General features: G+C 56.3%; 94 protein-coding genes and 3 pseudogenes. 65 read left to right on the top strand and 32 right to left on the bottom strand.

Features of this window, described 5'->3' with window-relative positions:
- The first annotated feature begins 173 nt into the window (after positions 1–173).
- Positions 174–1,412: a tyrosine-type recombinase/integrase gene (locus tag NO889_RS14060; RefSeq protein ID WP_256412855.1), complete on the top strand. Its 1,239-nt coding sequence runs from the start codon at positions 174–176 to the stop codon at positions 1,410–1,412.
- Positions 1,413–1,455: 43 nt separating this feature from the next.
- On the opposite strand, the gene NO889_RS14055 is transcribed toward NO889_RS14060, so the two are convergent.
- Entirely contained in the window at positions 1,456–2,799 is a 1,344-nt protein-coding gene (locus NO889_RS14055) for a competence protein CoiA (RefSeq protein ID WP_256412854.1), read from the bottom strand.
- A gap of 32 nt (positions 2,800–2,831) precedes the next feature.
- Here NO889_RS14055 and NO889_RS14050 point away from each other — a divergent pair, with 32 nt between their 5' ends.
- The 20 genes from NO889_RS14050 to NO889_RS13955 all read left to right on the top strand — a co-directional run bounded on the left by NO889_RS14050 (position 2,832) and on the right by NO889_RS13955 (position 26,147).
- Positions 2,832–2,999: a DNA-binding protein gene (locus NO889_RS14050; protein ID WP_004048632.1), complete on the top strand. Its 168-nt coding sequence runs from the start codon at positions 2,832–2,834 to the stop codon at positions 2,997–2,999.
- A 75-nt stretch (positions 3,000–3,074) separates the two neighbouring features.
- Positions 3,075–4,127 (top strand): exodeoxyribonuclease VII large subunit, encoded by a 1,053-nt coding sequence (gene xseA / locus NO889_RS14045; protein ID WP_256412853.1) that lies wholly within the window; start codon positions 3,075–3,077, stop codon positions 4,125–4,127.
- A 2-nt stretch (positions 4,128–4,129) separates the two neighbouring features.
- Positions 4,130–4,312, top strand: a complete 183-nt coding sequence (gene xseB / locus NO889_RS14040) for an exodeoxyribonuclease VII small subunit (RefSeq protein ID WP_135822919.1) — start codon at positions 4,130–4,132, stop codon at positions 4,310–4,312.
- Positions 4,313–4,521: 209 nt separating this feature from the next.
- Complete coding sequence (locus NO889_RS14035) at positions 4,522–4,800, top strand: hypothetical protein (RefSeq protein WP_008364407.1); 279 nt, start codon at positions 4,522–4,524, stop codon at positions 4,798–4,800.
- Between the two features lie 6 nt (positions 4,801–4,806).
- Entirely contained in the window at positions 4,807–5,226 is a 420-nt protein-coding gene (locus tag NO889_RS14030; RefSeq protein WP_008364408.1) for a DUF7985 family protein, read from the top strand.
- A gap of 28 nt (positions 5,227–5,254) precedes the next feature.
- On the top strand, positions 5,255–6,988 hold the full coding sequence (locus NO889_RS14025) for a DUF8186 domain-containing protein (RefSeq protein ID WP_256412852.1): 1,734 nt from the start codon (positions 5,255–5,257) through the stop codon (positions 6,986–6,988).
- A complete protein-coding gene (locus NO889_RS14020) occupies positions 6,985–7,842 on the top strand; it encodes a hypothetical protein (RefSeq protein WP_379787781.1) in 858 nt (285 codons plus the stop codon). The genes NO889_RS14025 and NO889_RS14020 overlap by 4 nt, the downstream gene beginning before the upstream one ends.
- 2 nt (positions 7,843–7,844) lie before the next feature.
- The gene (locus NO889_RS14015; protein WP_159670498.1) at positions 7,845–8,906 is read left to right on the top strand and encodes a TrbL/VirB6 family protein; all 1,062 of its coding nucleotides are present in this window, start codon (positions 7,845–7,847) and stop codon (positions 8,904–8,906) included.
- A gap of 6 nt (positions 8,907–8,912) precedes the next feature.
- On the top strand, positions 8,913–10,034 hold the full coding sequence (locus NO889_RS14010; RefSeq protein WP_256412850.1) for a TraC-like domain-containing protein: 1,122 nt from the start codon (positions 8,913–8,915) through the stop codon (positions 10,032–10,034).
- Positions 10,018–12,252: a VirB4 family type IV secretion system protein gene (locus NO889_RS14005; protein WP_256412849.1), complete on the top strand. Its 2,235-nt coding sequence runs from the start codon at positions 10,018–10,020 to the stop codon at positions 12,250–12,252. The genes NO889_RS14010 and NO889_RS14005 overlap by 17 nt, the downstream gene beginning before the upstream one ends.
- Positions 12,245–16,069 (top strand): ATP-binding protein, encoded by a 3,825-nt coding sequence (locus tag NO889_RS14000; RefSeq protein ID WP_256412848.1) that lies wholly within the window; start codon positions 12,245–12,247, stop codon positions 16,067–16,069. Before NO889_RS14005 ends, NO889_RS14000 begins: the two co-directional genes overlap by 8 nt.
- Positions 16,066–16,950, top strand: a complete 885-nt coding sequence (locus NO889_RS13995) for a bifunctional DNA primase/polymerase (protein ID WP_256412847.1) — start codon at positions 16,066–16,068, stop codon at positions 16,948–16,950. Before NO889_RS14000 ends, NO889_RS13995 begins: the two co-directional genes overlap by 4 nt.
- Positions 16,947–18,470: a primase-associated protein gene (locus tag NO889_RS13990; RefSeq protein WP_256412846.1), complete on the top strand. Its 1,524-nt coding sequence runs from the start codon at positions 16,947–16,949 to the stop codon at positions 18,468–18,470. Before NO889_RS13995 ends, NO889_RS13990 begins: the two co-directional genes overlap by 4 nt.
- Positions 18,471–18,720: 250 nt before the next feature.
- A complete protein-coding gene (locus NO889_RS13985) occupies positions 18,721–22,431 on the top strand; it encodes an NACHT domain-containing protein (RefSeq protein ID WP_256412845.1) in 3,711 nt (1,236 codons plus the stop codon).
- A 697-nt stretch (positions 22,432–23,128) separates the two neighbouring features.
- A complete protein-coding gene (locus NO889_RS13980) occupies positions 23,129–23,569 on the top strand; it encodes a DUF8030 family protein (protein ID WP_256412844.1) in 441 nt (146 codons plus the stop codon).
- A 181-nt stretch (positions 23,570–23,750) separates the two neighbouring features.
- Positions 23,751–24,296, top strand: coding sequence for a hypothetical protein (locus tag NO889_RS13975; RefSeq protein ID WP_256412843.1), 546 nt, complete (start codon positions 23,751–23,753; stop codon positions 24,294–24,296).
- 73 nt (positions 24,297–24,369) lie between these two features.
- Positions 24,370–24,660 carry a DUF8069 family protein gene (locus NO889_RS13970; protein WP_256412842.1) on the top strand — a complete coding sequence of 97 codons (291 nt, stop codon included), beginning with the start codon at positions 24,370–24,372 and terminating at the stop codon, positions 24,658–24,660.
- Complete coding sequence (locus tag NO889_RS13965) at positions 24,660–24,995, top strand: DUF7558 family protein (RefSeq protein ID WP_256412841.1); 336 nt, start codon at positions 24,660–24,662, stop codon at positions 24,993–24,995. The genes NO889_RS13970 and NO889_RS13965 overlap by 1 nt, the downstream gene beginning before the upstream one ends.
- A gap of 49 nt (positions 24,996–25,044) precedes the next feature.
- Positions 25,045–25,641, top strand: coding sequence for a DUF7437 domain-containing protein (locus tag NO889_RS13960; RefSeq protein ID WP_256412840.1), 597 nt, complete (start codon positions 25,045–25,047; stop codon positions 25,639–25,641).
- Positions 25,638–26,147, top strand: a complete 510-nt coding sequence (locus tag NO889_RS13955; RefSeq protein WP_256412839.1) for a PIN domain-containing protein — start codon at positions 25,638–25,640, stop codon at positions 26,145–26,147. The genes NO889_RS13960 and NO889_RS13955 overlap by 4 nt, the downstream gene beginning before the upstream one ends.
- 2 nt (positions 26,148–26,149) lie before the next feature.
- Here NO889_RS13955 and NO889_RS13950 read toward each other — a convergent pair whose 3' ends face one another.
- Positions 26,150–26,410, bottom strand: coding sequence for a MarR family transcriptional regulator (locus tag NO889_RS13950; protein ID WP_379787757.1), 261 nt, complete (start codon positions 26,408–26,410; stop codon positions 26,150–26,152).
- Positions 26,411–26,531: 121 nt separating this feature from the next.
- Between NO889_RS13950 and NO889_RS13945 the strand changes: the two genes are divergently transcribed.
- From NO889_RS13945 to NO889_RS13920, 7 genes are all read left to right on the top strand, one after another.
- Positions 26,532–26,792, top strand: coding sequence for a HalOD1 output domain-containing protein (locus NO889_RS13945; RefSeq protein WP_204749961.1), 261 nt, complete (start codon positions 26,532–26,534; stop codon positions 26,790–26,792).
- Positions 26,793–27,083: 291 nt separating this feature from the next.
- Positions 27,084–28,130 carry a PAS domain-containing sensor histidine kinase gene (locus NO889_RS13940; protein WP_256412837.1) on the top strand — a complete coding sequence of 349 codons (1,047 nt, stop codon included), beginning with the start codon at positions 27,084–27,086 and terminating at the stop codon, positions 28,128–28,130.
- Between the two features lie 256 nt (positions 28,131–28,386).
- Complete coding sequence (locus NO889_RS16595; protein ID WP_484496869.1) at positions 28,387–28,578, top strand: DUF7987 family protein; 192 nt, start codon at positions 28,387–28,389, stop codon at positions 28,576–28,578.
- A complete protein-coding gene (locus tag NO889_RS13935; protein ID WP_256412836.1) occupies positions 28,541–28,987 on the top strand; it encodes a hypothetical protein in 447 nt (148 codons plus the stop codon). Before NO889_RS16595 ends, NO889_RS13935 begins: the two co-directional genes overlap by 38 nt.
- Before the next feature lie 7 nt (positions 28,988–28,994).
- Positions 28,995–29,243, top strand: coding sequence for a helix-turn-helix transcriptional regulator (locus NO889_RS13930; protein ID WP_256412835.1), 249 nt, complete (start codon positions 28,995–28,997; stop codon positions 29,241–29,243).
- Between the two features lie 159 nt (positions 29,244–29,402).
- Positions 29,403–29,579, top strand: coding sequence for a hypothetical protein (locus NO889_RS13925; RefSeq protein ID WP_256412834.1), 177 nt, complete (start codon positions 29,403–29,405; stop codon positions 29,577–29,579).
- Positions 29,576–30,817, top strand: coding sequence for an RNA-guided endonuclease InsQ/TnpB family protein (locus NO889_RS13920; RefSeq protein ID WP_256412833.1), 1,242 nt, complete (start codon positions 29,576–29,578; stop codon positions 30,815–30,817). Before NO889_RS13925 ends, NO889_RS13920 begins: the two co-directional genes overlap by 4 nt.
- Positions 30,818–30,998: 181 nt before the next feature.
- On the opposite strand, the gene NO889_RS13915 is transcribed toward NO889_RS13920, so the two are convergent.
- Entirely contained in the window at positions 30,999–32,879 is a 1,881-nt protein-coding gene (locus NO889_RS13915; RefSeq protein ID WP_256412832.1) for a hypothetical protein, read from the bottom strand.
- Positions 32,880–33,411: 532 nt separating this feature from the next.
- Between NO889_RS13915 and NO889_RS13910 the strand changes: the two genes are divergently transcribed.
- Both NO889_RS13910 and NO889_RS13905 read left to right on the top strand, forming a co-directional pair.
- On the top strand, positions 33,412–34,278 hold the full coding sequence (locus NO889_RS13910) for a DNA-binding protein (protein ID WP_256412831.1): 867 nt from the start codon (positions 33,412–33,414) through the stop codon (positions 34,276–34,278).
- A 214-nt stretch (positions 34,279–34,492) separates the two neighbouring features.
- Entirely contained in the window at positions 34,493–35,626 is a 1,134-nt protein-coding gene (locus tag NO889_RS13905) for a homing endonuclease associated repeat-containing protein (RefSeq protein ID WP_256412830.1), read from the top strand.
- A 349-nt stretch (positions 35,627–35,975) separates the two neighbouring features.
- On the opposite strand, the gene NO889_RS13900 is transcribed toward NO889_RS13905, so the two are convergent.
- Positions 35,976–36,827 (bottom strand): hypothetical protein, encoded by an 852-nt coding sequence (locus NO889_RS13900; RefSeq protein ID WP_256412829.1) that lies wholly within the window; start codon positions 36,825–36,827, stop codon positions 35,976–35,978.
- Between the two features lie 261 nt (positions 36,828–37,088).
- On the opposite strand from NO889_RS13900, the gene NO889_RS13895 reads away from it, so the two are divergent.
- Complete coding sequence (locus tag NO889_RS13895; protein WP_256412828.1) at positions 37,089–39,326, top strand: DUF2254 domain-containing protein; 2,238 nt, start codon at positions 37,089–37,091, stop codon at positions 39,324–39,326.
- Between the two features lie 38 nt (positions 39,327–39,364).
- Here NO889_RS13895 and NO889_RS13890 read toward each other — a convergent pair whose 3' ends face one another.
- Entirely contained in the window at positions 39,365–40,324 is a 960-nt protein-coding gene (locus tag NO889_RS13890; protein WP_256412827.1) for a hypothetical protein, read from the bottom strand.
- A gap of 54 nt (positions 40,325–40,378) precedes the next feature.
- Here NO889_RS13890 and NO889_RS13885 point away from each other — a divergent pair, with 54 nt between their 5' ends.
- On the top strand, positions 40,379–41,305 hold the full coding sequence (locus NO889_RS13885) for a hypothetical protein (RefSeq protein ID WP_256412826.1): 927 nt from the start codon (positions 40,379–40,381) through the stop codon (positions 41,303–41,305).
- Positions 41,306–41,336: 31 nt separating this feature from the next.
- On the opposite strand, the gene NO889_RS13880 is transcribed toward NO889_RS13885, so the two are convergent.
- Positions 41,337–43,454: an AAA family ATPase gene (locus NO889_RS13880; protein ID WP_256412825.1), complete on the bottom strand. Its 2,118-nt coding sequence runs from the start codon at positions 43,452–43,454 to the stop codon at positions 41,337–41,339.
- A 108-nt stretch (positions 43,455–43,562) separates the two neighbouring features.
- Between NO889_RS13880 and NO889_RS13875 the strand changes: the two genes are divergently transcribed.
- The 5 genes from NO889_RS13875 to NO889_RS13855 all read left to right on the top strand — a co-directional run bounded on the left by NO889_RS13875 (position 43,563) and on the right by NO889_RS13855 (position 46,030).
- Positions 43,563–43,949: a hypothetical protein gene (locus NO889_RS13875; RefSeq protein WP_256412824.1), complete on the top strand. Its 387-nt coding sequence runs from the start codon at positions 43,563–43,565 to the stop codon at positions 43,947–43,949.
- A 166-nt stretch (positions 43,950–44,115) separates the two neighbouring features.
- Positions 44,116–44,241 carry a hypothetical protein gene (locus NO889_RS13870; protein WP_256412823.1) on the top strand — a complete coding sequence of 42 codons (126 nt, stop codon included), beginning with the start codon at positions 44,116–44,118 and terminating at the stop codon, positions 44,239–44,241.
- Complete coding sequence (locus NO889_RS13865; protein WP_256412822.1) at positions 44,228–44,950, top strand: DUF429 domain-containing protein; 723 nt, start codon at positions 44,228–44,230, stop codon at positions 44,948–44,950. Before NO889_RS13870 ends, NO889_RS13865 begins: the two co-directional genes overlap by 14 nt.
- Complete coding sequence (locus NO889_RS13860) at positions 44,947–45,633, top strand: hypothetical protein (protein ID WP_256412821.1); 687 nt, start codon at positions 44,947–44,949, stop codon at positions 45,631–45,633. The genes NO889_RS13865 and NO889_RS13860 overlap by 4 nt, the downstream gene beginning before the upstream one ends.
- Before the next feature lie 139 nt (positions 45,634–45,772).
- Positions 45,773–46,030: a hypothetical protein gene (locus NO889_RS13855; RefSeq protein WP_225307786.1), complete on the top strand. Its 258-nt coding sequence runs from the start codon at positions 45,773–45,775 to the stop codon at positions 46,028–46,030.
- 2 nt (positions 46,031–46,032) lie between these two features.
- Here the strand turns inward: NO889_RS13855 and NO889_RS13850 are convergent, their stop codons facing one another.
- Positions 46,033–48,564, bottom strand: coding sequence for an HsdM family class I SAM-dependent methyltransferase (locus NO889_RS13850; protein ID WP_256412820.1), 2,532 nt, complete (start codon positions 48,562–48,564; stop codon positions 46,033–46,035).
- Between the two features lie 119 nt (positions 48,565–48,683).
- Between NO889_RS13850 and NO889_RS13845 the strand changes: the two are divergent.
- Positions 48,684–48,953, top strand: a pseudogene (locus tag NO889_RS13845) (transcription initiation factor IIB family protein); the annotation flags it as partial.
- 109 nt (positions 48,954–49,062) lie between these two features.
- Here NO889_RS13845 and NO889_RS13840 read toward each other — a convergent pair.
- Together NO889_RS13840 and NO889_RS13835 are read right to left on the bottom strand one after the other, a co-directional pair.
- Entirely contained in the window at positions 49,063–50,340 is a 1,278-nt protein-coding gene (locus NO889_RS13840) for an RNA-guided endonuclease InsQ/TnpB family protein (RefSeq protein ID WP_256412819.1), read from the bottom strand.
- The gene (locus tag NO889_RS13835) at positions 50,337–50,474 is read right to left on the bottom strand and encodes a ribbon-helix-helix protein, CopG family (RefSeq protein ID WP_211087907.1); all 138 of its coding nucleotides are present in this window, start codon (positions 50,472–50,474) and stop codon (positions 50,337–50,339) included. Before NO889_RS13835 ends, NO889_RS13840 begins: the two co-directional genes overlap by 4 nt.
- 130 nt (positions 50,475–50,604) lie before the next feature.
- On the opposite strand from NO889_RS13835, the gene NO889_RS13830 reads away from it, so the two are divergent.
- From NO889_RS13830 to NO889_RS13815, 4 genes are all read left to right on the top strand, one after another.
- On the top strand, positions 50,605–51,486 hold the full coding sequence (locus tag NO889_RS13830) for a biosurfactant protein 1 (protein ID WP_256412859.1): 882 nt from the start codon (positions 50,605–50,607) through the stop codon (positions 51,484–51,486).
- 138 nt (positions 51,487–51,624) lie between these two features.
- On the top strand, positions 51,625–51,813 hold the full coding sequence (locus tag NO889_RS13825) for a DUF8012 family protein (RefSeq protein WP_256412818.1): 189 nt from the start codon (positions 51,625–51,627) through the stop codon (positions 51,811–51,813).
- 91 nt (positions 51,814–51,904) lie between these two features.
- Entirely contained in the window at positions 51,905–52,285 is a 381-nt protein-coding gene (locus tag NO889_RS13820; protein ID WP_256412817.1) for a hypothetical protein, read from the top strand.
- A gap of 67 nt (positions 52,286–52,352) precedes the next feature.
- Positions 52,353–53,015 carry a DUF6735 family protein gene (locus tag NO889_RS13815; RefSeq protein WP_256412816.1) on the top strand — a complete coding sequence of 221 codons (663 nt, stop codon included), beginning with the start codon at positions 52,353–52,355 and terminating at the stop codon, positions 53,013–53,015.
- 145 nt (positions 53,016–53,160) lie between these two features.
- Here NO889_RS13815 and NO889_RS13810 read toward each other — a convergent pair whose 3' ends face one another.
- Entirely contained in the window at positions 53,161–58,065 is a 4,905-nt protein-coding gene (locus NO889_RS13810) for a sacsin N-terminal ATP-binding-like domain-containing protein (RefSeq protein WP_256412815.1), read from the bottom strand.
- 167 nt (positions 58,066–58,232) lie between these two features.
- Between NO889_RS13810 and NO889_RS13805 the strand changes: the two genes are divergently transcribed.
- Both NO889_RS13805 and NO889_RS13800 read left to right on the top strand, forming a co-directional pair.
- Entirely contained in the window at positions 58,233–58,649 is a 417-nt protein-coding gene (locus NO889_RS13805; protein WP_256412814.1) for a DUF8025 family protein, read from the top strand.
- Between the two features lie 73 nt (positions 58,650–58,722).
- Positions 58,723–59,295, top strand: a complete 573-nt coding sequence (locus NO889_RS13800; protein WP_256412813.1) for a hypothetical protein — start codon at positions 58,723–58,725, stop codon at positions 59,293–59,295.
- A 13-nt stretch (positions 59,296–59,308) separates the two neighbouring features.
- Here NO889_RS13800 and NO889_RS13795 read toward each other — a convergent pair.
- Positions 59,309–60,673: pseudogene (locus tag NO889_RS13795) on the bottom strand (restriction endonuclease).
- A gap of 135 nt (positions 60,674–60,808) precedes the next feature.
- On the opposite strand from NO889_RS13795, the gene NO889_RS13790 reads away from it, so the two are divergent.
- The 7 genes from NO889_RS13790 (at position 60,809) to NO889_RS13760 (ending at position 66,646) form a co-directional block, all read left to right on the top strand.
- Positions 60,809–61,477, top strand: a complete 669-nt coding sequence (locus NO889_RS13790; protein WP_379787764.1) for a DUF6166 domain-containing protein — start codon at positions 60,809–60,811, stop codon at positions 61,475–61,477.
- Between the two features lie 459 nt (positions 61,478–61,936).
- Positions 61,937–62,770, top strand: a complete 834-nt coding sequence (locus NO889_RS13785; protein WP_256412811.1) for a homing endonuclease associated repeat-containing protein — start codon at positions 61,937–61,939, stop codon at positions 62,768–62,770.
- A gap of 310 nt (positions 62,771–63,080) precedes the next feature.
- Positions 63,081–63,296, top strand: a complete 216-nt coding sequence (locus tag NO889_RS13780; protein ID WP_192812422.1) for a DUF7987 family protein — start codon at positions 63,081–63,083, stop codon at positions 63,294–63,296.
- A gap of 346 nt (positions 63,297–63,642) precedes the next feature.
- Positions 63,643–64,800, top strand: coding sequence for a hypothetical protein (locus NO889_RS13775; protein ID WP_303653156.1), 1,158 nt, complete (start codon positions 63,643–63,645; stop codon positions 64,798–64,800).
- Between the two features lie 66 nt (positions 64,801–64,866).
- Positions 64,867–65,088, top strand: coding sequence for a DUF8129 domain-containing protein (locus NO889_RS13770; RefSeq protein WP_123115183.1), 222 nt, complete (start codon positions 64,867–64,869; stop codon positions 65,086–65,088).
- 122 nt (positions 65,089–65,210) lie between these two features.
- A complete protein-coding gene (locus tag NO889_RS13765) occupies positions 65,211–66,212 on the top strand; it encodes a DUF6610 family protein (protein ID WP_256412810.1) in 1,002 nt (333 codons plus the stop codon).
- A gap of 71 nt (positions 66,213–66,283) precedes the next feature.
- The gene (locus NO889_RS13760) at positions 66,284–66,646 is read left to right on the top strand and encodes a DUF8013 domain-containing protein (RefSeq protein ID WP_256412809.1); all 363 of its coding nucleotides are present in this window, start codon (positions 66,284–66,286) and stop codon (positions 66,644–66,646) included.
- Here the strand turns inward: NO889_RS13760 and NO889_RS13755 are convergent.
- Complete coding sequence (locus NO889_RS13755) at positions 66,643–66,942, bottom strand: DUF3892 domain-containing protein (RefSeq protein ID WP_256412808.1); 300 nt, start codon at positions 66,940–66,942, stop codon at positions 66,643–66,645. The two genes, NO889_RS13760 and NO889_RS13755, sit on opposite strands and share 4 nt — an antisense overlap.
- 168 nt (positions 66,943–67,110) lie before the next feature.
- Between NO889_RS13755 and NO889_RS13750 the strand changes: the two genes are divergently transcribed.
- The 6 genes from NO889_RS13750 (at position 67,111) to NO889_RS13725 (ending at position 71,719) form a co-directional block, all read left to right on the top strand.
- Positions 67,111–68,043 carry an ImmA/IrrE family metallo-endopeptidase gene (locus NO889_RS13750; protein WP_256412807.1) on the top strand — a complete coding sequence of 311 codons (933 nt, stop codon included), beginning with the start codon at positions 67,111–67,113 and terminating at the stop codon, positions 68,041–68,043.
- 123 nt (positions 68,044–68,166) lie between these two features.
- The gene (locus tag NO889_RS13745; RefSeq protein WP_256412806.1) at positions 68,167–68,997 is read left to right on the top strand and encodes a type IV toxin-antitoxin system AbiEi family antitoxin domain-containing protein; all 831 of its coding nucleotides are present in this window, start codon (positions 68,167–68,169) and stop codon (positions 68,995–68,997) included.
- A 5-nt stretch (positions 68,998–69,002) separates the two neighbouring features.
- The gene (locus tag NO889_RS13740; RefSeq protein ID WP_256412805.1) at positions 69,003–69,806 is read left to right on the top strand and encodes a nucleotidyl transferase AbiEii/AbiGii toxin family protein; all 804 of its coding nucleotides are present in this window, start codon (positions 69,003–69,005) and stop codon (positions 69,804–69,806) included.
- A 148-nt stretch (positions 69,807–69,954) separates the two neighbouring features.
- The gene (locus NO889_RS13735; protein ID WP_256412804.1) at positions 69,955–70,773 is read left to right on the top strand and encodes a hypothetical protein; all 819 of its coding nucleotides are present in this window, start codon (positions 69,955–69,957) and stop codon (positions 70,771–70,773) included.
- Positions 70,774–70,858: 85 nt separating this feature from the next.
- Positions 70,859–71,272 (top strand): helix-turn-helix domain-containing protein, encoded by a 414-nt coding sequence (locus NO889_RS13730; RefSeq protein WP_256412803.1) that lies wholly within the window; start codon positions 70,859–70,861, stop codon positions 71,270–71,272.
- 123 nt (positions 71,273–71,395) lie between these two features.
- Positions 71,396–71,719: a DUF6788 family protein gene (locus NO889_RS13725; protein WP_008846864.1), complete on the top strand. Its 324-nt coding sequence runs from the start codon at positions 71,396–71,398 to the stop codon at positions 71,717–71,719.
- Between the two features lie 363 nt (positions 71,720–72,082).
- Here NO889_RS13725 and NO889_RS13720 read toward each other — a convergent pair whose 3' ends face one another.
- The 5 genes from NO889_RS13720 to NO889_RS13700 form a co-directional block, all read right to left on the bottom strand.
- Positions 72,083–73,360 (bottom strand): Cdc6/Cdc18 family protein, encoded by a 1,278-nt coding sequence (locus NO889_RS13720; protein ID WP_121571058.1) that lies wholly within the window; start codon positions 73,358–73,360, stop codon positions 72,083–72,085.
- Positions 73,361–74,545: 1,185 nt separating this feature from the next.
- On the bottom strand, positions 74,546–76,711 hold the full coding sequence (locus NO889_RS13715) for a type B DNA-directed DNA polymerase (protein ID WP_256412802.1): 2,166 nt from the start codon (positions 76,709–76,711) through the stop codon (positions 74,546–74,548).
- A 2-nt stretch (positions 76,712–76,713) separates the two neighbouring features.
- On the bottom strand, positions 76,714–77,019 hold the full coding sequence (locus NO889_RS13710) for a DUF8156 family protein (protein WP_256412801.1): 306 nt from the start codon (positions 77,017–77,019) through the stop codon (positions 76,714–76,716).
- A 2-nt stretch (positions 77,020–77,021) separates the two neighbouring features.
- Positions 77,022–77,861 carry a hypothetical protein gene (locus NO889_RS13705; RefSeq protein WP_256412800.1) on the bottom strand — a complete coding sequence of 280 codons (840 nt, stop codon included), beginning with the start codon at positions 77,859–77,861 and terminating at the stop codon, positions 77,022–77,024.
- Between the two features lie 1,181 nt (positions 77,862–79,042).
- A complete protein-coding gene (locus NO889_RS13700) occupies positions 79,043–80,353 on the bottom strand; it encodes a hypothetical protein (RefSeq protein ID WP_256412799.1) in 1,311 nt (436 codons plus the stop codon).
- Between the two features lie 210 nt (positions 80,354–80,563).
- Here NO889_RS13700 and NO889_RS13695 point away from each other — a divergent pair, with 210 nt between their 5' ends.
- Entirely contained in the window at positions 80,564–81,250 is a 687-nt protein-coding gene (locus NO889_RS13695) for an SOS response-associated peptidase (protein ID WP_256412857.1), read from the top strand.
- An 18-nt stretch (positions 81,251–81,268) separates the two neighbouring features.
- Here the strand turns inward: NO889_RS13695 and NO889_RS13690 are convergent, their stop codons facing one another.
- The 13 genes from NO889_RS13690 to NO889_RS13630 form a co-directional block, all read right to left on the bottom strand.
- Positions 81,269–82,297: a Cdc6/Cdc18 family protein gene (locus NO889_RS13690; RefSeq protein WP_256412798.1), complete on the bottom strand. Its 1,029-nt coding sequence runs from the start codon at positions 82,295–82,297 to the stop codon at positions 81,269–81,271.
- Between the two features lie 312 nt (positions 82,298–82,609).
- On the bottom strand, positions 82,610–83,845 hold the full coding sequence (locus NO889_RS13685) for a DUF5797 family protein (protein ID WP_256412797.1): 1,236 nt from the start codon (positions 83,843–83,845) through the stop codon (positions 82,610–82,612).
- Positions 83,846–83,917: 72 nt separating this feature from the next.
- The gene (locus NO889_RS13680) at positions 83,918–87,085 is read right to left on the bottom strand and encodes a PD-(D/E)XK nuclease family protein (protein ID WP_256412796.1); all 3,168 of its coding nucleotides are present in this window, start codon (positions 87,083–87,085) and stop codon (positions 83,918–83,920) included.
- A gap of 2 nt (positions 87,086–87,087) precedes the next feature.
- Positions 87,088–89,220: a hypothetical protein gene (locus tag NO889_RS13675; protein WP_256412795.1), complete on the bottom strand. Its 2,133-nt coding sequence runs from the start codon at positions 89,218–89,220 to the stop codon at positions 87,088–87,090.
- Entirely contained in the window at positions 89,217–92,006 is a 2,790-nt protein-coding gene (locus NO889_RS13670; protein WP_256412794.1) for a DEAD/DEAH box helicase, read from the bottom strand. Before NO889_RS13670 ends, NO889_RS13675 begins: the two co-directional genes overlap by 4 nt.
- Positions 91,999–95,391 (bottom strand): coiled-coil domain-containing protein, encoded by a 3,393-nt coding sequence (locus tag NO889_RS13665; RefSeq protein WP_256412793.1) that lies wholly within the window; start codon positions 95,389–95,391, stop codon positions 91,999–92,001. Before NO889_RS13665 ends, NO889_RS13670 begins: the two co-directional genes overlap by 8 nt.
- Complete coding sequence (locus NO889_RS13660) at positions 95,384–96,151, bottom strand: hypothetical protein (RefSeq protein ID WP_256412792.1); 768 nt, start codon at positions 96,149–96,151, stop codon at positions 95,384–95,386. The genes NO889_RS13665 and NO889_RS13660 overlap by 8 nt, the downstream gene beginning before the upstream one ends.
- A gap of 51 nt (positions 96,152–96,202) precedes the next feature.
- Entirely contained in the window at positions 96,203–97,357 is a 1,155-nt protein-coding gene (locus NO889_RS13655) for a hypothetical protein (protein WP_256412791.1), read from the bottom strand.
- Between the two features lie 42 nt (positions 97,358–97,399).
- Entirely contained in the window at positions 97,400–97,675 is a 276-nt protein-coding gene (locus NO889_RS13650) for a hypothetical protein (RefSeq protein WP_137685209.1), read from the bottom strand.
- 316 nt (positions 97,676–97,991) lie between these two features.
- On the bottom strand, positions 97,992–98,687 hold the full coding sequence (queC, locus tag NO889_RS13645; protein ID WP_137685210.1) for a 7-cyano-7-deazaguanine synthase QueC: 696 nt from the start codon (positions 98,685–98,687) through the stop codon (positions 97,992–97,994).
- The gene (gene folE / locus NO889_RS13640) at positions 98,684–99,292 is read right to left on the bottom strand and encodes a GTP cyclohydrolase I (protein ID WP_256412790.1); all 609 of its coding nucleotides are present in this window, start codon (positions 99,290–99,292) and stop codon (positions 98,684–98,686) included. Before folE ends, queC begins: the two co-directional genes overlap by 4 nt.
- 1 nt (position 99,293) lies before the next feature.
- Positions 99,294–100,067 carry a 7-carboxy-7-deazaguanine synthase QueE gene (locus NO889_RS13635; RefSeq protein WP_058365348.1) on the bottom strand — a complete coding sequence of 258 codons (774 nt, stop codon included), beginning with the start codon at positions 100,065–100,067 and terminating at the stop codon, positions 99,294–99,296.
- The gene (locus tag NO889_RS13630) at positions 100,067–100,522 is read right to left on the bottom strand and encodes a 6-pyruvoyl trahydropterin synthase family protein (protein ID WP_256412789.1); all 456 of its coding nucleotides are present in this window, start codon (positions 100,520–100,522) and stop codon (positions 100,067–100,069) included. Before NO889_RS13630 ends, NO889_RS13635 begins: the two co-directional genes overlap by 1 nt.
- An 860-nt stretch (positions 100,523–101,382) precedes the next feature.
- Here NO889_RS13630 and NO889_RS13625 point away from each other — a divergent pair.
- The 4 genes from NO889_RS13625 to NO889_RS13610 all read left to right on the top strand — a co-directional run bounded on the left by NO889_RS13625 (position 101,383) and on the right by NO889_RS13610 (position 107,510).
- The gene (locus tag NO889_RS13625) at positions 101,383–104,286 is read left to right on the top strand and encodes a DUF6884 domain-containing protein (RefSeq protein ID WP_256412788.1); all 2,904 of its coding nucleotides are present in this window, start codon (positions 101,383–101,385) and stop codon (positions 104,284–104,286) included.
- Between the two features lie 139 nt (positions 104,287–104,425).
- Positions 104,426–105,460, top strand: coding sequence for a tRNA-guanine transglycosylase (locus tag NO889_RS13620; RefSeq protein WP_176696622.1), 1,035 nt, complete (start codon positions 104,426–104,428; stop codon positions 105,458–105,460).
- Positions 105,457–106,353 carry a hypothetical protein gene (locus NO889_RS13615; protein WP_058365351.1) on the top strand — a complete coding sequence of 299 codons (897 nt, stop codon included), beginning with the start codon at positions 105,457–105,459 and terminating at the stop codon, positions 106,351–106,353. Before NO889_RS13620 ends, NO889_RS13615 begins: the two co-directional genes overlap by 4 nt.
- Positions 106,353–107,510 carry a BREX system ATP-binding domain-containing protein gene (locus tag NO889_RS13610; RefSeq protein ID WP_004514821.1) on the top strand — a complete coding sequence of 386 codons (1,158 nt, stop codon included), beginning with the start codon at positions 106,353–106,355 and terminating at the stop codon, positions 107,508–107,510. Before NO889_RS13615 ends, NO889_RS13610 begins: the two co-directional genes overlap by 1 nt.
- 11 nt (positions 107,511–107,521) lie before the next feature.
- On the opposite strand, the gene NO889_RS13605 is transcribed toward NO889_RS13610, so the two are convergent.
- Positions 107,522–107,764, bottom strand: a complete 243-nt coding sequence (locus NO889_RS13605; RefSeq protein ID WP_004514820.1) for a helix-turn-helix domain-containing protein — start codon at positions 107,762–107,764, stop codon at positions 107,522–107,524.
- Between the two features lie 257 nt (positions 107,765–108,021).
- Between NO889_RS13605 and NO889_RS16560 the strand changes: the two genes are divergently transcribed.
- Positions 108,022–108,369, top strand: a complete 348-nt coding sequence (locus NO889_RS16560) for a DUF7344 domain-containing protein (protein ID WP_379787777.1) — start codon at positions 108,022–108,024, stop codon at positions 108,367–108,369.
- Between the two features lie 367 nt (positions 108,370–108,736).
- On the opposite strand, the pseudogene NO889_RS13600 reads toward NO889_RS16560, so the two are convergent.
- Positions 108,737–109,370: pseudogene (locus NO889_RS13600) on the bottom strand (helix-turn-helix domain-containing protein).
- A gap of 361 nt (positions 109,371–109,731) precedes the next feature.
- Between NO889_RS13600 and NO889_RS13595 the strand changes: the two are divergent.
- Together NO889_RS13595 and NO889_RS13590 are read left to right on the top strand one after the other, a co-directional pair.
- A complete protein-coding gene (locus NO889_RS13595; RefSeq protein ID WP_080508313.1) occupies positions 109,732–110,670 on the top strand; it encodes a ParA family protein in 939 nt (312 codons plus the stop codon).
- A complete protein-coding gene (locus NO889_RS13590) occupies positions 110,663–111,064 on the top strand; it encodes a DUF7970 domain-containing protein (protein ID WP_256412787.1) in 402 nt (133 codons plus the stop codon). The genes NO889_RS13595 and NO889_RS13590 overlap by 8 nt, the downstream gene beginning before the upstream one ends.
- Positions 111,065–111,362: the final 298 nt, after the last annotated feature.

The raw sequence follows: 111,362 nt of genomic DNA, 5'->3' as shown, positions 1-111,362 counted from the left end.
TCCGGAACTTTAGGCAAATAGACGTCTGGTCGTGATTACGCCGGTAATCACGACCACTTTGAAGTACCCCGACGCCGTCGGTGAAGCACGAATGCTGCAACCGCCTCACGACGGCGCTTCCCCCAGGGTAGAGGCACCGAGACCGGGCCTGCAGGACGGTGGAGGGCCGGTGGATGCCTGATCGAGCGCTTTCGACGTCGCTCGACGACAGCTTTGAGCGCTACCTCCAGGACAAGGGGAAAGGCCGCGGCGGCGACGGTGGGAACTATCGACGCAACGCAGCCCGCGAGCTCGAGCGGTTCGCCGAGTGGGCCGCCGGGGACCGCGGCGCCGACGACTGGACCGGGATCGTCCCCGACGACGTCGACCGCGAGCCGACCTTCGACGATCTCGACGAACGCGTCTTCCGGGAGTACGCCCGACATCTCGGTGGAGATCGGGGACTCAAGCAGAACACAGTACAAACCTATTACCGCTATATCTCAGCGTGGTGTGGCTGGTGTGTCAACGAGGGATATCTCGAGGCGCATTACGCGCAGCGGGCCAGTGCGATGGCGCCGTTACCGGAGGACGACGGCCGCAAGCCCGGAGACCAACAGGCCTGGACGTCCGAACAACGCCACGCCCTCACCCGCCACGTCGACAAACGGGCTCGCGACGCCGTCGAGGCGTACACGACACTCCCAGAGGATACTGACCCCATCGACAAGCAGCGAGCGCGCTACGCGGCGCTGAAGGCGGCTCGTGACCGGGCGCTGGTGTTCGTCCTCGCGTACACAGCTGTCCGGGTCGGGGAACTCCTCCGGGACCCGAATGACCCACGCCGGCGCGGCGTTCGCTGGGAGGACCTTTCCCTCGACGACGGGAGTATGGACGTCTACCGGAAGAAACAGCAGTGGGACGCCGCGAGTCTTCCCGATCCGGTGATTTCTCCGTTGCAGAGCTACCGTCAGCTGGTGGACCCGCCGACGGACCGCTGGCCGGTGTTTCCGACGTTCGACCAACGGACGCTCGCAGAACTCGTCCGGGAAGAGCTAGCCGAACGAGGGGAACGCCCAGAAGTAATCGACGAGCGACGTGAGGCATGCGCCCGGGACCTCTTGCTGGCGCTCGATGAGAATATTCGGCCGCCGTCGATCACGACGGACGGCGCACGGTCGATTCTTAAACGGCTCTCGGAGGCCGCAGGGATCGACATCGACCATCCGAAACACGATTATCTTGCTCCGCACGGCGGTCGCCGAGGGATGGGTGAAGTCCTCGTCCGTGCATTTGGGTATACAGTTGCGGCTCGATATCTTGATAATTCCGAAGAGATGGTTCGAGAGCGGTACTCTCACATCGAGGCCGGCGAACTCGGTGATGTGGCGACGGAAGCACTCAACGAAGTCGATTCTCTGAACCGTTCGTGAACGAGGAGACGAGACGAACTTGGATGAGTGACTGACTTCCCGTTTATGGAGGAATCCAACTTGTGTGGTCGTGGAGAGTAGTCTCGGGAGTCTCCATCGTCGCCCCGCACTTGGGGCAGTAATCTTCGATCGCGTCCTCGTCGTAGAGATAGTGATCACACTCGGGAGGGCTGGCTTGGAAATACACGTCATCCCAGTCGAGATCAGGCTCTCGACCGTAGAGACAGAATGTACTGTGTCCTGACCGCCCTCGGTGGTTCGTCACTAACCGTACGGGGCAGTACATACACTCGCGGAGTTCGATTAACGGCTGGTCAGAATGGTTCGTCCAGAGCGTTTCTCGCCGCCCCCATTCGTGAAACCCCTTCGGCCCACGGCAGCGCTCTATCTCAGGTCGTCTCGCAAGCAGCTTCTCCACCTGTGCGGAGTGGTACTGGCTTCCTGCCCACTTCCAGAACGGATCTCGGTCGTACTCCCGGACAATCGCGTTCTTAAGCGCTTTCAGAGGAAAGTCAGGGCCGTGCTCGTCGCTCGCGATGTAGGTGAAACTGCCGTCGGACTCGTGAAGCCGGCGTAGCTCGCAACCCTGGGCAGTACAGATATCGTACGTAATCAGGTCAACCTGTCCGCGAGGATGAGCATAGGGCGGCACACGCTCCCACGCGTGTTCGCCGTTGTAGAGGAGCGCTTGGCAGTTCGTAAATCGGCTCGCTTTGCTCGTTCGTTGGGCGTACCCAGAACCGTCGTCTTGCTCAAATTCGGCACCGATCGTATCGTAGTTGAACGTATCCAGAAGGACTGTTGCTGCGCGTATCCAGACGACCGAGTACCCAGCGGCCAAGTAGTCATGCGTCACCTGATGGACGTCTTTGTCCTCGTGGCTGTGCTGTACCTCAACGGCGAGCCCTTCCCCGAAATAAGGGTTCCAATCGTCAAAGGTCGCGAGTGCGTCGGCCCGGCGTTCGGTCACAGGTGTCGGCACATCGGCCACGTCGATGTCTACCTCCGTCTCGATGCGGGCGTTTTCTCCGAATTGCTGGTGCAGAGCGACCTCGACACGGGCGACTGCGCGTTCGTGGGTCTCCGACTCGCCACCATTCGAGCAGCGCTGGCTGGCGTCATCTGATACGTGGTAGAAGTGTCGAGACTTGCTCGGCGCCGATCGTGGGTACATCGTCCCGCCGCATACCGGACAGGTGACGGCTTCCCCATCGTCGATAATGGCGGGGACGACAGGCTGACCATCAAGACGACCCCGGAAGGGCATATCTCTACAGTACACTTCATTAATCAAGTAATCTCCCTTCAGGGATCTGGACCGAGAAAGCGAAACGACGCCATTGAGCTGTGAGGACCACTCAGATGACCACTTGAGAACTTTGAACATTTATATAGAGGACGGGAGAAGTCCGCGATGGAATGTCTGACCTCATCGTCAAAGCAGCCGTGAAGGACGCACTTTCGGACCACAACGTCTCGGCAGATTTCTACGACGCCCTCAACGAAGAGGTCGCCGAACTGCTCGACGACGCCGCAGAGCGTGCTGAGGCCAACGACCGGAAGACGGTCCAGCCCCGCGACCTGTAGGCCTGCGTAACGCAGCCAACCCCGCCACTCGAACGTAGCTTTTTGAGGTTCCTGTTCAGAAGTTAGGAAACGGAGATGGCGGACGCACCGGATACCGAACGGCAGGCGGTCGAACCCGATGCGAGAGAGGTCCTTAGCGTGTCCCAGCTGAACGACCGGATCGCGTCGGTCGTCCAGGACACGCCTGCCCTCAACGGCGTCCGCTGTCTCGGAGAGGTCACTGACCTCCACAAGAACAGTACGGCACTCTACTTCACGCTCAGCGACGGCGAGGCCGAGCTCCCCTGTATGATCTGGGCGAACCGTTACCGGGAGATGGACGCCGACCTCGAGGACGGGACTGAAGTCATCCTCGAGGGCGATATCGACTACTGGGTCGAAGGTGGGAAGATCGACCTCAAACCGTGGGAGGTGATCGTCGTCGGCGACGGCGACCAGGCGGCTGCAGTCGAGCGACTGCGAAGCGAACTCGAAGAGCGTGGCTGGTTCGACGACGAGCAGAAACAGCGCCCGCCGGCGTTCCCGGAGCGGGTCGGCGTCGTCACGTCCCTTCGAGGAGACGCCCGGTACGACATCCAGAACGCGATTCACGGACAGGACCCCACCGTCGACATCCTGGTGAAGGACGCAACCGTCCAGGGGTCGAACGCGCCGACGTCCATCGCGAACGGCATTCATCATCTCGACCGCTCGGAGGACGTCGACGCCATCATCGTCGGTCGGGGCGGTGGGAGCGATTCGAACCTCCAGGCCTTCAACACCGACCGGGTTGCGGAGGCGATCTTCACCGCGAATACCCCGGTGGTCACCGCGATTGGACACACTGATGACCGACTCATCGCGGATCAGGTGGCGGACGTCGCGACGATCACGCCGACCGCTGCCGGCGAGTATATCGTGAACTCCCGCCAAGAGTTCCTCGCGAGTGAGATCGAGCCGCTGGAGCAACGGCTCGACGCCGCGTACGAGACCTTCCAGCAGGACCACGAACACGAACAGGAGCTCGCCGAAGCAGTCGATGAAGCGACCGCACCCGAGGGCCTCCCACCGATTTACTACAAGGTCGCCATCGTAGTGCTGCTGTTGCTGTTGTTGGTCATCACCGGACTTTGGCTGGGGGTGATCTAACCGTGGCAAACGACTCCGAAATCCACGATCGACTGAGTCGCGTCGAGGAGATCATTGAACAGCTCGATGCGGACGAGTGCGACCTTGATGAAGGTACTGCACTCCACGAGGAAGGTGAGGAACTCTTGGCCGAAGTGCGAGAGATCCTCGACGAGGGGAGCGGAGAAGTTGTGGAGCTCGAATAAGCGATCTGATTCTCAGCTTTAACCAACAGACCCCCCACCGTACTCGGCAGGTGTTGGTTAAGTCTTTTTCTACGAGGGCAACAAGTAATTTGGTTATAATTTACTCAACAAATTTGCAGTTATTACTGGCCAGAAAGCATTTAGGCATCATCCAGCTACCGCGCCAATATGTACCGGGACTCAGCCGGTGCATACCCATACCCGCATGTATGATTACGAGGTCAGTCACCATCGAGGACATCGATGACCTGTACCTGATGTGGAACGACCACATCAACGCCTCCGCCCTCTATCGCCGCGCCCTCCGCGAGGAAATGGAAGTCCGCGGTGTTGACCCCGATGAACTCCGCGACCTCCTCGAACGGGCCCGCGAGCAGGGCTACACGCTCGAAGAGATCGCAGAAGACACCAACCGATTCGACGACCTCCAGTCGCTCGTCGAAGAGCAGCAGAACCAGCCAACGGCTGGAGACGCCACTGACGATTAACCCGCTATGTCACAGGATCAGACTCCCTCCGACCCTGAGCGTAGCGTCGAAAACCAGTCACCGCTGACCGGGAAGATCCCTCGACAGGCAGCGCTCACCGTCGTCCTCCTGAGCCTGTTCGCTGTCCAGCCGGTCGCCGCCCAGAGTAACGCGGTCTGTAGCGCAGACAACCTCCCGAGTATGATTGAGGGGTTCTTCCAGCTGACCACCGCGCTGGGGATCGTCGGCCTCGCCATCGTCTGGCAGGCTGACTCCCTCATCGAGATGTTCACCCTCAATCCCGAGCAGAAGAAGGGCCTCAAGCGCCACAAGCGCTCGGCGATGAAGTCCGCGGTCGTCCTCGTCGTGCTCGGCCCGCTCTATACGGTTGCCGGGTCGATGATGGGCCTCCCGCTGGCGCAGTGCGTCGACCTCGTCCCCTGGTAACCACCCCACAGTCCCCGTTGCGAGCCCTATGAACCATCGAGAGCTCTCCGTGCTCATGGCCGGCTTGCTCGCGACGAGCCTAGTCACGGGTATCGTCGCCGCTGACCCGCCGCGACCGGGTACGGAGGGGAACGGGCTCACGGAAAACGAGTCGGCGACACTGTGGTCACGTGATGCGGACAACTACATCACGCAAGAGGAGTACCGCCAGCGGTACGGCGAGGACCGCTCCGCCGTCCATCAGGTCGCCAACGGGACGGACATTACGTTCAAACGACCGCCGGCGACTGCGGCGACGTGGACGCGGAACGACTTCGAGGACCTCGACGCCGGCGGCCCAGATACGTCCGTACATCCACCGCACGCGGACCTCGAGGACGGCGTCTTCATCGAGGATGCCCACACGACGATCTTCGCGGTCCAGCCCTCTACTCGTGGCCACCTCGAGTCCGGTGAAACCCCACTGTACATCGCACCGAATGGGACGATGCGCGGGTTCGTTGATTACCGCGTTCGCGTCCCCAACGGGAGTTCCTCCGGCAACACGACGATCTCGTGGTCGCTCACGGAGCACGAGATCGAAGAAGTACGGTTGAAGAAGGACGGCGAGACCATCGCCGAGCGTGCCGGGGCCCATACGCCTGCCCTCGACTACCAGATCGAGGACGACTGGAGTGCGAATCTCACGCTGGAAGCGGAGATAAGCGTCCGGCTGAAGAAAACCGTCAGGACCGACCTGGGTGACCGGACGGACGTCGACGTCACCTACCGGACGGAAACACGGAACGTCTCCGATTCGATCGCCGTCGAGATCTACGATCTCTCGGCGTACCCCTACTACGCCGAGTATCCGAACGGCGACGCCGGTGTGGCCATCTTCCAGTCGCGGCCGTGGCAGGGGTACACGCTCACGGAGGACGGTGAGGCACGGGTCCGTGGCATCTGGCGGTTCTACACCGCTCGGAACACCAACTGGGACACGCTCGTCCGGTCGAATCGCACGGATAGCGCCACTGTCGAGTCAGACGCGATTCCGGTGTACGTCCATGCCTATCCCTCGCGGATCGGGCCGCGTGCCGAGCCGGTCCGAGACGGACCGGAACTCATCGAGACCTGGGGGACTGACCGCCCGTCACCGGTCGGGACCATTGGTGAGAACATCAATATCGACATCGTCAACCAGTCGTACACGACGACGTACGGCGTCGCCGTTCGAGCTGAGAACGTCGATCGAGAGGCGCTGCACGTTGCGGGCATCGTCCGGGGCGTGAATGCGTCAATCGTCGAGCCGGATGCCGGCTCCGAGCGGCAGCTCCGCCGCAGCAATCTCACTGTCGAGGTCATCCAGCAGAATCAGTCCCAAGCGACGCTCAGGGTCGAACTGCGGGACAATCAAACTGGTGCGCCGATTGCGCTAGACGATAGCCGTCAGTATCCAATCGGCGGCACCACCCGGAACGGGTACATCACGGTCGCGGATCAGCGCGTCGAGACCAACGCCTCGGGGGTGGCGATCGTGACCATCGACGAACCGGGCATCTACACGGCTCGGTACCATCCGGGCTCGTGGCTCGGTCACGACCCGGCGTACGTGAGTGATACCGCGACGGCCCGGTGGCACCCACTCGGGACGATAGACGGCTGGTTTGCGCTAGTGTTCGAGGTTGGCTGGCAGCTCCTGCCGTTCTTCGTGATGTTCTACGCTGGCAAGCGCCTCCTGCGGATGCTCGGCCCAGAAGACATCTTCGGACAAAACCCATGACTCAGGACAATCCCCACCTCAGTAGACGGACCGCCCTCCGAACAGTCGCCGGCGCCGCTCTTGCGAGCGTGGCCGGTTGTATGGATGGCAACGGAAGCACCGGTCCTAACGGTAGTTCAAGTCCAGGAGGCGGATCTGGTGTGTTCCGGCAGGTGACTGTCGAAGGAACAGAACTCATAGTCCAGTTCGATTCGGACTCGGAGTTCGACCAGATCAACCTCATTCAACCGGACGGCGAACTGTTCGGACAGCGGGAGGTTGCTGCAGGTTCCCAACAAGTCTCATTTGATCTCGGCACAACGTACACTCCTGGCGAGTACGAAATAGTAGCCCTCAGTGGTGAGGAAACAGTTGGTGAAAGCTCGCTTTCAGTCCAGCCAAACCTCGGGATCGTCGAGATGGGCATCGGTAGAAACCAGCCTGAAGAGATGTGGGATGGACCAGAAAGCGAAATCGAAGAAGAGGCTTTCGTCACCCTCGAAAACCAGGGGACTGGACCCGATGCAGTTACAAAATTGCTCTTCATCGGTGATGTCCCCTATCCGTCCGACCAAGAGGGGACGAACTATGTCGATGATGAAGACGTAAGCGGGATTTACGACCCGGAATCCGACTCCGAGGTTGAACAGGTCATTATCGGTCCGGGGGAGCAAATTACGCTCTATAGTTCACGCTCGCCGTTCGCTTTCGTTCCTGGAGCAGGCACGTCCTGTTCGGAGGAGTCGAAAACCGGTGAGTTTGAACTAATACTCGAGACGCGAGTTGGTGGGGACCGAGTCACCAAAACGTACAGTATCCAGTATTCAGGCTCCCAAGAAACCGATAACTGCGAAATTTCCATCAGTGAGGCTTGACCATGGTTGATCTAATCGACGTCGTCCTTGAGGGATTCAAAGAGGTCGTCGATTGGATTGTCGGCCTCTTCATGGACGGCCTGCGTTCCGGCTATGAGACCCTCACCGAGGAGATGTTCGGGACACCAACGCCGGAGACGGATGGTGCATTCGTCTTCGGAGAGCCCAGTAATGCTCCTTGGCCGTCAATTCAGGACGCGCTTGTAGGTGGAGAGATCATGTTGATCTCGCTGCTGCTCCTCGTGATGTGCGTTCAGGGGCGTCACACGATCCGTATATTCAATATTGGGAGCGCATACGAGGCTAGGCGCACCAAGAAAACAGCTTGGGTCGGCGCGTTTCTGATTATCAGCTGGTACTGGGTCAGTATTCTTGGACTCTATATCGTGGACGGGTTCACTATCGCCCTGATGCCGAGTCTGGGTTCTCTGGGCGATGCGATGCTCAACTTGCTCGAAGTCTCAATCACAAACCCTGGACTGTCACTCGTATTCGCACTGATTGGAGGACTCTCAATGTGGGCGTTGGAGGCACTCTACTACATTCGCGAAGTCTTGCTCTACGTCTACGTATATGGAATGCCGATTGCGTTCGCGCTGGCCTACGGAAACATTCCCGTGCTCTCGGATATCGCGATGGGGTTCAGTAAGAAATTCGTCCCGTTAGCGGTCCTGCCTCTGCCTGCAGCGGTGGTGTTCAAAGGATACGACTTGCTGTACTCTCAGAACGCCATTGCTCCGAGTAGTCCGTTTTTGCGGTATCTAGTCGCGGCTTCGCTTCCGCTGATTGCACTCTACCTAACCTGGAAGACGTTCAAGTACGCGACCCCGCTGACGGCGAAGGTTCTCGGTGGTGCGACGAAGGGAGCGGCCCTCATCGGCGGTGTCGCCGCTGGGGCCTACATCGGCGGCGCCGGCGTCGCGACGACCGCGGCCCGATGGGGACCGAAGGCCGCTGCCGGACACGCTGTGGCGCAGAAAGCGGCAGCCCGGGGCGCGAATAGCGACGAAGACAGCGGGACGCCGTCCTACCGGCGGACCGAGAACGATCCTGGAAGCTACTAACAATCCATGTCCATCGACCAAGACGCAGCCGCACGGCGCATCATGGACCAGTTCGGTGAGGAGAGCCGCATCCCCTACCTCAACATCGAGGAAGGCGACGTCGGCGTCCTGATCGCCTTCCCAATCGTCGGCCTGTTCATCGCCGGCCTCACCGGCATCGAATCACTCGCCCTGCCGTTCGTCGCAGGTGGTTTCGGGTTCGGCGTCGCGATCGTCTACGTCTCGCCCGACCACCTGAACGCATGGACGTGGACGAAAGATGTCTATCGCTACATCAAGCGCCCCCAGATCACGTTCAGCGCCCCGGAGGAAGCCGACAGTAGCACCAACGAAACAGAGCGCAACGAGGGCGGGCTCGCGAACTACACACCGTTCAAGCCCGACGAGCGGACGCAGGACCTCACGAACATCGAACGGGCGTGGCCGGGGGCAGGCGCGATCCAGCGCGCGGACGGCACGATGGAGGCGTTCATCGAGATCGACCCCGGCAACATGGACTTCGCGATGTCCGACGACTGGGCGCAGCTACAAGACGCCGGCGAGGAGTTCGCCAACAAGGAACTGGACTCGAAGCTCAAACTCCACGCGACGACCCGCTCGTTCCCGGTCGAACAGATCACGGAGAACATCGAAGACCGCCTGAACGACGAAGATGTCAAAGAAAACCCGATCTTCCGGGAACTCCTCGAAGAGTATCGAGAGACGCGGCCGAAAGAAATGCGCGACCGTGGAATCCAGCAGATGCGGTACTACATCGGCGTCCAAGTCACCCCGCTGGAAGTCTATGACCGCTTCCGAGACGAGGGGACACCGGCCGAGAAGCTGACGCAGTTCCCCGTCGTCGGGTTCCTGTTCAACCCGTTCGTAACCCGCCGCGAGGACCTCACCGACGTCGAGCGCCGCGCACAGATGTTCGAGAAGCTCGACAGCCGAGTCAACGACGTGCGGTCGGAGTTCATCCAGCAGGCCTCAGGGTGGTCCGCTCGGCGGCTCAGCACGGTCGAACTCTTCGTGTTGAATATGGACTTCTGGAACGGCCGCGAACACAACTACGACGAAGCCGAGCGCGTCGTTCGCGAACAACCCATCATTGGCCACTCGCGCCGGGAGGATGACTACGATGCGTAACCTCGTCCTCCAGACGGGCAGCGGAGCCGTCGGCCAGCTCACAGAGTGGCTCACGAATCCGACCTCAGCTGAAGGGGCGGCCCTCTACATCCTGCTCACGGTACTGGTCGGTATCGGCGGGAAACTCCTCTGGGACTGGTACACCGAAGACGACGAGGAAGAGGTCGAGTTCTCGGATCTGCTCGACGAGGAGACCATCGAACAGGGCGCGGCCGAACGCCAACTTCTCGACGACATCGCCGAGTCACACAAAACGGTGACCGCGCCGGCGGCGATTGAGTGGGAGACGCGCGCGGCATGGGTCGGCGAGCAGTGGACGACGACGCTGTACATCGCTGACTACCCGGACTACCCCAACGACGGCTACCTCTCCGAGCTCTTCGAGATGACGGACGTGCAGTTCGATTTGACGGCCCACATCACGCCGAAGAACCAGGAGCGGGCGCGGAACGAACTGCAGGATATCGCTGACGACCTTCAGGTGGACGCTGACCTTGAACAGAGCGTGCGGAGTGCCTACCTACAGGAACGCGCCAACGAGGCCGCAGCGACGTACAAGGCCGTCGAGAACGGCGCGAATGTCTTCGACCAGGGGATGTTCATCACGGTCCGGGCCGACGAGAAGGAGGACCTCCGCGACGCCGTCCAGAAGGTCAAGAGCGCGCTCCGCGACGACCCGGCGAACCTCACGCCGAAGACGGCGATCTGCCGGCAGGATCTCGCCCTTCAGTCCGCCGCACCCATCGGTGACAACGAGTTCGGGCGGACGTCGATTGCGCTCGGCGGCGCCGTCGGCGCGCTGCTGTCCTCGCCGCACAACGCGACGATCCTCGAGGAGGGCGGCGTCGAGTTCGGGATTCACAAAGACAACCAGAGCCCGGTCGTCATCGACCCGTTCGCGCGGGACAACGGGTACGCGATGTTCACCGTCGGCGACACCGGCTCCGGGAAGTCGTTCAGTTCGAAACAGAACTTCATCCGGTCGATCGAGCAGAGCAAGGACCGTATCGGCATCATCCTCGAGCCGTTGAACAACTGGGCGGGGGTCGCCGAAGCGCTCGATGCCAAACGCATCACGGTCGGCGGGACGCTCGGCCTGAACCCCTTGGAGATTCGGGAGACGCCCGAGCACGTCCAGCGGGCGATGGGCGAGGACGCGAGCCCGTTCAACGAGAAGCTCGACGACGCGATGAGCTTCCTCACCAACTTCTTCGCGCTGCGGGGCATCTCGCTGGGTGACCGCCGGACGACGCTCGAACTCGGGCTCAAGCGAGCGTACAAGCGCAACGGCATCACCGACGACATCTCGACGCACGACAACCCGAGTCCGACGGTTCAGGATATGATGGACGTCTTCGAGGACATGGTTGACGACCCTGAGGAGTTCGTCGTCCGGTCCGACGAGGAGGCGGGGAAGATCAAGGAGGACGCGACGTGGCTCCTCGATCAGCTTCGCCCCTTCGAGGACGACGGTCGGCACGGCAACCTCGGCCAGGAGTCCGACTTCGATATCCGCGACGAGAAGGTCATCTACCTCGACCTCGCCCAGCAGGAGGGCAGCGTCGACAGCAGCACGGCGCTGACGATGCAGCTCCTGATCTCGCTGGTGTACGAGCGGGCGAAAGTCTCGGAGAAGGAGGTCGTGTTCTACATCGACGAGGCACGCTACATTATGCAGGACGCCGCGAGCCTGGCGTTCCTTGAGACGGTGTTCCGCCACCACCGGCACCACGACCTCTCGATCCGGCTGGTCACGCAGACCGTCGACGAGTTCTTCGAGCACGCCGAGAGCGAGGCCATTCTGGACCAGTGTGCGGTCAAGCAGTTCCACCGCCTCGACGGGATGGACGAGGAGTGGGCCGACGAGTTCGGGTTGAACTACGCGCAGATGCGGTTCGTCCAGGACGCCGTGCCGGGCAACGAGGATGCCGGCTTCTCCGAGGCGTTGGTAGGCGTCGACGGCGAGTGGCGCGGCATTCAGGTCAAAGCGATGCCCAAGGAGAAGCAGGTCATCGACTTCGATCCGACTTCCCAAGTTCGGTCCTCGCTGCCCGGCGCCGGCGACGACGCCGTCGATACCGAGATGGAGGAGTTCCAGGAAGAGCTCGAGCATCGAGCAACGAACGGAACGAACGAAACGAGCGAACTGAACGAGGAATCAGACGCCGTCGAGGCTGAGCCAGACGGCGGGTCAACGGAGGGGACCAACGATGGCTGAGTACCTGCGCGTCACGCCGACATCAGAGCGACTTGACCCGGAGAGTATCCCCCGAGTCCTCGACAGCCTCCACAAGCTGACCACGCCTGGCTCGTCGGGCCTCGGGGCGAAGCTGAACCCACTCCACAGTGAGACACCACCCCGGTTCGAGTTCCTCGCGATCAGTGATGGCCCGGACGACCCGGTGGAGTTCTTCTACGGGGCCGATGCCCATCTCGATACGCTTGAGAAGCGCCTCCGCTCCATCTATCCGGCCACGTTCGACATCGAGCGCGTCGACGTCGACGTCGCCGCTCGGCTCATTCAGCCAGTCGAGTTCACACCGCAGGAGTTCGTCGACCACTACGAGGCCGGGCGGCTGCAGTACGAGTTTGACCCGGCAGAACAGTACGACATCGTCGACGAGGAATCAGGGGACTCCGAGGCAGCCGAAGCCGACCCCGTTGTCGACGGCGGTACAGCAGCCACGAGCGTCCCCGATCATCACGTTACTGTCGGGGACTCAGCACTCGAACTAGCGCCGCCCGATGCGCTTCCAGACGACGGGGAAGAGCGACGGGCCATCGAGAAGCCGACGATGACACCGGCGGGAACGATTCTGGCGCGCCCGGCCCAAGACGCCGTCTCGCCGCTCGGGGTCCGGTGGTGTGGCGCCGCGTCGCGGAAGCAGGACTGGATGACCTCACTGACGCCGTTCACGGCAGAGGAAACGAACGGCGGCCTCTCGTCCGTCGACGAACCGGGCGCGGCGCTGGCGTCGCTGATCGACCACCTGATGGAGGCGACAGCGCCGACCGCGTTCCAGGTGGTCTTTCAACGGCGTGCCAGCTGGCAGTCCGACGCGGAGGTGCGGAAAGAGGATCTCGTCGACGGCCGGGATACGTTCTTCCAGGAGGTCGTCGGGTCGTTGCTCGAGGTCGAGGACCAGCGGAGCGATCAGGACGACCGGCAGCTCAGCGAGGCCGTCGAGAAGCGAATCGAGTACATCGACGCGAAGAACGCCAAACGGTCGTTCACGGTCAACATCCGGGCCGTCGGCGTCCCCACCAACGACACCCGCGACGGACTCGATGCCCGGATGGACTCGCTCCTCCCCGTGTTCGACCCGCTTGATGGACCGTTCTACGAGGTCGAGGGGCAACGCCTTCGGGACAGCGGCTTTCGTGAGAAAACGAAGGAGAAGAAGGCACGGGCCGCTCTCCAGCGCCTCCTCAATCGCGAGTTGACGACGGGACGGGGGAAGACCCGCCCAGAGCTGGTTCTCTGTGGGACGGAGCTCGCGAACTTCGTCCTCGTCCCCTCCTCCGAACAGTTGACCGTCGAGGGGACGCGGGGAACCAGAGCCGAACAGCAGAGTCGGAATCCGCTCCCGTGGCCCAATCCGGACCTGATCCAGCAGTTCCAGGACGGGATGGCCATCGGCTACGCGCTCGACGAGAACGGTGAGCCACGGCCGGACCCCATCCGGATTCCGCCGGACCTGTTGCCGACGCATTACGGCCGGTTCGCGTCGACGGGCGGCGGGAAGTCGAAGGCCATCATCAACGACGCCCTTTCGCTTCGCGAGTCGACGGGTGGCCCCGTCGTCCTCGTCGACCCGAAGGGAGACGGGATGTGTGAGAACTACCTGCGCTGTCACTACGAACGATTTGGGGGCCTCGACGACGTCTACCACTTCCGCGTCCCGGAGACCATCCCCGCGTTCTCCTTCTTCGACATCCGGCCCGCGCTCGAGGCCGGTCGCAACCGGGAGGACGCGATTCAGGACAAGGTCGACCACTTCCACGACATCCTCCGGATGATTATGGGTCGCGAGCAGTACGGGCAGGCGTTCGTCGCGAACGAGATTCTGAGCTATCTGATCAAGGCGCTGTTCGACGAGGAGTACGGGAGCGACGTGTTCGGCTTGGACGACCTCTTCGCCGCCGCGCTCCGGATGCAGCGCGACCAGACGATTCCCCCGGTCTCAGCGGACAACCAGAACATCGAGGAATCGCTGACGCGCCACTTCGCGAAGGACAACCACCAGTTCCAGGTGTCGATGGACGCCGTCGGGAACCGCCTCGACAAGCTCAAAGAGGACGCGCATCTCCGGCGGATCTTCAGCCACGTCCCCGAGCAGAACGACGCCGGCGAGTACGTCGACAACCGCTTCGACTTCCGCGAGTTCCTCGACGAAGACGCTACCATCATCTTCGACCTCGGCGACCTCCGGCCGGAGGCACAGCGCGCAATCACACTCCTGCTGTTGAGCAACCTCTGGGACGCCGTGCAGGTGCGCCGTCGCGATGGCCAGACCGACTACGAGAACCTCACGAACCTCATCATCGAGGAGGCGGCGCCGGTCGCGTCGACGAAACTAGTCTCCGAGCAGCTACTGCCGCAGGGCCGGTCGTTCGGGCTGAGTATGGGGCTCGTGATGCAGTTCCCTGAACAGGTGCGGAACCGGAACGAGCGGGCCTACGACGAGGTGCTGAACAACATCAAGACGAAGCTCATCGGCAACATCTCGATCGAGCGCGACCTCGCAGAGTCGCTTGCCCACGAGGACCTCTCTCCGACCGAACTCCGCAACCGGATCAACACGCTCCCAAGTGGTGAGTGGATTGCGCAACTCCCGAGTCCGTCGTTCGGCGAGACTGGGCCGCCACCGTTTTCGCTGAAGCCGCTCCCGATTGCGCCGGGCCATCCAGAAAGCGACCAGCCGCTCACAGAGCCCCAGGAAGACCATTTTGAGTCCGTGTCCCGGCCACGAATGGTCGAGCGGACACAGGCCCAGTACGGGCTGACAGAGCCGACTGAGTCGACCACTTCCCCAGAGGAGACTGGCTGGGGGAGTTCGGGGGGTGAAACGACGGGCTCGGCTGCCGACGGCGATGCAGCGACCGACCCGACGCAATCCGCGTTCATCAGCGAATCGACGACCGAAGACGCATCAACGTCGACCACGCAGCCCGAGGCGGACAGCGACCCAGATGGAGACGAGGCAGCGATGAGCCCCCTGTTCGGGCAGACCACCGAGGCGGACGAGGACCCAGCTGGTGACCAAGCAACGCAGCCGGAGAACGGGGCAACGCCCGTTCAGGAAAGCAGCGTGCCCGTCCCCGATGACGAACTCCAACAACGCGGGCTCAGCCGTGATGACGTCCGGTTCCTGAATCGGGTCCTCGACGTGATGAACCGAGAGGACGACGAGTACACGCTACTGGACAGGATGAGCCAGCTCCGGGACGAATACGACGACCTCCATGTGGAGCGGCTAACCGAGCAGGACCTCCTGGACGCGGACTCCGCGGCGGGGCGCAAGTACTACACCGTCCTCCCGGACGGTCGAGACCTCCTCGGGAGAGAATTGAAGGCGGGGCCAGGAGCGGGCGATCTCGGCGAGAAAACGCCACACAAGGTTGGCGTCCGGCTCCTCGAGCTCTGGCTCCAGCAGCGGGACGACGTCGTTCGCGTGGAACCGTACTACGAAACTGACGACGGCACCGTACTGGACGTGGCCGGCATCGACGAGGACGGCGATCTCGTCTGGGGCGGCGAAGCAGAGCTCGCGAGTAACAACCGGCACGCCCCGGTCGAGGATTACGACAAACTCAGCGCGGTGGACACCGACGCGATCTGGGCCTTCAACAATCGCGAGACGGCACTCGACGTCCTGGAGAGCCTTGCCGACGCGGATCGGATCGACGAGCGGGTCAGCGGGCGGGCGGCACGGTCGTTCGCGACCATCAGAGACGCCGTCGACGACCTCGATGCTGCGGGCCTGACCACCGTTCGGGGCTTCAAAAATCTCGATCAAGAACTCAACCAATGACCTGGCGACAGGCGACCCGCGAGGAGATCTACGCCTACTACGCCGAGGAGTTCCCAGGCTATCTGGATGACCTGCCGGAATTCATCACGGCGACCGGCCCGAAACAGTACGCCATCGCCTTCCGTGAGTCCCACCCGGTTCGCAAAGACGAGGTGCCGGACAAGGACTTCATCCGGCGGGATACGTGGCAAACAGATGCGTCGGGCGACCGAACGACGCCCGAATTCGACGACTTCGAGGACATTGTCGAGTTTATTCGGCATCCAGCCCGCAACGACCCGCTGGGGCGGAACGAGTTCGCACTCGCTGATCCGGAAGTACTGGAGCAACCGGACCCACAGCCCGACGCCGTCTACTACGCACTGGATCACTGGGAACGACCCTGGGTCCTCCTCGTCGATATCGACGCGAAAGAGATCGCCCGAGACAGAGCGGAGGAGCTGGCGTCGGCGGATGTCGAGGATCAGGACGACGATGCGCTTCTCGATGCTGCGGGTATCCTCGACGCCGCTCCCGAGGGGTATCCGTACGCCTTCGAAGACATCGACCGCGCCATCGAGTACGGGTTCGAGTTGCGCGACATCTTCGAGGACGATCTCGACGCCGAGGAGACGATGGTCGTCTACAGCGGGCAGGGAGTCCACGTCTACCTGCTGGATACCGACCCGGCGCACCGATACGACGAGCAGAGTCGCGAGGTGTTGAACGACCTCCTCCTCGAGACGTACGACATCCCCATCGACCCCGTCGTGACGGCCGACCGCCGGCGGGTCGCCCGCCTGCCCTACTCACTCCACGCCGACGTCTGCAGCATCGTCCAACCCATCGAGAGCCCGGCGTTCGACGTTCGGTCGGCGACACCCGAGGTGATCGACGAATGAGTCCGAGTACGCCCACCGACGACGAGGACATGACGTATCGGGTTGCGGCACTACCGCTGGAGTACGGTGAAACCCGTATCAACCAGCTGTTTACGCGTGGCTACAACCGATACGTCGTCGACGGCGAGGACCAACCCGAGGACCTCGTGAACGACGTCGAGCGGTTCGGGACGGCAGCGTTCAAAGAACAGGTTCGTGCCGACGCCGCCGAGGAGCCGTTCGTCGACGAGCCGGGGACGCTCGCCGTGCTCGCGACGTTGAGTGCGATCTGTGTGAAAGAACACCCGAAGTTCGAGCACGCGTCACCCCGGAACATCCAGGTGCTCTACGATATCCGGGAGCTGTACGTCAACAATCTCGCCTCCCTCATTCGCGCCCGCGGCGATGGGTTGCTCCAACAGGACATCGCCGACGTGCTGTACAGCAAGGAGCCCGGTGAAGATGGCCCGCACCCGGGCCGGGTCTGTACGGGCATCACGGAGATGCCGGAGTTCGGGGATGGCCTCTACCTCGAAATCCCGATGGCGGCGGCGTCACGCAAATGCCTTGTTCAGGAGGACGAGCCGGCGACGGGAGCTGGCGAGGGCGGGGAGATACTGACGCGAGTGAAAGACAACAAGCTGTACGTCCCAGTCGGTGATTTCGACAGTAAGTATCGGAACTACGCTGAGCGAGCGTTCAAGAAGCTCCTGCGGGTGCAAGAAGACGGCCTCTCCGACGACCAGCTGACGTGGTTGACCACGAACGAGTCGGCGATCACGGAGCGGATCGACCGCTTCCTCGAGACCGGCCATCACGAGCGTATCTGGCGGAACTGGGACCGTGGGGAACGGACGATCCGCGTCCTCCGACGGGCCCTGAGTGACGCACCCGACGACGTGGCGCAAACGGGTGAGTTCCACACGGCGAAAGAGCTCTATCGAGCGGTTACGGCGTACGACGCCGAGGACGAGTGGGAATCCTCTGTAACGGACTGGATATCGAGTCCGAGCAGTCTCGCGAAGACGCTGGCTGACCACGAGTCCCACTCCGCCGTCACCATCGACCGCGACGGGCGCGTTAATACGTACCGAATCGGACGAGCCGGAACCGGCGCCGAACAAATCGAGGTGCGAGAGATCGAGGACCTCTTCGAACTCCCCTGTATGGCAAATATGGAGGAGCGGCTGCACGAGAAGAAGCCCGTCCGGAAGGATCTCTACAACTTCGCACGGATGGTGATGTGGCTGCCGCAGTACCAAGACAGCAGCCTCGACGAAATCGTCGCGGATCTCAAGGACGTCTTCTCCAGGTGGCCGTGGTACGACGAGCAGGAAACTGAGTACCAAGTCCGCTACGAGTTCTCGAACACCATCGACGGCGACACGCCGTTGCCGATGAACTGCGATAACGACGATCTGCAGCGCTACTGTATCGGCCAGGACCAGTGTCCCTACTCGATCTGGGGCAGCCTCCCGTTCCCGGATGAGATGTACGAGCAGGTAGAGGCGGAATCAGCTGGTTCTGTTGAGCAATTCTGAACCACAGACTACCCGAATCTGTGGAACCCTTATATTGTGATAGGACTGGCGACTTTGTGGAATAGAGACAGCAGCTCGACCATCGCGTTGAATCGCAAAGTGGAGAGAATAAAATCAGCGGCGGAGTTGAGATGACCGACAGCAAAGGGATACTCCTCATCGCAATCGTAAGAGAAACCTTCAAACAAGCGTCAGAAGAGTGTTCACCTTAAAAAAAGACTATTAAATCAGAGTGAGTCAGGTAGACCAAATGGAGCACTCCGATCTCAATGAAGTCAATAAGCAACAGATCAATCACGCCGGCGCTCGATATACTCCTCAGATTGATCCTGAAGCTCCAAACATACAAGTCTCAGAAGTGCTACAGCCATTCGATGCGTTAGCTTATTCTAATAGGCTGGAAGAGCGGCTAGCCGGTTTAGCTGAAGAATTGGAGGAAGACTGGAATAAAGCACCAGAGGAAGCAAGAGACGCGTTCAGGCGTCGGAAACAGTCACCAGATCGGGTGGTTGAACTTCTGAGGTCGATATCAAACAGATCACCCAGTGATGACAAGACTGAACTCCGTCAGCTTACGCGTGCCACAAGGTTTGCTAAGGACAAGACCAGTAAAGTCAGCCAGAAGCTGCGATCTCGGCATCGGGAGGGAGGTGAGGGGAATCAGCGAGACATAAACAATAAAATATCGCTTAATCAGAACCTGGCCCAATCTTTGGAGAGTGTATCTACCTTTGTCGAGGGGCCGGGACCACCTCTACTACGGGACAAGGCCCTGTTCCTCAAGGGGGAATGGGGAACTGGTAAAACTCACTTTTTGTGTGACCTTGCTGAAATAAGGATGGATTCGGAGCTTCCAACCCTTCTTGTTTTAGCAGAAACCCTTCCAGATGATGATTCTCCGCTTGAAGGTATCTGCCAGTTAATTGACTCAGTGTCAAGTCCAGAGCAGCTGCTTTCCGAACTACAATCACTTGGCGAAGACGTTGGGGAAAGAGCACTTTTGCTGATTGACGGAATAAACGAAGCTGATCGGGAACTGTGGAGAAATGAGTTAGCCTCCGTCGCTGAGCAGGTTAAAAACTACTCTCATGTCGGTTTGGCCCTCAGTTGTCGTACTCCGTTCGACGAGCAGATTTTAACGAGCAAGGCCGAAAACCATCTTGTTCAGGTTGAACACCGTGGGTTCGAGGAGAATGAGTTCGATGCACAGATTGAGTTCTTTGATTACTATGATGTTCCAGCACCCCACGTACCACTACTGACACCAGAATTCTCGCGTCCCCTCTTTCTAAAGATCCTTTGTGAGGCGATAACTCGAAGAGATCAATCTGATCAGCAGGGCTACCTTAGGAGTGTTGCCTCCGGCCAGCGAAGTATGACGGATATTTTGGAACACTTCGCTCGCGAAATAGGAGAAGATATCGAGGCTGACTACGGGCTTAGCCGAAAGGCCTGTTGGAGAATATTGAAGGGGACTTCTACAGGTCCTACCCATCGGTCAGGGATTGCTGGTATCATGGCTGATGAGATGGAGGAGTTCGTTACGAAAGAAGATGCTGTTGATGCAATCAAAAACGAAACTTCTCTCCCAGAGCCAAAAGCGTGGGACTTACTTGACCGAATGATTTCCGATGGTTTACTGGCTGAAACACTCCACCGCAATCAAGGGACGACGGAGGTTGTTCGGTTTCCGTATCAACGATTTGGAGACCACATTATTGCACGCCACCTATTAGCAGAGCATCTCAATACCGACTCGGAAACTGCTGTGCGGCGAAGCTTCTACGTGAATAGGCCATTAGGACAATTATTCGATCTAGAGGGTGATAACCGCCGCTTTGCCGAACCGGGCCTAGCGGAGGCGATTATGGTTGAGTTCCCTCAACGAGTAAAGAGGGTCAATGATATTCCGGACAATGAGCGGGAACTCGCTTTCTACATTCCAAAGAAGCGGAGATATGGCGCACCGCTCAAAGATATATTCTTAGATGGGTTGTATTGGCGGAGCTCGGACTCATTCACCGAACAGACTGACGATCTGGTGAGTTTCTACTTGGAAGAGTTAGACGAAAGGGTTCAGAGAGAAACGTTTGATGTTTTGGTTGGTCTTGCATCTCGTCCCGGTCACCCGTATGATGCGGATCGGCTGTATGGATACTTGGATGATATGGAGATGGCTGAACGCGATGGACAGTGGTCAGAATATCTGCGGCGAACAACCGATTACTCAACTGTCCACAGAATTCTAAAATGGGTGGAAACAGCTCCGGTTGACGAGTTCTCCGAAAACACAGCGCAGAATGCGATTACCCTACTGTCTGTCCTCCTTACAACTACAGATAGATATCTTCGGGATCGGGTTACGCATAAACTGTACTTAGTGGGACTGGCCCATCCTGGACTCCTCTTTGAAGAGACCCTTCGGACCTTCTCTTTTAATGACCCTTATGTCCGAGAACGGATGCTAGCAAGTTGCTATGGAATTGCAATGTCGCTCTGGGCAGACCCGGATGGAGATACTCTAAGGAATGAAATTCCCGGATTTGCAGGAGAACTGGTTGACAGGATGTTTCAGGAGGACTCGGATGACGGCACCAAACATATCCTGTCACGGCAGTACGCTGGAGGGGTCATTGAGCTTGCTAGGAAAGTAGACGCGGGTTGTGTCTCACAGGATGAGGCCAAGCTGACCGACCCTCCGTTAGATCAAATTGAATCGCCGTTCCAAGACCCTGATTCGATTGATGAGGATGACCTCGAAGATGTTGAACCGGCGTTCCATATGGACTTCAGTAACTATACTGTCGGCAGATTAGTGCCAGACAGGGGGAACTATATCGATGATCATCCCGAGTATCAAGCTGTTTTCAAACAGATTAAAAAACGGGTTCGGGATCTTGGATATTCGTATGATGACTTTGAGTCAGTTGATGATGAAATTGATCGGCGAAATAACCGGGGAAGAGATGAGACGAAAGTAGATCGTTACGGGAAGAAGTACTCTTGGATTGCTTACTTTGAGATGTATGGAAAACGTGTGGATGAGGGTATTTTGCCAACTTATGAAGACGAGATACGTCCGCCGGACTGCGATATCGATCCGAGCTTTCCGAATAAAACGAAAGAGTGGAGGCCTGAGTTACCTGAGCTATTTGAAACGGAGTATTCGGAGTATTGTGAGTGGATTTCGGGTGGCCCTAACCCGAGTTATGAAGAGTTGTTTGTGAAAGATACGGTCGATGGTGTGGATGGGCCTTGGGTATTGCTTGATGGGACGATTCGACAAGCTTCCTCGGATGCACTTAGGATATTTACCTTCTTGAGAGGGGTTCTAATCTCTGAGGAAGATGTTTCTGGGTTGAAACAGCAACTGCGAGAAACTGAGTACCCAGGAAATAGAAACATTCCAGATACGCCAGAAGATTACTACACATACGCCGGTGAAATCCCATGGTCTGATCGGTACGGCCCCTATTTCCGTGAAGACGATGGTTCAGCAAAAAGAAACGTAGAGCAAGCTTTTGGCTCTCACAGAGGTAGTAGCAACGGCGTGGAGGTAGAGGTCCCAGTACACGTCTTTGCCTGGGAGTCCCATCACAGCCAGTTAAATCAAGTAAGTGGGATGAGGTTCCCTGCACCTGCGCTGTGTGAACATCTAGATTTGGTTAATCATAATGATACATTCGACTTATTTGATTTAAATGGAAACAGGGCTACGATCTATAGAGAATTCCAATGCGATAACGCACGGTACGATTCTTGGCTACTGTATCTTCGTAAGGACTTGCTAGAAAAGTATCTTGAGGAGACCGAGCAGACAATTGCTCTGCTTCCTTGGGGTGAACGCACTTTGGATCATCAAAAACTTCAGGCGAGATCTGATGAATTATCTGAGCTACATAACAACTATGAGCACATCAATAAGGAGGTTTTCTCATATCACGAAATCATCGGTAATTAGTGAGCAGTAATGAGCAGAAACCCGGCTACCCACCTGCTGACTGTGTACATCTAATTTACCGCCGATTCTCAACCAGAGGTGCGAACAAACATCGGCAGCTTCTGCACCTATCCCCTATATTCAGCAAGCCGGTTGTGAAAGTTCGGTAGATTTCAGCAGACACACTCCTCTCAGTATGTCGAAAATTATACTGCGGACTAGAATCAAGTCCTTCTGAACTCCCGTCGAGCAATTTTCGGCGGCTAACACGGCCGGAATCGAGGGAATAGAGGGTATTTCACGATTCGAGGTGCCGAGCCGAAGAGCCTCGAGAGATATACAACAGGGGAAGCAGCGGTTCCCGGGTATCCAGATACGTCCGAAATTACCTTCGTTATCCCGTCGTCGAGCAATTTTTGAGGTTAAAGTATCATCCCGGAACTCGTCGAGGTACTTTTTACAGCCTCAAATCGGCCCGACGGGGTTCTTCTGCATTTTGAGCGCGTTATTTCGCCTTGCATATCGCGGTTTTTGTCCAAAGAAAGAGGCGATATGCAGTGTGCGAAGGCCGCCGGCTCTCTCAGGCCGAGGGGCCGTCACAGGGAAAGTGGATTCACGAACGTATCAGAATTAGCGCATAGGTTGACAGGGTGCGTTCCGGTGGTGTCTGTTGCCCCGCGAGGGGGTGGCGGGGCGCATCACGCGCCCCCGATAGACGATGGCTTCGGAACAACGCAGCAGGGAACGAGCAGCGGATCACGCAGGAACTACCACCGACGATGAGGCGCCGTGGGCGAATCTCGAGATGACGGTTCCGACCGACCGGGATCACGCGTCGGTCGTCGCCCTCGTGGAGTGTACTCTCGTCGAGCTCACGCACGAGGCCGTGAGCGCGGTCTTCGTCTCACGGCAGGTCGGGCGGTCGACGCGGACGCAGTACGTCGCAGCCGACGACGTCGGCGAGCAGTTCCAGAAGCGGCACTTCTCCGACCGGCTGGGCTGGCACGAGACCACCGTCCCTCGACGAACCGTTCGCGACGAACTCATCACTCAGCTCACACGGTCGCCCTCGACGCCGGCGGAGCGGTCAGGTGAGAGAGCAGCCAGCGAGCCAGACACTTTCGTCGTGAAGCCAGTTCGAGAGCTCCAGACACCGTAGCGGCTAGACTTAACCAACATCTCCGGCCGATACCGACACAGTGTTGGTTAACGCTGGGGCTGGATCCACTCCCTCGCCCCACCCACCGCCCTGTCCCTCGAGTGAGTGTATCCTGGCGGCCGGCCCGCACGAACGGCCGTCGCGACGGGTTTTATCGGCGCACTGTTCGTCGAGAGTGATTATGGTCGTCGTCGAGGAGGTCACCAAACTGAGCGAGCGCCGTACCCAAACCTCGTCCGAGGTGTTTCCGGACGATGCGCTGGCGTCGATTCGGGAAGCCGTCGAGGCCGTCCCAGCAAGCGTCTTCGGCGGGTCGACGAAACACACGGAGGTCGGCGGCTTCGATGCCGCGATCGCCGACAAGCTCTCGCAGTACGAGTACGAAGGGGACGCCGCCGGCGGCTACAACCCGAACTGTAAGCTCTGGTCGCATCAGGGGTTTAACTACAGCGTCGACCTCTACGACGCCGACGCCCGCATCGCAATCGAGGTCGAGAAGAGCGAGCGGAAGAACGTCAGCGATGACCTCCTCAAGTTCCAGAAGGGGTACCGCACCCAGAAGGACGGCCGGCCGAAGATCGAGTTCGGCTGTCTGGTGGTGCCGGTGAACTACCTTGGTCGGCATAACCTCTACCAGCACAGCCTGACCAAGCTCGACTTCATGAAGGGCGTCCTGTTCATCGACGACGTCGCCGTCATCGGCTATCGAGACCCGCGACCGGACTGATACTGTCGGCCCTGACTGTTTATCTGCGCCAGGAGGCGTGCAGCGCGCAACAGCGGGCGCTGCCTGACCCATTATGCCTGGTCCCGATCCGCACGACGACACGAGTCGCGACTACGAACGGTTCGAGAAAGAACAGCTCGCCCAGGACCGCGACGCCACCAGCGTCGACACAGCGGACATCGACGACACGACGGCCCAGAACCTGGTCAAGGACCTCATCGACACGGACGTCGTCACTCCGGTTCCTGAAGACCAAGTTCTGGTTCACGAGCCGAGCGGCACCGCGTTCGACTCGACAACGCAGTTGGCCGTCTTCCATCGTGGTTGGATGGCCGGCCGCGACGCCGACGCGGAGGCCGAGTGATGCAGCAGACGCTCACTGGCTGCGCGTTCTGCGACGCCCCGCCCGGCACCGAGACTGGCGAGGCCCACACCTGGGAGGAGGACGAACGGGTCACCCACCCAATCTGCGTCGACTGCGCGATTCAGACGGAACCGGATCCCGACGTTCGCGGTCACGTCGCCTGTGACGGCTGTGGGCTGGTCGTCGACACGCTCGCGGCACTCACCCGGTTCCGGGTCGAACTCGGGCATCTGGAAGGCCCGTTGCAGCTCTGCGCCCGCTGTAGTCCGGGCGGACTCGCGACGTACTGGACGCGCGACCTCGAAGAGCATCTCGTCGCGACGCCGGCAGAGTGACCCAAACACTCATTACTGGTTCGCTGTAAACTGTAATCAAGACCGAATCGTGTCACGCACCTCAAACCGCGCCGACGGCGACATCGTCCAGGACTTCCTCTCGGTCGCGGACCTCCTCGAGGAGCCACAGCTCGCCCAGCTGTACGCGTACCTCGCCCGGGAGGGGGAGGCGACCGTTCAGAACGTGATGGACGACCTCGAACTCGCCCAGGGAACGGCTTACAGCTACGTCAACCGGCTCGTCGACGCCGGCGTCGTCGACGTCACCGACGACGAACAGCCACGCCGGTACGCCGCCCGGGAGATCGACCTGACTGTGACGACGGCCGCAGGCGACCGCGAGTACACGATCACGCCGGCGCTCATCGACGCCGTCGGCCGCCGCGAGACGGACGCCGACATCGACACCTACATCGACCGCCACGGCGTCGCCGGCCTCGCGACCGCGCTCACCTACGCCGTCGCCCGCGAACGCGGCGAGGTGACCCACCGGCTGATGGCGGAGGACCTGGACATCTCCCCGCTGGCTGCGGAGATGATCCTCCAGGCGCTGCGACCCGTCGTCCACGAACATTACGAGATCGAGGAGGCCGGGGCAGGGCTCGAGGAGTTGGACATTGACGCCGACGGCGCTGACGACGCGTGAGCCGGCTCCACATCGCCGACACCGGCCTGTTCGTCGCGATGGGACAGCCCTCGAACAGCCGCTACCAGGCCGTTCGGCGGTTCGCTCGCCGAAACGACGTCACCTTCGTCCTCCCCGAACGGGTGTACGAGGAGCTGACCGTCGACGAACCCGACGTCGAGGCACCACCTATCGACGCTGCGATCGACGAGGGCTGGGCGACGATTGCGGCGCCACTGGAGTTCTCTGAGCCGGTCGTCTCGCGGGTGATGGACGGCGTCCAGCGGTACATCGCGAACGCCGACGACCGCCCCGCCGACGAGGTCGAGCGTGCGGACGCCGCCCTCGCCGCCCTCGCTGCCCAGCATCTCAGCGCGGGGACGGCGACTGAGGTGTACATCTACACGACCGATATCGCGGCCGGCGAGGGGGCCGAAACCGTACTCGCGAGTGAAGGGTACGGTGACTCGGTGACGTTCGTGAATGGTTTCCGGTTTATCGAAAATCTTCGCTCTGACGACAGCTGACGTTACTTCGCCTCAAGGTTTCGCGCGTCGAGCTCACCGGCGAGATACTGTTCTCCCTCTCGTGTGATGTCGTAGACACCGTTGCCGAGGTGGACGAGGAGTCCATATTCGACGAGTGTCTTGCAGCGGGCGTTGATGTGTTGCCGGGAGAACCGGACGCGGTCGCTATCAGCCATTTCCTTGGGGGTATCAGGGCTATCGTCAGAGAGATGCTCCAGAATGCGGTCATCAGCGCGAGACATCCAGTCGGCGTCAAAGCGCATAATCGCTTCTGGTTGCGCCGACGCTATCCCGAACGCGCTAAGTCAAGTGGCGAAGCGTAGCGCTTCTACAGTTGACTCCTTACGTTTTAAACGCCTGCCACCCTAACCCCCGAGCGTTCAGATGCATTCCCCTCCATCGGACAGTTCGGGCGGATCGAATGACCTTCTCGTCGAGATAATTGAGACGCTGGAGACGTGTGGACTCGAGGACGATTCCTACCAGCTCCACGATTACGTCGACCCCGATGCGCTCGAACAGGTGATCGCCTCCGCCGATGAGAACATCACCGTTCAGTTCACTGTCGAGGGGATCCCACTCGATGTATCACCGGACGGTGTGGACGTCATCGTCGAGGACGAATCGCAGTCCGTCGGCGAATAACGACGTGCGGGTCCGAGATAGGGATCGTTCCTGAAAGCCCTCGGCCGCTCGACGTCCCGCGACCACCGCTGCGCGCCTCGTCCCTGCGGTGCTTGCGGGGTCGGGGGACGGCCGAGGCGGCCTCGCCCTTTCTGAGTCCGCCAGGACAGTGGATGGCCCACCGAGCGGCGTGGCCGGCTGGACAGGTGTGTACGTCACGGTCCGCCCCGTTCGCCACGACTAGATGACGAGAACTCGAGGAGTCGAGGGTTACGAACCAGAATTTATACGATTTGGTCTTCAGGAAGCCGTATGAGCAACGGATCGCTGGGGAAGCGTCGTGATTTTCGGTCGCTATTTGATGAACTGGACGGCGTCGCTCTCTGGACAGCGTCCGAACCGGAAGAATTCGAGTACATCAGTGCTGGCTTCGAAGATATCTGGGGTATTCCACCCGACGAAATCAAAGACGACATCGGGAAACTGATTGAGTCGATTCATCCCGATGACCGAGATCGCGTTCGCGCAAACATCGAGGAATCAACCCGCGAACTCCGTGATACGGAGTATGAGGGGCGCGTTGTTCGCCCGGATGGTTCGGTCCGGTGGACGCTCAATCGGCAAGTTATACTACAGGATGAGGCGGGAAATGTCTCGGAGATCATCGGCATTTCCACCGACATCACCGATCAAAAACGACGCGAGCAAGAGCTGGAACTATTGAATCGGATTGTTCGGCACGATATCCGGAACGATATGGCGGTCGTGCTGGGCTGGGCAGAAATGCTCGACGACCACGTCGACGACGAGGGGCGCGAATATCTGCAGAAGATCCTTGCCAGCGGTGAGCACGTCGTTGAACTGACCGAGGTCGCGCGTGAGTACGTGGAAACGGTCGTCTCGGATGAAGCGGTCGCCGTGGAACCCGTGCCACTGCGTTCGGTCCTGGAAACCGAACTGTCGCTTCGCGAGGAGTCCTTCCCGGAGGCAGAGTTCAGCCTGGAAAATTCGCCGCCCGACGTAGAGGTCGCTGCCAACAGTATGCTCAGTTCGGTCTTCAGGAACCTCCTCAACAACGCTGTCCAACACAACGACGCGGATACCCCTCATATCGAGGTTTCGTTTGAGGTACGAGACGACGAGGTTGAAGTTCGAATCGCCGACAACGGGCCCGGAATCCCCGACGACCACAAAGACACCGTATTTGGCAAAGGAGAACGGGGGCTCGGAAGTCCCGGTACGGGAATCGGTCTCTATCTTGTTGACACGCTTGTCACCGAATACGGTGGCGAGATCTGGGTGGAGGATAATGAGCCGTCAGGCGCTGTCTTCGTTGTCCAACTCCCACTCGCAGAGTAAATACATCTACTCGGCAAATTGGTACGATGGATTGTTCTTGGGGACAACTGAGTAAGTAGAGCGACACCTCGTGTCAGTGCCGGCGTCGACGCGGGGACCGGGATTTGATGCGAATACCCATTGTATCGTCTGTAACTGCTAAGAACACAGTATAGCCTCACCGGCTCGCACCGCTCGCCGCGTTCCGCCCTCCACGTCGCTCGCAACTACATATCTGTGGTGGACTTAAGAAAGATTGATAAGGTTACTTGTCTTTATGGAAAGTATGGTTTCCACTAGTACCAAAATCACCGCCCTATTCATTGGTCTCGCGGTTGTCCTCTGGCTCGGAACTATCCAGGTCACCGACGATACAATCTTCCAAGGGATCGTTCTGCTAGGTGTCGGGATTATTCTCCCCACCGCGATTAATGAGTATCGTCGACAGAACGCAGGCAACACGGAATAAAACACCTGAATACATCGAGATGAAACTGTTACCTCTCAAATACAACGCCTTACTTTTCGGAGTGACTGCTGTTATTACAGCGGGTTTGTATACACTGCTTGGCGAATTGAATCCGGTGATGATTTGGGGAACTCCCATCGGGGCTGTCATCGGGATTAATATCGGATATACAACCCAGTATCGACGAGGGTCTGCAAATCTATTCGATGAACGAGACTACGAGATTCTGGATACAGCAATGGCGTGGGGCTTCGTGATCGTCTTACTCGGCATTCCCGCAGTCTTAACGTATCGAAGCATTCAGCCGCCATCAAGTGTAACTGATTTCATCTGGATCAGCCTGCTTGGGATTATCGTTACCGGCTCGGTCGCAGGAGTATTAGAACTACAGCATCGGAATCTGGCGTGAGGGTTGTATGAATAACCAACTCAAAGTGTACCGGGCAAAACATGATCTAACTCAAGCGGATCTCGCACAGGCTGTTGGAGTGAGTCGGCAAACGATTAATTCAATTGAGAATGGTCGATATGACCCCTCGCTTGAACTTGCATTCAAGCTCGCGGACTGTTTTGATTGCCATGTCGAAGAACTCTTTCAGCCTGATAGCGCAACATCGACAGCAAACCCGACCACTGCTCTCGACAGTGACGTTGAACCGAGTTGAATGTCTGACTGACCGGAGATACTAACGACATTAAGCGTAGTTTGTGAGCGCCTGCAAAGGGTGCAGGCGCGTTCGGTCGTGCCTGTACAACACAGGTGATTCGAGATGCGACACCACCAGCAGCGACAGGTGTATCGTCAGACGGAGGCTCAATGACCGATGTCGGTCGAACTGGACGAAATCGAGGAGGCCGAAGTCGAACTGGAAGAGTGGCTAGTCGAACAGGCCGAGAACGGCGTCCCGGAAATCGTCCTAATCGGACTTCTTCGGGCCTACGCGGACGACATCGAACATCTCGGCTACGTGCCGCGAATGTGGGGTGGGTCAGAGCGATGAGACGGACCAATACCTTCGAGGTCGTCCCACAGTCGGAACAAGACGAGGCCGTCCTTCGACGCCTCCTCGATGCATCAGCGAGCCTCTGGAACCAGTTGACGTATGCGCGCCGGCAGCAGTTCTTCGCCGGCGGGAGCATCTGGGAGTGTGAGAACTACTACGACGAGTACGTCGATGTGTTGGGGTCGGCGACGACCCAGCAGGTTACCCGCGTCAACGACGCCGCTTGGCGGTCGTTCTTCGAAATGGTTGAGGAGGCCGACCAGGAGGTCAGCCCACCGGGCTACTGGGGGAACCAAGCCGACGGACGCGACCTGCGGACCTACATTCGCAACGACGCCTACACGATCAGCTGGGGCGAGCGCTCCAGGCTCGAAGTGCCCATCGGCAGCCAGCTCAAAGACGAGTACGGCTTCGGTCAGTTCGAACGGCTCCGGGTTGCCGTCCACGGTGAACCGCACTGGCAGGGCGAGCAGGGCCGCCTCCACCTCACCTACGACGACGTCGACGAGACTTATCGCGCCCACCAGCCGGTGACCGTCTCCGAGGCGGAACAGGCGACGCCGACGGGGACGGACGTCGCCGCGCTCGATATCGGCGCGAACGTCCTCGTGGCGTGTACGACGACGAGTGGCGACCAGTACTGGTACAGTGGTCAGGAGCCGTTCCGGCAGTTCCGTGAGACGACCGAGCGCATCGCCGACGCCAAAGCGAAGCTGCCGGCGGGCCAGCAGACCAGCAACCGAATCCAGCGGCTCTATCGGAAGCGGTCCCGTCGGCGCGACCACGCCGTGAACGCGCTCCTTCGTGATCTGGTCGAGCGACTCCACGACGACGGTGTCGAAACCATCTACCACGGCGACCTCACCGGTGTCCTCGGCGAGTACTGGTCGGTCGAGGCGAACCTCAAAGCGCGTACCTTCTGGGCGCATCGACGATGTCTCGACCAGCTCGCGAACGTCTGCGAGGAGTACAGCATCGAAGTAGCGTCGGTCTCCGAGGCGTGGACCTCCCAGACGTGTCCGGAGTGCGGCGAACGCGAGCAGACCCGCCGGCATCGCGAGACGCTGACCTGTCCGTGTGGCTTCGAGGGCCACGCCGACCTCGTCGCGTCGCGGACGCTACTCGAACAAGCGACGAACACCGAGGTCAGGCCGACGGCACGGCCCGTGCGGTTCCAGTGGGACGACCACCAGTGGTTCCCTGTCGAGGAAGCCACGGTGGCTCCCAACGAATAGCGCACAGACCCGCAAGGTGCCGCCGTGGTGTCGCCGTGACACCAGCGAGCGGACGCTCTGGTTTTCCAGAGTGGATGTCGATCCGCTGGTCGCTCGCTTTTCGACTTGACTGTATCCCGTATTCGGTACGATATTTTAGGACCACTTCACCATCGGATATCGGGGCGAGCAATAATACCCTCTACTGTCTATTCTCAGTCAAGGTTAGATACCAGAACAAGTCCTCTCGAATTCCTGAGAATCTTCTAACGGGTCCCATTGGATCATCAAACCGTACATCAGGAATGGATTGTGCAAAAGCATCTTGTATCCGATCCAGGCTCAGATTGTCAAATGACGAATGGTTTGGAAGAACGGTATATTCAATGCCAGCTGAGCGAAGTGAATTCGCAGTTTCCTCGGTCGGAGACTCCCAAAACATAAATTCGAGAGCGGTTGTTCCATCGTCTTGTAGTGGTCGCGCTTTGGAACGGAGTTTTGGAATTTCATCACTGAATCGTACCGCACCGGGATCTGCCTTACATTCGATTACACGATATTGGTCCTGTTCTATGACCAGAAGATCAACTTCTCCAGCACCAAGATCTTCAGACCAAAATACTGGCAGATCGCCCTCCTGAGCAGTTAGAGCGAAGTACCCCAGTAATTCTAAAAGAACTCCTCGAGCCGAATTGAGTTTCATAGACGCGTCTTGTGCCTCAAGCTCATTTTGAAGATAATCATCTGCAAGCCGAGTTGCCATCAGTCGGCGAAATTCCTCAATCCCAATTGTTAGTTCACGGACCTCGATTGGCCAGAAATCTTGAACTTCAGCAATACATTTTTCAATATATTTAACAGCAGCTTCTGACCCCGAAAAGTCGGTGCCCACCTCGTAGAAAATAAGCCATCCTGAAGGATCGCCAATGCCACGGTGTCCCAGTCGTTGAAGGAGGGTATACGAATATCGGTTCCCCTCACCACTCTTTACAGGATGTTTGAAACGAGCAACGTGAATCGGGAAGTCAGCATCTTCCCGAAGGAATGTAATTGCAAGTCCCCAGAGAGTCGTCTCAAACGTTGCATCCTTGCTGAAAGTGGTTGACCCCAGCCATTCGGCATTATTCCAGAATAGCACATAATCAAGCTCCTCCTCGAGTGTAAGTTCTGATCGACTGGGTGGTTCTACACTCGTTAAAAACGGGGAGAGTACATCCTCTGGGATTTCTGAACGAGCTTCGAGTATGTCATCGGGTTCAACCAATCGTCCCCCGGTTAGTGATTCTAATTGCTTATCAATTGGCGTGAGAAATTGTCCCCGGATATCACCGTAAAAGGTCTGTAACGAGAGCTCAGAACTATCTCCTCTATGGTCGGATGACCACATAGTTACTTTGTTCAAATCAGGAAGAACTGAATCCTGATACGTATTTTCGTCCTGAAGGAGTTCTCTCCATACAAATTGAACCGTTCTTACATAACCACTGATAGCGTTCTCTCTTGGACCGCTCAATAACCAGCGATCCAAATTTGTTGGTCCATATCCACGAGGACCATATTGGCGAGTGTTAGTATATCGATCCACCAATTGAATACGTGTAGCGTACTCAATAGCGGTATCTTTTGAGAGATTAGCCTCAGGAACAGGTTCGGCGATTTCTATTAATTTCGCTGAGAGATCAAGAAGGGGTGCTACTGCGTCCTGTACTGTAGATATGTTCTCCCAGTCCGTTACTGGTCTAATCTGTTGTTGAATCTGTTTTAGATTCCTAAAAAAGTCTAATCGTTCATTTGATTCGGGGATTTTGTCAGGGTCGATCATCTCTCCTTCTGCTCGCTGAAGGACATACGGATAATCCAGATCAAAAACTGGGCTGATACTACCACCAACCGCAAGTGCACGGATACCTGTCTCGAAGAAGAACACATACCCAGGAACCAGGTCATCCAAGTCATCCTCTTTGTTTTCGCAAATCCATTCCTCGAAGTGTTCAGTTGAGCTCGCAATCTTGAGGGGGTGAAGAAGACTTGCGATATAACCCACATCCGGCGAAAGAGCCGGGATCTCTTCTTCCGATTCCATTCTGGATACACAAATACCGTGGTGAGATAAGTCTCTTATCCACCATTTCAAGTTCGTACTAATGGCCCGGATTCGTATTTGACAGATTCAATGGCGGCAATTTCAGAGGAAAGAATGCTCCCGCGCGGCCCGCACCGCTCGCCGCATTCCGCCCTCCGCGTCGCTCGCGACCGACCATTCCGGGCTGCCTGCCTGCAGTAGCGGGCGGGCTGCCGGGCTAAAGTGCATGTGCCCTCGACGCCAGCGCTTCACCCGTTCGGGTCCTGCGGACCTCGGCAGAGCCGACCGCGACGGACGTGGTTGCGTCGCGGCGAACGGGGAATGCGCTGGCCGCTCGCTCCGGGCGGGTCGGCGCGCGGTGCTGGTAGGAGCCACCTCATGCAGGCGCGCTCTCGCTCGCGCCCGGTAGGGCGCTCGCGAAGGCGCGAGCGAGAGCGCGCAGATGATTCTGTCGGTCGTTGTCGTCGGAAAACCGCGATGTTGGAGCATCGCGGAGTCGGCGCGTGAGCGCCTTCGGTCTTTGGTGAGACCAATGTCAAGTAACAGCTCTAGTAGCAAGGTCGTTACGGTGGATGAACAGGCATTCGAGAAAGCGGGCGGTCAGGCGGTCGATGAAGACGGCTTCCCGGTCGTCGACGAGACGCCGGAGTTCGAGGCCGCGGTCGAGCAGGAGACGCAAGCGAAGGTGGATGCGAACCACCCGGACGGGATCGCGGACACGAGCACCGAGCGGATTCACGGTGTCACCCTCGAACAGGAGGAGCGCATTCGGGCGCGGGAAGCCGAACTGGAGCGCATCAGTGCCCAGGCCGAGCTGGGCACGCAGGACGGTCGCGAGCAGCGCACGCGGGAGGTCGTCAGCGAGCAGTGTGGTCGTGACGAGCCGGCGCCGGCGGAGCGCACGGATCCCCGAGAGAAGCTGACGCAAGAGGAACTCGCGGAGGTCAACGAGCAGGCGATGCGGATCAGCGACGAAGTGCAGGGCGGCTGGTCGAGGGCGGTCGTCGCGAAGCAGCTGGCCGAGAAGGTGCAGCGCGGGCGGGACGTCACGAAGGCAGTGCTGGAGACCCTTGAGGAACTGAAGGCGGCCCCGGGGGCAATCGTGCCCATCACGGACGTGCCGGACGTCCCGGTCGGTGAGGTGACGGTCGAAGGCACAGTGAGCGAACTCTGGGATCCCAGTTCCCCAGCCATCGCCCAAGTCGGACTCATCGAAGACGAAAGCGGGCGTACGAAATTCACGATCTGGGAGAAGAGCAAGAAGACGGTAGTTAGAGAAGGGCAGACAGTCCGGTTCAGAGCGGTCAAGAAAAACTGGTACCAGGGACGGTGCAGTCTCGCCATCATAGGCTGGAGCAGGATCGAGTTCCCAGAGCGCGGCCGGTGGTGGGAAGAGTAGCCAGTTGAGGCAACCTTCTTTTTTGCTGTGTGCCGGACCGACCCAGACCCCGCCGCCCCACCCTCCGCTCCGTGCTCGCTTCGCTGCGCGCGCAGCCACAACCTCGGGTGTCAGTCTGAGATTTATCCCTGAAACTGGGGGAAACGGTGCGCGACCGGGCGTGTTTGTCCCACCCCACGAGGGGTGCGGGCGTGCCCAACGCTCGGAGCTACGTATGAAAGTCGAAGGAGACTACACGTGCGACATCTGCGGCGAGTCGTTCGAAACGAACGTCGAGATTGCCGGCCATATGCGTTCCCATCAGGTATCGATACCTGCTGAAACGATCATCGACGAACTGCAGCGACTAGCCGAAGAGAAGGGGCGAGTTCCAAAACAATCGGAGATCGAAGAAGAGACTGAATTCACAAAAGGCGCCGTGCGCTCAACGTTTGGGAGCTGGGAGGAGGGATTGGAAGCTGCCGGACTTGACCCTCGAACAAACGGATATAGCGACGCAGAAATCATCGAGGAGCTACAACGAGTCGCCAGCCAGATCGGCCATTCGCCCTCACGAAACGAGTGGCGAGAATTGGGGCGTATCTCAGCTAACGCAGTCCAGACTCATTTCGGGTCGTGGAACGAGGGCCTCAGCGCAGCCAACTTGGAGACGACCACACAGCAGACCGCCACAAAGGAGGATGTCATCGAGGCGGTTCAGAACCTCGCCGCAGACCTCGGACGACCACCGAAGGCCCAAGAGATGGAACAGCACGGAGCGTGGTCGGTGAAAGTCGCCCAGCGATGCTTCGGCCGCTGGAATCGTGCGTTGCGCCGTGCAGGGTTCGAACCCCACAAACAATGGAGTGTCAGTGAAGAACAGCTCCATCGGGAGATCGAGCGCTTAGTCGATGAGCTAGGCCACGTCCCATCAACTATCGAGATGCGTGACTCTGGTCGCTACTCAGTTGGATCCTATGCCCGCCGGTATGGGACCTGGCAAGACGCCATCGAAGCGGCCGGGTTCGAGTATCCCGGCCGGCCAAGCGGCCCAGAGCATCCACTCTGGAAGGGCGGCTACGGAGACATTTCGTACGGACCGAACTGGTACAGACAGCGCAAGCGTGCGCTGGAACGGGACGGCTTCGAGTGCCAGATGCCGGGCTGTCCGATTGACCGTGAGACCCACCGGGAACGCTGGGACCGTGACCTGAACGTCCACCACATTACGCCGCTTGGCGTATTCATCGATGCCGACGGCGTCCTCGACTACGAACGGGCGAATCGGCTTGAGAACCTGATTACTCTGTGTCAGCGCCACCATACGATGTGGGAGGAGTTCGCCCCGCTCCAGCCCGATATTCGTTAACCGCTTCCGGTGGTGTCTATCTGCTCCCGGCAATGGGTGGCGGGGGCACCACCTTCCCGTCCTACTATGACCGATGACACGACACTCACGGCCCGTGAACGTCTTCGCATTCACCTCCGGGAAGCCCGCCGCACGACCGACTCACCAATCGTCGAAGTACAGTTAGAGGGCGCGCTGGACGCCTGGAATGACCTGCCGCCGACACCCCTGCGGGAGTGTCCCGTCTGTGGGAAGGTCGGCCTTCCAGAGCGGATTCGCAATCACGAGTGTACGCAGTCGCTGCGGCAGGAACACCGCTAACCGAGCAGGGTGCCTGGTGAAAGTTGATTCTTCAATTGGCGAAACACAGTTAGAAACCACTCTGGAAGCCCGCGATGATCTGCCTCCGATGTCTTCGATAGAACAAGTAAATAGTGGGCCCGAAAAATCCCAAGAGAAGCCCCAGATAGTGGGATAGAATGTTCACAGCTCCGTCGCCTTGAGTGATATCTTGAGGAAAGAGCAGTACAGGAGACACCAAGAATAGGAGGCCCGCGATCATTACCAGTTCAAAATAGCCTTCCATCGAAGTTAGTCCGGCAGCGGCTTCCTTTACCTCGTCAAGGCCCACCTGGTAGGTGTCGTAGATGGTAATCAATACAGCGAACAGCAGAATGCCAGCTGCTGCAGTAACGCCGGAGTAGGTTCCTGCGATGATCGCGGCGGCTATGAGGAACAGTACGACCCCGTGAGCGGGTTCTATCTCCTCTGAGACCTTGTTGTGGATGAATAGAAATAGCGAGACGGGGAGGAGCCCGAAGAATGCGGAGCCGATTCCAGAGAAGCCTGCTCCGGTTCCAGAGCCAAGAGCGGCTATGTTGCTCAGAGCTATGACGAACGGGAGGATGAAGAGGAATGACAAGAACGTGTATCGAAACAGCTTCCGTTCATCAGCCAGCACCAAAAGCAGGTATATTGGACCGATCAGGACGCAGTAAGCCGCCAAGTTATTGCTGAAGTGGTTGAATCCTCGATGCACATAGGCCGAGCTCCAGAGATTGACGATAGAGTAATTACCGTAGTCCAGGATCAAAGAGTTCTGAATTGACTCAGGAAGCAGAAAGATCAACGAAAGAAAGATCGGCACCGAGAGAATCAAAACCAAATCCGATACCCGCGCATTCTCTCTTACTTCGCTTCGGAAATCACCAAGCCACGCCATAGAACGAAAAACCCCTTCAGGACCTAAATAATCACACTTTAGGTGGGTATTCGAAGCCTGATGATACTGTTCTGGGTTCGAAAGCCTGAGAAGCACTTCGATGGAGGAGACTAAGAAAAGCTCGGGCAAGTTCTGGAAAACGTCGAGCAGACCGTACCGGACAGTGAGTTAGCAGGCCGGTAGATGATAGACTCATCCGTCTAAGAGGGTAACAAAGATAACAGTTGATACACCATTGCTCGACAGAAAGTTGATTTTGGTATGAGGGTTCGTTACTGGATTAGATATCTGCTTTACATAGCATGGAGGCGCATAAAAGCGATTTTCAGCGTCTCTCTTTATAGGTACGGAGAGCTTCTGTGCCTAGCTTCCGCTTTGACCCTCGTTCTCCTGACAATAACGGTTGTCTGGAGACCTTTCGGAATAGGCTCGATTATTCAAGAGGTTTCTAATCCGGCTATCTTCGATCAGTCGCTCAGCTTGATTCTAAATTTTATGAGCGTGATATTTCTCTTAGTGATATTCTTAATTCAGAATGCGAATCAAGAGTACTCGCCGCGCCTTTCGATGCTCATTTTCAAAGACAAGTACCTCATAGGGATCCTTGTCTTTATCCTCGGATTCTCAGCCTTCAACTTGACAGGCCTGTATCTGGATTGGGCGTCGCCGTATGATTTGATTAGCTACGTTCTGTCAATTATTGCAGTTCTCTTGATTGGTGCTATTATCCTCTTCACGGGCTACTTCCTGAATATCTCGAATATTGTGGACTACGTCACGGATCGGATGCTGCGAAAGATTGAGCCGCGTAATATCTATTCGACTTGGAGGCCTCTTGTCCCGGAGCATGACGAGGAGTTTACTGAGGATTTGGTCAAGGATGTTCATCTCTTGTTTTCGACAGGGAGCAGGGCTATTGAGAAAGACCAGAGAGAGGTGTTTGAATCGACTCTGAATTCGATCTCTGAGGTCTCAGATCAGTATTTGGAGCAGACTAGCGGTGAGATTACGAATGACGACTTCATTAATGAAATCGCAAACTACTTCGAGTTCTTGATTAGAACGGCACTGGAAGAGGATTCACGGCAGAAATATCTGGATGATATCGCGGAGGCGATGGGTGATATAGCTCTCTCGATTGTCGAGCATCGGGACATGGGCGGTCAGAGCCAGATGGCGGGTCGCCTTTTGAAGTCGATGAAGGACCTGTTTTTCAAGTCATATGGTCTAGATCTGACCTCAGTCGGGCACGTCTGCATCGACAAGATCGACGAAGTATCCGTCGCAGCCTTGGAAGATGGAGATTACAGCTCTTACAACTATTACAACAGTCACTTAGACGACATCGCAGATATTTGTGCGGAAGCTAAGCAGTACTATTCGGCACTGCTTCTCCAGAGAGCATTGAATAAGTACCAGTGGCAGTACGTGAAGCTGGTACAGCTTCTACTCGATGAGAAGCTTGCAGTCGAGGAATGGCAGATCCGAGACTTCTTCGACGACCTGGCCAGCAGATTCAACGAAGCAACCAGTGAGACCTCACTTAGCCAAGAACAGCTTCTCTATGCGGCCCTGTACGGAGCGAATTCGTTCAACTGGAAGCTCAAGAGAGCAGATATCCAAGGGATTGAGAATCCACGTATTGAACGGATCACGAAGGATTATCTCGAAGAGTACATCGACTTCCACCATCGGATTCTTACGACCGATATCGGTAACAAACACTCCTCTTCTTACAGTGTGTTTCCGGAGATGCTCTACCTTGTTTGCTACAAAATCGAACTCAGCGACGAGTTCGAGTCAGAACTGTTGAAGCAGATCAACGATAACTGGCTTGACTACATCGAGCAGTACTATCAACACTGTATCGAGGAAGACGAAGGAGTCTACTCAAAGGTAGAGGAGAGCATGATGGACTACTACGCTCTCCAGATCATCTTCCACCGAGAAGACAAAGAATCACTCCAAGAGTTCACTGGAGACTTTGTGAATCTCTATAGTAACTTGCCGAAGAACCAGGATGGAAGATGGGGAGACGCCGTGAATCGGTCTCTCTACAAGCATTTGAAGCTGTATGGCTGCTGGCTGAGCCTGTCGTTCGATGTTCAAAAGGACTTCCCCAAATTGTTCGATGTATTGGTGTCTGATTTCCAAGACGTGGTACAGAGAGGAAAGGCCCTCCCGGCATCCCCTACACAGAAGTTTGGTTATGCATCGAAGCACGGTGGTGATTGGGTTAGACCTTGGACAATGTCTGGATCCCAGGTTTGGGGAAGCAAGGTTCAGTATGCTATCTCAGCCGAAATGAATCAGAACTTTGGGCAAGACAATCAGCTACACCATGAATTAGCGGAAGGAATAGAAGGGGCAGATAAGCCAAGAGAAAGGCAGTATCGATGGTTCCACTTCGAATTGAAAACCCGTCATGATATCCGATCAGCAGTAGCTCAGGGTGCAGCTCTAAGGGAGTACCTGAGTCACAGCGAAAATACTCGGTGACTAGTCGAAGAACGATGGCACGGGATCACCAGGAACTTTCAATTAGTTACGGTCTGTCGTGCCTCGAAAAAGTGATTTAGAGCTGTATTGGCCACTGTGCGCCGCTCTTTCTCAGGGATGGACTCATCACAGACGCTGAGCAGTTTGGATACTCCCTCACGTCGCAGGCCCAACAGTGTCGCGTATTGTTCAAGCGAAAGACCGGCATTAGACAAGCGGTAGGAGAGTTCAGTTCGTGGAATTCCTGAAGAGAGCGTCTCACGAGCTTGACTCAGTTTGGACCGAGCCGTATCGTATTGTGACTGTTCGTGAGCTCGGATACCTGACTCGATCGTCATTGCTGTATCAAGATAGGTTTGCTGCGCAGTAAGGTGTCGGTCGAACACATCGCGCTGAACGCGAAGGGAATTAATGACTTGGCTCTGATTTGGAACAAGCTTGCGACCGTTTGAGGTGACCGTCTCAGGATCCTTTTTTGACTGGCTAAGTCGCGTGATAGACTCCCCGAATGACCCAAGGTCGAATGCGGTTACAGGTTCATACCCGAGGCTTCGCTTGTGGCGGAGTACCTCCAGTTCAGAATCAGCCACCTGTGATAGGAGGGTTGTCCCTGTATTGAGCGTCCTCGCGAGCGTGTTGTAGTAGTCTATCGCAGCATTAAGAGCGGCGACCCGCTGGTCAGTTTGGGGTCCACCCGGGTCGTGCTGATCGAGAGCATCAGTAACCGATTTCACCGCTTGAGTGATCTCATTGTGGAGGAAAGAGGCTTCCCGAGGATTGGCAAGATCTGCGTCATGAATCTGCCCAGCAACGTCTACAAGCCGGGTTTCGGCCTGGTCAAGCTTGTCAGTATCTTCCTTTTGGGTGGGATCCGACTGGGTAATGAGAATCGATCCCCCACCCAGCGCGGCCACACCCCACAATAATTTCCGACGGGCAATGTGCTCACGGAGGTCTTCGAGATCGAATCCGTCGGTAGATCGATCCGGGTCTTCCACTACACCCGCCTATTGTCTATAATGTTTAAATTCTTCCGGGGCAACCATCCGATAGTGGCAGAACCGATCCCGGAAAGAGTGGCTGATGTTCAGTCAACTATCAGATTAGGACTGCGGGTACACGCACGGGGAGAGCGACGCGTTCAGTCAGTCCGACTGGCCGATGATCTGGCTTCGGTTCACGAACAAATTACCGATACTCAGCTCCCGGCCACTGACGAGACTACAGACGTCCGAGCGTTCTTCAGCGGTGTCGACCGAGATTTACAACGGACAAGGAAGACGGTCGAGGTCGTAGAAGATAGCCTCCAAATCGGTCTGGGCCACAGCAAACTGGCCCGTATTGCGATGACGGGCGCACAGCTGAGTTCCGGTGTAGCACTGGTGATTGCAGGACACAATCTTCTGATAAGCGCGGAAAAATTGGATCGTGCGCACACCTCTATCGGGTCAGTTCAGGATATCGCTGCAAAACGGTTTCACGAATTCTACCGCGCCATCGGTTTGTTCGTTGCGGAAGCGATTCTTTTCTCAACCCCCCTCAATTATCGGATGGCCTGGAAGGGCACGCGTTATCTAAACAATAGATTCCTGTACTCGCTTCGTCATAGTGGATTCTCTGGTTCAGTAGATGTGGCGTTGAAAGGCCTTCATCGTCTAATGCTCAGCGAGATTCATTACGCGATCCGAGGGATTCTGCCCGCAGCACTCCGAACCCCCGATGAGTTCGTAACATATCTAACCTCGATGGCAACGCAGACGCTCGCGATACTCCGCGAATTCTCGGATCTGGGCCTCGAAGACATTCCAGCCAAGGCAGAGGAATTCGTCCACGAGTACCGGAAATTCGCCGAGAATACGTACGAGGTGGTGACTGCCGATGTTAATTTTGAATCGGTGATTCAGAATGTGATCTCACAAATCTCTGAGGATATCGATCTCTTCGCAATCTCATCTCCTTACAGGAATCCGGAACTGTAGTCTTTCCGCCGCAGGCAGCTAAGACCTTGATTTATTCCGTCAGCTGGCGGTCTCCATCGCTACTGGCGATCTCGTTCATCAAGTCAGGGAAGTCCATGTCGTAGACTTCGAACTCTTCGATCTCATAGATAGGATTATTCAGATCCTCTTCGTACTCCATACGGACCTCTGCATAGTGCTGAGCAGCTTCTTCCAGCTCCCTTGTGGAATCCGCATTCGGGGCGAACATCCGGTAGACGTGGGCAGCGAACGAGTACCACGCAGCGACGAAGAATGGATTATCTGCTTGCTCCAGACTGTCACCGCACTCGTGGATGAACTCCAGTAGGCGGTCGGACTCTGAAATCATCGCAGTGAACGCCGAGTTCGCAAGCTCCATCATCTCGCTGTAGAGGTCTGACTGCATTCGAATGAGGGTATTCCGGGTCGCGTCGTCTTGGTCAAACTGTCCGAAGAATTCCTCCATCTGGCCCTCTATCATCTCTTCCGCCTGCTCGCCTGCTTCGTACTCCTCAGCCAATTCGCGGCAGTTGTCAATAACTCCCTCGATGGCAACCCGATTCAGTCCATACTTCTCCAGTACGTCGTATGCTGCAGCCAGATGTTCACCGTCGCGTTCGCCCTTCTCAAGGTCTCTGTGGGCAGATACGTGTACACAAAGACGGAGCATGTCCGGGATAATCTGGGCCGCGTCTTGCTCGTCTTCATCGAAGAATGCGACGAAGTCGAAGTCCTCGACCCGCTGTAACGTGGACTCGTAGATCTCCACAGAAGACTCCTCGAAGTCGACATCGGTATTGGGTCGGACTGTGGCTCGCATCAAATCGAACAGCACTCCGACGAACTCGAATTTCAGCTCTTCCCCGTCATCTTCTGGTTCCAGACCACGAATCCATTCCGTATAGTCATCTAATTCCAAAGCGAGCAGTGTAGCGGATTGGTCTCCAGGAGTAGGTGCGTATGGAGCGTACCCGAACATGAGCTGGAGACGTTCATGAGGCTCAAACTCCAACCGACCTACTTCCTCACGAAATTGTTCGACCTCCGGGTCTCCGTCGTAGATCTCCTCCAAGTGGGCATTCCCAAGCAACCCGTACACGAATCCCTCCAGCATTGGTGCTTCACTCCCCTCAACCTCATCGTAGAGCCTCCCTGCGTAGTATTGGAACGCTGCTCGATGGAGTTGTTCTGGGTTATCGAGTTGCTCGTAGAGGAATTCTTGGAAGAGGTCGTGGACTTTGAATACTCTATCTCCAGTGTCCTCTGAACGACCTAATTCCTGAACCACCGCCTTGGTGCTCAGAGAGTCGAGGATTCGCCGAGCCTGCGTACTACTTACATCGTCCAATACTGCCGAACAGATGGCCTCGTCCAATTCAGCAAGTCCCGCGGTCTTCCGAATGAACTCTTCCTCTTCCGCCGACATCGAGTCCAGGTACGCTCTCTCGATGAAGTCTCGTGTGTCCTCTGTGGGAAGTTCGAACGTACTGTCGTCACCTGCAGCCTCCCTAAGTAGACCGAGATAATAGGGATGGCCCTCTAAATTCTCATAGACGCCGTCAATCGTTTCGTCGTCGACGTTCGGGTACTCTTCTTGGAGATAGTTCGCAGTCTCCTCGCGTGAGAACGTTTCCAGGTGGACAGTGTAGTCAGCGTCCTCAAATGTCAGGCGGCCTGCCGTGATGAGGTGGACGTTCTCTCCGAGAGTTGAAGATAGTTCACGGAGGAAGTCTCGTGTGACCTCCGGTTCGTCGAGCTTGTGTACGTCGTCGACGAAGAAGATGAGTCGTTTGTACTCGTTGACGGACTCCGAGAGACTGGCTAACTTTCGAAGATGTCGTGCGCGGTCGTCGGTGGAGACACCGCCACTTACAGGACCAATTCCTACGCTCACCCCAGTTGCTCTGTTTATGAGAGCACTGAGAGTCCCGACCGCGTCTCGGGCTTCGATGAGGAGATCTTGGGAGAGTGTTGTAGGAGTGTTGCCTTCACGGACGTAGAGTACTCGGGTTCGGTACCACTCCGAGAGTTCATCTTCCAAGTCCTCCAGAAACGTACTCTTCCCGACGCCCGGTTGCCCCGAGATGTGAACAGTCTGAACACCGTCATCCACAGCTTGAAGAACGGAGTAGAACTCGTCTTCGCGCATCCGAGGCATTTCTTGGAATACTGTTCTGGCCTGATAAGAAAGAACCTTCGGACACACCGACTCTTCTGCTCGTTAGGTTAATGGGTGTAAAGGCAACATTCTAACCTAATGAATCGGGAGGAATTCATCGGAGATGTCGTCAAGCACACTACTGGAGGTGTCGTCCACTGTCAGGGGCACCCACAGATGGGGAAGGTCGACTACGGTCGCCACAACTGCCAGGAGGGCATGGAGGCAGGTGATGGTGTCATCATATCCTACGTCAAAGACCACAATCGGGGCGACGAGGAGTGGTACCAGCGATTCCGATTCTGTGCGAACTGTGACGATGCCCGACGGCTTCCAAAAGAGGGCCGGCAGGTGGGCAAGGAACAAGCAGTAGTAGAGGGGACCTTGGAGCACTTCGAGGGAACCGTGGAGGGAAAATTCTACGATGACGCGGTTCGTCTCATCGACGCTGAAGTACTGGCATACAGTCCCGAAACCGAGGGATAAATTGAGGGCTGTCTCTGCGGCTCTCGCAAACTCACTCAGCTACTTTGAGAATGATCACTCCAAGTCAGAAAACGAGTGAACCAAGACAAGCGTGTAATGCCTCATAAGCGCGCTCCCGAATCTTCGCCGAAACGCTCATTCCACGTCTATCCATTTGTGAGAAAGAATGACAAGGACCGAAGAAAGGGTTAATACTGCAAAGGTGGGGGCAACGCTGCAGGAGCTCCACGCCCCCCGTGACATCATCGGGCTGCACATCGGCGCATTCATCAAGGAATATGTCAAGGGCTGAGAGCGCGGTCGGTGTCGATGCCTGCCCATACGGATGGTTCACGACTGCCCTTTCCGAAGGCAGCATCGAAACGGAGCTATACGAGGACTTTTCCGAAGTTCAATCAGACTTCCAGGAGGCTCGAGTGTTCGTGGATATCCCAATCGGGCTCCCAACAAGAAGTAGACGCCGCTGCGATATTGAAGCGCATGACCTCCTCGGTTGCCGTGGTAACTCCGTGTTCTTTCCGCCGTCGAAATCTGCAGCCACTATTGACGATTACGACGAGGCGAACGCGAAACATCGAGAAGAGATGGGACACGGCCTTTCCCAGCAAGCCCACGCAATCAGCGACAAAATCAACGAGGTACAAGCGGTCGTGAGCGAGGCCTATGACGGGCCGATCTACGAGAGTCATCCAGAACTCTGTTTCTACGCGCTCAACGGGCAGCCGATTGCTTACTCGAAGTCTTCGAAGCGAGGGCTCACGTTCCGTCGGCAGCTTCTCGAGCAGAAGCGCTCTGGCATAGACGACGAGTACGAGCAGGTACTTGACGACACTCTCCGGAAGGAAGTCCGGCGAGACGACATTCTCGATTCAATGGTCCTCGCAATCGCCGCGCAGAGTGAGGAGTTACAGAGCGTCCCAGAAGACCCAGGCCCGGAGGTCCCACGTATCTACTACCCGACCACACCCGCGCTTGCAGATAGATCGTGGAGTAAACTATGACGGTTCAGGAGGCAATCAATCGACTAGAAGCTGAGTTTCAAGAGACACCTCTGGGGTTCACAGTCGAGACCGCGCTTCAAGCCCGGCTCCTTGAACTCCTACGGGCAAAGGTGGGAACGACGATTCAGGTACGCGGTGGCTACAACACGGCCGATGCAACCGGGTATAAGCGAAAATATCTCGATCGAATCGCGAAGCCACAGTCCATCAGTAGTGTCCAGCCGGAGGTGAATTTCGGCATGTCCGGCGACGGGAATCGGAGCCTCGATATCGCAATTCTAGAACCGCATCACGAGTCGGAGTATGATGACCTCGAATACCTGCCGGAGGTAGATAGCCCGAGGGTCACAGTCCGCCTGATCGACGGAAGCAAGTACTTCTCGGCCGCGTCGGTCAAACACGCAATCGAGCTCAAGTACATCAAGAACGTGGACGTCGCCGGTGCGAGGTTCGAACGCAACAATATCGACGAGTGGCCGCATTTCTCCGCGGATTTAGCCAAGCTAGGCGATCTCTCGAATGCCGAATCACGGCACCTCATTGTCGTCTCGAACAAGAACCCATTCCAGCAAGGAGAGGTCGATAGTCGGAGTACGGCGAAGGCTCAGCGGCGCTACGAGCGGGTAGAGATGGAATGTGAAAAGCGGGCCGTCAAACTCACCGAGATCCATCCACGGGAGTAGCGGGCAAACCAGCTGTCTGAGGGGTACATTACTGAACCACAAGCCAATTAAGCCGAGGGCCGTACTCGATAGCGTTTATCGACCCCTCGATGGGTGAGGGGTTCGCCGTACTGGCGAGTTCCTGAACACGGTGAGAACAATGGCAACCAGAGATATCTACGAAACTGGCTTCGACGAATTCAAAAGACGGAACGGCAACCTCATCGCCAAATTCGACGACTCACTCGGCGTCTACAGCAGCGTCAGAAAATACGCCCGCACACTACCCAGCGAAGCACGCGCAACACAAGACGGCAACCACATCCAAATCAAAGCCGACGAAACACTCCAAAACTGGTTCCCCTTCAACATCAACCAAAACAAGGGTCTCCTGTCACGGATAGTTCAGCTCGGATGATATCAGACGGATACTCCGATTTGATCTTCCTCAGCTAGCCGCACGTATTCGTTCAGAGAAGCGTTGCAGAGTGCATAGAATGATATGAAGAAGTAGATCGAGAGCTCGCGGCTGTTCTCTATAATGTCGCCGTGGGCGATCTTGTTACGTCTCTGCCTTACAGTCTCATCTAAGAAAGTGCTGAATACGCCATCAAAGAAGTGCGATATCAGACTACCCAGATTCTTCGTCTGGGTCCGGCCTCTTCCCGGCATCTTGAATTTCGTCTCATGATCCTTCTCGATAATCTCCCCGCCTGTTTCTTCCACTAAATCTCCCAGCACCCCCTCAAATTGGAGAACAATACCAGCAAGAAAACCTCTGTAATGCCCCTGCTCAAACTCCATCAATAAGTCGTTCAACAACTCACTCCGATCCTCAAAGAACCCGATATTCTCGAATGTATTCCGAGCCTTGTCGAGAAGCTCTTCCTCAAATCGTTCAACAATGAACTCACGGGCTGCTTCCTCATCTGACTCCAGTAACTGTTGAAACTCTTCAAACTCAGATGGAGTCATAAACCAGGACCATGCGAAATCATCTCTGGACGCAAGGTACCGGCGGATTGATTCCTTCTCACTATCACTCTCACAGCTCTCTATCAAGAGCTGGTTCAAACTGACCAGGTCTCCGTCATCCTCGGGAGGGAAGAACGGCTCCATACGGTTGAACAGGGCCTGGCTCAGGGCACCCTTGATAACGGGGATATCTCGTAGAGATCCAAAATTGAGCCGGTACCAGTCCAAGTCTATCGGATCGGCATACGTCTGGAAGAATTCCTTATACAACGGCGTATTCAATAGCCGAGCCAGAGAATCCCGTATCTCATCGGTCTCTGCCTGCAATCCGATCATAGCAGTATCAAACAACGCATCCTCAACCCTGTAACAACGCGGGTTATCGAAAATCTTAGGGATAACCAGGTCTGGATTCCTGAACACACCCCGATAATCTACTTCGAATACCGGGCCCTCCTGGTTGTAGCGCCTTGGTTCATTTTCGATATACTCTGCCAATTCGTTGTGGCCATCCTCTCTCAATTCCTCTACTACATTAGCTTCAGTAATCTCTACTCCCTCTGATTCGAGTTCGTCCGTGTAGGACTGGAGATCTAGAAGGTACAGATCAATGTCATCAGAGGTGATAGCCCTGATTTCGCTGGATGGGTTCTTGATTACCGGTCGGAAGAACTTGTCATCGATACCGGAGTCCTCCCGTTCCTCTTCGCTGAAATAGAAGAAGTCGTTGTTACCTGTACTGAGCCCGCTTCCTGCCTCGACACCTGAGAGATCGCCGAAACGAGTGAAGCCGTCAGAAGTGATGATATCATAGATAGGCGGGTTCGACAGGATCCGCACCACGTTCCTACCTTCCAAATCCTCGTGGGACGCCTTTACCAACTCCACGTTGTAGGGGTTGTAGCGATTCTGGAGTATCTTGTCGAGCGGCTGCTCGAACAATCCCCGAGCGTTCTCAGGTAACTCCGTCTGATTGAATTTCCCAATCCCTGTCTCACGTACATCTCGTGGTCTATCTTCCTTGATTACCGTGAGCAGTACCAACTCCGTGGAACGAGCACTGCCTATCGGACCAACAGGCAGTTCAATTACCCGGTGGATCCCGCAGCTTTCAGTCAACTCCTCTAATAAGCCCTGCTTCAATGCACTTTTCGGAAGCAAGAACGCCCCTCTACCACCCTCTTTCAGGTGTGAAACAGCTTTAGTGACAAAGGCTGCTGAAGCGATCTGTCCTCTGCCAGGAGCCCATTTTTGGATCCTTTCACGTCTTTCTGGGCTGACGTGGAACAGCCTTCCCATGGGCGGGTCGCCAATGACCGCATCAAACTTCTCCGCCTCCTCGTCACCTGAAGATGTCCCAGGTAGTTGCCATTCAAAGAAGTCTTGAGTAACTATTTCGGCGTTCTCATTCTCTTTTAGCCTGTTACGGGCTAAATCAGCGTACAGTGGTTCGATTTCGATGCCTACCAATTTCGAGCCTTCTGTGTATTCAGCGGCTTTTTGCATTAGAGATCCTGTTCCCGCAGCTATATCGAGCACCGAATAGTCCTTCTCTGAAACGGCCCAACCCGCCATCAGTTCTCTCAGAGGCTCCGGAGTGTAAGGCGGCAAATAGCCTGCATCAGCAAGCAAATCCATCATCTCAAACGAATCTATCTCTCTAGAGCTTCCTTCTCTAGTAACGATCTGGGTTAGCAGTATGCTGTGGTCCGTGGAGTCCGATAGTTCGTACTGAAAGAATCCCTCCTCACTGAGCTCGATAAAGCCGTTTTTAGTTGCATACAGCACATTGTCCGTGTCTTCCGGCTCTCCCTCCGCCGAATGGAAACGATCTGTAGGGATCACCCGGAGAGACTGGTCCTCCAGCTCGACGACTAAACCGCCTCTATCAAGCGTCGCAGATAGTACCTCAGAGACCGACTCCAATTCCTCAGAAACTGAATGAAGATCTATTTCCGGAGACCGCTCACGAATCATTATTGTCACAGGTTTCGACACCAACTCTCTTCAGCGTTAGGTCAATCAAGGGGATACGAACCAGCTTCGAACAACAACACCACGGGCTTAGAAAACAGGTCAGAAGCAGCTTTGACCGCGTCTCCCTCAGCATGTTCGTGCCCCGCCTTGCGTCGGACCTCGAGTGTCCGGACGAAATCCGACAGCGGGCCCGAGCCCTCGCGGAGCAGGCCGAGGAGCGCGGCGTCACGACGGGCGTCCATCCGGCCGGGTTCGCAGCGGCCTGCCTCTACAAGGCCGGTCGCGAAGAGGGCCGATGGTTGACGCAATCCGAGGCCGCGGACGTAGCGAACGCCTCGAAGGCGACTGTTCGGGCACACCGGGATACGTTGGAGGAACGGGTCGCCTGACGCAGTCCACTGTCTCTCGGTCTGTACTGCACATCGGTCTACGCGGGTTATCCAAAGACGAGCATGTTCTCTGTGAACTGCCCCTAGCCCAAATGGGGCTTCCCGTGGATTAGTCGGACACTCCCTCGACACCATCGGTATAATATCCTGTAGCGGTGTCGTGGGTCACGGTTGGGGCGTCCACAGCCCCCGATGCCTGCCGTCGCACCGTCCGCACAGTGGGAAGGCTGTTGAGAGCAGGCACAGTCCACTCTTGATGTTTCTTGATACCTTTCACGGCGATGTTGACGCTTGCACTACGGTCGCTGTGGTCTTGGTGGGAACACGACCGGCACTTGAACCGCTTCTTGTGACGGTTCGCTCGTTCAGTATGTCCACATAGTGGACACCGCTGACTCGTGAACTCAGGATTTATCCATACTGTCGGGATCTCTTCGAACGCGGCTTTGTACGACGTGTAGTGTTGGAGGGTGCGGAACGGGAGGTGGTGCAAGCGCCGGTTCATCCGCGCACCGTAGTCGATGTTGTCACGCATCTCTTTGAGGTCTTCAAAGACGATGCATGGGTTCTCGAACTGTTGGCTCCACTCGACGACGTGCCGCGACACCTTATGGAGTCGGTCGCGGACGAACCGTTCTTCCTGTCCTTCCAGGGTATCGAGTACACTCCACTTCTCCGCGTTATGGACACGCTTGCGGATCGTAAAGTAGCGGTGGCGCTCAAACTTGATTTCTGGGAACTCGATAACAAGCGTATCCTCAACGCCATCCTTGGAGAGCGCGGTCAAAGCGACGTTATCCTCGTTCAGGTCCACTCCGACAACCGTCTGTGAGTTCTGCTTATCACGAACGGCATGCTCGGTATTGGTGACGTTGACGTGCAACTCGGCGGTGCCGTCGTGGAATAGTGCTTCAGCCGTCCCGAGCCGCCACTCGTCGCTCGTGAGTGCGGTCTTGAGAACGTCGAGGTGGGCATCGTCACCGTTCAGGATTCCCTTGACGTGTTTGTACGGCTTTGCGCTGATACGAAACGCTACGTCGCCGTCGTCGGTGAGCGACAGATTGTATCCTTCCTCGTAGTTCGCCCGGAGTGGGTATGTGCCATCTTTGGTGTGGCTTGGCTGGTTGAAGTCGTCGTACTCGTAGTAGTTCTCCATCGCACCGAGTGCCTTCGCAACGACGCGCTGTGTCGTGTTTTTCACGAGGTTAGCGTCGTCGGCCACACGGTCGTGAATCACATCCCAGTCCACTCCCTGCTTGGCGAGGCGAATCGCTCCGTTGTACACCGACCGGGCTTCGAGAGTAGCGTCGTACAGCAGGCTCTCGTTGTCACTCTGGATGTCAAGCTGGAAATCTAGCGTTTTCACAAGAGCCTGCTCGTCGGTCATTCGTCGGGTTCGTCGAGCCAGTCTTTGACGAGTCCACGTACCACTTCGGACTTGGTTTTCTCGGCATCGATACACTGCTTCGAGAACTCCTTGTAGAGTTCGTCTTCGAAGTCAACGGTCAACCGTGTCGTCATCGTATGTGGAGTACTTAAATACTGAAATACTTAATAGTTGCCGACGTAAGGAGGTGTGAGAGAAGTGGAACAGTCAGTCAATCAGTACACGCTGTGCGACTACGATAATCATCTTCAGATTCAGATCACTATGAACGGTCGTTACTCCGACTTTGAGGAACTGCGGCCAACCGGCGAGGCGTCCCATATTCCGGATACGAGCCTGGACGACGGGTGTGAGGGTGCCCCCCGGCGGCAGCGCGTCGCGACGAGCGCTGGTGGCTACCCTGATGCGCCGACGGCCGCCGACGGCGAGTGCCGGTCCTGTGGGGCGTCAGTCCCAGACGGCCAGACGAAATGCCGGTTCTGTCTCACTAACCATCTCGGGAGTGACGCCACTCGCACGAACGAGACAGCGTCGACGACGTGCCTCGGCATCGTCCACCTGGTCGTCGAATCGACCACGTTCTACGGCGCCGTGGCGAAGGGCGGCGCCGCGGCGAACCTCCTCTCCGCCAACGAGGCGGAGCCGGCCGTCGACGACTACACGCTCATCTACGACCTCGACGAGGCGCCGGCGCGCCAGCTGGCCGAGCAATGGCCCTCACTCCCCGACGGGGTACAGGTGGCGTCAGAGGTGGGAGAGCGGCTTCTCAGTGCCGCCCGTGACCGGACTGGGTGGCACGGACAGGGAACGTCGGAGCGCCAGGAGCAGGCCCCGACGCGGCTCTACGACCAGCGTGGGGACGGCATCCGCGACGCGTCACGTCTCGACGCGGTCCTCGACGACGCCGACGACGCGGTGTGGCTGGTTCCAGCGATGGCGCTGACCGAATCTACTGGCGAAGCTGCGGCTGATCGCCAGGTGTCGTCGGTACCGACGACGCAGGAACTTGACTGTCAAGACTGTGGACGGGCGACCGACCATCGGTTCAAGACCCACGAGTCGGTCCCGGATGAGGCGTGGACGGGGCAACCGATCTGGGAGTGTCGGGTGTGTGGCTCGGCTCGCTACGGACCCAATCTCGAGTAGCCCCAGTGCTGAGCGTCGGTTAACCAACACCCTGCGAGCACCGTCGAGGTTCGTTGGTTAAGACCGCGAGCTCCTGCAAGCCCGACGCCAGTCTCGATGGGGTGTCTTTCCGCGCCGGCGAGTGGTGAGGCGCTTCCGATGGAGCAAGAGTTCAAACAGGGCTACCGGATGCATCGTGTACTCAGCAATCTCAACCGACTCGACGTCGACCGGTTGGACGAGGCGGATCGAGAGCGAGTCGAGACCGCGAGAAACCTCCTGGAAGAAGTGAGTCTACTCACGCGGCCGGGCGACGGAGTCGGGGCGGACGCCCACGCAGACTCCTAACTGGCGTCGCCGGCCACACCTCGGGAGGCACCTCTCACGTTGGTTTATCGCCCCCGACAGGGGTGCGGGGGCGACCCCGTGAACTCCTGACATGGCGACACTACAAGCTGCGACGACGTCGACCGGCGCGATCGTATCGGATCCACAGGCAGTCCGCGAACTCTGTGAGAGATACTGCTTCGGGACGCTCGACTGGGAGGTGACCGAAGACGGAGAGCTCACCATCTGGGGGTACGACGACTTCGAGGTGTACGAGGCGCGGGAGAACGGCCTGCCGGACTACGAAGGCGGGATCGTGACCCACGAATTCCTGCGAGAACTCGCCGACCACCTCGAAGCTGACGAGGAATTCGACATCCAGACAGCGGGGTTCACCAAGTGTCGTTTCCCAGTGCTGGCGAAGCGGTACGTCGTTCGCGATGGCGAAGTCCTCCACGCGGACCTCAGTTCTCTCGACCCGATCGACGAGTAGCGTTGTTCGTCCCCCGAGAGGGGTGCGGGGCGATCCAATCGCGGTCGCCCCGTGAGGTGATTGCTCGATGGGACACCGCGCACTCGTTGCGTACGAACGCACAGACGGACAGTACACGCTCCACTACAGCCATTGGGGTGCAGCAAACCTCAAGCTCAAGCGCCGAATTTCGGCTGAATCGCCGTTCGGTGCCGACGACACCGACTCCAAGTGGGCGAAACAGCTGCTGGCGGAACTGGCCGATGGCCTCGAGGCAGATGCGGTCGACGGCTACCTCGCTGGCGAGGATCGACCGTCGACGGTCGTCGAGCCGAAACCCCGTGCCACCGGGCTCACCCTCGACGAGATCGTCGCGGACCATCTCGACTACCTCCACCACGAGGCGTTCTTCGTGGTGTCGACGACGTTCGAGGTGACCGCCTATCGGACGCTGTGGTTCGGGCTCCAGTACGACTCGGAGACGGTCGAACAGGGAGAGACTGTCGGGAACGGCGCGCTTGCGACGGTGCGCTGGTACGACGGCGAGCCGGTCGGCGACGGCCACCTGCAGGGGCAGTTCGCGGCCCTCAAAGACGTCGTCGGTGACATGATCGACAAGGGCGTCTTCACGCCGTCGACGGCGAGACAGTACCTAAAACGGAAGCTCGCTGAGCGGGTCGGGGACCGACAGGAGCTGCTCATTCCGACTGGTGAATCTCCCTTCGAAAAAGCCAATCTCGGCAAGTCGTAGAAAATTTGCTACAGGGCAGAACGGCTCTCCTCACCTGTTTACAGGTGATTGCTACTCTCGACCGCTACCTTAGCGCTGGGGGACTTGCCCTATACAAAAGCGGCGCGAGATGGTGTAATTCTACCTTAGATTGGGTATCTGAGCGTCATTCCTCCCAGTGAATTGCGCGCTCAACAACCTCTTGTTCTTCCGGATGGAACTCCGAAAGCTTCACTTGAACCTCCCTACTCTGTGACCGAACGGTTCGCTCGCGCGAATCGAGCGTTGAGAACGGGTTCGGGACCTGAATCAGTCTCGCATCGCCGCTCTTTCCGGATTCAAGCTCCACGGCGACGTATAGATAGTATGCTTCTCGGAGGTTTTCGTTTCGTGCCGACTTCCACTCGTTCCAGCTGATCGACGGCCGCCGTGTGTTCGATCCAGACGATTTTAGCTCGATACACCGTTCTGGCTTGCTGGTGTCTCGAGCTACCACCAAGAAATCGAATCCTGGATATGGCTTGGATATCACGCCCCGCTCCTCTAATGATTCCAGAACTGGGCCGGCGATATCGTCATTCCTCGCTTCGAGGTAGAGGTCACGCGTGTGGACGTCGTGGACGTACTTTTCTGGCTCTGGACAGCCCTCTTCGCGAAGACGCTGAAGTTCAGCGTGGTACGTTGCCTCCATCCCAAACTCATCGACTTTGTCGATATAGTTCGCTGTCACCTTGGTCTGTCGCGACGAGGATGCTTTGGAACCTCCACCAATAGTGTTCTCAGATGCTTCCGAGTGTGAACTGCCACCCGTATCCGTGTTCCCAACCGAGAGCGTGGAACTGTCGCCAATTCCGGTCAGCTGTTCAGCTGACGGTACTCGTGACCCATCCCGAACCGTGGTACCAGACTCCGAGGACTCGGATGAAGGTGCGTCCGAGTTCGGAGACTCAGTAATGGTCGACTCATTTCTACCCGTCGTGATCTGCTCACCGTCGAATCCGGCGCTGACGACTGTTTCAATTTGACGTTGTTCTGCTCGTCCCTCGTACGCTGCCCGCCTGGCCTCAAGCTCTCTCCGGCTAGCTGGCGCGCCAGCCGCCTTCAGTTGCGATTGCATCGCTCCTCTGTCGGGCGCTTGTTGCAGGAGTACGTACAGCGACTCCCAACTCCCCAGGCCGTGATACTCTGCAAACGCTTTCGATATCGATTCCACCGGGGCGTCCCGAACCGGATCGGAGCTGTCCGCAACGACGTACACTCGCGTCCGATTCCCGTGATCGTCCCGCTCGATGAAGTACTCCGCCGGCCGCGTCAAAGGATCCGCTTTCGGACTATCCCGAAGTTCATAACTGACCTTCAGAGAGCCGACAAGGACTATTTGATCGACGAACCGGGACAGTCCACCTGCGTCCTCCTGTTGGCTGCTCCGCGTCGCTTTCAACCGACAAAGTACGTATGGCGCCGCCACGTCCAGCCATTCCTCTCGGAATCGCTCTGTCACCGCAATACGTTCCTCGTCGATCTGCGGCGTCTCCTCAACAGCCTCGACCAAGTCGATCATTCCGAAGTGCTTACCGATCGCCGGCGTATCCTCGCGAGTTAACGCAAAGATAGGAACCGCCAGTCCCTCAAACCGTAATGCTTCCTCGTGACTCCGCGTAAAGTATGTCGCTGAAGCCTCGTGGAACTGTATCTCATCACCGGTCATACAGGGGACAGGCACTGAATCGAGGCCGGTTTCAGTCGGCTCCCACCCTGAAGACTGGATCTGACCTTGGTTGTCTAGTGGCGGCAAGTCCTCGCTCAGATTGCTATACGCCGCTTCGATTTCAGAGAGATAATATGCGCTAGGATCAGTCTCGTTCTCCATTTCCGTGAAGACGGATCTGATCCGTTCTGCAACCGTTCTGGCGTCACATGGCGTGAGCGTCCGCGTCTCAACACGCCGCCGAATCGATAATGCATCGAGTAAATCAGGAGCATTCTCAGCTAGTTCCCCATACACCTCTCGGCGGAGCGTCGGTAAGAGCGGATGTCGACTGTCGCCGATGTCAACCGAGTATCGCTGTAAGTCCCTGTCGTTGAGTAACCATGCGTCCTCAGGGGGGACTTGCCCGAGCGTACTCGGCAACCAGGGGGCACGCTGGAGCTGCCAGAGCCAGAGATTCGGTAGGACACCTTCAATCTCGTCCTGATCGAACAGGTAGGTCGTCTGATACCGGAGTCGGTTGTTGGAATAGAGCGCTACGGTTGCGTTCGCGTGCTCCGAGATCTTCCCCCACCACATGTACAGGTGCCCCATCAGCAGTTTGCCGAACTCCGGATCCTTCCCTGCCTCGAGTAGTGCGTGATCGTACTCTAGTCCGTTGACTTGCCAGATGTACGGTCGCTCCCCGTCATCTTCGCTCACCGCCTCGTATGCAGCAGACTCCAACTTCGTCAGGTACGTATCGAGGTCGCCTTCGGAGAGCGTACTCGGGCTGAACTGGCTCTCTGGATCAAGCGTGGAATTAGACCCAGGGTCGATGTGTTCCGTGGCGCTGTAGCGGTGTGACTGGGTGGGATGGAAGAACGGTGTGATACGTATATGCTCGCAGACCCCGATCCACTGGAAGAATTCACGCCACTTCGACCAGTCGTCAGAGTCGTCTAGCCCGAATTCCCTCGGCGGTGCCAGCACCGGTGGCGATACCCCTGCCGTCTGGAGGAGTTGCTCTACTCGGCCCGCAGTAGGCTTGTTACGCTGCCAGCTCGCACCGAAGTATACCTCATAGGCACGCGCCCACTCACCATCCGCTGTTGGGACCGGAAGCATACATAAGTCGTAGTAAGGGTCGTTGCTGCGGTACGTGTACGGTAGCGGCTCCTTCGGGGAGGCTGGCGGTTTCCCCGTCGTGCTGCTCGTCGCCAATCGCTGGACGAACTCGAGTACCTCGGGGTCACGTAGCGGGCTATCGTCGACATCGCCGGATGATGGCCCTGGGAGGAGTGGGAATACACCCTTTTCGGCAATATCCTGGAACCCGAAGTCGTTGATGTCCCAAAGTGCATCCAGAACGCTCTCGTACTCCCCGCCGTCGAGGAGCTCAGTCCGAGCATCCGAATCGGCCTGTTGAGAGCCCTCCGTGTAATAGAGTTCATTCGGGAACAGACGAATTCCCGCGAGTGCATCCGTCGGGACACTCTGTTGTGGTGGGAAGAAGCATTCGACCGACTCAGGCGTGGGCTCGTGTTTGTAGTACTCGCCGTGCGTTCCAACCAAAGGATCGCCGACCGGGAACACTGCTTCCGCCCGAGCAGCCTCAGCGAGCCGTCGCTTATCCGTACTATCAGTAAGCGTTAGCCACGTTTCCGCCAGCGCGAACACGATAGGGTCGACTGTAAGTCGCTCAGGCGCGTCTCGATACTGAAGAATGGCATTTTCGTCCGGAGCGGCACCGAGAACAGCGGGGGTGTGATGGGGCCTGAGTCGAGTTGCCCCCAGCTCTTCAAGGATCGCAGCGACATCGTGTTCGAGCAGTGGTGTTGCGGGGAACCAGCCCCCTATTTCAGCCTCATCGTTCACCAGCTCAAAACGGTCTTGCCCGTACACCATCGCCGTAAGAGGACCGACTCGCGCTGCGTCCGGATGCGTGTATGGAAGAACAATTTCAGAAAGTGGCCGCCGATCAGCATCGGACGTCGAATCGCCAGAAGCCACTTGTTCTAATCGAGGAACAAAGGCTACCCCTTCGAAGGCATCCTGAAGTGCCTCCACAAAGCAACGGTTCACCGGGTTTGTCCGCGTCGTCTCATCGGCGTTTACTGCCGTAAAGTCAATCGTCCGGAGGAACTCGTCGAGCGCCGTATCGGTCTCTTTTACGAAGGATAGGACGTCGGCGGCGAGGAGGTCGGCCACCCGCTGGAAAAGCCACCCATTCAACCCCATGACGGCACCAGTTTCCGGGTTTGTCGGCATATTTAGACTTCTTCGAGAGGTGCTCACCTGGAATGTCCCGTTCAGCAGCGCGGGAATAGGGCTTCGCTCCTCGGTCGGCAAGAAAACGTGGACGAACGGGCGCTCATTCGCATCATCGCCGACAAACAACGGTCTGAGAGATGTATTGTCGTCATCCTCGAGTCTGAACGCCACACTTAACCGTAATTTACCGATATCGTCGAGAATAGCCGAGTCGATCCCTGCAAACGACCGATCCGGAACATCGTACTCGCGGGCGAATGAAATGAGTTCTTCCGAGATCTCTTCAGGAGTGTCCGGATCGAGATCACCACGTCGTTCGATTCCGATAACGGATGCTGCAGTCTTTCCTCGCCAGTCCCGCCGGGTTTTCTCCCAGACGCGTTGACGGTCACCGACGGCGAACTCGACACGATCCGTTTTCGGAAGCAACGCAACAGTCTCCCGCGTGACCTGCTCCTTGAACGTCGACTCAATCGTCTCGAAGATCCGTTCTTGATTCTCGTCTTTGAGCGGCAGTCGAAACACCGTCGAATATCCCGTTTTGAGTAGTTCCGACACGCGAGTATCGGGTTCACTTGGGAACGGAATCGACATCAGCGGGACGTTGTCGATCTCTCCGTCGGTCTCGACGCCGTCCTTACGTAATTTCTTCTCGATTACGTCACGTGTCTTTTCTCGGTCGAACTCGGCAGCAAGCAGCCCGCCCCCATTCTGCGAAAAAATCACCGGGTTCGATGTGATATCCAGAATTGACGTAAAGCCTCTCCCCTTGTGCCCGATAGTGGCTTCATCACCTTCGTCACCTTTCGTTGTCTGGGTGAGCGTCGTAATTGCATCCAGATCCGCAGCATCGAATGGCCGCCCAGTGTTGCCAACAAGCAGACAGTCTCCGCGCAGTTCGAATCGAACCTTTCGCGGCTTGTCACTGTCTTCCGGCATCTCGTCATCCGCATTCTGCAAGAGTTCAAACACAAACCGTCGACTATAGTCTGCACTATCCGCCGCCTCCAGCTTGAAGTCCTTACTCACCAACGGCGGCTCATTCGCATACGTTCCCAGCTTCGTTTCTCGAATATCCTGCAGATTAGTGATAGCCCGTTGTTCTGCCATTATCCCCCATTCAAACACGTCACACGCATAACGTTGAGGCACTAGCGAATCGGCAATCAAGAGGCATCATTTGAGTGCAGATTGCAGAAGAACCGTTTTCAGAACCATTCACAGGTGTTGTTTTTCAGGGGCAGGAATGGGTGAGCCATCCATAGGCTCGTGATTTGATGACCTCAGACGACGACCCCTTTCACGACTGCGAGTTGGATCCTGAGGCGATCCTCGGGACACACACCTTCGAAGACGTCCTGTTCACCGACGAGACGGAAACACCGGTGAACGTGCTCACCGGCGAGACACCGGCACATTCGCAAGCAACAGTTGAGGAAGCGAAGGAATTCGCTGCGAGTATCGACACGGAGACGCCCCAGATCGCGCTCCCCGCATCCGTCGAGTCGCAGGTCGAAACACAGAGCAAGCCCTACACGGCGGCCGCGTTCTTCCACTTCAAGGCCACCGGCTCGCTCGCACGCCACCGCGCCTACCACGCCGCCTACGAGGCGGACGCGTTCGCCGTCGACTTCGAGGCCGACTACGAATCGGGAAACCTGACCATTACTGTCGAACGAGCGGACGAATCCTGAGAATCCGCCGTCACGAGGAGAGTTTTTCGAGCGCCGGCGATGGGTGCCGGCGCACACGTGCCGGCGATGATCGATGTCGACACGGAGTCAACTCAGATTCGTCGAACGAGTGGACCAGGACGGCGAACAAACCGATAACGACCGCGTCGCGCAAGTGTATCGACATTCGGACGGCTACCCGGAGAGCGTGCTTCGCGATCTTGCGCAGTTGAAGGAACTTCTCGACGCGACCCGTGCCGAGCGAGGACCGGGGTATACGGCAGCGTCGTTCGTCTTCCTCGACAAGCTCTCGACAGTTGACCTGTATCTGGATGGTGACCCAGAGCGAACGATCGACGCAGCACAGCCAGCGGATCTCCTCGACCCGGACAATATGGAGCACCTCGACCAGCCGATGTTCCTGCTCGGACACGGCGTCGAGAATCCAGCCGACGGCATTCACGGCGACGAGGAGTACCTTTACGTCGTCGAACTCCCGACCCGGAACCCGTTCGAGGAGTCATCCGAGTGGACGGTCAAGGTGAGTGGTCATTCCGCGTTCCCCCGGTGGGATGGTCCGACCGAGGAAGCCTTCGAGCGGGCCAGTTGGCAGTTCCACGGCCCGCTTGAGCACGCGCTCGAAGAGCTGGTCGCTGAGCCGGCGTGAACGCTTAGCCCGCTCAGATGATGCCGCCGATGACGAGTAGTCCGACGACGACCAGCAGCGTCGCGACAACGCTTCCCCCGGCCAGCCACTTGTTCTCCATCGCCTTCTCGTGAAACGGCATGGCGGCGTACTCCTCGCGGAACGCTTCGAGATTCTCCTCGTCGTAGAAGTACTTCGTCTTCAGCGAGAACCGTTCCGTCACCGCACAGCCCGTACAGACCGGTTCGCCTTCCAGCCGCTCCGTTTTGGTGTGGCTGGAGCAGGCGATGGCCCCGCAGTTTGAACAGTAGGTGTACGTCTCATCAATGCCGCTCGTGTCACAATGGACGCAGCGGTGGATGCCGTCCTCGGCTGTTACTCGTGACGGGCCTGCCGCGTAGTACTCGTAGGGGTAGGTGTACTCCTGGAGGTCGGTAGTGTGCCGAACTTCGGGGAGGTACACTGGTTCGATTGATTGGACGGAGATGTCCGAGCGGTTCGGCTCGCAGGTCTTGTCGTACGTGACGTTGTTGTCGCCGGTGTAGGTGACCGTCGTCGTGTGATGCTGCTGGAGGCGCTCGACGGCCCACTCCTTGTACTCTGTTTGCGTCTACCCGAACCGCCGCTCCTCGACGTCGTCGAATACTTCTCCGAACTGCTCGGTGTCGAGCTCGACCGTCGCGTGGAGGTTCTCGGTGACCAGCGTCGCGACGTCTTCGTCGACGACCTGCGGCTGCCCGCGTTCGGCGTGGGCGACGAATCGGGTCCGGTCGTTGATCCGGTGGATGACGCCCACCGACGTCTCGAAGACGGCGTTCGTGTCCGCGGTGACCGCGACCACCGGGCGGAACGTCACCGACGAATACGGTTCTGGAAGGTCGACGGCTTCGATGTTCTCGATGTCGCGGAACGCCTCCGTGACGGCCACGTCGACGTCGGCGGCCGGGTCGTACGGGCGGAGCGTCTCGTCGCAGAGAATCTCGATGCGCCCGTTGTAGAGGTCGAGGCCGATCTCGTCGGCGACCTCCCGGAGATCCTCGCCGTCGAGCAGCTCGATTGGATGGGGGTCGTCGTTCTGCTGGAGGCGGTCGGCGTACTCCTGAGCAGGGTTCGTAAACCGGCCGGTCGTGACGACCATTCCGCGTTTCGGGCCGTCGAAGTCGAACGTCGCGATCGCCGAGTGAAGCTTCTGGACGACCGGCCGCCCGACCGTCCCCGTGTGCTTGCACTCGACGATGATCGCACGCCGCGTGCCGTCGACGACCTCCTCCATAATGACATCGCGACCCTCGTCAGCCGTGCGGTCGGCCTGGCGGACGTTCTCGTAGCCGAGGTTCCGGAACACGTCCTCCATCACGTCCTCGAACTCGAACCCCGAGAGATCGTCCAGTACAGCCATCCTCAATTATGTGGACAGTACGTTGCAACTGCCAAATACGTTGCCGAACGCTACGCCGTCCTGTTTGTTGAACCCCTGAGAGGGGTGCGGGGGTCACCGAACCGCCCGCGAGCAACGATGAACGGGAATGTACCTATGGCTAGTTCGGAATCGGTTCCAGTCGCATCGCCAGGTCAGGCTCACCGAGACGCAGTCGAATACGTCGGCTTCCGCGTCGACGCCCAAGCCGTCGTTCTGAACCTCTCGGAGCATCGGCGACTCTCCCTCGAGCGCAGTCTGGACCTCGTCAACCACAGTCCAAGCGGGTTCGAGTGGGGGTACAGTGGTAGCGGGCCCGCCCAGCTCGCGTGCGCGCTCCTCCTCGACTACTACGACGATGAGCAGTTCGCCCGTGAGCACTACATCGCGTTCCGGGATCAGGTGGTCTCACAGCTGGAGTGCGACGGTGCAGCGGCGTGCTGGCACCTCCCCGGCGAGGAGATCGACGCCGCGATGGCGACCCTTACCGACGACGTCGTCGCGCTCGCCGACGGTGGACGGCCGTCACCGACGCTCCCCGAGAACTGGCGAGCCGTCTCTCGCCCGGACCGGCGGGTCTTCCAGCGCGCTGATCGCGACCACTACATCGTACTCGGGGAGGGTAGCGACGAGTGGCTGGTCGTGCTCTGCAGCCAGGGTGACCGAGCGTACCCAGCCCCACTCGCACATCAGACGGTTACCGAGGAGGCTGACGTGGAACGGGTGATTCGGGAACTCGCAGAGGAGAGCAACGATCTCCTCGAACCCCTGGAGGGGGAGCACTGATAGAGACGCTTCGACTGGCGCGAGCCACCCATCAGCTCCTCGAACGTGGTGTCGAGGCGCTCGAGAAAATCGGGCGTGAACTGGAGCGGTACAACGACCGACAGGAGCGCACCGACGGAGACACCTGAGGATGTGAGGACACGCTCCAGGTCGAGTGGTAGTTCGTGAGACGTTGTTTTTGCGCCCGGGAGAGGGGCGCAGGGCGCGAGACGATGCAGTCGCACGTCGACGAGGATTCCTGAAGTGAGGTGACTGCAATGAAAGATCCAGAGTCCAGAACCATCTTCGCTGGCGTCGATGGACGTACCGACACCGAACTACCAGAGTGGTACCGAGAGCGACACGGGGATGCAGACCCTGTGACCTTCGCCGAGGCGGTCCGCGATCTTCTACAATCCCTCATCGGGTCGAGAGTTTATAACCCATTACGGGGGAACCGCGGAGGGAGGTGACGGAGCGTTGACCGACCATATCTGTGACTACTGTGGCGAGGCATTTGCGACCTCCAACGAGTTGGGAGGCCACGTAACCGCGGTCCATCGTCGCGACCAGATCGTAACGGACGCGGACATAATTCTCGACGACATTCAGCGTGTCGCAGACAAATTAGGAAACCCGCCGACAGCAAAGGAGATGAGCGAGCACGGGGAATACTCCCAGCGCGTCTGCCAGAACAAATTCGGGAGTTGGAACGAGGCGCTTCGTGAGGCTGGCTACGCTCCAAACCGGAAATTCCGACTCACCGATCAGGACCTGGTGGATGAGATTGACCGCCTTGCGGAGCAGTTCGGTCGCCCGCCATCAAGCGGAGAGATGGATCGGGTTGGAGAATATCACAGATGGACATATGACCACCGGTTTGGCGGGTGGGAAGAGGCACTCACCGAAGCTGGCTTCTCACAACCACGGTCCTATCAAGAGCGTTCAGAGATTCCGTACGGGCCAAATTGGCCGGAGCAACGGCGGCAAGCATTGGAACGTGATGACTTCCAGTGCCAAACGCCGTGGTGTGAGATGACTCAAGCGGATCATCAAGAACAGATTGGGAAGGACATCTCTGTCCACCATCTGCTCCCACGGAAATTCTTCGTCGGTCCCGACGGACGGTTTGACTACGAACAGGCAAACCGGGTTTCGAATCTCGTGACAGTCTGTTCGAAGCATCATCTCATCTGGGAAGCCGTCGCCCCGCAGCGTTTGGATACAATTGTCGACGCCACACGGCCACCAGAGCGAGGTAGGCTGGTGGGTGTTGCTCTCCCCCTCCGAGGGAATGAGGGGGAACCCTCGTGATTCAAATGCGAGAGACAGACGAGTCTATCCCGACGCCCGATACAGACGATTTCACGAACAGAGAACGACTCCACTGGCACCTCACCAGTGCCCTCGAAAGCGCCGAGTCAATGACGACGAAAGCCTATCTCCGAGGAGCCCTTGCTGCGTGTCAGGATCTCCCGCCGATACCACTCGTCGAGTGCCCGCTCTGTGGGAAAGTCGGCCTGCCAGAACGGATCCAAGTCCACGACTGTCAGTAGTTATACTACCGGACGATTGTTCTTGCCTGACGGAGTGAAACGCGATTAGATCGGGAGAAAACCTATCGATGAGAGTCGCCGACAACATTATTTCAGCTACCATTCATACTCTGGATATGGTTTCCCGTGAAAATCAGACTATCCTCGGATTCGGTCTGTTGGCCCTCGTCCTCCTCTACCTCGTTGCGACGCTCACGACGCTTCCGACGTGGGTCAGTATAGCAGTCGTCATCGTCGTCGGTGTCATCGTCCCGCAAGTAATCAATAATACGCGGGGAGAATAGATGAGCCTCTTAACAGCGTACAATGGTCTGCTTGTTCGCATGGGCCTGTACCTCCTCGTATTTTGGCCGACCGTCGGGTACTACGTGTATTCTGATTCAGAGAAACGAGGATTCTCCAGTCCACGACTCCGGGGGGTCATCTTAGGGTTCTTGGGCATCCTCGGATTGCTCGTTCACTTGTATATCGTTCAACGGCAGGACTGATTTCTCTCGTCACGCTCTGTTCGGATCAGTGAAAGTAGGGAACTTACAGTCCATCCCTGGTATATTCCCACGGTAGAGTCTGTTTTGCGCCTGCGATGGGTGCAGGCGCGGTGGAACGCAGTGCGCCTGTGAGATGGAATCCATGAAAGACCCAGAGACAGCTACGGTCTTCGCAGGCCTTGATGGGCGAACCGACACCGAACTACCCGAGTGGTACGCCGAGCAATACGGAGGTCCCGAACCGATCAGCTTCAGTGAGGCGATTCGAAACCTCCCACAGGCGGTCGATACAGCAGTCGCGTATCGCAATCCGTACACCGACGAGTGGGTCGAGACGGAGCGGTTCAACGCAATCGTCGAGCCGTCGCGGTTGCAAGCAGAAGCGGACGGTGACACTGAGGCGGAGTCACTATTTCACATCCCGACTGACTCGTACTCGATCATCAACCCGGTCGACGTCTACGGGCCGCTAGAGGAGGTCCTCCGTGAGGAGACCATCGACGAGACGCCGTTGGGCGAAGTGATGTTCGGCGAGATTCGGCGCTACCGGGGCGGCGGCGAGGTCCACATGGACATCATGTTCGACGGCCTCGAGGTGCGCCTTCCCGGCCGGTCGGACCCGATCACGATGGGCGTCACGTCGGGCTACGACTTCTTCGGCGAGCACGCCGTCTACGTCGAAGGGTTTGCTCAGGATGGCTACTGCTCGAACACGATGCGCTCGCTCACCGATAAGGAGGTCATCAAACACGTCGGCGACGTGCGGAATTTCCGAACCTGGTGGGAAGAGATTCTCACACAGGTCGAACTCGTCGCCGACGATCTCTTCGAGTTCATCCGGGACGCCCAGGACATCGACCTCGACTTCTCGGAGCTCCCGTTCACCGTCACGGAGTTCTACACCCTGCTGGGGTTCCCGGACTACCTGGCCGAGCGTGCCGCCGGCGATGCAGAAGCCAATGCGGCGTCCCCCTTCGAGATCGATATGTGGACGCTGCATTCCGGCGCGACGTACGCGCTCACCCACTTCTTCCAGGGGAAAGAAGGGGCATCTCTCGATCAGTACGTCCGCATCGCCAACGACATCCTGTTCAATCCGGAAGGCACGATCGAGCGCGTCGAGCAGGCCTACGAGCAGCAGCTAGAGGCGGACGGGGACGATGGGTCACAGGCCTCGCTGGCCGGCGAACGAGCGCTGGCGAGCATCGAACGGGTCAGCGACGACCTGCAGGAGAAAGTCGAGCAGTTCGAAGAACGCGAGGACGCGCTGCGTCAGCGGTTCCAAGAGGCGATGGCCTGACGCCGCGTCGGTGATGTAGTCGTCTGTTCTGTTTTTCTCGCCCTGGATGGGTGGAGGGCTACCGAGATGGAACAGTCCACGATTAGCGACGGGAGTGACGACGAATTCCCCCCTGAGAAGCGTCTTGAAGCACCGAATTACCGATTGATCAAGGCCGGTATTGCGACGATCCCGGATATGGAAACCCTCCAAGAGTGTGTTGCATACGAGAACGCCCACCAGAATCGGACGCAGATCCTGCGCCGGCTCAAGTGGAAGGCTGAAGAGCTCCGTGAGGGCGAAGAGTAAGCTCTGTTCTTAACCAACAAGTTCCGCGTGAGTTCCCTATTGTTGGTTAACCCGCTGTACATCGGTTTTTCGCGCCCCTGAATGGGTGCGGGGCAGCCAGCAGCGACCTCGCGAGCCCAATCATGTCCCTCGATTTGAGTACAGACTCCAGCACGGCTAGTGACATCGCTGCCGCCAGACAAGCAGACCATATAGCGTTCCTTCATCGAGCTCCATTCGCGGCTGATGCTCTAGCTCTCGGATTTCTTCCCGGGTTTCGGGAAGACTGTGGGTATCAAGCAGACCAGTACCTGAACCTCGAGATCCCTGTGGGGATGCTCGATAACGACTTCCGCAATCCCAACCTGGAACGCTTCGTCGATCGGTTCTTCGAGCACGAGCCACAGGTCGGTGTCATCGGCGACATCTACGAACCAGATGCCGTCGACGCCCACGTCGCTGCCGCTCGCGAGATCCGAGCGAGCTATCCCGAGGCCGAGCTCATCGTCGTTCCGAAGTCGCGAGCGGTGATCGACGCGATACCCGAGACCCTCGTCCTCGGGTATTCACGGGGATACGCCGACCGACTGGCCCACGATTTCTCCGATCCAGCCGATTGGAGAGGGCGGCGCGTCCACATCCTTGGAGGGAGTCCGCCCAAGCAGCTCGACGCCATTCGACAGCTGACCAGACCGACACTCACGGACGAGCCACCAGCCGACATCGTCGGCGTCGACTGGAACGGGCTACATTGTGGCGCACAGTTCGGTGAGTTCTGGACGGCCGACGGCTGGGACGACAGCGGTCGCGACGCCGACCACGTCACCGTCCGAAAGACGGTGCGTCACAGCCTCGCCCGCGTCCGCGAGTTCTGGCAGCAACACGGGGTCTGGCCTGAATCGACACCAGAAGACGAGGGGATGACCGTCGAGTACGAGGGTCCGAGTCCTGCCGATCTCGAGGACGCAGCCTGTACCGAGTGCGGGACGAACGTCTGGCGAACTCGCCGCGGCCCGTACGTGGCCGAATACGATACTGGCGCAATCTGTGGATACTGTAGCTACGAGTGCTACTTCAGCCACCGTCATCGAAACAACCTGGAGGAGATCGCCGGCGAGCAGAGCGTCTACCTCCCGCCGACGTGACTTCGCGACCTGTTTTTCGCGCCCCCAGAGAGGGCGAGGGCTCCTTCGAAAGCTCTCAGAGGTGACTTCCAGTGAGTCAACAACAGAGTCCCGACAACGTCTCGATCGACGATATCCCGGTCGATATCGACAACACGCAATCAGCGGAGATCGATCCCGCCGACGTCCCCGACGAAATCGAGTCTATCACCCGTGGGCTCGCCAGTGAGCAGCCACCGACGAATCCGCTGGTCGTGCTGAAAGCGGCCCGGTGGTGGTACATTCACGGCAAGGGCGGCACGGATCCTGCCTTCCAGTGGGCCATCGAGTGGGCGCGTCATCTTGCGACCGACACGCCCAGTGACGTCGAGCGGTTCGACGAGTTCCTCGAGTACCTCGTCACGATCGGATTGGCCCAAGAAAAACGCTCTCTACGCGATTCTAAGACTCACTAGAACTCTGGCAGTTCGCCCAGATTGTCGCTCGCGATGTTGTTCCCGTCAGTCCGGAGGTAGGTTGTCCCGTCAACTTCTACTGTCCCGACATCATCACCCTTCGTCCATTTCCCATTGTCATTCTTATACGCCGTACAGTACTTTTGTCCAACCGATAAGCGGAGGATGACGGCCATTCGCGATTTAGTATCTCGGTTGGCCAGTTGATCTCCATCGTCCTCATATACCCGAACTTGGTCGATAGAGTCACCACTGTATCTAACTGCAGTGATTACGTAATCTGCCCATTTGCTCATGCAACAGTGTACTCAGACGTGTAGTGTAAAATATTGGAAAGTGGAGTGAAACTGAACACGTTGCTGACGCCTGGAAAGCCAGTTGGTGAATTTCTGTTTTTGCGCCCCTGAGGGGTGCGGCGCGTCCTGAACTGACGCAGTCGCCGTGAACTCGATTCGGTGATCACGATGTCTACGACCAGAGACTCGTCGGTCTCCTTCGACAAGACCGACACACGATCCGACGAGATGAACAGTACGATCGAACAGTGGATCGACGACCTCGTCGCCGGCGTCGACGACGCGCAGACTAGTGAGGAGTTCCAGGAGTGGCTGGACGTCCAGAGCCGCTTCCACGACTACTCGTATCGGAACACGCTCCTCATCAAGCGCCAGTACCCGGAGGCAACCCGGGTGGCGGGCTACCGGACGTGGCAGGAAGAGTTCGACCGCCACGTCCAGGAGGGGGAGTCGGCCATCTGGATCTGGGCGCCGATCATCACCAAGCAGTGCCCGGAGTGCGAAAACTCGCCAAGCTACCACGAGGACAGCGACTGTGACTACGATGAGACGCCGCCCGAGGAGTGGTCCGAGGGCCTGGTCGGGTTCAAGCCCGCGCCGGTGTTCGACGTCTCTCAGACCGAAGGCGAGTCGCTTCCTGATCTCGACACGGAAGCAACCGGGGACGCCGGCGACCTCGTCGGTCGGCTTACTGGAGCCGCCGACGAAGTTGGCGTGACGGTTCGGATCGTTCCGGAAGCGAAGTGGACGCACGGCGAGGCGAAGGGCATCTGCGAGCAGCTGAGTCTCGTCGATATGCAACCGCGGGTGGAGGTGCGTGATCGGGAGAACGATGCCGACCTTGCGCGGACGTTGATCCACGAGTACGCCCACGCCCTGCTTCACTTCGACATCGACGACGACACCGAGCGGTCGAAACGCGAAGTCGAAGCCGAGGCGGTCGCGTACGTCGTCGGGCGGTACTGTGGGTTAGATACCAGCGGGTCGGCGTTCTACTTGGCCGCGTGGGAGTCGGACGATCCCGAGATCGTTCGCGACCGTCTCGACCGGATCAGTTCCACAGCAGAAGAGCTCATCGACGTAGTCGAAGACGGCGCTTGAATCCTTAACCAACGCACGGTTCCACACCCCGATTCTGTTGGTTAAGTCTGCTCGTCTCCGCCGTCCGCGGCAGTCGCAAGGCTAAAGCAGGCCCGTGTTATACTCTATGTAAGAAACGCAGGTATGAGTACCATAGAACAAACAGAAAATATACGACAGGGGCTCTCGACTCGAGAAAGTCGACTCCTTGCACGACTCGCTGGCGCGGGTCACCAGATCATCTCCGTCGACGACATCGAGACGACGCTGGAGGTCCCCCCAAACACCGCCCGCGAGATCGCCTCCCGGCTCACCGAGAAGGGCTGGCTCGACCGGCTCTTCCCGGGCACGTATCTCATCGTTCCACTCACTGCCGGCGAGGAGGCCGTGTACACGACCCACGAGTACCTCATCGCTGCCCACGTCGCCGAGCCGATGTACATCGGCTACTACAGCGCCCTCAGCCACCACGGACTGACCGAACAGGTTCCCCGGACGGTGTACGTCGTCACGCCGACCCGAGCGCAAAGCCGGGAGATCCACGGCGTCCCGTACCGCGTCACGACAGTCACCGAGCAGAAATTCTTCGGCGTTGAGACAACATCGGTCGAGGGCACGACCGTTCAGGTCAGCGACCTGGAGAAGACGCTGGTCGACTGTGCGGACCACCCCGAGTTCTGCGGTGGCCTTCGGGAACTCGCAACCGCGATGCGTACTGCCGACGAACGGGGTTGCGACTGGCTCACTGTCGGCGAGTACCTCGAACGCCTCGACAACGGCGCTGCGACCAAGCGGATCGTCTACCTCGCCGACCAGCTCGGCATCGACCTCCCCGCCCGCGAAGAACTCGTTGCGTCGTTCACGAGTGGTTATTCCTCACTGGACCCGACGCGACCCGACACCGGATCGACCGACAGTACGTATCGCCTCCGAATCAACGTCGAGCCAGCCACGCTGGAGCCGACGGAGTCCTGATCGCGATGATCAGTCAGGACCGGCTCCGGATTCTCGCTCGCGAACTGGGCGTTCGGCAAGGGTACGCCGAAAAGAACTACGTCAATTCGTGGCTCCTCTGGGGCATCTTCACGAGCGACTACGGCGACAACCTCCTGTTCAAAGGCGGGACCGCGCTGTCCAAGCTGTATTTCCCGCAATCGTGGCGATTCTCGGAGGACCTCGATTTTGGCGTCGAAGGGGAGTACCAGGGGTCCAAACAGGAGCTCCGAACGGTCCTCGATACGATTGCTGAACGCTCTGGCATCGAATTCGAGATTCGAGAGCACCACGAATCCCAGCAGGACCACTACCCGACCCACTACGTCGACATCAGTATTCAGTACCGCGCCGTCCTCAACCACCCCAACACGACCAGCATCGACGTGATGGTCGACGAGCACGTCGCCTTCGACCCTGTTCAGCACACGCACGCGTACGAAGACATAGCTGAATTCGACCTACAAGCGTACAGCGTCGAGGAGATCTTCGCCGAAAAGCTCCGAGCGATCTACCAGCGCGGAGCCGCCCGTGACTACTATGATCTCTATCAGCTGCTCGAAACCGATTCGGTCGCGATCAACTTTGCCGACGTGGGGCCCGCCTTCGACGCGAAGTGTAAACACGATGGGCTCACCGTTGATCTGAACGACGGACTCCCCGCCGAGCAACAAGAGACGATCCGCCACCAGTGGGAGACCACGCTGCCGGACCTGACCGGTGATCCGCCGGCGTTCGAAATGGTCTGGGAGCAGTTGGACACGGCGATCTCCCAACAGGGATCGCCGTAGGGAACGGCCGATGTCGGTGTCGATAGTTGATGGGTGTCGCATCCGGAGCTCTGGGATTACCCAACAATTCGGGATATCTAGCTGGTGCGTTGGTTAAGTTTGTGAGCGCCCGCCGAGGGGTGGAGGCGCATTCCAGCCTCATCGAATCATGACAGAGCGACATCTCAGAGCCGTTCTGGCAGAAGCGGAGCGAGTCGCAGAGCAGTACAACCAGGTCGCCCAAGCCACGAACTCCCCTGCACACGAGTACCTCCGGTACGCTGTACTCCGACTCCTCGAAGGTGATGCCAACGCGATCCCCGAGGAGGTCCCGCAGGTCGATGGCGTGACGGTTGGATACGGCCGAGATCAAGCGATGTACGACAGTTGGAGGTCCGACGTCGAGTGGTGGGACACAGTACCGCCACAGGACGACTGTACGCGCTTTCGAGTGTTCTACCCTGAGGACCAAACACCGGTTCCCCGGGTCATCCTCACTGTTATGGCCGCGCTGGGGGCATGGCGAGTCTGGGAAGGGAGTGCGGCTGCCTGTGGCTCCTACGACCATCGAGAGCGACGAGAAGTCCACTTTCTCTGGCCGGAGGGGAACCTTTCGGAAGCACTCTTGGAAAACCGGATTCAGGAGACTGACGACGCTGTCGCTCCAGACGGAGGACAGGCAGGGGACGTCCGTGACCGAATGCTCGTCTCGAATGGCTCCACCTCGGCCGATGATCTCGAGCCACGAACGAAACGCGCTGTCGAGGAAGCGATGACCGTCTCCCTACTCGCCAAGGGTGGTCGCTACGAAGTCGAAGCGGCGTCCGGAAATCGATACGAAGTCGATATTATCGGGCAATCCTGTACCTGTCCCGATTGGCAGCAGCGCGCTCCAGACGGGGGCTGCAAACATATGCGTCGCGTCGATCACGAAATCAAACAGGGGCAGGTCCCACGTCCAGATGGTCAGCTTCCACCACAGGTGTAAGCTCCTGTCTTGCTTCTCGGTCGCTTCTGCGTGGTAGTTTACTCTGGGGTAAACTACTTTGGCGTACTCGATTGAACACACCAATATGGACGATGGCCTTGGGAACGGTGAGAACACGGCACCACGGGAACTCATCCATTTCGTCACTCAGCAGACGCGGTTTACCCTGATCAACAACATCCTCCAGCACCCCGAGCAGCTTCCTTCGATGTACGAACTCGAGGAGCTCAACCCCAGCGTGAGTGACGCCACTGTCTACAAGCACATCCAGAAGCTGATCGATGAGGGCATCGTGAAGGAGGTCGCCCTGGACGGCGACCAGCGCCGACAGGGCTACCCCTGGAAGTTCTACGGCCTCACGGAGAATGGGCGAGAGTTCCTCAACGACCACAACCTGCTCGCCGCTGAAGAGACGCTTCAGCAGATCTACGAGACCATCTCCGACAAGCCCGAGAAGATGGTCAAGTACGAGAACGCGCCCCGTCCCGACGACATCTAATGGAACGTTCTATTCCGGAATAGCTTGCTATTCATACTCTTCAGGCCGTGACGGGGCGATATCTTATTAACCAACAAATCTATGCCGATGCGGCCTTTGTTGGTTAACACGAGGCGACCGCTGATGTCCTACGAGCCACCGACGCCGCCGGCGGAACTCCCGACAGACCTCGTCAATACGCTCAACGAGTCCTCTTCTGAGCAGCTCCAGCACGTTGCCCGCTACGCTGAAGAGCTAGCTGAGCACAAAGCTCGCGAGGCACGTCTCGAAGAGGACTCAGATGAAAGCGAAATCGAAGAACGTCCCGACGATCTGCCGGACGATGTCCCGGCCAAGGCCACGATCACGATCAAGGAGATTAACGACAACCGCTACTACTACTGGCAGTGGCGAGAAGGCGAAAAAGTGCGTTCCCAGTATAAAGGCCCCGTCAGTCCCGACGAGTAGACGGTGGTGAACCGTAGCCGGAGGTTTGTCAAGCGCAATTAGTAGCGTAGTAGAGGACACCCCCCAGAGTGTGAATGGGTTCAACCCACCCCACACCCCTCAGTGTGAATGGGTCCGGTCAGTCCAAACAGGTAACACACGGAGAAAAGATACCCACCCCACGTTTCCGTCGTAACTGGAGGTCGGTGGAGGGAACGCAGCCACGATCGAGGGGATCACACCCCCCACGTTTCCGTCGTTTCGTCACCCGGCCAAAGTCGATTATTGGGAGTAGAAGACGACCTCGGATCACCCACCCCACGTTTCCGACGTATCGAGAGATACACTCGTGATCAGGGGTGTGGTCAGCGACCGAAACGGGAGCTAGGCCAGGTCTTCCAGCCGGCTATCCCGGAGGACAGATTTCAGCACGATACCGGTGTCCTGAACCAGCCGATGCTCGAGATAACTGCCTTCACCCCGGCCACCACCGGTCCGAGTTGATTCAACGACGCCGAGGAATGCCTGCTCTTTCAACAGCTCGTAGACGCGGTGCTCGCTGAGAGTCTTCGCATCAGCCTTCTCTGTCGTCGCTTGATACCGTTCGTAAATCCGGTTGGTAGAGAATCCATCCTCGTTCGGATTCTCTTCGGTGAGCAGCGCGAGCGAATAGAGGATGAATTTGACCTGGGTCGTCGACCCGCGTAGCAGCTCCTCGAACCGATCGATTTCAGCCCACTCCTGAGCATCACGAACGTGTTCCTCAACGACTGTGTCGACGTTTTCTCGTTCGGCTAGTTCGCCGGCGTGACGAAGAATTTCGATGGCCTTTCTGGCGTCACCGTGTTCTTGAGCGGCTAGTGCCGCCGTCAGCGGGATCACATCATCGGAGAGAACGCCATCGTGGAACGCGTCCCGTCGGTGCTTCATAATCTCGCGCAGTTGATTCGCGTCGTAGGGTTGGAAGACGAACTCCTCTTCGCGAAGACTGGACTTGACGCGTTCGTTCAGCTGGTCGCGATACTCGATTTTGTTGCTGACTGCGATGACGCCCAGGTGGCAATCCGCTTTCCCCGATTCGCGAGCCCGCGAGAGCTGCATAAGAATATCATCGTCATCGAGTCGGTCCACCTCGTCGAGAATAATGATGACTGACTCGTAGGCAGTATCCAGAATCTCCCAGAGATAGTCGTAGTATTCCCCGCTGCCAATCCCTGCGCGTGGAATATCGAAGTCAGTCTCGTCCGTTTCGTTGAGTGAACGAGTCACCGTCCTCGCGACGCGTGTCTGTGTGTTGTGCTGCGCGCAGTCGACGTAGACCGTGCCGACGGACACACCGTTCGACTCCGCGGCTCGGCGGGCTCGTTCTGTGACGTGACGGGCAACGAGCGACTTCCCCGTACCCGTTTTCCCGTAAATAATCACGTTGTTGGGCGGATCGCCACGAACGATCGGCCTGAGTTCAGCAGCAACGGCCTTGATCTCGCCATCTCGGCCGACGATACGGCCGCTTTCAGGGACGTGGCCAACCTTCAGCAGTTCCTTTCGAGCGAAAATGTTGGCTCGGTCGGGGTCGTCTTCATCAAAGTCAAAGAGGGGATCGTCAGCGGGATCCTCGTAGCGGCCGTCGAAGTCAGAGAGTTGGGACGGTTCCTCAGCCATCAATATCAGATATCGCGGATGGGACCTACTTAATGATTTGGCTACCTCGACCAGAGTGTAAATCGGGCTATGGTCGTCTTCTGATGTTTTGTCGCTGGCGTATCATCCTCACAAAGGGTCAAGTCGGTCCCGAGTGAAATCGGATTCGGAGCGAGAGTTACCGCCGCAGACGGGCACCCCCAATCCAGAGTGAAAACGCCAGACTGGAGCGGGTTTGACACACCCCTGGTCAAGAGTGAATAGCCCTCCATACGGAAGCAGCGTACTTGGTTGAGACGACACCCCCCGTCCAGAGTGTATCTCCCGAACCTGGTAATCAATCATTTCTATGAGATGACACATCGGCCCTGGACGTCTGACGCACGGCAGACACCCCTCGTCCAGAGTGAAAGCGCCGGTGTGACGAGCTGGAGTGGAGTGTGAACCTCGAGTAATGCTGACGAGCGTTCGTCGACACCCCCAATCAAGAGTGAAGACGCAGATCAGATCTCCAGCCGAAGCAAAGCAGGGTACAATCAGAACTGTCGGGAACGGGTATCTTGATTCCGATTGACGAGGGAGATCGGGAGATACCAATCCCGATTTCGGCTTTGATGCCGGTTCGGTAGTTGGCGAATAGTCAGAATGACGATTGTTCCTTCAACATCTCATAATACGCGGACGATGGAATCGAACCCCCACACCCCTCGTCCAGAGTGAAACGCTACGAGAGTCCCTCGGCTCACCGGGCGGAAACCACACGACGAGTCAGCTGGGAAGTACCGAAATCACAAGACGTGAGACGAGTATCCCTCGAACAGCAGTCGTCACACAGTCGAAGATCCTCTAAACATACCAATCTTCATAGTATTATCTAGAAGTTTTATTACTACCTACCTCTTACAACTCCCCAAGTGCATTCAGCACAAGGAAGAGGACGAAGGCGGCATTCGTCCGGGTGGTTTCGAACCGCTGCTCGTGTTTGCTGTTCCATTTCCTCCGTGTTCTCCCGTCTCAGGCAGTCATTCCGTGATTCTTGCTGATCTTCTCCCACGAGAACCCCCGTTTCTCGTGGACCTCACCCCACTCTCTTGATTGGTTTTCACTCTGGACGAGGGGTGTGTGGGCGAAGCATTCTCTCCAGCTCCCTTCCGTGTCTCCACTCAGTATTAACCAACAACTCTCCCGATACCTCGATGGTGTTGGTTAACGTCTTCCAATCTCGGTGAAGGCGGTCAAGTCCGTTTCTCGAGTTTCCGCGATCTCGCGTCGAATCTCCGTCCGATCCCAGCCAAGCGGTGACAGCACACTCTCGACAGCTCTGACGAGTTGCGTCTCGTAGTACGACGCATCGTACGACTCTACCTCTTCGTGGGCCAACGCGACTCGCTCTCGCGAACTCTTCTCGTCGTCGACGACCACGTACTCGATGTCCTGTCCCGGGTGGATAGCGAGGTCCTGGTCCCGAGCCCGCTTCAGCGCCGCCACGTTCTGCGTGTTCTGCGTGTACCCTTCCAGCGGCTTGGAGACACGATTCCGTTCGACGAGCTGCTTGACCGGCACCGTTCCAGCGTGGAGGCGCTTGATCGCGTCCTGAAGACAGTCGAGTACGGTGTCCGGAGATTTAGTCGCACCGAGCCGTTCGAGATAGTCCCGCTGGACGTCCTCGATGAACGGTGGGGTTGAGCGCTGCCGAGCTTCAATCCCGCGTATCTTGAAATCGTTGTCGCCGGCGACCTTCCCGAAGTACTTCGTCAACGCGCCGGCGTCGCTCTCGCGCTGCGGCACGAACGCCACCCAGTCGTAGTGGGCTTCGTGTTCGAGCCGAATCTCGACACGTTCCGTGATCTCCGTCGCGAGCGTCTGGAGGTCTTCGCGGTCATCGTCGTCGACGTCAGGGTCCGGCGTCACCCAGATGGAGTCGACGATGCCGTGGACGACCCGCCAGCCGCCAGCTTCCAGCCGCTGTTTCGCCGTCAGTAGGATCTCGCGAGCGAACGCGTTGATTGCTTCGTGGCACTCGATGCGGCCGAACTTCGCGTTGCTGAACCCCTGATAGCCGAAGCAGGCGACGAGGATCCACTTCAGCGCTCCCGACCGTCCCTCGAGTTCCGCCAGACGGTCCTCGTCGGGGTCGTCTCGTTCCTTCTCGCGACGGATGGCCGCCTTGATCTCGTCGCGTGCGTCGATGATCGGCTGTAGCACATCGACGAGGTAGCCCCGGTCGTCGCAGATCGAGTATCCGAGGCCGGGGACGTCGTCGCGGTCGCTGTGGCAGCTACACCGGATGACGTCTGGCGAGACGTTCCGGGTGCAGATGATGTTCGGATACAACGAGGAGAAGTCGAGTTCGTGGACGTTCTCGTGGAGGCCGACCTCGGGTGCGAAGATGAAGCCGCCGCGGTCGGCATCGTGGAGCGTCCCCATCGGCTTGTAGAACTCGTGACGCCAGGAGTTCCACGGGACGAGGACGCCGCGGTCGTGGGCCTCGCAGATCTGGATCGCCGTGAGGACGTTCCCGATTGACGCCCACGCGAGCTCCTGGACAGGCTTTTTCGAGCGCGACACGAGGTCGAGGACGCCGTCGAGGTTCGTCTCCCCGTAGAAGAACGTGTTCGATTCGTCGATGATCGCCCGGCCGGGCACGTTGTACCGCGCTGGGGAGTGGCCGACGCGGCCGTAGCTCGAGTACGTCGACCGGCTCGCGAGCTGCTGATAATCGACGTCCGGCCACCGACTCAACGAGAAGTCGTCGACGCCGGCGTCCGTCGCCATCTCGTACAGGGTCGGGACGATCTCACTCGTCGAGCAGACCAGGACGTCCGGATCGTGCGCGTCGAGCGCCCTCAGGACGGCGGTCAGGAGATCCGTCGGCGAGCCGGTGACGGTGTCGCCGGCGACGGACAGCTCCCCATAGATGTCGTTGCTCGTTTCGGTCACCGGGACGCTGAGCCGGAGCGTCGACAGCTCGCTCGCCGGCGTCGGATCGGCGCCGGTCTCCAGACAGTATCGGAACTCTCGCGAGAAGTCGACGTTGAAGCAGGCGAGATCCCCGACTGGATAGGCCGACAGCTGACGCGCCTGCCGGGCGAGTGGAGTGATGCGGTCGATGTGGACGACGTCGACCGCGAGAACGGCCTCCTCGTCTCGTCGAAAGCCCGGCCGTCGCGTAACCATCTCGGTCGCGACGACGTCCGGGTGCTGGTCGTACACCGACTGGAGCGTCGTGAGATCAAGGTCGGCATCAGGGTCCCGAGGGGCGACGTAGAATCGCGGTGTGTAGTTATCCCGTTCTGTTGCGACGGCGCCGTCGGCGGTTGCCTCCCACTCCAGAACGCGGCCGTCGTCCAGAAAGTCGATACTGAACGGCATCGTCACGGGTCCGAGTCTGGTGGAGCGGCCCCCTGGTCATCGCGTGCTGCGACCGCGGCTTCGAGCTCTTCGAGGCGTTCCTCGTGGTCGTCGAGGCGCTCCTCCTGTTCGAGATCGATGCTGAGTAGCGCCGGCAGCAGCGGATTCTGGTGGTTCAACAGCCCGCTCGCGTCGGCGTGCTCGCGGGCGTACTCGAACAGCCGGTCGAAGCGCGGCTGGTCGCGACGCCGCAGTGCCCGGCGGAACTCGGCCCAGCGCTCTTCGATGGCCCGCAGTGCATCACGGTAGGTTGGGTTCGTGCGCCCCATCGCTATCGTCCTCCTGTTCCGCTCGCCGTCCACGCATCAAGCAAGGGATCCGTGGTGGCCGCCACCGCCTCACCGTCAGCTGTGACACCCGTCCCGACACCCTCCGGGGTCGGCGTCGACGGCGCCGGCGTCGTCGGTTCCACGCCGACCTGCGTGGCGCGTGCCGCGAGCAGCTGCCGCCAGTACGCGAACGTCGTCTGGTAGTACGCGCCGTCGTCGACGGGATAGACGAGCGTCTCGAAGTCCTCGCCGACGACCCGTGGCCCCATTCGGGTCTGCTCGCACTTCAGGTGGTGGTCGGCGGCCATCGCGACCGGCGTCGTGAAGTCGTCGCGCTGCGCCCGGGTGACGAGCACCGGGATGTCGTATCCGTCGGCGTAGGTCGCCAACCGGGCGAGGGTTCGGGCCTGTAGGGTTTTCGCGTGAGTCTCGCCGAGGGTATCGTCGGCGCGGTACTGGGCGTCGACGGCCGGCGCGACGATGAGGGCGGGCGTGTGGGGCGACGTGTCCTCGTCTCGACTTGGTTCCTCTCGACCGGCCGCCCCGGCGTCGGCGGTGGACGTCCGGATCGACTCGTTCACCGCTGTCGGGAGATCACAGACGGCGCCGTAGTGCTGGTAGGCAGTGAATCCACGTGCCACGTGGATTCGGTTGAGCAACCGTTGACTGGGCGCGATCTGAGCGAGTGTCGTCGTCGTCGCGTGGCCGTTTGCGTCGACCCAGAAGGAGGGTCCGGCGTGCAGGAGGAGATGGTCGAGCACGAGCGACTGCAGGATCGGGACGCCGCGGCCACCTTCGACGTCGAGTAGGGTGATGCCGTCGTCGAGTTGCGGCAGCAGCATTTCGTCCGCAGCCGGATCGGCCTGGTCAGCGAGGGACCGATTGCGGTCAGCACCCCGTGTCGGCTGGTCCACCGACAATCGGTTCGACGTTGAGTGTTTTCCCATACTCGATTAGTTGTCTACGTTCCCGATAAGCCGCGGCGTGTCGCTTCCGCGTTTCAGGGAAGTCGACTTGATCCCCTCCAATCCCGGTACGGTCTCGAGTAGTCTCCGTTTGGATCCTGTTTCCGAGAATAGTTCCTGAATCCAGTGTTCTCCGGGTTAACCAACATCTGCCCGTATTGACGCCGGCGTGTTGGTTAAACCTTCACAGCTGGAGTCTCGAGCCTGGCTGCTCGGAATGTTAATGCTCAACGCCACGTTGGAAGAGGTGCTCTATGAGCTATCCACGAACCCACGTCGACCACCGAAACCCCGACCACCACGAGTCAATGCACCCAGCTCGAAATATCGTGAACGCCCACGTTGTTGCCGGGGAATTCCTTACTTCACAGTACCACGATGCGCTTCAAACTGTTCTCCATCCCCTCGGCGAGTCTCTGGACACCAAAGACCAACATGCTCTCAACGACCTTGGCATCGTCCATGCTAATGGTTCCTTGAACGAGCTTTCCCCTATCGTTCGTACATACGTCAAACTCGACGAGTATTGGACACGCACCCATCGTACTGCGCTCAACGAACTATTCGCTGATCGACGTGCTCACGTCCTGAGTTGCTGTACACGGTTCCTTTCTGAATTCTCTCGACACACACTCGAAGTCGAATCTGGCCGTTCCGGAACTGCGCTGGATACTACCCTCGTTCCGCTTCTCAAAAGCGGATTTCTCTCACACACAGATGATGAGAAAACGCCATATTCTGTTGATGAACACCACGCGCTGTATCGACCGACTGAACGGCTCTTCGACGCACTTCTTGACCAAGCAGCTGTTCTCTGTGAGCTTCTGCCACCGACCGAGCTCTAATCACACGATTCAGAGCTGGCTCTGTAGAAATTCTCCCGGTCACCAACCTTCTGCGGTGAAACAGTCGATAAGTAGGCTTGCGAATTGGCCACAACTCAGTCGTCATCTTGCGCGGACTCAAATTGGTAGATACTCCACGAAGACGGCGGTGAAATCCCTGACGAGCTAGGTGTCTTCTTCGTGGATGGAAATGTATGATCGTTCTGGGCGCCTCTACGATAGGTCCGTTAGCAGCGTTGTGAGGAACTGGACCTTCTCTTGATATTCGACCCCGTGTTTGAGAAAAGAGGACATATCATTGAGATCCCACTGCCCGTATTTGTCGATGTATAGGAGTAACAACCCGTCCAGTAGTAATTTCGCGCCATTCCGATGACCTTGATGAATCTCGGTCTTTAGCCCTTCATGAACGAGTTCGTGGCGTTTCTCTTCTATCTCTTCGATGGCTCGCTTCAATTCGGGACGAAGCGAGTCGTCCATGTCGTGGTGATAGGAAAGCGCGAATTCACCACGGTCAACCATCTTGTCGAAGTCACTGGCGTTCGAATAATCGCTGGTATTCGAAAGAATCTCGATGCCCCTCCAGAAACTAAAGAAAGATTGCCGAACAGATCGTTCGGTTATCCCGTCTTGGTACGCGAGTAGCGCACTGACAATATATCCCTCGTAGGTTCCCTTGTCAGCATCATAGTCGAACGTCGGAATGTCGCTGATCTCATCGACGTCGTCTGCGTGGTTAAAATGGAACCGACCAACTGACCGCCGATAATCGAAATCCATCGGGCGATACGTAACGAAATCTCCGTCTTGGAATATGAGGTAGAACGGTGGTTCTTGATGACGGGTCCATTTCTCGTAGGGAGCACGATCTGAACTCCCCGGTTGCGGCATACCTGCGGCCCAGAGCTGATCGAAGAAGTTTATTTCAGCGAAGCGGATTTCGACGAGTTCCGAGACCCTGTGTAGGGCGTAGAACTCGTCCCGGGCTTTCATTTCGACCATCAAGAAGGTCCACTCACGCCGTTTCAACGGGTGGTCCGAGTAGTCATTCGGAAGTTCATCCAGAAAGGAATCGAAACTCGAATCATCGTCATTTTCGGCCGCTATGAGATGATTTTCCCATTGATCTTCGTCGATTTGCTCTGCTTTCGACTCGTAGAGTTCGACTTCATCTGGAAAATGCTTGCTCCGAATCATTATCGGGAATACAAGCTTGTACGTGTCCGGTGGAGTCCCTAACCAATTCGAGAAAATACCACTCTTTTTGGTCTGAAAATGACCTCTCAACTCGTCTTCGGTGAGGTCTGTTCCGTGTGTTTCGGCTATCTCGATGAGTCCTTCGTGAAATTTCTTGTAGAGACCTCTATTCGTGATTCGGTGGTGGTCTCTGTCGAGTCCGAGATCCCGAATGGCTCCGAAAAGGTTCTTTTTGAATGCAGATTCTTGTCCCATTTGGACACGTACTTCGCCGGTCCTTGGTAGCTCCCAGATTCGCTGATATGCGTCGTAGAACCGCTCGTCCATGATATAGGTCCTGTCTGGTTCTTATATTAAGTTGGTGCGGGTTCCTTATCAGTGCGTTCGGTCCCTCCGGCGAATAACAGCGGCGAGTTGCTGTATACCTCCTCTGGACTTACCGATCATACCCAAATCTACAATCAAACGAGGGTGCAACAGAACCAGCCCTTCACATTTCCAGATACGTTGAAGATTCTCCCGGTCGGACCCGGATGTATGTGTGGCCGAAATTCGCTCTTCATCGACCAGGCCGAACTCGAGGTCCGCTTCAACGCCGAGGTCATCACGGACGGAGGCTATACACCCCGATACAACATCGCGCCTGGCGACGACCTCCACATCATCACGAACGAGGCTCCAGACGAGATCAACGCCTACCACTGGGGGCTGATTCCATTCTGGACGGATGAGCCTGAGGAGGGCATCATCAACGCTCGCTCCGAGACGGCCGACGAGAAACGCGTCTTCGAGCGGGCGTGGGAATCACGTCCCTGCCTCGTCCCCTCGTCAGGGTTCTACGAATGGAAATCGCCGAACGGCGGTTCGAAACAGCCCTACCGGATTTTTCGCGAGGACGACCCCGCGTTCGCGATGGCCGGGCTCTGGGACGTCTGGGAGGGCGACGACGAGACGATCTCGTGCGTCACGATTCTCACGACGGAGCCGAACGACCTGATGAACTCAATCCATGACCGGATGCCGGTCGTCCTCCCAAAGGACGCTGAGTCCGACTGGCTCGCCGCAGACCCGGACACTCGCAAGGAACTGTGCCAGCCGTATCAGAAAGATGATCTGGACGCCTACGAGATCTCGACGCGGGTCAACAACCCCGGAAACGACGATCCCCAGGTTATCGAGGCGCTGGATCACGAGCAATCAGGCCTCGGCGAGTTCAGTTCCTGATAGCTGACGGGGTCAAGGTCACTGCATCGGCGACGCCGCTGCCGAATCGACGAGCGAGTACTCTCGATCCCGACTCGTCCCCTCCGCCTCGAGGAGATTGTACTGCTCCATCTTCGAGAGGTACGTTCGGACGGTGCGTTTCGTCCGGGGGTCGTCGACCTCCTCGGCATACTGCTCGTGGATCTCGCTTGGTCCGATCGGGCCGTTGTCGCGGACGATATCGTAGACGACGCGCTGATGGGGGGTGAGTGAATCGAGGCTCTTCTGTTTGATCTGGGCCCGAGCATCCTCGGCGGCGTCCAGGAGTATGTCGTCGGTGATGCGTTCGTGGTTCTCGCGATCGGCCTTGCCGGCGGCCGTTCGAAGGATTCCGATTGCGAGGCGGGCGTCGCCGGCGGCCGCGTCGGCGATCCGGTAGAGCTGGTCGTCGGTGATGACGTCTTCATCGAGTCCCCACTTTGCCCGCGCACTCAGAATGTCGTACAGCTGCTCGTCGTGGTACTTGTCCATCCGGACGTGCTCGCTGGAGCGCAGCCGGCTCACGAGGCGGTCGTCGACGCGGCTGAACAGCTCCTCTTCCTTGTTCGCGATGCAGATGATCGCGAACTGCGGGAGGCTGTGGAGGTCGTAGATGACGCTGGGGTCTTCGAGCTGATCGACCTCGTCGAGGATGACGACCGTTCGCGGGCCGTCATGCTGCTGGAGCCGGTCGACGAGTTCGTCGTGGGGCGTCGACTGCCGGTGGATGCCGATGGTGGCGCCGAGATCGTCGAGAATCTGGTAGAGCGTGCGGAACCGGGTGTAGTTACGCCAGCAGTTGACGTAGGTGGCCTCGACGTCGAGCACCTCCTCACGTAGGCGTTCGGTGACGAATTGCGAGATGCAGGTCTTGCCGGCGCCGCTGGGTCCAGTGACGATGGCCGTGTCGGCGGGTTCCCCGTTCGTGATGGGTTCGAGAACGCTGGAGAGGTGGTTGACTTCGGCGTCGCGATGCTCAACTTCCCGAGGGACGAACCCAGCGCGGAGTACGCGAGCATCGCGGATCATCTGTATCTGGTAGACTACTTTCTGGTCATAAAAGTGTAACCGGGGTGTTTCCGGAAACGCTCTTGCCTAGGAGATTGGTTCGAAGATTGCGTTCTATTGGTAGTTATTCGCAATTTAGGCGTTTCTCTGGTCAACACGATTTTCAGCCGACTTAAGCGGGAAATTGAGATGACACAATAGACGATGCGCCGGCCTATTGAGCACTTCGCCAGAGCGCTCGATACGGTTGCCCTCGATCTGGTTAGACCTGTCTAAATCGACGAAGTGTGCGTTTTTGTTAGGAAGAAAGGCCGGGGGGTGAAGTTCCCACAATCACCTGTTCCAGTTAACGCCGCTGGTATCATTTTGCTGGGAGTCTGTGACTGCCAGGGTGATTCTTCCTTTACCTGGGATCCTGGGAGGCTCTTTACTGAGAGCGATCTTGCCGTCTTGCTCGAGTCCACTTACGTAACGACGGGCTGATTCGGTTGCACAAGCGAATTTGTCGGTGTTCCGGGTTACATACTGACTGAGTTCAGACTGAAGGTAATCCCAGACCTCTCTCCCATCTGAAAAACCCCAACGGTCGGATAATTGTCCGTTTGATGTGGGTTGTTGCTCTACAATATCGATTACTCGACGGTCAAAGGTATCTATACTTCTGTCCTGAATCGTGATTTCGAACGGTCGCCAAGCGGTTGATCCGCCTGGCCAAAGATTCCCGTACAGGCACCGATAGAGAACCTGTCCTCCCTGCGTAACTAACTCCCGTAGCTGACTGTCGTTCTCAATTGATGAATATTCGCTGACATCCATCAAAAATAGACTGAACGACTGAAATGCACCTAGTGAGGGATTGCGCCGGCAACGAGATTTGTGGAAGCTAATGCTCTTTTTAACGCTCTGGACTGTATGCTGTTTCCGGCGGTAACTGTCCTCAGTGCTCTGGAATCGCTCTATAACGCGTTCTGCGTCCGACAAATCGCTAATAACCGGCAAAGGTCCGAGGGTGGATTTTGCGAATCCGACTTGATCATCGAGATCCATTGTTATCTCGTCTTCTGGGATTCCCCAGTAATCGATTGCTTGATCTACGTATTTATCCCGAGAAGTAGAGTTGCGCTTCGTTGTGATTTCAGGACGGGAAATCGGACATCGATCGTTAGCGTCTAACAAGTATCCACTTAGAGTTGGGTCGATACACCGTGCCGAAAATGGTATTGCTTCTACAGTATAGACATATTCTGCGCCCTCGGTATCCACGACCCTTAGTACACCGAAGTGGTCCGTAAGAAGGTCCATTGGCTCATATTTCATCCAATTGAACAAATCATCTAGCTCTTCCTTGTCGATGGGGAAGTCTGGAGCGAGTTCATTTGCGGTGTATCGGGCACCCTTGAGGCGATCGACAACGAGATCGGTGACTGGTTCCTCAAAAACGTGAATTCCGCCACGTCTGTTTGAAGGTACTGTTTCTGCAATCTTGCCGTCGGTCACGACGTGGCCCGCGTCCACAAGCTCTTGCCTTTCTACCTCGGGCTTGTCATAGAATTCGTCTGTCGGAATCATAGCTTTCGGGTGTATCGGTTGGTTATTCTCTGATCCAGTTCGTACATTATTGGTATTCGTGCCGGTAAACGCTCAGGTAGATTCAATCAACCGGCTGATGAGTGAGTTCCGTTCCAAAGTTTCTCGATCGCCAACTAATGTAACGTCTTGTGCACAGTTGAAGCAGGTGTAGAGTTGCTCAATATCACTCACGGGCGGAGTGACCACTCGTTCTTCGCCTGTAACGGCGAGACTGACTACAGCTGAGTCTACATGAGTTCCAGATAGCTGATCGGGGAGATGAACCGCTATGTCTTTCCCAATTTCTTCTAACTCTTCTCGAATGGCATTTGCATGGGCGACAAAGGGAGTAACAACCAAATCTGGAGAGACGTTTGTACAAACTTCAGCTACCTTTTCAGCTTCGGCTTTATTCTGTGTCAGGCGCTGATGGAGGTATGGTGTCGCATGTACGGGGATACTGACCTTCAGACGATGATGATCGCTATCAATAGGATTACTGGTCCGGACTTTGAATCTGATGTCCTGGATTGTGTATGTCTCGCCGAACGTTAGTGCGCTCGCGTCAAGGGTTCTAAGTTGTTGTAGAGACTGAGAGATATGGACTGCATCAACTTGTTCGACTGGTTCCAGCCGGATGAAGCGGGTTTCGTCTTCTTCAGTGGATGTTGGTACTTGATACTCTAGTGAGGTTTCACCGATGGCCGTTGCTATTGCTCCATCCGTATCTCTAAATTCGAAACTTCCGTCAATAGTCTCAGCGTCAAGTTCCAGCCCCGAAAATGCAGATTGCATTGTACGAGTGAGTTCTGCTTTCACCTGAATGCTCTGACTGTCGTCGCTCTCAACATTCGCGAACCGCCGGTATAGACGGTTAAAATACGCCTCGTCAAGACGGGCCTCTCTAGCCTCCCCACTGACAATCTCAGGACCAGACCGTCGAGTGTCACCAATTGCCGCTACTCGATCGCCGAGAATCTGGAGGAAATGGAACTGGGGTTCTGCAAGACTTTCCGCACCCACAATTACGATCGTGTCGAAGAATTTGTCAGTATGGGGCCGAACCGACTCATCACCATCTCGCATAGCGTGGAATACCTGTTCACTAAGCGCATAGCGTGCCGATGAAACCACGACAGATGCGTCGCGAAGCCCCTCATAAATCTCGTGCCCATCAGACGTTCCAGTAAGACCCGTCGTCGCTCCACCAGCGAATCCGTCCATTCTAGTCGCCCCTTCGACTGATGAAAGTCGCTCTTCGACCGAGTCGGTCATTTCAGGCCGCGTACAGAGGATTAACGCGCGTTGTTCATCGTCAGGTATCTCTTCGCCACCAGCGGGGCTTGGATACTGCTGCGTGGCAAGTTTTGTAACAATATCAGTAACGAGCGTAGTCCGCTCGCGACGGACTGGAACATCCAGATATAATTCCTTTGCGTCGGTGTACTCGGAAAGAGAATTTAGGTCCGAAGGGTCAAGACTGTCCTCGTTATCGCCGGCCTTTCCTGTCGTTTCAAGGAGGGGTGATACCTCTCCTCGCTGAGCGTAGTCCAGTTGTGACAACAGCTCACGTGGTAGAGAATCAGCGGCGACGGTACGGACGGCTTCATACGCCTCCGTAGGATCAAGGAAGGCCGAATTGGGCGTTGATTTCAGCTGGAAGACATACTTGTTCTCAACCCGGCCATAGTATGTGGCTTCTTGATAGTATTCTGTGCCGGTCTGCATGAGACGTACGCCCGAACCTGGGGTAAAGGACGGAACTAGCCCTGCATCTGACGTGAAGACCATCCTTCGTTGGCCCTCTAAGGCGTTAAGCTTGAGATCAGGGATTCGTAACCCTGCCTCTGACAGTGTTTCTGGAGCTAATTGCTCAAGTTCGTAGCCTAATCGTTTCCGATGGTCTCGCTCAGTGTTCAGTCCCTGACGAAGCCCCGTGTAATGGTCGGTGACAGCGGGATCTCGGAATTCGAGTCGTTGGTCACAATCGTCGAAAAGCGGACACTGGGATATGATGTTCCCTTCATCGTCTGATTCAAAGCACGGCCAACGGCGCTCAGACTGACAGTAGTATTGACAAGGTGATGGAAGAATCTCATTTTCCTCTTGGTCGGTTGTCGGTGACTTGAACGTACAGCCAGTACAATCCCGACCGTAAGTCGTCGGCACACCGAATCCATCGCGAAGAACAGATGCCTCATTTCGGAGAGAAAGAATGTCTTCTACATCGCGGCGCCGCAATTCGACTTCTTCCAACACGACGCTCGATTCGTTCGCAAGGTTCGGATACACGAGATAGCCGCCGACCCCTTTGTCAATTCGATCATGAAGACGCTCTCCCGTCTCAAGAGTTTCGAGGAGGAATGCTAGGAGATAGACCCGGAGCTGAAATCGGTGATGATTCCGTGTCTTATCGGTCAGCTTGTAGTTGGTTTTGAGATCATAGGGGGTCCCATCGATGATTAGGTCAACGCGGCCATTAAAGCCGACAGAGGCAGATAGGCCTACTTCTGCACTAACGTCTGTCGCTGAAGCGATTCGATTTGTAAATTCGTCGTCTGTCAGAAGACGAGTAGCAGCATCTAACGCGTTCTCCCGAATTCGGTTGGGGCTCACCCATGCCAACCGACACAGAGCCATCTCGATAGAATACTCTGACTCAATTAGCTCTTCAAGAGACGCCTCAACTTGAGCTTCCGACCATCCACCTTTGAATTGACCTTTGCCCCCTTCTTCGATGGCGTGTTCTACTAATGTGTGGACAATTCTACCTTTGATTGCTCCGGGAGAAAGATCGTACCTACCGGGTGAATATACGTTCTTCTCGTAGAGAAGGTCGTAAATACGGGGGCACTCGCTAGCGGAGCGCATCTCACTTTTGCCGATTGCGGTATCCGGGTCTCGGATTATGATTCCGGTGACGTTGAAATACCACTTGCCGTTGTGTGTGTTAGGAATCCCCCTGACGACGACCGACTCGTCTTGCTGTAAAGGCACCTCGTCGATTATTTCACGAAGATACGATGCGGTTCGCCCGAACGAGTCCGTCCAAGCAGGATCCTCATGCCAGATCGAGAGGAAGGCATCACCTTCGAACTGACCAGACACCCGAACTGGATACAGTGTCTTGTCTCCGCCTTGTTGCCCTCTTCTTGGGTCACCAACGACTGTACATCGGATAGTGACTTCCTGGCCATAGTGCGTCTCGTCGTCAACGATGTCCTGAATCGGATAGATCATCTTCATTTGCCTCCATCAAGTACCGCTAGTGCGCGTGCGAGGAGACGGCGGTCGAGCATTTGTTCTTGATACCGATACTGGTGTGTGCAGGAATCCCGTTTTAGACAGTCCGGGCATGCATGAATACACTGCTTGGTTACCTCTTCTATTCGTTCAGCCAACTCACTGAGATCGCGGCGCTGGGAACGTCTATTCGCAAACCGACGATACGTTTCTCTGACCCGGGTGTCGAAGAACGTTCGGTCCTCCAAAGCAAATACTAAGTCTACCGGCCGTGGTGTGCGGTTTAGTTGTTCCTTCGTTGTCGTATATGTCTCAGCAACAACGCTATAGAAGCGGGCCATTTCCCGAGTTTCGGCAATTCGGTTAAGGCGTCGGTGAAGTAGCGGTTTGACGTCATCGTACCGAGCGTACGAGAAGTCGACTCCAAGGTCCTGAAACACATCATTGAACTCGGGTACGTCGCGCCCAGATGCAATCTCGTTCGTTTGGGCGAGGTCAAACACGTACTCTCCAGAGTATTCCTTCAGCAAGGAAACCAACGTCTCTTCTGTAGCACCAATATGGCAGCTCGACTGTTCAGCAAGCCCGCTTAGCAGTTCAGTATCGGATAGCTCGCGTAAGTCATCGAAGACTTCACGGCTCACACCAGCACCGCCTTGAATTGAATCATAGATACCGATCTCAACGGTTTCGCCGCTCGTCTCTACGAAGTTCACGTCATACCAAGCTTCGAAGTCACCACCTCCGGCACTGTATTCTGCCGCCCACGAAGCAAGTCCATGTTTGAGTGAATGGATAAAGACATGCTCAGCAAATTGCCTCACTGACTCGCCGTCAGCACACTCCTCAATGATGGATTCCAACGAATCTCCATATTCATCCAGAAGCGTCTCATAAGTCGAGATTTCCCCGTCATCGTAATCAAGCAATCCTAACCGTCGGTCCCTAGACGGTAAGAGGCTCGGAAGACGTGCTTCAATGTCGTTAACACTGGCCTCAAATAGCGAGTCTGGCCCGTCAGACCCCATCGAAAAGAGGTAGTCGACCGCAATTAGGGCACGATAGAACGGGGTAACGCTAAATGCGTGCTCGAGAGCCTCCTCTTGGAAGAACAGGCGATCCCATAATCGACGGTATAAGAGCGAAAATTGGAGGTCTCGGAAAAGTGGCGTTTCTTTCTGGAAGACATTGTCAAGTAACTCAGTGACTATCGACCGGTCTATATCAAACATCAGAACCTGGCTTTCCTCACGGCTACCGACGAATGCAGTGGCGTCATCTTCCCCGTGACGATAGCGAATTACCTCTGAGAATGTCCTCTCTTCGCCGTATAACGTCAACAGGGTTGCATAGTACGATTTAAGAAATGTCGCGTCGTTGTTGAACTCTCCCTGCTCAATAAGGCCACCGGTCATCGTCGACAAATCCAGTGACTCTGGACTGTCGCCTCGTCCAAGGGGGTGCTTAAACCAGAGGAACTGCGAGGTCGGATCACTTTTCAGCGTCGTGAGCTCCTCTTCTGGGACGTCCTCTGGTTTCTGGTTCCTTACAACCCCGTTCGCAGAATCCCAATAGTAGTGCGTATGCACTCCGTTCTCACCCACGCTCGGATTCCAGACGATGAACTGTTGGGGAATGTAGACGCTTACCTCATCTACAGGGTGCTCAAACGGTGTGTACCGCTCTTCTTCACTCTGTGGTAGAATCTCGGACAGTTGGCTGGATGTTCGAATGCGCAGCCCGTCGTTAATATCTGCAAATCCTCTTCTCGATGAAGGCCCGAAATCGCCAGTCCATAGGTCGAATTCCCATCGGCGTTTGTAGCCGCCGGGCAGAAAGCTCCCCAACATAAGATCAAGCGGCTCATTCGCCAAAAAGCCGCCATTCGCGTTGACAACACTGATGTTACCGCCGACCTGCTCAGAGATAAACGTACCAGGAACGCTAAATGGCCTTGTTGCCTCTGGATCAAGTTCGAAGAGGTCTGGTATATGGCAATATGGACGGAAACGATTACGCTGGACCTTATCGAGTAGGTCAGATTGGTATTGAATCAGGCCATTAAGTCGTGCCAGCAATCGCTCTTCTTGCGTTAGGTCATCTGCTTCCGAGAGAGGAGTTTGATCGCTCATTTGTTGGAAGTGTTCTCCAAGTCGAGATTCCCCGCCGCAATCTCCTGGAAAAGCCGGCGCTTGAACTTCAGATCATCAAGGCTCTCCTCGAGATCGGCCTGACGAGTCCCTCTAGGGAAGCGTGCTGCCTCCCAGAATTCTTGGATGTCCCCTCCACCTACACTTGCAGGTGTTAACGGGGCCTGTGTTAGATTGATGTAGTCTCCAATTTCATCAATCACGGCAGTAATCTGCTCCTCGGGCACCATCGGGAACGCCTTGCGGAGCCAGTTAGTGATCTCATCCTGCTCATGTGTGAATTTCTCGTCTAACTCCTCAATGTCTAATCTTCGGTATATCTCGTCCGCGGTTTCGTTGTCAGTGACGTTCAAGTAATCGAAGATGGCAGAGACGAGGTGCTCTGTTCGAACAAACCTGTTCTCTTCATCCAGATTGATTTCGAGGTACCTCTCATCTGGGTCAGAGAGCAGGTTTTCATGGTGGAAGTAGAATGCGTCTTCAGGACGTGACCCGAGAACGACTACTGAGATTGGTTGATCATCAGGATCACGACCTCCTCTCCCTTTCCGTTGTACGAATCCGGGGATGTTCATCGGTGCTCGGTACTGGAAGGTTCCAATTATGCCGGGATGATCGAACCCAACTTCCAGTGCGCTAGTAGTGACCATAAGGTCCCAATTGTCGTCTTCAACGCGGGTCCCGTCCGGAGTCTCGGTTCGGCCACTTTTGTGCAGGTAGACATCCATCGGCTCAAGGTCAAGCTCGTCGGTCATCGTCCACCAGCACTCACCTGCCTCATAGACCGGGCATGGATTCAGGTTCTTGTTCGGAGGAAGTGGTTCACAGACCGCCCGTTCATGGGATGCTGCATTCGATCTGAACTGGTGCTTGGGGCAGTCTGGATTCGTCCCTGGTTCATCTTCGTCTCGCAGGAAAGCATCAGGGGTACGGAGAGTAAATAACTCCTGACCCTCGACACCTCGTCCAGACTCTGCGTCTTGGATATAATCACCTAGTCTTTTGACGGAATCGATCGAGTCAACGAACCCCAGAATTTTGTTCTTCAGTTGACCCTCGTCAGACTCCTGTTTGAGGATCGTATGGTACATCGTGAAGGCGACCTGAATCATGGACGAGAGATTCGTTACGTTCGTCTCTTCGAAGTCCTCTGGTCCCCATTCACGCCGAGGTTTGTACTTTGCTTCACCCTGTGGAACCTGGACCTCTCGGGGGTCTGTAGCCTTTATAAATACGAGATATTCCCACCCGATTTCTTCAATCTCACTCTCTTTTCTAAATTCCTTACTCGTCTCCTTCCATGGGATGTCTTCGTTCTTCCCTCGGGGAGTGATCTCTCTAGCACTGGGCGCCCCAAATATTGCCTCTGTAAACTGTTCAGCGTTTGATATTGTTGCACTGGAGGCAACCAAGTTGGGTTGTTGGTCAGGATCGACTTCACGCATCGCAGCTTGGAACCGCCGCATTACGTTTGCGACATGCATTCCGTACTGGTTCGTATAGACGTGAACCTCGTCGAGGACAACGAACTTTGGAGGTGACGCGTGTTTCCAGAACTGATCGTAGCCCCGGTGATCCATCAACCGTCGATGAAGCGTATCGGGAGTGACTACGATGATGTCGGCTGTGGCTCCCTTATCTGATCGGGCAAAGTCAGCCTTATGCGCGGGATCCTTGTCACAGACCATTTCATCGGTCGGCATTCCCCCATCACAGCCGTCAACGGGGCAACTGATCTCGGATTGGCTTGCACTACCGTGTTGGAGAGCAACTGTTATCGGGAGCGAATCATAGGGCAGTTCGTCGTCAGCAGCGATAATCTGTTCAATCTCGTATAGATACTCGACGATGCGCTCAAACTGGTTATCACACAGATCTTTTCGGGGGTATGCAAGAACAGCGTCAACACCGCCTACCCGAATGTTGTCATGGTTCGCCGTCAGGCTGTATGCGAGTATCGGGAACAAGAAGGCCTCTGTCTTACCACCGCCGGTGCTCGCGGTAATAACGTGGGCCCGTTCTTCGTTTCGTTCGGTAACTGCCCGGCGATAGAGTTCATCGAGGGATCTCCCCTGGAATGCAGCTAACCCGGTCATACCCCGGCGCTTACAAAGCCTGTATATCAGGGTGAGCGCATCATTCGTGGCCTCTCGCCAGTCTGTACGCCCGACAGACCCAAACTCAGAAGCAGGTTCGCCGGTACTTGCGCGCTGTAAAATCTCTCTAATTTTGTCACCCAAGTCAATTCCTTGGTCGCCCCATTTAGGCTTCTCACGGGACTGTATGTCCATCTTGACCATCTTCGTGAGACTGGGAGCATGCTCAAATCCACTTCGGTCAGCGAACCGCTGACGAAGTAGTGCGAAGTACCTAGTGACTTCTGCTACACGACTCCGAACGCGTTGTTTGTCGTAGACATAGAGTAAGACATCCCTTTCGACAAGTTTGTCGATGACGTGTTGGAAGAGTAGCTGGCTGGCCGTTTTGGTAGTTAGCTGAGCAGGGAATACGTAGGTAATATCGATATTTTCGCCAGTCTCCGGTTCATTTTCACCGAGTACGAAGGTTCGGTGAAACCGATCGAACAGGTCGGACAGTGCTACCGTAGAATCGTAGTTACCGGCGTTGATCTGCTGCTTACAAGCATTATCAACCCATCTAAGGACATGCTGTTGGAGGTCATCATGGTCTTCCCCGTCAACTAGAACCTCCCACATCTCCTTGACAGCATCAAGGTGCTCATGCTGTCCCATCGCTGCATTACTCATTGGTCATCACGACCGTTATGTCCTCGATGTCACTCGTAGAGTCCGAGTAGACATCTTTGAGTTGACTAAACGCTTCTGTCTCATTGAAGTCTGTCTCAGTGACGATCTTCGTGAAACTCCCATCATACTCACGCAAGGCAGCGACAAATTGCTCACGCCGAGTCGGCCCTTTTGCACGTTCACGAAGGTCGTCAATGAGTGTCGGCGCCGTGGCGAAGTCGCCCTTCTTTACGGTTTTCCGTGCTTCTTCAAGCAGGTCTTTCCCTTCCTCGTCGGATATTTCCGGGTCGAGGTCATCGAGCTGTTTTAGATACTGTTGTTGCTGCTGCTCAATCCCTTGTGCCTGATCTTTGAGTGACTTGAGCTCTGGTTCAATCTCTTCGAGGGTGCTGAGGGCAACCTGGAATTCGCCACTGTTGAACTGATCTCGGTAATCGTCAAATCGGGATTCAATTGTCTCAAGTTGCTCTTCTAGTTCCGCGTGCGAAGAGTTGTCTGCTGCAATAGCGTCGATATGGTCTTTCGCGCTGTCCGCTATGTCACGGAGTTGCTTGTATTTCTCAGTACATTTCGACTTGACTCCCAGAAGTTGCTCAACCTCATCGTCTATCGTATCTACCCGGTCATCGATGCTCCCAGTTCGTTTCGCAAGCCGCTCATACTGCTCGTTATCAATGAGAGACTCAAGTTCCGTATCCAGTTCTCCCAACTCGTCATCGTAGTCATCAAGCTGAGACCCGAATGAGCCCTCTACATCAGATTTCGAAATTTTCCGTCGAAGATCGTCAATATCGTCCCGAACTGAAACTGCGTTACCGATGATCTTCTCTTTGCGGTCAGAGACAGTATCTTCCAGGTCTTCCTCTAGTCCCACAATATCATCGATGAGGGCCCGAACCTCGTTCAGGTCGTTGTGGGTCGGGTTGAAAACTTCATCAAACTGATCGAGTTGAGTGGTGTAGTCCTCAATTCGGTTCTTGTAGCTATTGATACTCTTGGCGTCAAGCGAAACCGCTTCTTCGTAGAGCACCTGCGCCGCATCCAGCCTAGATTGAGCCCGGGACCTAGCTTCATTATACTGGTCCTCGACACTAACTATGTCGTATGCGTCGTGAATCTCTCCTTCCCGTTCTACTGTCGTGGGCTCAACGTAGTTCTGTCTCTGGAGATGGTCCAGATACCACTGAATCATCGCATTCTCGTCACCACGTGAACATCCAAGGGCAAAATCCGTAGTGACCTGTGCTTGGATTTCTTCCATAGTTAGCGCCCCCTGTTCATTGAGTCGTCGATAAATCTCGTACCAAGGAGGCCTATCATTCTCAATATCTGGGTAAATCCACCGTTGACCAGATTTGGCTACTAGATTCTGGTCCTTGAGACCGATCATATGGTCGGATTTTAGATTATAGCTCTGTATTTCTAATTCGTCCTGTAAATCACCGATCGTAAACTCCCGGGCGTCGTTCTTTTCTAAATGATCAATCACATTTCGATGGACTTTGTCAGGAAATGGAAGGATGGTGTCAGTGAAGGTCTCTTGTAAGCCACCGATAATGCCGATCTCAGAGATCAACGTGTGCCCATCGACCATTCCTTCAGCTTGAATCTCAGAATCACCGAGAGCCAACAACCTGCCGTAAATGAAGTTATCACGTTGTTCGGTAGAGAGATTGACTTCTATAATGCGGTCGGTGACAAACTGTCGCTCTTCGCTGTCTAGCCCGTTAACATACTTATTCGCCTCCGCGGATTGCTGCTGATTTTGCTTCACCAACGCACCGAAGGTAGCCCCCCGGGATTGGTAGGCTTCGACGTAGAGCTTGAGCAATTCTACGGGGATCTCTTGACCGTTATAGACCCCAACGGCGACAGTTGGCTTTCCTTTTCCTGGCCCTCGATCAACATCAATTAAGTAAAGAGCGTATTCGTACCGGCCGGAGGCGATGGTGACTGGATCCTTGTGCAGGCTCCCTTTACCCATCGATTGAACCGCTAGCGCTAGCCCACGTGAAAGGTATCTCTGGTATTTATCTGGGGCATTGGTTGCTTGAAGATCGAGCTTCTGTATTTCCGTACCTTCGTCACCTTTTCCGCGGAAGAGGAAGTCTTTGGCCTCTTCACTCAGAACGTAATAGTATCGGCCGTGTCGGTCACGCTTTTCAAGGACGCGGATTTCGCCAGCATCCTCTCCCTCAACAGTAATCGGGCTCATGAGAGCGCCAGGAACGCCGTCTGAGAAGGAGTTCTCTGGAATCGCATCTCCTTCTCCAATGAGGCGGCCCTCCAAACGCTCGAAGTCATCTCGTGCGTCCGGGTGTGCATCCTCGAGCCCCTTCTTGAGTGTGGTGAGTGCTTCTCCACTTAGGAGATCCTCGTCACGCACAAGAGAGGTGAAATCTCTAAGAGCGTAAACGATAGCATCGCCATCAATCCTGTCCGCATCTACCTTCGCTGCGTAGTTGAGGGCCTCAGAGTATATCTGAAGGATCGATCGTGGATGGCCGCCCGTAACCTCAGTTACAACATCGATAGTGTCCTCCACAATCGGTGAAATTTCACCACGGTTAGACGTTCGGTGAACATCCATCCGGTCAATTAGCATCTCCTTGACGTCCGATTCAGTAAGATCGCCGAGATAAATGTCGTCTCCTTGGAACCTTTGAACTAATGCATTACCCAGCGAGTCGTCGTCATCCTCGTATTGGGTAATTGCCATTCGCGCACCTTGAGAGAACCCGAGGAGAATATGTAGGCCGGATGTGTTCAATTCGTTAACAAAGTGGAGGAACGAGCGAATAAACCGCTGTACCTTCTGCTCGTCATTTTCTGCCTCAATATCTTCTGCTTCGTCGATGAAGAGGTAGACTGAGCGGTATCCTAATTCTTCCCTAGCGTGTGTGACGATTTTCCGAAGGTTTGTGGCAACGTTGTCTTGCAGACGTTCATATTGATAGGCCTCGTCGACACTACTGTCCGGTTCGACATCAGGAAGTGCCTCTACGTAGTCCTGAAGTCTAGGTTCGTCTTCTAGTATCTCCTCAACAATTTTCTCATACAGTCGACGAATACTCAAGCCTAAGTTGCCGACGTATACTGCTAGTGCTTCGTACGTTTCCCCCTCGACCTCAACGCCTTCTCTTACCTCGTCCCGCAACTCGATGAGATGGTGGGACTTACCTGTCCCATATTCTCCGAAAATCAGCCGACGCTTCATGAGGTCGGGCTCACGAATGCCCGATTGGACGAATTCACGTAGGCGATACTCCTGATCATCTCTTCCGACCAAACTATACTGTGCCGCAATCTCCTCATCCGCGATAGTGGTCGAGAATGGGTCTCGTTCCAACCCTAGTTCGTCGAATTTGCTTGCTGGTTCACTCATAGATTTTGGCTCCTTCAAGTACGCTTTCGTTGAGCGTCAACTGTTTGTAGCTACCTTCAGAAACGATACCGGCAGTGTGGAGTCTTTTAATGTAGTTATCGAATGTCCTTCGAGGGATCCCGTATAATGTTTCTAATCTCTCGAAGAGTTCTGGTTCTCGAATACTTCCTCCGTCTCCAATCAAATCCGAATATTCTTCGTAGATAACGTGTGCGAAGAGCCGGACAGGCCATCTTCCTTGGATGTAGCCATTATCACCCGGTTCAATAACGTCGGCATCTTCCAGAAGATCGAGGCCCATGTCAATTGTGAATTGATTCATCTTGTCACCAATGAACGCTTCCCCATCAAATTCCCGCATCACTTCGTAGTCCTTGACCGGGCCTTTTCGGTAGATGAATTTCGAGAGGACGAGCAGCATCGGGTGTTGGTACATGATATTCGCAAGAATTCGGTCTGCTTGAGCTCGCTGATCCCCTGCACCAACGACTTCCTCACCTGAATAAGTTAACACGACCCCCTTGTCGTTAAATTCCTCTTCAGCTGTTAGTCGATACCCTTCTTCGCTATTTTTTATGAGATTTGCATCACGAAGTTGCTCGATAATATCGTCTGCTCCTTCTGTAGCGGTTTCATCAGCATTGATTGTTTTCCGTTGTCTCAGTGCGTCTGTAAGCTCCTTCTTGGACATCGGGCCAGATTCTGCGATCAATTGAATGCCGGCCCGTAATTGGAAGAGACGCGCATACTGGAGGGTCATTCGAATAGGATATTGTTGGTCTCGCTCATAAGTAGATAAAGGCTTCCCTGACTACTCCCACGTTTTCCCCTGTCGCTGGAAATAATGACATGTCGACTTCTCGTTCTTTTTGCTGATAACACCTGTATTGGCCAATCGTTCTAGAACTGCCTTGACTTCTGATTTATCCGTTCCCAATTGAATATCTCGTGGGAGTTCTTCGTATATCTCGGCAGGAGTTCGATGTTTCTCTGAGAGGATTAATTGAATTTCATCTCGAAGATTAATCTCTGTGTCCTCTGTCGAATCGTCGATGTCCTTAGTAGGTTCATCGGGTTGAAGCGATCGGGCTATTTGCTCTACCCAATCGCTGATTTCGTTGTGAAGGACATAGTCACCAGACTGGTCTACATACCACTCAAAATCAGCGAAATCAATACTCATTACTTGATAAGTAGCTATTCCAACTTGGTTCTGTTCGATACGACCTATGAATTCTTCACCGACTTCCTGGATATGATCTGACGTTCCACGAAACATACGGTAGACCCCCTCAACCTGCCTAAACCGACGAGAAACACGTTCATAGTGATCATCGTCTTCAATATATGGTAGCGGAAGTAATGATGTATCGACATATGCGCGGTCAAACTCAGTCAAGTATTCGAACACTTCCTCCGGGTCAATATTCCAGTATTCACCGATCACGAAGGCGTAGTCTTCATCCAGTTCAGTGACTTTTCCACCAGGGATATGTTCGGCAATATGAGGGAGCGTATCGACATACTCGTCCAGTCCCAATAGAGAAAACATCAACGTTGGATCTACTACACGAGCGAAGAATGGGATTGTTTGAAGCGTATAATAGAGTGACCTTCCGTCACTGTCGACACCGCGTATCACACCGTGCCGTTCCTCAAGAAGGTTCAGTTTGAAATTCTCGTTCGTAAAGTCGTCTGACCCGCGTCGGCGATACTTATGTAGTATACGTCGAACGTCCGCGGGTTGTACGCTAAAGTGGTTTGCTAATTCTTCGATAGTGTATTGACCCTGCTCCAGTTGATCCAACACTAATTGGTCGAGAGAGCGTTCAAATATTCGAACCGCAGGCTTTCCCTTTGGCAGTTCATTTAGAAGTTGGTCAGTAGTCGCAACGCGCTTATTATGGACCAAGCGTCGTTGTTTGGTTTCTGAGAGGGAGTAGAAATCGACATCGTCAGCATACATATTGATAGCCAACTCTCGGTGACAGATATTTCTGTTCCTGTCTTACTCGCACCAACAGTGAACTGGACCGGTGTTTTGCTCCTCGCCCTGTGATTCGATTTCGCAAACGAAAAACTCACCTTCCGGATACATGATGAACCGATCTTCATCGATGTTCTGAACGGAAGCCACATCCTCAATCTCCCACTCAGCGCCCTCATTGCCGTCCCACGTGTAGTAGTCGTCTTCACCATCTACTGCGAAGTCGAGTACTCCGGTTCCGCTACCGATGATGTGCTGAACCTGACTTAGTCGGGTTGATTGTGTGATTCTGCCCATGAGTCAATTTCATTCGGCTACGGTAATCAATGTCCGCCACTTCAGAGGAAGGGGAGTAGTGCCAACGATGGAACTGGCATTTTCACCGCCGCGCATCCCACTACGCGGCGCTTTGTCGTCCGTTTAGACGAATGAGTGAAACCACCATAGGTATTCACAAACTAGAACTGTTGGATGATTATTAGATTACTTTCTGCATCGGGCACCCTGGGATCGGTGTCTCCCGCACCGGTCCTACTCTTCGTGAGCCACACCCGCGTCGAGAAGAATTTGCGCCATAACCGCCCTATTCGAGGATAAATCGGTTCAGCGGCGTCTATAATTCGGTATAATCGGGGCGCTCGGCGTATTCGATTGGATCGCGCTCGCCGAGATTTTGGAACGCCTGGAGACGGAACGCACACGCGTCACACGTGCCACACGCTGGTGCTTCTTCCCGGTAGCAGCTCCAGGTGTGTTCATAGGGGACGTCGAGTTCGAGACCGCGTTCGGCGATGTCTGTCTTCGACAACTCGACAAACGGCGCTTCGACGCTAATCTCCGTCTCCGGTTTCGTGCCGACGTCGACGACCTGCTGGAACGCCTCGAAGAACTCCGGTCGGCAGTCCGGATACCCCGAGAAGTCCTCGCTGTGCGCACCGATAAACACGGCCTCACAATCGTTGGCTTCTGCATACGACGTCGCCATCGACAGCAGGTTCGCGTTCCGGAACGGTACGTAGGAGCTCGGAATCTCGTCACTCTCCAAGTCTGCCTCCTCGACGTCCATCTCGTCGTCAGTGAGACTCGACGCACCGATCTTCGAGAGGTGGTCCGTCGTCAGGTGGAGGAAGTCTGCGGCGTCGAAGGCCTCGGCCTGGGCCTGCGCACATTCGTACTCCTTACTCTCGGTCTGCTGGCCGTAGGACGTGTGCAGCATGTACAACTCGTAGCCAGCATCCTGCGCGACAGCCGCCGCGGTCGCACTATCCATTCCCCCAGACGCCAGGATTACCGCTCGTTGCTCGCTCATCCCTGACCCTCCGTACGGTTGACAGCTGCTTGGAACCGCTCACGTTCTGCCTCAGTCGGTTCTCCGGCAGTTGCCCTGGTGGTGGTCGTGCTTCTCGTCTCGACGCCGCGCATCGCCTCACAGAGGTGCGTTGCGTTCATTTCGACAAAGACGGTAGCTGCGTCTAGTTCCTCTTTGAGTCCGGACGCGATGTCGTTCGTCAGCTGTTCCTGCATCGTGAGATTTCGTGACTGCCAGCGGACGTACCGAGTCAGCTTCGAGAGCCCTACCACCTCGTCTGTCGGCCGATACGCCAAATGAACTGTTCCAAAGAACGGCAACAAGTGGTGCTCACACAGCGAATACACGGGAATTGTGGTTTTGACAACGAGATCGGTCGTCTCGGCGTCGAAGGTCCGCATCGTCGGCTTCGCGGCCTCCCGTTGGCCTTCGGTGAGTGTCGCGAAGGCGTCCGGTACGCGGCGCTGCCAGGTCTCAGTCAGCGCGTTACTGTCCGGGTCCTCGCCGACGGCCTCTAACAGGAGGCGAACGCCCCGCTGTGCCTTCTCGTAGTCGATGTCTGATTCTACCTCGCCAGTCGCGAATTGAGAGTGCGTCCTCGTCATGTTACGTTTCGGGGGCGTCGTTCCAGAGGTCTACGTGCAAGCGGGGCGTGTACCGGTAGCCGTACTCCATCGCGAGTTCAGCTACCTCATTCCGGCGGGCATCGAGTTCGTCTCGAGTCGTCCCCTCGGGCATCAGCAGCACGTCAGAATCCGGGATGCGACTCGCTGCCGTCGATCGGACGTCAGCGAGGAGGGATTCGATCTCGGGCAGGTCATCGGGGCCAGTGACGACAAACTTGAGTTGTGCGTTATAGTCGTCGACGAGTGCGCCGAGTGCATCGAGGTCGATGCGCCGTTCTTCATGACGGTCTGCCCACTCGCCATCGCCCTTGGGGTCTTTCTCAGGGGTGGGTGTGCTGGAGGCGAGTTTCGGGCTGATGCTTGCCAGATCGATGGGGGCGTCACGGTGGATGGTACCGTTGGTTTCAACGGTAGTGTGGTAGCCGAGATCGTCGAGCTGCTCGAGGAGAGTGACCGCGTCATCGTGGATAAGCGGTTCACCACCAGTTAGGACGACGTGGTCGGCATCGTCGTGTGACTGGACTTCCTCGACGATGTCGTCGACGCTCATTGTGGCGTGGGTGGGCTCCCAGGAGGTGTGGTAGGAGTCACAGAACCAACATCGGAGATTACATCCGCTGGTGCGGACGAACACCGATGGCGTCCCGGTGAGCTTCCCTTCGCCCTGGAGCGAGTAGAAGAGCTCGTTGACCGGCAGTGCTGCGCCATCGACATCGTCCGCTGGCTGCTCATCAGCTGTCGAACTGACTGGCATCAGTGTGTCGCCCCCGCACAGAGCTCCGATGTCTCCCGCACCGCTACTGAGATGTCTGAGACTGACTCTGGAAGTGTCTCGAGGAGTTTTCGTTCCAAGACGAGCCCCATCACTTCCGCGGTCGGTGGGTGTTCGAGAACGACGAGTGAATCACCGTCGCCGCTCTGCTCGAAGGCGTCGATGAGGGGGTCGTCCTTCTCGAGGAGGAAGCGGTGGTCCCAGTCATCTATTACTGAGGTAATATCTCCTTTGTCTACGACCCAGCCATCTTGGGTGAGAGAACCAGTGACCTCCACCGAGATTTCGTAGTTGTGTCCATGTGGACGACTACATTTCCCATCGTGGTGGAGGAGGCGGTGCCCGGTGCTGATTCGGATCGGGTTGTCCCTTCCTATGAATAGTGTCCTCTCACCAGACTCGGAAAGGTCGGAGACCGATTCTTGTTCAAGATGCACACCAAGAGGCTCTCCCAGTATTCACTAAGTATTATCGGTAGCATACTCACTATGTCCCTAATCACGTGAGGAAATTATATTGCGGTTGGCAAATTAGAGCCCATAGTTGTGGAAACGTCGTCAGTCAGGCACCTAGAGACGGTTCAGCCGGATTGGGACGACCTTCCGCTAGCTTGCGAGTTGCTTGAGTTGCGACGGCGTGAGCCGAATGCCGATCTGCGGACATTAGCTTTCAACAGAGGTGTCGTGGGGTCAAGAAAAGTTCAGCACGTGACTCGACTCTTGGAACTGCTTGACCTTCTGGATGAGGGCGAACTAACTGAAAAAGGGCGATCGCTTACCGAAGCGTATGAACCTGCACTGCAACAGAGTCATTCTGGAGCAAAGTTAGGCATCGGAGTGAAAGATTCGCTATCGTGTACCGAACAGGCCCTTCTCTGGATGGTTATTTTTTATGAGCACCGTTTGCCAATGCTGGCAGTTCTCCATCAGCTCACAGTTGAAACCGTTCCGACAACTCAAGACACACCAGCGGCACAGAGGTTCGGTGAGCGAATCGACCATCTCTACCCCGATGTCGATAGTGACAGTTCGTGGGTACCACGTGCTAAAGTACACTACAAGTGGTTAGTCCACCTGGAACTCGCGAAGATTCGGTCAAGTAGTTACGTTCTGACCGAGATTGGCGACGGTGTTTTTGAGCAAGTTGAGGCAGAGTACCCTGACCAATGGGATTCGATACAGATCCATACTGGCCCTACACTATCTGACTTCGGTTAGTTAGTGCCAGTTACAGAGTGAGGGACTTCAAACGGATTTATAGGATGCCCTCCCATCGCTACTACTGGTGACTATCTAACGTGCGGTTCTACGTACCTGAGTGGGACGACGCAGTCGACTCCCACTACGATTTCGAACACGACGAACTCTCTACCTTGAACCGTCAAGAGCGCGATCTGGACTATATCTGGGACATTTTCGAGCCCGAAACCACACCAGTAGACGGGGTTCTCATATCTCGCGAACAGGTCGAAGAGACAAACCGCAAAGCCGAGCGACTAGCCCAGTACGGTGTCTACGATGACCCCGTACTTTCTATCCCGAATTGGTTACCGACGATTAGTGACTGCGGGGCTTGGGGGTACAAGTCGCTCCCTTTCCCACCGTACGGGAACGAGGATATGCTCGACTTCTACGAGACGCTGGACGTTACTGTCGGCGTCACTATCGACCACCTCGTTCTAGGGTCGGGAAAGGACAAGGGACGACTTTATCTTGACGAACGCGCGTTCGACGGAGAACTCAACAAAGGCGACATCCCCGATCCCATCACCGACGTCGTTGACGTTATGATCGAGGAATGGCCAGAGGAATGGCCCTCATATGTCGACGAGTACGAGCCGACGATTCGTACTGATCCCGATATAGAAGTTGAGCCGTTCATCGCTGAGGACTTTCGGGGAGACATTGATACCGTTCTGTCCCGTCTCGCACAGGATTCACGTGCGGTCTATCGCGAACACGACGCCGAGTTCCGCTACGACCTGACGCTGCGGAACGCCCGAGAGATGTATGACCTCTACCAGCGTCGTGACTATCCGTTCCGACTGATGGTCGCTATCCAGGGATGGAACCCTGATTCATACAGTAAGGCCACCGAGGAAGTGCTTGGTATGGGTTATGACTACCTCGGAATCGGGGGAGTCGCAGGTAGCCCAGTTCACGACGTTCGTGGAATCGTCAAGAGCGTCGGGAAGACGATCAAGCAGTTCGAACGAGAACACAACACCCGCATCGACTCTCACGTCTTCGGCTTCGCGAAGACTGAGGCGTTCGAGACGATTGGTCGGTCGGGGATGACTAGTTTCGACAGCGCGAGTATGCTTCGTTCGGCGTGGACCGGTGGACAGAATTATCGTCTTGATAACGACGAACGCTACGATGCCATTCGAGTTCGCTATCCATCGAGCCGGGACGATCTCGACGAAGCTGTTGAAACGTCCCTACGCGGTCGTGAAACATTGGTGGCACTCCGAGCATACGATACAGGAGATTCGATTCGTAATGCTCTCGAGAGTTGGTACGAACAGGCTGAGAAGGTGCTTCCAGCGACGAGAGAATATCTCCTGGAACACCGCCACGATGATCAGTATGATGAGTCGCTCCTACAGGACATAGAAAGGGCGTTCCGAGAGGATTTCGAGTATGGCCGCGAGCTTCAGGCGAGCTTCAGTGATAATCTCCGTAGTAAGTTAGTCAAACTCCTGCGGGAAGATACCCCGACTGCTCCAGTTCCGTTCGAGGAGTACGACGAACTACTGAGCACAGCGGTAGACGTATTTGAGGGGTTCCCACACGCGAAGACCGTTTTGAACGAGCCGTACGTTGTCAGTGACTATGATCGAGTCTGGGCGATTGTCCGGGATTACGCTACTTGGATCGGTGACGACGACCTGCTCCAAGAGTATCAAGACACCCTTCGAAGTCGTCCGTGGGAGAAATGTAACTGTCCAATCTGTAGAGAGTACGGTGTCGAGGTTTGCATCTTCCGGGGGAACGATCGGAATCGGAGACGAGGGTTCCACAACACACGACGCTTCTACGATGAATTCGAGGAAGACCTTCCGAAGATCCTCGTCGCGACCCAGGGGGATGCAGCCTACAGTGGCTACGAAACTGTTGAAGACTATCTGTGCGACAAACACTCCTCGTTCTGGACTCAAACACATGACCTTCCGGTCGCAGAGATTGGTGTACTAGATGCGAACGGCGTGAGTGAGTGGTGGGAAGAAACCCCGTCGCTCGTCTCGTTCGCCCCAGATCGTATGGCAGCAAACGTCGGCGAACAAGCAGCGAGGTACCAGCACCTCTTCGTACACACATTGGATGGTGAACTTGACGAAGAAGCTGTAGCGGCTGCTCGGGAAAACGGTTGCGAGGTACACACCAATAGCAACCCTCGAGACTTGCGAGATGAAATACTCGAGGTCTGCGGGCAAAACTATGCAGCCAGTGACGACTTCGTGCCTCATCCACCTGAGATTGATACCGAAAACGGATTGGACATCCTTGTCATCGACCAATGTTCAGGATCGAAGGAGATACCAGACGACGCGCCGATTTTCGGTGAAGAGGAAACTCTCCAATTCTCTCGTGAAGACCTCCTCGCTCGGGATAATGTGCCAGGTATTGCAGCACGCGACCTGTACACGGGACGCCAGCAAAACCACGTCAAGAGTGCAGTTAGATGGCTTCTGCGACAAGGTCACGACGTCGACCGTTACTTCGTAAGTGCAGGATTTGGCCTTGTCGCAGAAGACGACTATCTCCCCCCCTACGAGGTAACATTCAGCTCAATGAATGTTAGCGACATAAGAGAGCGATCTGCGAAACTCGACATTCAAAAAGACCTACGACACCTCCTTCAAGAGGCCGATTATGATGTCGTATTCTTTACCCTTGGGAAGGATTATTACACCAGTATCGACATCGACGAGATGGTCCAGGAGGTACGTTCAGACCGGATTGGTGTGGTCTTCAACCGCGAACTTGTCGAAGACCAATTTGACAATATCGAATCCATTCCCGCGCGGACAGAGGACGCAAAAGAACATAGCACGATCGTTGTTGGACTCAAGGGTCACTATATGAAGAATTTCGCTCGATACATCGATACTGTCGATACTCTTCGCCCGGAAACTATCGAAGAACTATGTCGGCGAGTAGAGGAAGTACCACCACAAGCGGAATTTGAGTCTGAGTGATCCTCCACTACCAAGTGGCATCGTACGTGTTCTTCCGCTCCTAAGAACCATCCCCCACTCTAGGATAAATGATATATTATTGAACGGTCCATATTGCCCCATTCACTAAATAAGAGGACAGCCTACCCGAGCGGGAGGCATGTTGTATCGACGCAGGAAACTCGACCTCCCCCGAGGGGAATTAGATACCCCTGTTCTCTTCCCCGTCAGAAACATCGGGAAGCGGTCGAGTGACAATACACCGACGTACGTCGGCACGATCCCAGAGTTCTCGGCAGCGATGATCAACGCGAGATCAATTCGCAACCGAGACCCAATGTGGCAGAGAATATCGAATGGTGTAACATTACGGGAGGAAATGGACGTCCCCGAGGACACCATCGTTTTCGCTGATAGTGGTGGGTTCGATTTCGCCAACGAAGAAGTGGACACTACCCCAGCAAAAACGCTTGATACCCAGAGACAATTGGACGCGGACATCCTCGGTACAGTCGACATTCCTCTCTCAAGGGAGAATCGGGCAGCAGAAAACCAACGGCGAATCGACCAAAGCATCGAGTACGCACTCAAAGCGAGCGACCATCACGATGGGGAGGGCCTTCTCTTCGCGAGTGTCCATGGTTACGATCCAGAGACGATCCGGAATAACATACAATACTTAGAGAAGAATGGTGAATTCGATGGCTATGCCCTCGGAAGTATGGTTCCAATACGAACCGACTATAAAAAAGTAACAAAACTGATACTATCTGCACGAAACGCGACAGACAAGCACCTGCACGTGTATGGTCTCGGAGGTCTCGTCTATCAACCACTGCTGCTCTACTTGGGGGTCGACAGTTTCGACTCTTCGGCCTTCATTCGTAGTGCAGGCAACCGGAACTACCTAATTCCGGGATTCGGGGGAGAAGAACTACGCAATATCGAGGAACTAGACAGGCTCCCCTGTCCCTGCCCAGTGTGTGGACAAAAAGCACTCGACGAGATTCGCGAAGACCGAACTGCCCTGACCCAGCATAATCTCTGGGCACTTGCGACCGAGCTGCGACGCTTCCGGTATGTCGCCGAATCTGGTCGAGATATTGAGGAGTACCTCGACTTGCGCTTCAGCGGCAACGAGGTCACTAAGCGGGCATACGAAACCGCGAAGCAACAGATGAGGAGGCTCACATGAGCGATGAGAGACCAACTGTAAGGCCAGTCACTCTCAGCCGGATGGCTGAACTGACTCATGCCTGTGAAGCAGTTAGCAAGTCAACTGTAGATCTTGAGGACGAATTGGAGGTAAGTCACCGCCGTGCACGTGAAACAATCCTTGAAGCAAAGCGTATCTCGTTGCTCGACGAAGATGATTCTGGCGAGGAACCAGTCTATACGACGACTGATGTCGGTTTGTCATTCCTTAGTGCAATTCGCGACGAGGACTGGAGCCAAGTAAGTACAATCTTGGAGACACGTAGTCCCCACTACGGGACATTCATCGAGGTTCTCGAAAACGTCGAAAACGCTGGTTTAGACACACTCTTGACTCAATTGGAAGAGGCACAAGAGTTCAGCCCATATTCATATAACCAAACGAGTGTGGAGGTCCTTGGGGATTGGGCTGAGCGGTTGGGCCGAGTCCAACGGAACGCGTTCACAGGTAACTACTACTTGGTAGACCAGGCGGCGATATCCGCTAACTACCACTACCTGCTTTTGGACGTGTACGACGATCTTGAAGAGAGAGCAGGTGTTGACCTTCGACAGCGCTACCTGTCGATTCCACGTCTCCGTGAGGAGACCTGTGAACGACTCGGCTGCACTCGCGATGATTTCGACGCAGCGCTGCTGGAGCTCTGCCGACAGAACGTCGGTAAGCTCGAGCTGTCGGGAGCGCCAATGGATACGGCTGCGAAGGATTCTGCACTCGGCATCAAGCGTATAGCGCTCTCTGAAGAGGACGGTTTAGTTAGCACATCCCAGTCCACTCAGCAGGTTATGGCCGGCGTTGAACAGTTCGGTAAGAAATACTACTACCTCGCGGTGCATGACCGCGACATCGAATACTCGCAGGAGGCTACATAATGTCCGACGCATTCACGATCACCGACGAACAGCAAGACTACTCACAGTACGACCTAAACGCGAACCCCTTCCCATACAGTCCAGTTCCAGCTGAAGACCCCGAGATTTACTGTGGGCAGCAGCACGTTTCGGATAAGATCAGCTCGACGGTTTCGTCGATGTTGTCTACTGGGAAGTCGAAACATCTGGTAGTCACTGGAAAGTATGGGAATGGGAAGTCTCACACGCTCAAATACACGCGCTCGCTCCTCCGTGGTCGCGACGACGTCGTCGTGGGATATGTCGCCCAGCCTGGTGAAGGATTCCTCGACATCTACCACGAGTTTGTCTACGACCTGGGTTTCAACCGACTCCAAGAGCTCGCGTACGAGTTTCTTGCATCTGTGGCGAGAGATGTCACCGACACAAACCCGATCGGTGCCAGTGGGATGGAATCGCTGATTGACGAAGGCGATGTGCTGCTCTCGGAAATTGTCCCCGAGGCGATTCGCCGCCTCAGCGATGTGACGAAATTCGCCGACTTTGCGCGTGCCATTATCCACATGGTGTACGAGGACACGAATCTCTACGCGTGGCAGTGGCTTACCGCAGAGGGGATTCGTTACGAGCAGCGCAAGGAGATGGAAATTCACAGCGCACTCGACGACGACACGATGGGTGTTCGGGCCTTCACTGCACTCAAAAATATGCTCCTCGAACTCGGTTATACGGGTATTTTCGTCTTCGTCGACGAGTTCGAGAGCATCGCGCGACTCTCACCAAAGGATGAACAGGCAACACTCAACAGCATTCGGCACCTGATGGATCAGAACAGTTCGGGACTATGCATGCTGTTTGGTTGTGCTCCCGAGGTATGGCAAGACGTGATGAGTGAGTACCACGCGTTCAGTGAGCGAATTGGGGAAGAAGTTGCTCTGAAACCCCTTACAAGTGAGAACCTCTATGAGTTGGTGCGTGATTATCTAGATCAAGAGAGAGTGTCTTCTGCTGATAATGAAGGGATAGAGCCATTCTCTGAGGAGGCGTTGGATTTGATTCTCCAAACATCACAGGGCAATATCCGACAGGTCCTATCTATGTGTAGTCGTATCCTCGATGATGCTGCGGAATCAAAGGAAAATAAAATCACAGCTGCTTGGGTGGAAGAGACGGTCTGATAATCAATAATTCAAGTGTTACCATTTCGGGGATCGTCAACGAATTCATAAAGCCCCTCCGTGACCTTAGTTACCCATCCAGCAGCGATGAGTTGCCTAAGTGCATAATTCACCTGCTGCTTGTTTAGGCCGGTCTGTTCCCGTAGGAATAATGGGTTTGCTCGTCCCCAGGGTTGAGATGAACCCTGCCCTTCCTTCAAAACATTCAGGATTTCTTCCTCGTTTTCACTCGGAGCGTATTCCTCATTAGTCATGTGTGGCGAATACGCATCTGTTCGTATAGTCGTATCCTTCCCCAATAGTCTAACAGAGTATATTACTACGTTAGAATTAAGGGTCTGGGAGAGTGTTGAAGGTATGAAGCGCGGCCCCTCAGAAACGAGGGCGGTGCTGGAGACACCGCGCCCGCGCTGCCTGAGACAGACAGCATGTACATTCAAACCGACAACCTGCAAAAATCCGATGGTCAGAATCGGTATGTACCGCCGAGAGGAATTCAAGGAGATCTTGTATGACGTCTACTGCTCATTACCCCAGTAGCGTTACGAATGTCCTTGGAATTCTCGGAAATGAACGGCGAGTCCTTCTATTAAATTACTTATTCCTATTCGGGTACGAACAGGATATTGATGTCCGACATCTGGCTAGGGTGATTGGAAGCGTCGAAAATGGAACTTCACCACGAGAAGTCACTTCCCAAGATTATGAATCAGTATATAATGGGTTGATTCAGAACCACCTGCCAAAACTCGCCAAATACGATATTATTGATTACGACGATCGCGCTAAAATCGTAACAGTCACTCCTCGTATTGAGGAGTATTTGATCCTGATTGTGGTTGCTCGAATGATCGACTGATACCGCCATTTTATTTCGCCTCAATATGGGCGGAGGCGAGATCCAATGAGACTCTCGATACGAGTTATTGATCAAGAAGAGAACGAACAGACAATTTCCGGCGTTAAGCGGGATGACTGGGAAAGTATGAATGATCCCTGTCCGGAGTGTGGAGGGCTTGAGTTCAACCATTTTTCAGTATCTGGTGGGCATTACGGCTCACGTGATTCTGCTGTCGTAATGCGTTCTGATTTTTGGGATGCGGAGCAATCCCTATTCACGCGATGCCGTGAGTGCCGCGAGATTCTCTACAAGCATCCTGCATTTGATCTCCTCTTTCCCTCGGGTGATAGTGAGGAAATTTCTTTAGACTTCTAACCTCTCCTCACTAAAGCTTGAGACCCTCATACATCCGGTCAAGGATCTCCAGTGCCGACTGAAACTGGGCGTAGTTTTCGCGCATATACTCAACCGTCTCACCTCTCGGGATCACCGGATATCCTTCGACGTGATTGACATCGAGTGACGAACGTGGCTCAAGGACGACCTGTAGCGGCCTCTCTAACTCGTCTCCCGTCGCTCGAATGCGGTGGGAAGGTCGAACGATTCAAAAAACTCTTTCCAGGCGTCGATATCTTGCTCGTAGACAGCTAGGAACAACAGATAGTCGGTAGGCTTGCGACCGACTTGGTATCCGCCCTGGTCCAGACATAGACAGCATCGATCCGCTTGAAGGCAAACGGCCAGTCTCCAAACTGTGGGAGGACGTACGCCTCCTCAATCGAGAGGGAACTGCCGCCGGCACTGGCAGCGATGAGTTCGCGGGCGGCGTCTCTTACCTGCTCGTTGACGACAGAGAGGCCGTCATCATAGTGGACGTATCCTGAGTCTTCGAGACGGTTCACGGCCTGTCGGACCGTCTCGTACGGCGTGTGGAGTTGTTGGGCGACATTGCGGATAGAGTCGCCACTCTTGATGGCGAGGACGACCTGTACCGCCGTGTCGTCGAGTATCTCGTACATCCGATGGTTGCCAAAAATCTGGGAAAGATAAAAAATCATACTAGATGTGTGGTTGAGTATCTTCAGTCACAGTAGAGGAGGGTTCTATGATTAATCTGAACCCCCGTAGTGAGGGGTCACTCTTCCTGATAATCGTGATCCTCGTTTTTGTCAAGGAACTGTTTGAGTGGTCTTCCAGTGAACTGACCGTTATTGAGTCCGGTCTATGAGAGATCGTTTCCTGATTCTACGTTCCACTCTTCTATCTAATCTATTTTGAGATAGAATACTATTCTTGAATAGCCTAAACAGTATAGATAGTACACCATTCAAACTATTCACCATAGAGTTAAGTTGAGAGGGGTGAATACTTTTGAATAGTATGAGTGGCTCGGATAGCAAGAATAGCATAGATAGAACAAATAGCCCGAATAGCCCATATGATTCGGTACAGACCGATGGGAACTCTCGGGCTGTTTCGGTGTGTATGCTGAAGGGGGGCGTCGGCAAATCGACGATCGCTGTCAACCTCGCCCGACAGCTGGCCTCACACGACCACGATGTCCTCCTCATCGATCTTGACCCGAACGGCCACGCGTCCGTGGGCCTGGGGTTTGACGACCAGTACCACAACACCGAGGAAACCATCGGCGACGTTTTCTTCAACGATGCTGACCCGACTTCAGTTGTCTACGATACCAGCTATGAGTTCGATATCCTCCCGTCCAGCGAGGACTTAGAACAGGTCGAGCGGGAGATCGTCGTCGGCGACGTATTCCAACCCTCTGCGCTGCTCAAACGGGAAGTCGTCGACCCACTCCTTGGGGACACGTACGATTATATCGTCACGGATTCGCCGGCGTACCGATCCCGACTCACGGACAACGCGCTCGTCGCGACGGCGAACTTGGTGCTTCCGCTCGCCCCGGGGAACGAGGCGATGGCCGGCTTGGAGCGAACCATCGAGCGACAGATCTCCCCGCTTCGGCAGCATATGGACGTCGACGTCCTGTCGCTGGTTCCGAACATGTTGAGCGGCCGTATCGACCAGCAGACTCAAGATCGACAGCTCCTCGAACGTCTCAACTCGCACGATAATCTTCAGGACCGCATCCCGAATTTTGCGAGAATCACGGACTGGGAGGCTGTCGACGCCGGCGATCTCAAACCCTCACCAGGCATCCGGGACCGAACCAGCATCACGAAGGCCTATGGCGAGCGCAAACCCCTGCTGGACTACGACCCTGACTGTGACCAGTTGCAGTGTTTCGACGAGTTGGCGCACATCGTCGAGGCAGGTGAGGTGGTCCGCCATGTCTGACGACGATCCGTTTGCCGACCTCGGGGAGACACTCGAAGATGAACCGGACGACGAACCCCAGGATACGGATGACGCGTCTGAATCGGAAGGCGACGAGGAGATGCCCTCTCAGGAACCCGTCGAACGACAAAACCCGATGACCGATTCAGCGTTCAGCTATGAGGCCGCTAAACAGCGGCCTTTCTACGCCCGGGTGGCTACGATCGAGGACTTCGATTCCTGGCTGAAGTACGAACTGGAACGCGAGCTCAACCAGCAGGGCTACCAGAACATCGTCGTTCGGGAGATGACTGATGCTCTTCTCCGAACCGTCGTGGAGGAAGATCTCGTAGACGAAGTGGCCGAACGATTCGAACAAGCCCGCGAGTCTGCTTCTTCAGAATCGACTGAATAGCGCACTATTCCAAAATAGGATACTATTCTACAATACCCCACCAGCAACCTCAGAATAGTCTGATTCCGCCTCTATACGGTGGACTCAGTTGAGACCGTGGCTCAGTTTTGGTATAGCGATATATAATTTATAAATCTGGTTTCTTGGCTATTAACACTGCTACCGCCGGAATCCGGAACTTTAGGCAAATAGACGTCTGGTCGTGATTACGCCGGTAATCACGACCACTTTGAAGTACCCCGACGCCGTCGGTGAAGCACGAATGCTGCAACCGCCTCACGACGGCGCTTCCCCCAGG

Origin of the sequence: Halorubrum rubrum, assembly GCF_024494685.1 — an archaeon.
GTDB lineage: Archaea > Halobacteriota > Halobacteria > Halobacteriales > Haloferacaceae > Halorubrum > Halorubrum rubrum.
This window is presented reverse-complemented; position numbering and strand designations above follow the sequence as displayed.

Coding starts and splice junctions, on each gene's coding strand:
- NO889_RS13610 (WP_004514821.1), top strand. CDS start 106,353: ATGTCCGACGCATTCACGATCACCGACGAACAGCAAGACTACTCACAG.
- NO889_RS13815 (WP_256412816.1), top strand. CDS start 52,353: ATGGGACACCGCGCACTCGTTGCGTACGAACGCACAGACGGACAGTAC.
- NO889_RS13950 (WP_379787757.1), bottom strand. CDS start 26,410: ATGCGCTTTGACGCCGACTGGATGTCTCGCGCTGATGACCGCATTCTG.
- NO889_RS13780 (WP_192812422.1), top strand. CDS start 63,081: ATGAGAGTCGCCGACAACATTATTTCAGCTACCATTCATACTCTGGAT.
- NO889_RS13670 (WP_256412794.1), bottom strand. CDS start 92,006: ATGAGTAATGCAGCGATGGGACAGCATGAGCACCTTGATGCTGTCAAG.
- NO889_RS13740 (WP_256412805.1), top strand. CDS start 69,003: ATGATCAGTCAGGACCGGCTCCGGATTCTCGCTCGCGAACTGGGCGTT.
- NO889_RS13910 (WP_256412831.1), top strand. CDS start 33,412: ATGTCAAGTAACAGCTCTAGTAGCAAGGTCGTTACGGTGGATGAACAG.
- NO889_RS13915 (WP_256412832.1), bottom strand. CDS start 32,879: ATGGAATCGGAAGAAGAGATCCCGGCTCTTTCGCCGGATGTGGGTTAT.
- NO889_RS13675 (WP_256412795.1), bottom strand. CDS start 89,220: ATGAGCGATCAAACTCCTCTCTCGGAAGCAGATGACCTAACGCAAGAA.
- NO889_RS13715 (WP_256412802.1), bottom strand. CDS start 76,711: ATGCCGTTCAGTATCGACTTTCTGGACGACGGCCGCGTTCTGGAGTGG.
- NO889_RS13680 (WP_256412796.1), bottom strand. CDS start 87,085: ATGATCTATCCGATTCAGGACATCGTTGACGACGAGACGCACTATGGC.
- NO889_RS13920 (WP_256412833.1), top strand. CDS start 29,576: ATGAGACGGACCAATACCTTCGAGGTCGTCCCACAGTCGGAACAAGAC.
- NO889_RS13865 (WP_256412822.1), top strand. CDS start 44,228: ATGTCAAGGGCTGAGAGCGCGGTCGGTGTCGATGCCTGCCCATACGGA.
- NO889_RS13655 (WP_256412791.1), bottom strand. CDS start 97,357: ATGTATGCTGACGATGTCGATTTCTACTCCCTCTCAGAAACCAAACAA.
- NO889_RS14010 (WP_256412850.1), top strand. CDS start 8,913: ATGTCCATCGACCAAGACGCAGCCGCACGGCGCATCATGGACCAGTTC.
- NO889_RS13825 (WP_256412818.1), top strand. CDS start 51,625: ATGGAGCAAGAGTTCAAACAGGGCTACCGGATGCATCGTGTACTCAGC.
- NO889_RS13930 (WP_256412835.1), top strand. CDS start 28,995: ATGAATAACCAACTCAAAGTGTACCGGGCAAAACATGATCTAACTCAA.
- NO889_RS13620 (WP_176696622.1), top strand. CDS start 104,426: ATGTTGTATCGACGCAGGAAACTCGACCTCCCCCGAGGGGAATTAGAT.
- NO889_RS13770 (WP_123115183.1), top strand. CDS start 64,867: ATGGAACAGTCCACGATTAGCGACGGGAGTGACGACGAATTCCCCCCT.
- NO889_RS13900 (WP_256412829.1), bottom strand. CDS start 36,827: ATGGCGTGGCTTGGTGATTTCCGAAGCGAAGTAAGAGAGAATGCGCGG.
- NO889_RS13730 (WP_256412803.1), top strand. CDS start 70,859: ATGGACGATGGCCTTGGGAACGGTGAGAACACGGCACCACGGGAACTC.
- NO889_RS13705 (WP_256412800.1), bottom strand. CDS start 77,861: ATGCTGCTGCCGCAACTCGACGACGGCATCACCCTACTCGACGTCGAA.
- NO889_RS13870 (WP_256412823.1), top strand. CDS start 44,116: ATGACAAGGACCGAAGAAAGGGTTAATACTGCAAAGGTGGGGGCAACG.
- NO889_RS13855 (WP_225307786.1), top strand. CDS start 45,773: ATGGCAACCAGAGATATCTACGAAACTGGCTTCGACGAATTCAAAAGA.
- NO889_RS13940 (WP_256412837.1), top strand. CDS start 27,084: ATGAGCAACGGATCGCTGGGGAAGCGTCGTGATTTTCGGTCGCTATTT.
- NO889_RS13830 (WP_256412859.1), top strand. CDS start 50,605: ATGAACGGTCGTTACTCCGACTTTGAGGAACTGCGGCCAACCGGCGAG.
- NO889_RS13685 (WP_256412797.1), bottom strand. CDS start 83,845: ATGATTCCGACAGACGAATTCTATGACAAGCCCGAGGTAGAAAGGCAA.
- NO889_RS13935 (WP_256412836.1), top strand. CDS start 28,541: ATGAGTATCGTCGACAGAACGCAGGCAACACGGAATAAAACACCTGAA.
- NO889_RS13790 (WP_379787764.1), top strand. CDS start 60,809: ATGGCTAGTTCGGAATCGGTTCCAGTCGCATCGCCAGGTCAGGCTCAC.
- NO889_RS13720 (WP_121571058.1), bottom strand. CDS start 73,360: ATGGCTGAGGAACCGTCCCAACTCTCTGACTTCGACGGCCGCTACGAG.
- NO889_RS13995 (WP_256412847.1), top strand. CDS start 16,066: ATGACCTGGCGACAGGCGACCCGCGAGGAGATCTACGCCTACTACGCC.
- NO889_RS14050 (WP_004048632.1), top strand. CDS start 2,832: ATGTCTGACCTCATCGTCAAAGCAGCCGTGAAGGACGCACTTTCGGAC.
- NO889_RS13700 (WP_256412799.1), bottom strand. CDS start 80,353: ATGGACGAGCGGTTCTACGACGCATATCAGCGAATCTGGGAGCTACCA.
- NO889_RS13875 (WP_256412824.1), top strand. CDS start 43,563: ATGAATCGGGAGGAATTCATCGGAGATGTCGTCAAGCACACTACTGGA.
- xseA (WP_256412853.1), top strand. CDS start 3,075: ATGGCGGACGCACCGGATACCGAACGGCAGGCGGTCGAACCCGATGCG.
- NO889_RS13710 (WP_256412801.1), bottom strand. CDS start 77,019: ATGGGGCGCACGAACCCAACCTACCGTGATGCACTGCGGGCCATCGAA.
- NO889_RS13965 (WP_256412841.1), top strand. CDS start 24,660: ATGCAGCAGACGCTCACTGGCTGCGCGTTCTGCGACGCCCCGCCCGGC.
- NO889_RS13765 (WP_256412810.1), top strand. CDS start 65,211: ATGTCCCTCGATTTGAGTACAGACTCCAGCACGGCTAGTGACATCGCT.
- NO889_RS13905 (WP_256412830.1), top strand. CDS start 34,493: ATGAAAGTCGAAGGAGACTACACGTGCGACATCTGCGGCGAGTCGTTC.
- NO889_RS14055 (WP_256412854.1), bottom strand. CDS start 2,799: ATGTTCAAAGTTCTCAAGTGGTCATCTGAGTGGTCCTCACAGCTCAAT.
- NO889_RS13800 (WP_256412813.1), top strand. CDS start 58,723: ATGTCGACACGGAGTCAACTCAGATTCGTCGAACGAGTGGACCAGGAC.
- NO889_RS13945 (WP_204749961.1), top strand. CDS start 26,532: ATGCATTCCCCTCCATCGGACAGTTCGGGCGGATCGAATGACCTTCTC.
- NO889_RS13810 (WP_256412815.1), bottom strand. CDS start 58,065: ATGGCAGAACAACGGGCTATCACTAATCTGCAGGATATTCGAGAAACG.
- NO889_RS13975 (WP_256412843.1), top strand. CDS start 23,751: ATGGTCGTCGTCGAGGAGGTCACCAAACTGAGCGAGCGCCGTACCCAA.
- NO889_RS13925 (WP_256412834.1), top strand. CDS start 29,403: ATGTCGGTCGAACTGGACGAAATCGAGGAGGCCGAAGTCGAACTGGAA.
- NO889_RS13775 (WP_303653156.1), top strand. CDS start 63,643: ATGAAAGACCCAGAGACAGCTACGGTCTTCGCAGGCCTTGATGGGCGA.
- NO889_RS13980 (WP_256412844.1), top strand. CDS start 23,129: ATGGCTTCGGAACAACGCAGCAGGGAACGAGCAGCGGATCACGCAGGA.
- folE (WP_256412790.1), bottom strand. CDS start 99,292: ATGACGAGGACGCACTCTCAATTCGCGACTGGCGAGGTAGAATCAGAC.
- NO889_RS14000 (WP_256412848.1), top strand. CDS start 12,245: ATGGCTGAGTACCTGCGCGTCACGCCGACATCAGAGCGACTTGACCCG.
- NO889_RS13595 (WP_080508313.1), top strand. CDS start 109,732: ATGAGTGGCTCGGATAGCAAGAATAGCATAGATAGAACAAATAGCCCG.
- NO889_RS13970 (WP_256412842.1), top strand. CDS start 24,370: ATGCCTGGTCCCGATCCGCACGACGACACGAGTCGCGACTACGAACGG.
- NO889_RS14030 (WP_008364408.1), top strand. CDS start 4,807: ATGTCACAGGATCAGACTCCCTCCGACCCTGAGCGTAGCGTCGAAAAC.
- NO889_RS13660 (WP_256412792.1), bottom strand. CDS start 96,151: ATGACCCTCCAGTATGCGCGTCTCTTCCAATTACGGGCCGGCATTCAA.
- NO889_RS13725 (WP_008846864.1), top strand. CDS start 71,396: ATGTCCTACGAGCCACCGACGCCGCCGGCGGAACTCCCGACAGACCTC.
- NO889_RS14025 (WP_256412852.1), top strand. CDS start 5,255: ATGAACCATCGAGAGCTCTCCGTGCTCATGGCCGGCTTGCTCGCGACG.
- NO889_RS14060 (WP_256412855.1), top strand. CDS start 174: ATGCCTGATCGAGCGCTTTCGACGTCGCTCGACGACAGCTTTGAGCGC.
- NO889_RS13665 (WP_256412793.1), bottom strand. CDS start 95,391: ATGAGTGAACCAGCAAGCAAATTCGACGAACTAGGGTTGGAACGAGAC.
- queC (WP_137685210.1), bottom strand. CDS start 98,687: ATGAGCGAGCAACGAGCGGTAATCCTGGCGTCTGGGGGAATGGATAGT.
- NO889_RS14020 (WP_379787781.1), top strand. CDS start 6,985: ATGACTCAGGACAATCCCCACCTCAGTAGACGGACCGCCCTCCGAACA.
- NO889_RS13895 (WP_256412828.1), top strand. CDS start 37,089: ATGAGGGTTCGTTACTGGATTAGATATCTGCTTTACATAGCATGGAGG.
- NO889_RS13745 (WP_256412806.1), top strand. CDS start 68,167: ATGAGTACCATAGAACAAACAGAAAATATACGACAGGGGCTCTCGACT.
- NO889_RS16560 (WP_379787777.1), top strand. CDS start 108,022: ATGACGTCTACTGCTCATTACCCCAGTAGCGTTACGAATGTCCTTGGA.
- NO889_RS14005 (WP_256412849.1), top strand. CDS start 10,018: ATGACTACGATGCGTAACCTCGTCCTCCAGACGGGCAGCGGAGCCGTC.
- NO889_RS13805 (WP_256412814.1), top strand. CDS start 58,233: ATGACCTCAGACGACGACCCCTTTCACGACTGCGAGTTGGATCCTGAG.
- NO889_RS13635 (WP_058365348.1), bottom strand. CDS start 100,067: ATGCCAGTCAGTTCGACAGCTGATGAGCAGCCAGCGGACGATGTCGAT.
- NO889_RS13860 (WP_256412821.1), top strand. CDS start 44,947: ATGACGGTTCAGGAGGCAATCAATCGACTAGAAGCTGAGTTTCAAGAG.
- NO889_RS13835 (WP_211087907.1), bottom strand. CDS start 50,474: ATGACGACACGGTTGACCGTTGACTTCGAAGACGAACTCTACAAGGAG.
- NO889_RS13820 (WP_256412817.1), top strand. CDS start 51,905: ATGGCGACACTACAAGCTGCGACGACGTCGACCGGCGCGATCGTATCG.
- NO889_RS13985 (WP_256412845.1), top strand. CDS start 18,721: ATGGAGCACTCCGATCTCAATGAAGTCAATAAGCAACAGATCAATCAC.
- NO889_RS13850 (WP_256412820.1), bottom strand. CDS start 48,564: ATGATTCGTGAGCGGTCTCCGGAAATAGATCTTCATTCAGTTTCTGAG.
- NO889_RS13735 (WP_256412804.1), top strand. CDS start 69,955: ATGACAGAGCGACATCTCAGAGCCGTTCTGGCAGAAGCGGAGCGAGTC.
- NO889_RS13880 (WP_256412825.1), bottom strand. CDS start 43,454: ATGCGCGAAGACGAGTTCTACTCCGTTCTTCAAGCTGTGGATGACGGT.
- NO889_RS13690 (WP_256412798.1), bottom strand. CDS start 82,297: ATGATCCGCGATGCTCGCGTACTCCGCGCTGGGTTCGTCCCTCGGGAA.
- NO889_RS16595 (WP_484496869.1), top strand. CDS start 28,387: ATGGAAAGTATGGTTTCCACTAGTACCAAAATCACCGCCCTATTCATT.
- NO889_RS14015 (WP_159670498.1), top strand. CDS start 7,845: ATGGTTGATCTAATCGACGTCGTCCTTGAGGGATTCAAAGAGGTCGTC.
- NO889_RS13840 (WP_256412819.1), bottom strand. CDS start 50,340: ATGACCGACGAGCAGGCTCTTGTGAAAACGCTAGATTTCCAGCTTGAC.
- NO889_RS13755 (WP_256412808.1), bottom strand. CDS start 66,942: ATGAGCAAATGGGCAGATTACGTAATCACTGCAGTTAGATACAGTGGT.
- NO889_RS13650 (WP_137685209.1), bottom strand. CDS start 97,675: ATGGGCAGAATCACACAATCAACCCGACTAAGTCAGGTTCAGCACATC.
- NO889_RS13990 (WP_256412846.1), top strand. CDS start 16,947: ATGAGTCCGAGTACGCCCACCGACGACGAGGACATGACGTATCGGGTT.
- NO889_RS13590 (WP_256412787.1), top strand. CDS start 110,663: ATGTCTGACGACGATCCGTTTGCCGACCTCGGGGAGACACTCGAAGAT.
- NO889_RS13695 (WP_256412857.1), top strand. CDS start 80,564: ATGTGTGGCCGAAATTCGCTCTTCATCGACCAGGCCGAACTCGAGGTC.
- NO889_RS14035 (WP_008364407.1), top strand. CDS start 4,522: ATGATTACGAGGTCAGTCACCATCGAGGACATCGATGACCTGTACCTG.
- NO889_RS13605 (WP_004514820.1), bottom strand. CDS start 107,764: ATGACTAATGAGGAATACGCTCCGAGTGAAAACGAGGAAGAAATCCTG.
- NO889_RS13615 (WP_058365351.1), top strand. CDS start 105,457: ATGAGCGATGAGAGACCAACTGTAAGGCCAGTCACTCTCAGCCGGATG.
- NO889_RS13750 (WP_256412807.1), top strand. CDS start 67,111: ATGTCTACGACCAGAGACTCGTCGGTCTCCTTCGACAAGACCGACACA.